Origin of the sequence: Streptomyces sp. NPDC052682 (assembly GCF_040678435.1) — a bacterium.
GTDB lineage: Bacteria > Actinomycetota > Actinomycetes > Streptomycetales > Streptomycetaceae > Streptomyces.
Genome location: NZ_JBFATS010000017.1, coordinates 54,415 through 165,704, shown reverse-complemented (window position 1 = coordinate 165,704; position 111,290 = coordinate 54,415). Strand labels below are relative to the sequence as shown.

109 protein-coding genes, 3 pseudogenes and 1 riboswitch (2 of these 113 only partly in view) are annotated in these 111,290 nt (G+C 73.5%); of the genes and pseudogenes, 58 read left to right on the top strand and 54 right to left on the bottom strand.

The genetic code is table 11. The annotated features are described in order from the left end of the window. The 3 genes from AB0K80_RS25840 to AB0K80_RS25830 all read left to right on the top strand — a co-directional run. Positions 1–76 carry the 3' portion of a carbohydrate ABC transporter permease gene (locus AB0K80_RS25840; RefSeq protein WP_365673508.1) on the top strand. 758 nt of this gene lie to the left of the window's left edge, so the window shows 76 of its 834 coding nt (coding positions 759–834); the start codon falls outside the window, past its left edge; the stop codon is at positions 74–76. Between the two features lie 31 nt (positions 77–107). Continuing rightward, positions 108–1,784: a glycoside hydrolase family 13 protein gene (locus tag AB0K80_RS25835; RefSeq protein ID WP_365673505.1), complete on the top strand. Its 1,677-nt coding sequence runs from the start codon at positions 108–110 to the stop codon at positions 1,782–1,784. Positions 1,785–1,927: 143 nt separating this feature from the next. Next, a complete protein-coding gene (locus AB0K80_RS25830) occupies positions 1,928–3,127 on the top strand; it encodes a CaiB/BaiF CoA-transferase family protein (RefSeq protein WP_365673503.1) in 1,200 nt (399 codons plus the stop codon). Here the strand turns inward: AB0K80_RS25830 and AB0K80_RS25825 are convergent. The 3 genes and pseudogenes from AB0K80_RS25825 to AB0K80_RS25815 all read right to left on the bottom strand — a co-directional run bounded on the left by AB0K80_RS25825 (position 3,120) and on the right by AB0K80_RS25815 (position 6,121). Next, complete coding sequence (locus AB0K80_RS25825) at positions 3,120–4,193, bottom strand: LacI family DNA-binding transcriptional regulator (RefSeq protein ID WP_365673502.1); 1,074 nt, start codon at positions 4,191–4,193, stop codon at positions 3,120–3,122. The two genes, AB0K80_RS25830 and AB0K80_RS25825, sit on opposite strands and share 8 nt — an antisense overlap. Positions 4,194–4,496: 303 nt before the next feature. Then, a pseudogene (locus AB0K80_RS25820) lies at positions 4,497–4,807 on the bottom strand (beta-galactosidase); the annotation flags it as partial. Positions 4,808–4,924: 117 nt separating this feature from the next. Then, complete coding sequence (locus AB0K80_RS25815) at positions 4,925–6,121, bottom strand: MFS transporter (protein WP_365673500.1); 1,197 nt, start codon at positions 6,119–6,121, stop codon at positions 4,925–4,927. Between the two features lie 198 nt (positions 6,122–6,319). Between AB0K80_RS25815 and AB0K80_RS25810 the strand changes: the two genes are divergently transcribed. Together AB0K80_RS25810 and AB0K80_RS25805 are read left to right on the top strand one after the other, a co-directional pair. Beyond that, the gene (locus AB0K80_RS25810) at positions 6,320–7,810 is read left to right on the top strand and encodes a cytosine permease (protein WP_365673497.1); all 1,491 of its coding nucleotides are present in this window, start codon (positions 6,320–6,322) and stop codon (positions 7,808–7,810) included. A gap of 160 nt (positions 7,811–7,970) precedes the next feature. After that, positions 7,971–8,369, top strand: coding sequence for an SseB family protein (locus AB0K80_RS25805; protein WP_365673496.1), 399 nt, complete (start codon positions 7,971–7,973; stop codon positions 8,367–8,369). A gap of 53 nt (positions 8,370–8,422) precedes the next feature. On the opposite strand, the gene AB0K80_RS25800 is transcribed toward AB0K80_RS25805, so the two are convergent. From AB0K80_RS25800 to AB0K80_RS25775, 6 genes are all read right to left on the bottom strand, one after another. Next, positions 8,423–8,809, bottom strand: a complete 387-nt coding sequence (locus tag AB0K80_RS25800) for a MarR family transcriptional regulator (protein ID WP_365673495.1) — start codon at positions 8,807–8,809, stop codon at positions 8,423–8,425. Positions 8,810–8,872: 63 nt separating this feature from the next. Continuing rightward, positions 8,873–9,223 carry a VOC family protein gene (locus AB0K80_RS25795; protein ID WP_365673493.1) on the bottom strand — a complete coding sequence of 117 codons (351 nt, stop codon included), beginning with the start codon at positions 9,221–9,223 and terminating at the stop codon, positions 8,873–8,875. A gap of 159 nt (positions 9,224–9,382) precedes the next feature. Further along, the gene (locus tag AB0K80_RS25790; RefSeq protein WP_365673492.1) at positions 9,383–10,414 is read right to left on the bottom strand and encodes a LacI family DNA-binding transcriptional regulator; all 1,032 of its coding nucleotides are present in this window, start codon (positions 10,412–10,414) and stop codon (positions 9,383–9,385) included. Further along, positions 10,411–11,319 (bottom strand): carbohydrate ABC transporter permease, encoded by a 909-nt coding sequence (locus AB0K80_RS25785; protein WP_365673490.1) that lies wholly within the window; start codon positions 11,317–11,319, stop codon positions 10,411–10,413. Before AB0K80_RS25785 ends, AB0K80_RS25790 begins: the two co-directional genes overlap by 4 nt. Next, positions 11,316–12,233: a sugar ABC transporter permease gene (locus tag AB0K80_RS25780; RefSeq protein WP_365673488.1), complete on the bottom strand. Its 918-nt coding sequence runs from the start codon at positions 12,231–12,233 to the stop codon at positions 11,316–11,318. The genes AB0K80_RS25785 and AB0K80_RS25780 overlap by 4 nt, the downstream gene beginning before the upstream one ends. After that, positions 12,230–13,549, bottom strand: coding sequence for an extracellular solute-binding protein (locus tag AB0K80_RS25775; protein ID WP_365673486.1), 1,320 nt, complete (start codon positions 13,547–13,549; stop codon positions 12,230–12,232). Before AB0K80_RS25775 ends, AB0K80_RS25780 begins: the two co-directional genes overlap by 4 nt. A gap of 230 nt (positions 13,550–13,779) precedes the next feature. On the opposite strand from AB0K80_RS25775, the gene AB0K80_RS25770 reads away from it, so the two are divergent. The 12 genes from AB0K80_RS25770 to AB0K80_RS25715 all read left to right on the top strand — a co-directional run bounded on the left by AB0K80_RS25770 (position 13,780) and on the right by AB0K80_RS25715 (position 26,160). After that, complete coding sequence (locus AB0K80_RS25770) at positions 13,780–15,801, top strand: beta-galactosidase (protein WP_365673485.1); 2,022 nt, start codon at positions 13,780–13,782, stop codon at positions 15,799–15,801. Positions 15,802–15,911: 110 nt separating this feature from the next. Beyond that, the gene (locus tag AB0K80_RS25765) at positions 15,912–17,471 is read left to right on the top strand and encodes an arabinogalactan endo-1,4-beta-galactosidase (protein ID WP_365673484.1); all 1,560 of its coding nucleotides are present in this window, start codon (positions 15,912–15,914) and stop codon (positions 17,469–17,471) included. A gap of 194 nt (positions 17,472–17,665) precedes the next feature. Continuing rightward, positions 17,666–17,971, top strand: coding sequence for a helix-turn-helix domain-containing protein (locus AB0K80_RS25760; protein WP_365673482.1), 306 nt, complete (start codon positions 17,666–17,668; stop codon positions 17,969–17,971). A gap of 231 nt (positions 17,972–18,202) precedes the next feature. After that, positions 18,203–18,664, top strand: a complete 462-nt coding sequence (gene crcB / locus AB0K80_RS25755) for a fluoride efflux transporter CrcB (RefSeq protein WP_365673480.1) — start codon at positions 18,203–18,205, stop codon at positions 18,662–18,664. Next, positions 18,661–19,041 carry a DUF190 domain-containing protein gene (locus AB0K80_RS25750; protein ID WP_365673478.1) on the top strand — a complete coding sequence of 127 codons (381 nt, stop codon included), beginning with the start codon at positions 18,661–18,663 and terminating at the stop codon, positions 19,039–19,041. Before crcB (AB0K80_RS25755) ends, AB0K80_RS25750 begins: the two co-directional genes overlap by 4 nt. Beyond that, entirely contained in the window at positions 19,038–19,412 is a 375-nt protein-coding gene (gene crcB, locus AB0K80_RS25745) for a fluoride efflux transporter CrcB (protein WP_365673476.1), read from the top strand. The genes AB0K80_RS25750 and crcB (AB0K80_RS25745) overlap by 4 nt, the downstream gene beginning before the upstream one ends. Before the next feature lie 67 nt (positions 19,413–19,479). Beyond that, entirely contained in the window at positions 19,480–20,316 is an 837-nt protein-coding gene (locus AB0K80_RS25740) for an undecaprenyl-diphosphate phosphatase (protein WP_365673473.1), read from the top strand. Positions 20,317–20,470: 154 nt separating this feature from the next. Next, a complete protein-coding gene (locus AB0K80_RS25735; RefSeq protein WP_365673561.1) occupies positions 20,471–21,148 on the top strand; it encodes a FadR/GntR family transcriptional regulator in 678 nt (225 codons plus the stop codon). Further along, on the top strand, positions 21,145–22,590 hold the full coding sequence (locus AB0K80_RS25730) for an amino acid permease (RefSeq protein ID WP_365673471.1): 1,446 nt from the start codon (positions 21,145–21,147) through the stop codon (positions 22,588–22,590). The genes AB0K80_RS25735 and AB0K80_RS25730 overlap by 4 nt, the downstream gene beginning before the upstream one ends. Positions 22,591–22,622: 32 nt before the next feature. Then, positions 22,623–23,639, top strand: a complete 1,017-nt coding sequence (locus tag AB0K80_RS25725) for an asparaginase (RefSeq protein ID WP_365673469.1) — start codon at positions 22,623–22,625, stop codon at positions 23,637–23,639. Between the two features lie 108 nt (positions 23,640–23,747). After that, positions 23,748–25,154, top strand: a complete 1,407-nt coding sequence (aspA, locus tag AB0K80_RS25720) for an aspartate ammonia-lyase (protein ID WP_365673467.1) — start codon at positions 23,748–23,750, stop codon at positions 25,152–25,154. A gap of 73 nt (positions 25,155–25,227) precedes the next feature. Further along, the gene (locus AB0K80_RS25715) at positions 25,228–26,160 is read left to right on the top strand and encodes a glutaminase (RefSeq protein WP_365673466.1); all 933 of its coding nucleotides are present in this window, start codon (positions 25,228–25,230) and stop codon (positions 26,158–26,160) included. A 9-nt stretch (positions 26,161–26,169) separates the two neighbouring features. Here AB0K80_RS25715 and AB0K80_RS25710 read toward each other — a convergent pair whose 3' ends face one another. Beyond that, on the bottom strand, positions 26,170–26,601 hold the full coding sequence (locus tag AB0K80_RS25710) for a DUF6234 family protein (protein ID WP_365673464.1): 432 nt from the start codon (positions 26,599–26,601) through the stop codon (positions 26,170–26,172). Between the two features lie 117 nt (positions 26,602–26,718). Between AB0K80_RS25710 and AB0K80_RS25705 the strand changes: the two genes are divergently transcribed. Then, the gene (locus tag AB0K80_RS25705; RefSeq protein WP_365673463.1) at positions 26,719–28,038 is read left to right on the top strand and encodes a hypothetical protein; all 1,320 of its coding nucleotides are present in this window, start codon (positions 26,719–26,721) and stop codon (positions 28,036–28,038) included. A 209-nt stretch (positions 28,039–28,247) separates the two neighbouring features. Here the strand turns inward: AB0K80_RS25705 and AB0K80_RS25700 are convergent, their stop codons facing one another. Both AB0K80_RS25700 and rho read right to left on the bottom strand, forming a co-directional pair. Next, on the bottom strand, positions 28,248–29,423 hold the full coding sequence (locus AB0K80_RS25700; RefSeq protein ID WP_365673461.1) for a serine hydrolase: 1,176 nt from the start codon (positions 29,421–29,423) through the stop codon (positions 28,248–28,250). Between the two features lie 115 nt (positions 29,424–29,538). Next, on the bottom strand, positions 29,539–30,678 hold the full coding sequence (gene rho, locus AB0K80_RS25695; RefSeq protein WP_365673458.1) for a transcription termination factor Rho: 1,140 nt from the start codon (positions 30,676–30,678) through the stop codon (positions 29,539–29,541). 311 nt (positions 30,679–30,989) lie between these two features. Here rho and AB0K80_RS25690 point away from each other — a divergent pair, with 311 nt between their 5' ends. Continuing rightward, positions 30,990–31,742 (top strand): class I SAM-dependent methyltransferase, encoded by a 753-nt coding sequence (locus AB0K80_RS25690; RefSeq protein WP_365673456.1) that lies wholly within the window; start codon positions 30,990–30,992, stop codon positions 31,740–31,742. On the opposite strand, the gene AB0K80_RS25685 is transcribed toward AB0K80_RS25690, so the two are convergent. The 6 genes from AB0K80_RS25685 to AB0K80_RS25660 form a co-directional block, all read right to left on the bottom strand. Further along, on the bottom strand, positions 31,720–32,463 hold the full coding sequence (locus tag AB0K80_RS25685) for a GntR family transcriptional regulator (RefSeq protein ID WP_365673454.1): 744 nt from the start codon (positions 32,461–32,463) through the stop codon (positions 31,720–31,722). The genes AB0K80_RS25690 and AB0K80_RS25685 overlap by 23 nt on opposite strands. A 143-nt stretch (positions 32,464–32,606) precedes the next feature. Then, positions 32,607–33,767, bottom strand: a complete 1,161-nt coding sequence (locus AB0K80_RS25680) for a serine hydrolase domain-containing protein (RefSeq protein WP_365673560.1) — start codon at positions 33,765–33,767, stop codon at positions 32,607–32,609. Positions 33,768–33,897: 130 nt separating this feature from the next. Continuing rightward, positions 33,898–34,866 carry an acetylxylan esterase gene (locus AB0K80_RS25675; protein WP_365673452.1) on the bottom strand — a complete coding sequence of 323 codons (969 nt, stop codon included), beginning with the start codon at positions 34,864–34,866 and terminating at the stop codon, positions 33,898–33,900. Positions 34,867–35,111: 245 nt separating this feature from the next. Further along, the gene (locus tag AB0K80_RS25670) at positions 35,112–35,696 is read right to left on the bottom strand and encodes a hypothetical protein (RefSeq protein WP_365673450.1); all 585 of its coding nucleotides are present in this window, start codon (positions 35,694–35,696) and stop codon (positions 35,112–35,114) included. Positions 35,697–36,102: 406 nt separating this feature from the next. After that, entirely contained in the window at positions 36,103–36,858 is a 756-nt protein-coding gene (locus tag AB0K80_RS25665) for a ferredoxin reductase (protein WP_365673448.1), read from the bottom strand. Further along, complete coding sequence (locus AB0K80_RS25660) at positions 36,851–37,456, bottom strand: sulfite oxidase-like oxidoreductase (protein WP_365673446.1); 606 nt, start codon at positions 37,454–37,456, stop codon at positions 36,851–36,853. Before AB0K80_RS25660 ends, AB0K80_RS25665 begins: the two co-directional genes overlap by 8 nt. A gap of 366 nt (positions 37,457–37,822) precedes the next feature. Between AB0K80_RS25660 and AB0K80_RS25655 the strand changes: the two genes are divergently transcribed. Beyond that, positions 37,823–38,572, top strand: coding sequence for a putative protein N(5)-glutamine methyltransferase (locus AB0K80_RS25655; protein WP_365673444.1), 750 nt, complete (start codon positions 37,823–37,825; stop codon positions 38,570–38,572). A gap of 124 nt (positions 38,573–38,696) precedes the next feature. Next, a complete protein-coding gene (locus tag AB0K80_RS25650) occupies positions 38,697–38,864 on the top strand; it encodes a hypothetical protein (RefSeq protein ID WP_365673443.1) in 168 nt (55 codons plus the stop codon). A gap of 526 nt (positions 38,865–39,390) precedes the next feature. Here the strand turns inward: AB0K80_RS25650 and AB0K80_RS25645 are convergent. After that, positions 39,391–41,469, bottom strand: coding sequence for a SpoIIE family protein phosphatase (locus AB0K80_RS25645; protein WP_365673441.1), 2,079 nt, complete (start codon positions 41,467–41,469; stop codon positions 39,391–39,393). 247 nt (positions 41,470–41,716) lie between these two features. On the opposite strand from AB0K80_RS25645, the gene AB0K80_RS25640 reads away from it, so the two are divergent. From AB0K80_RS25640 to AB0K80_RS25630, 3 genes are all read left to right on the top strand, one after another. Further along, positions 41,717–42,088, top strand: a complete 372-nt coding sequence (locus AB0K80_RS25640) for a hypothetical protein (RefSeq protein WP_365673440.1) — start codon at positions 41,717–41,719, stop codon at positions 42,086–42,088. A 110-nt stretch (positions 42,089–42,198) separates the two neighbouring features. Further along, positions 42,199–44,214, top strand: coding sequence for an NADPH-dependent 2,4-dienoyl-CoA reductase (locus tag AB0K80_RS25635; protein ID WP_365673439.1), 2,016 nt, complete (start codon positions 42,199–42,201; stop codon positions 44,212–44,214). 31 nt (positions 44,215–44,245) lie between these two features. Further along, positions 44,246–44,797: a PadR family transcriptional regulator gene (locus AB0K80_RS25630; RefSeq protein WP_365673437.1), complete on the top strand. Its 552-nt coding sequence runs from the start codon at positions 44,246–44,248 to the stop codon at positions 44,795–44,797. Positions 44,798–44,826: 29 nt separating this feature from the next. On the opposite strand, the gene AB0K80_RS25625 is transcribed toward AB0K80_RS25630, so the two are convergent. Continuing rightward, on the bottom strand, positions 44,827–45,363 hold the full coding sequence (locus AB0K80_RS25625; protein WP_365673435.1) for a hypothetical protein: 537 nt from the start codon (positions 45,361–45,363) through the stop codon (positions 44,827–44,829). A gap of 284 nt (positions 45,364–45,647) precedes the next feature. Further along, entirely contained in the window at positions 45,648–46,616 is a 969-nt protein-coding gene (locus AB0K80_RS25620) for a fibronectin type III domain-containing protein (protein WP_365673559.1), read from the bottom strand. 427 nt (positions 46,617–47,043) lie between these two features. On the opposite strand from AB0K80_RS25620, the gene AB0K80_RS25615 reads away from it, so the two are divergent. Beyond that, positions 47,044–47,841 (top strand): glycoside hydrolase family 75 protein, encoded by a 798-nt coding sequence (locus AB0K80_RS25615; RefSeq protein WP_365673433.1) that lies wholly within the window; start codon positions 47,044–47,046, stop codon positions 47,839–47,841. Here AB0K80_RS25615 and AB0K80_RS25610 read toward each other — a convergent pair. Genes AB0K80_RS25610 through dhaK form a run of 3 tightly spaced genes read right to left on the bottom strand, consistent with a single transcriptional unit; the run spans position 47,826 to position 49,889 of the window. Further along, a complete protein-coding gene (locus tag AB0K80_RS25610; RefSeq protein WP_365673431.1) occupies positions 47,826–48,245 on the bottom strand; it encodes a PTS fructose transporter subunit IIA in 420 nt (139 codons plus the stop codon). The genes AB0K80_RS25615 and AB0K80_RS25610 overlap by 16 nt on opposite strands. Further along, entirely contained in the window at positions 48,238–48,837 is a 600-nt protein-coding gene (gene dhaL / locus AB0K80_RS25605) for a dihydroxyacetone kinase subunit DhaL (protein ID WP_365673429.1), read from the bottom strand. The genes AB0K80_RS25610 and dhaL overlap by 8 nt, the downstream gene beginning before the upstream one ends. A gap of 59 nt (positions 48,838–48,896) precedes the next feature. Next, positions 48,897–49,889: a dihydroxyacetone kinase subunit DhaK gene (gene dhaK, locus AB0K80_RS25600; RefSeq protein ID WP_365673427.1), complete on the bottom strand. Its 993-nt coding sequence runs from the start codon at positions 49,887–49,889 to the stop codon at positions 48,897–48,899. Between the two features lie 318 nt (positions 49,890–50,207). Here dhaK and AB0K80_RS25595 point away from each other — a divergent pair, with 318 nt between their 5' ends. Beyond that, entirely contained in the window at positions 50,208–50,420 is a 213-nt protein-coding gene (locus AB0K80_RS25595; RefSeq protein ID WP_365673426.1) for a DUF3072 domain-containing protein, read from the top strand. Between the two features lie 123 nt (positions 50,421–50,543). Here the strand turns inward: AB0K80_RS25595 and AB0K80_RS25590 are convergent, their stop codons facing one another. From AB0K80_RS25590 to AB0K80_RS25570, 5 genes are all read right to left on the bottom strand, one after another. After that, entirely contained in the window at positions 50,544–51,455 is a 912-nt protein-coding gene (locus AB0K80_RS25590) for an SDR family oxidoreductase (protein WP_365673424.1), read from the bottom strand. A gap of 74 nt (positions 51,456–51,529) precedes the next feature. Continuing rightward, entirely contained in the window at positions 51,530–53,008 is a 1,479-nt protein-coding gene (locus tag AB0K80_RS25585; protein ID WP_365673422.1) for a glutamate-cysteine ligase family protein, read from the bottom strand. Positions 53,009–53,128: 120 nt separating this feature from the next. Continuing rightward, positions 53,129–54,403, bottom strand: a complete 1,275-nt coding sequence (locus tag AB0K80_RS25580) for a cytochrome P450 (RefSeq protein ID WP_365673420.1) — start codon at positions 54,401–54,403, stop codon at positions 53,129–53,131. Between the two features lie 93 nt (positions 54,404–54,496). Then, on the bottom strand, positions 54,497–54,805 hold the full coding sequence (locus AB0K80_RS25575) for a hypothetical protein (RefSeq protein ID WP_365673418.1): 309 nt from the start codon (positions 54,803–54,805) through the stop codon (positions 54,497–54,499). A gap of 15 nt (positions 54,806–54,820) precedes the next feature. Then, complete coding sequence (locus tag AB0K80_RS25570; protein WP_365673557.1) at positions 54,821–55,234, bottom strand: SRPBCC family protein; 414 nt, start codon at positions 55,232–55,234, stop codon at positions 54,821–54,823. A gap of 87 nt (positions 55,235–55,321) precedes the next feature. Between AB0K80_RS25570 and AB0K80_RS25565 the strand changes: the two genes are divergently transcribed. Beyond that, entirely contained in the window at positions 55,322–55,561 is a 240-nt protein-coding gene (locus tag AB0K80_RS25565; RefSeq protein WP_365673416.1) for a hypothetical protein, read from the top strand. 27 nt (positions 55,562–55,588) lie between these two features. Here the strand turns inward: AB0K80_RS25565 and AB0K80_RS25560 are convergent, their stop codons facing one another. Next, a complete protein-coding gene (locus tag AB0K80_RS25560; protein ID WP_365673414.1) occupies positions 55,589–57,151 on the bottom strand; it encodes an MFS transporter in 1,563 nt (520 codons plus the stop codon). Positions 57,152–57,256: 105 nt separating this feature from the next. Here AB0K80_RS25560 and AB0K80_RS25555 point away from each other — a divergent pair, with 105 nt between their 5' ends. Then, positions 57,257–57,550: a hypothetical protein gene (locus AB0K80_RS25555; protein ID WP_365673412.1), complete on the top strand. Its 294-nt coding sequence runs from the start codon at positions 57,257–57,259 to the stop codon at positions 57,548–57,550. Positions 57,551–57,657: 107 nt separating this feature from the next. Here AB0K80_RS25555 and AB0K80_RS25550 read toward each other — a convergent pair whose 3' ends face one another. The 8 genes from AB0K80_RS25550 to AB0K80_RS25515 all read right to left on the bottom strand — a co-directional run bounded on the left by AB0K80_RS25550 (position 57,658) and on the right by AB0K80_RS25515 (position 63,557). Continuing rightward, the gene (locus AB0K80_RS25550; RefSeq protein WP_365673556.1) at positions 57,658–58,308 is read right to left on the bottom strand and encodes a formylglycine-generating enzyme family protein; all 651 of its coding nucleotides are present in this window, start codon (positions 58,306–58,308) and stop codon (positions 57,658–57,660) included. Between the two features lie 90 nt (positions 58,309–58,398). Further along, a complete protein-coding gene (locus AB0K80_RS25545) occupies positions 58,399–59,610 on the bottom strand; it encodes a hypothetical protein (RefSeq protein WP_365673554.1) in 1,212 nt (403 codons plus the stop codon). A 56-nt stretch (positions 59,611–59,666) separates the two neighbouring features. Further along, complete coding sequence (locus AB0K80_RS25540; protein ID WP_365673410.1) at positions 59,667–60,968, bottom strand: dolichyl-phosphate beta-glucosyltransferase; 1,302 nt, start codon at positions 60,966–60,968, stop codon at positions 59,667–59,669. 105 nt (positions 60,969–61,073) lie between these two features. Further along, positions 61,074–61,628: a cellulase gene (locus tag AB0K80_RS25535; RefSeq protein ID WP_365673408.1), complete on the bottom strand. Its 555-nt coding sequence runs from the start codon at positions 61,626–61,628 to the stop codon at positions 61,074–61,076. Positions 61,629–61,639: 11 nt separating this feature from the next. Beyond that, positions 61,640–62,149 carry a SigE family RNA polymerase sigma factor gene (locus AB0K80_RS25530; protein ID WP_365673406.1) on the bottom strand — a complete coding sequence of 170 codons (510 nt, stop codon included), beginning with the start codon at positions 62,147–62,149 and terminating at the stop codon, positions 61,640–61,642. A 159-nt stretch (positions 62,150–62,308) separates the two neighbouring features. Beyond that, positions 62,309–62,659 (bottom strand): hypothetical protein, encoded by a 351-nt coding sequence (locus AB0K80_RS25525; protein ID WP_365673403.1) that lies wholly within the window; start codon positions 62,657–62,659, stop codon positions 62,309–62,311. 90 nt (positions 62,660–62,749) lie between these two features. Continuing rightward, complete coding sequence (locus AB0K80_RS25520) at positions 62,750–63,115, bottom strand: DUF6479 family protein (RefSeq protein WP_365673401.1); 366 nt, start codon at positions 63,113–63,115, stop codon at positions 62,750–62,752. Positions 63,116–63,152: 37 nt separating this feature from the next. Further along, positions 63,153–63,557 (bottom strand): ChaB family protein, encoded by a 405-nt coding sequence (locus AB0K80_RS25515; protein ID WP_365673399.1) that lies wholly within the window; start codon positions 63,555–63,557, stop codon positions 63,153–63,155. 124 nt (positions 63,558–63,681) lie between these two features. Here AB0K80_RS25515 and AB0K80_RS25510 point away from each other — a divergent pair, with 124 nt between their 5' ends. Beyond that, positions 63,682–64,056: a ferredoxin gene (locus AB0K80_RS25510; RefSeq protein ID WP_365673397.1), complete on the top strand. Its 375-nt coding sequence runs from the start codon at positions 63,682–63,684 to the stop codon at positions 64,054–64,056. A 688-nt stretch (positions 64,057–64,744) separates the two neighbouring features. Here the strand turns inward: AB0K80_RS25510 and AB0K80_RS25505 are convergent. Further along, entirely contained in the window at positions 64,745–65,323 is a 579-nt protein-coding gene (locus tag AB0K80_RS25505; protein ID WP_365673395.1) for a histidine phosphatase family protein, read from the bottom strand. 96 nt (positions 65,324–65,419) lie between these two features. Beyond that, positions 65,420–65,567, top strand: a riboswitch (cobalamin riboswitch). A 36-nt stretch (positions 65,568–65,603) separates the two neighbouring features. Between AB0K80_RS25505 and AB0K80_RS25500 the strand changes: the two genes are divergently transcribed. The 3 genes from AB0K80_RS25500 to AB0K80_RS25490 all read left to right on the top strand — a co-directional run bounded on the left by AB0K80_RS25500 (position 65,604) and on the right by AB0K80_RS25490 (position 67,082). After that, on the top strand, positions 65,604–65,831 hold the full coding sequence (locus AB0K80_RS25500) for a CbtB-domain containing protein (protein WP_365673393.1): 228 nt from the start codon (positions 65,604–65,606) through the stop codon (positions 65,829–65,831). 25 nt (positions 65,832–65,856) lie between these two features. Further along, positions 65,857–66,618 (top strand): CbtA family protein, encoded by a 762-nt coding sequence (locus AB0K80_RS25495; RefSeq protein WP_365673391.1) that lies wholly within the window; start codon positions 65,857–65,859, stop codon positions 66,616–66,618. 143 nt (positions 66,619–66,761) lie between these two features. Continuing rightward, complete coding sequence (locus AB0K80_RS25490) at positions 66,762–67,082, top strand: hypothetical protein (protein ID WP_365673552.1); 321 nt, start codon at positions 66,762–66,764, stop codon at positions 67,080–67,082. Between the two features lie 59 nt (positions 67,083–67,141). Here AB0K80_RS25490 and AB0K80_RS25485 read toward each other — a convergent pair whose 3' ends face one another. Together AB0K80_RS25485 and AB0K80_RS25480 are read right to left on the bottom strand one after the other, a co-directional pair. Continuing rightward, positions 67,142–68,905: an ABC transporter permease subunit gene (locus AB0K80_RS25485; protein WP_365673389.1), complete on the bottom strand. Its 1,764-nt coding sequence runs from the start codon at positions 68,903–68,905 to the stop codon at positions 67,142–67,144. 6 nt (positions 68,906–68,911) lie between these two features. Further along, positions 68,912–70,441: an ABC transporter substrate-binding protein gene (locus AB0K80_RS25480; protein ID WP_365673387.1), complete on the bottom strand. Its 1,530-nt coding sequence runs from the start codon at positions 70,439–70,441 to the stop codon at positions 68,912–68,914. A gap of 213 nt (positions 70,442–70,654) precedes the next feature. Between AB0K80_RS25480 and AB0K80_RS25475 the strand changes: the two genes are divergently transcribed. The 4 genes from AB0K80_RS25475 to AB0K80_RS25460 all read left to right on the top strand — a co-directional run bounded on the left by AB0K80_RS25475 (position 70,655) and on the right by AB0K80_RS25460 (position 76,306). After that, positions 70,655–71,602, top strand: coding sequence for an oxygenase MpaB family protein (locus tag AB0K80_RS25475; RefSeq protein WP_365673385.1), 948 nt, complete (start codon positions 70,655–70,657; stop codon positions 71,600–71,602). Next, complete coding sequence (locus AB0K80_RS25470) at positions 71,584–74,340, top strand: tetratricopeptide repeat protein (RefSeq protein WP_365673383.1); 2,757 nt, start codon at positions 71,584–71,586, stop codon at positions 74,338–74,340. Before AB0K80_RS25475 ends, AB0K80_RS25470 begins: the two co-directional genes overlap by 19 nt. Before the next feature lie 98 nt (positions 74,341–74,438). Further along, the gene (locus tag AB0K80_RS25465; RefSeq protein WP_365673381.1) at positions 74,439–76,016 is read left to right on the top strand and encodes an NAD(P)/FAD-dependent oxidoreductase; all 1,578 of its coding nucleotides are present in this window, start codon (positions 74,439–74,441) and stop codon (positions 76,014–76,016) included. A gap of 98 nt (positions 76,017–76,114) precedes the next feature. After that, the gene (locus tag AB0K80_RS25460) at positions 76,115–76,306 is read left to right on the top strand and encodes a DUF2795 domain-containing protein (protein WP_365673379.1); all 192 of its coding nucleotides are present in this window, start codon (positions 76,115–76,117) and stop codon (positions 76,304–76,306) included. Between the two features lie 40 nt (positions 76,307–76,346). On the opposite strand, the gene AB0K80_RS25455 is transcribed toward AB0K80_RS25460, so the two are convergent. Next, positions 76,347–78,125 (bottom strand): serine hydrolase, encoded by a 1,779-nt coding sequence (locus AB0K80_RS25455; protein ID WP_365673378.1) that lies wholly within the window; start codon positions 78,123–78,125, stop codon positions 76,347–76,349. A 214-nt stretch (positions 78,126–78,339) separates the two neighbouring features. On the opposite strand from AB0K80_RS25455, the gene AB0K80_RS25450 reads away from it, so the two are divergent. After that, positions 78,340–79,857: an acyl-CoA synthetase gene (locus tag AB0K80_RS25450; protein WP_365673376.1), complete on the top strand. Its 1,518-nt coding sequence runs from the start codon at positions 78,340–78,342 to the stop codon at positions 79,855–79,857. On the opposite strand, the gene paaK is transcribed toward AB0K80_RS25450, so the two are convergent. Continuing rightward, positions 79,854–81,149 carry a phenylacetate--CoA ligase PaaK gene (gene paaK / locus AB0K80_RS25445; RefSeq protein ID WP_365673375.1) on the bottom strand — a complete coding sequence of 432 codons (1,296 nt, stop codon included), beginning with the start codon at positions 81,147–81,149 and terminating at the stop codon, positions 79,854–79,856. The two genes, AB0K80_RS25450 and paaK, sit on opposite strands and share 4 nt — an antisense overlap. Positions 81,150–81,334: 185 nt before the next feature. Here paaK and AB0K80_RS25440 point away from each other — a divergent pair, with 185 nt between their 5' ends. The 5 genes from AB0K80_RS25440 to AB0K80_RS25420 all read left to right on the top strand — a co-directional run bounded on the left by AB0K80_RS25440 (position 81,335) and on the right by AB0K80_RS25420 (position 84,908). Beyond that, entirely contained in the window at positions 81,335–82,177 is an 843-nt protein-coding gene (locus AB0K80_RS25440) for an alpha/beta hydrolase (protein ID WP_365673373.1), read from the top strand. Positions 82,178–82,239: 62 nt separating this feature from the next. After that, positions 82,240–82,950 carry an alpha/beta fold hydrolase gene (locus AB0K80_RS25435; protein ID WP_365673371.1) on the top strand — a complete coding sequence of 237 codons (711 nt, stop codon included), beginning with the start codon at positions 82,240–82,242 and terminating at the stop codon, positions 82,948–82,950. Positions 82,951–83,040: 90 nt separating this feature from the next. Then, positions 83,041–83,283, top strand: coding sequence for a DUF397 domain-containing protein (locus tag AB0K80_RS25430; protein ID WP_365673368.1), 243 nt, complete (start codon positions 83,041–83,043; stop codon positions 83,281–83,283). A gap of 136 nt (positions 83,284–83,419) precedes the next feature. Continuing rightward, a complete protein-coding gene (locus tag AB0K80_RS25425; RefSeq protein ID WP_365673366.1) occupies positions 83,420–84,319 on the top strand; it encodes a universal stress protein in 900 nt (299 codons plus the stop codon). A gap of 91 nt (positions 84,320–84,410) precedes the next feature. Further along, positions 84,411–84,908: a hypothetical protein gene (locus tag AB0K80_RS25420; RefSeq protein ID WP_365673363.1), complete on the top strand. Its 498-nt coding sequence runs from the start codon at positions 84,411–84,413 to the stop codon at positions 84,906–84,908. A 123-nt stretch (positions 84,909–85,031) separates the two neighbouring features. Here the strand turns inward: AB0K80_RS25420 and AB0K80_RS25415 are convergent, their stop codons facing one another. Further along, complete coding sequence (locus AB0K80_RS25415) at positions 85,032–86,168, bottom strand: aminoglycoside phosphotransferase family protein (protein ID WP_365673360.1); 1,137 nt, start codon at positions 86,166–86,168, stop codon at positions 85,032–85,034. A gap of 233 nt (positions 86,169–86,401) precedes the next feature. Here AB0K80_RS25415 and AB0K80_RS25410 point away from each other — a divergent pair, with 233 nt between their 5' ends. Beyond that, positions 86,402–87,895: a hypothetical protein gene (locus AB0K80_RS25410; protein ID WP_365673357.1), complete on the top strand. Its 1,494-nt coding sequence runs from the start codon at positions 86,402–86,404 to the stop codon at positions 87,893–87,895. Here the strand turns inward: AB0K80_RS25410 and AB0K80_RS25405 are convergent. The 3 genes from AB0K80_RS25405 to AB0K80_RS25395 all read right to left on the bottom strand — a co-directional run bounded on the left by AB0K80_RS25405 (position 87,892) and on the right by AB0K80_RS25395 (position 92,389). Next, the gene (locus AB0K80_RS25405) at positions 87,892–89,325 is read right to left on the bottom strand and encodes a SpoIIE family protein phosphatase (RefSeq protein ID WP_365673354.1); all 1,434 of its coding nucleotides are present in this window, start codon (positions 89,323–89,325) and stop codon (positions 87,892–87,894) included. The two genes, AB0K80_RS25410 and AB0K80_RS25405, sit on opposite strands and share 4 nt — an antisense overlap. A 320-nt stretch (positions 89,326–89,645) precedes the next feature. Beyond that, a complete protein-coding gene (locus AB0K80_RS25400) occupies positions 89,646–90,740 on the bottom strand; it encodes a chemotaxis protein (protein WP_365673353.1) in 1,095 nt (364 codons plus the stop codon). Between the two features lie 74 nt (positions 90,741–90,814). Next, positions 90,815–92,389 (bottom strand): alpha/beta hydrolase, encoded by a 1,575-nt coding sequence (locus AB0K80_RS25395; RefSeq protein WP_365673351.1) that lies wholly within the window; start codon positions 92,387–92,389, stop codon positions 90,815–90,817. Between the two features lie 298 nt (positions 92,390–92,687). On the opposite strand from AB0K80_RS25395, the gene AB0K80_RS25390 reads away from it, so the two are divergent. Beyond that, positions 92,688–93,302 (top strand): chaplin, encoded by a 615-nt coding sequence (locus tag AB0K80_RS25390; RefSeq protein WP_365673349.1) that lies wholly within the window; start codon positions 92,688–92,690, stop codon positions 93,300–93,302. Positions 93,303–93,467: 165 nt separating this feature from the next. Here AB0K80_RS25390 and AB0K80_RS25385 read toward each other — a convergent pair whose 3' ends face one another. Further along, positions 93,468–94,205 (bottom strand): class I SAM-dependent methyltransferase, encoded by a 738-nt coding sequence (locus AB0K80_RS25385; RefSeq protein ID WP_365673347.1) that lies wholly within the window; start codon positions 94,203–94,205, stop codon positions 93,468–93,470. Between the two features lie 155 nt (positions 94,206–94,360). On the opposite strand from AB0K80_RS25385, the gene AB0K80_RS25380 reads away from it, so the two are divergent. Together AB0K80_RS25380 and AB0K80_RS25375 are read left to right on the top strand one after the other, a co-directional pair. Beyond that, entirely contained in the window at positions 94,361–95,137 is a 777-nt protein-coding gene (locus AB0K80_RS25380; RefSeq protein WP_365673345.1) for a GNAT family N-acetyltransferase, read from the top strand. 54 nt (positions 95,138–95,191) lie between these two features. Continuing rightward, positions 95,192–96,154, top strand: a complete 963-nt coding sequence (locus AB0K80_RS25375) for an NAD(P)-dependent oxidoreductase (protein ID WP_365673343.1) — start codon at positions 95,192–95,194, stop codon at positions 96,152–96,154. A 172-nt stretch (positions 96,155–96,326) separates the two neighbouring features. On the opposite strand, the gene AB0K80_RS25370 is transcribed toward AB0K80_RS25375, so the two are convergent. Beyond that, positions 96,327–96,590 carry a GlsB/YeaQ/YmgE family stress response membrane protein gene (locus AB0K80_RS25370; RefSeq protein ID WP_365673341.1) on the bottom strand — a complete coding sequence of 88 codons (264 nt, stop codon included), beginning with the start codon at positions 96,588–96,590 and terminating at the stop codon, positions 96,327–96,329. A gap of 144 nt (positions 96,591–96,734) precedes the next feature. Next, a pseudogene (locus tag AB0K80_RS25365) lies at positions 96,735–96,882 on the bottom strand (SPW repeat protein); the annotation flags it as partial. Positions 96,883–97,074: 192 nt separating this feature from the next. Here AB0K80_RS25365 and AB0K80_RS25360 point away from each other — a divergent pair. From AB0K80_RS25360 to AB0K80_RS25330, 7 genes are all read left to right on the top strand, one after another. After that, on the top strand, positions 97,075–97,242 hold the full coding sequence (locus AB0K80_RS25360; RefSeq protein WP_365673340.1) for a hypothetical protein: 168 nt from the start codon (positions 97,075–97,077) through the stop codon (positions 97,240–97,242). Positions 97,243–97,538: 296 nt separating this feature from the next. Then, a complete protein-coding gene (locus AB0K80_RS25355; protein ID WP_356947393.1) occupies positions 97,539–97,622 on the top strand; it encodes a putative leader peptide in 84 nt (27 codons plus the stop codon). Between the two features lie 176 nt (positions 97,623–97,798). Next, positions 97,799–98,920 carry a dimethylsulfone monooxygenase SfnG gene (gene sfnG / locus AB0K80_RS25350; RefSeq protein ID WP_365673338.1) on the top strand — a complete coding sequence of 374 codons (1,122 nt, stop codon included), beginning with the start codon at positions 97,799–97,801 and terminating at the stop codon, positions 98,918–98,920. Positions 98,921–98,952: 32 nt separating this feature from the next. Beyond that, positions 98,953–100,158, top strand: a complete 1,206-nt coding sequence (locus AB0K80_RS25345) for an acyl-CoA dehydrogenase family protein (protein WP_365673336.1) — start codon at positions 98,953–98,955, stop codon at positions 100,156–100,158. Positions 100,159–100,220: 62 nt separating this feature from the next. Next, positions 100,221–100,775, top strand: coding sequence for an NADPH-dependent FMN reductase (ssuE, locus tag AB0K80_RS25340; RefSeq protein ID WP_365673334.1), 555 nt, complete (start codon positions 100,221–100,223; stop codon positions 100,773–100,775). Positions 100,776–100,784: 9 nt separating this feature from the next. Further along, entirely contained in the window at positions 100,785–101,978 is a 1,194-nt protein-coding gene (locus tag AB0K80_RS25335) for an SfnB family sulfur acquisition oxidoreductase (protein WP_365673332.1), read from the top strand. A 34-nt stretch (positions 101,979–102,012) separates the two neighbouring features. After that, a complete protein-coding gene (locus AB0K80_RS25330; RefSeq protein WP_365673331.1) occupies positions 102,013–103,158 on the top strand; it encodes an LLM class flavin-dependent oxidoreductase in 1,146 nt (381 codons plus the stop codon). Here AB0K80_RS25330 and AB0K80_RS25325 read toward each other — a convergent pair. After that, complete coding sequence (locus AB0K80_RS25325; protein WP_365673329.1) at positions 103,155–104,213, bottom strand: acyl-CoA dehydrogenase family protein; 1,059 nt, start codon at positions 104,211–104,213, stop codon at positions 103,155–103,157. The two genes, AB0K80_RS25330 and AB0K80_RS25325, sit on opposite strands and share 4 nt — an antisense overlap. Before the next feature lie 98 nt (positions 104,214–104,311). On the opposite strand from AB0K80_RS25325, the gene AB0K80_RS25320 reads away from it, so the two are divergent. The 4 genes from AB0K80_RS25320 (at position 104,312) to AB0K80_RS25305 (ending at position 107,887) form a co-directional block, all read left to right on the top strand. After that, positions 104,312–104,662 (top strand): YciI family protein, encoded by a 351-nt coding sequence (locus tag AB0K80_RS25320; protein ID WP_365673550.1) that lies wholly within the window; start codon positions 104,312–104,314, stop codon positions 104,660–104,662. A gap of 19 nt (positions 104,663–104,681) precedes the next feature. Further along, complete coding sequence (locus tag AB0K80_RS25315) at positions 104,682–105,872, top strand: RNA polymerase sigma factor (protein WP_365673327.1); 1,191 nt, start codon at positions 104,682–104,684, stop codon at positions 105,870–105,872. Positions 105,873–106,036: 164 nt separating this feature from the next. After that, on the top strand, positions 106,037–106,927 hold the full coding sequence (locus tag AB0K80_RS25310) for a glycoside hydrolase family 19 protein (protein WP_365673325.1): 891 nt from the start codon (positions 106,037–106,039) through the stop codon (positions 106,925–106,927). 48 nt (positions 106,928–106,975) lie between these two features. Next, positions 106,976–107,887 (top strand): aldo/keto reductase, encoded by a 912-nt coding sequence (locus tag AB0K80_RS25305; RefSeq protein WP_365673323.1) that lies wholly within the window; start codon positions 106,976–106,978, stop codon positions 107,885–107,887. 48 nt (positions 107,888–107,935) lie between these two features. Here the strand turns inward: AB0K80_RS25305 and AB0K80_RS25300 are convergent. Beyond that, a pseudogene (locus AB0K80_RS25300) lies at positions 107,936–108,879 on the bottom strand (SMP-30/gluconolactonase/LRE family protein). 91 nt (positions 108,880–108,970) lie between these two features. Here AB0K80_RS25300 and AB0K80_RS25295 point away from each other — a divergent pair. Further along, positions 108,971–109,405 (top strand): Lrp/AsnC family transcriptional regulator, encoded by a 435-nt coding sequence (locus tag AB0K80_RS25295; RefSeq protein ID WP_365673321.1) that lies wholly within the window; start codon positions 108,971–108,973, stop codon positions 109,403–109,405. Between the two features lie 163 nt (positions 109,406–109,568). Here the strand turns inward: AB0K80_RS25295 and AB0K80_RS25290 are convergent, their stop codons facing one another. Beyond that, positions 109,569–110,381 carry a hypothetical protein gene (locus tag AB0K80_RS25290; RefSeq protein WP_365673320.1) on the bottom strand — a complete coding sequence of 271 codons (813 nt, stop codon included), beginning with the start codon at positions 110,379–110,381 and terminating at the stop codon, positions 109,569–109,571. 34 nt (positions 110,382–110,415) lie between these two features. After that, positions 110,416–111,290: the 3' portion of a cytochrome P450 gene (locus AB0K80_RS25285; RefSeq protein ID WP_365673318.1), read on the bottom strand. Its footprint extends 331 nt past the window's final position; 875 of the gene's 1,206 nt are visible here — the last part of the coding sequence; its start codon lies off the right edge, out of view; it ends in the stop codon at positions 110,416–110,418.

Sequence of the window (111,290 nt, the reverse complement as noted above, 5' to 3'; positions counted from 1 at the left end):
CATCCCGCTCGTGGTCATGGTGCTGCTCTTCCAGCGCCGTATCGTCGCGGGACTGACCGCGGGCGCGGCGAAGTAGCCACCCAACGCGCGAAGGACGGACCCATCCCATGCCCGACACAGCCCCCTGGTGGCGCAGCGCCGTCATCTACCAGGTCTACATCCGCAGTTTCGCCGACGGCGACGGAGACGGCGTCGGCGACATCGCCGGCATCCGCTCCCGCCTGCCCTACCTGAAGTCGCTCGGTGTCGACGCCCTCTGGATCAACCCGTGGTACGAGTCGCCGATGGCCGACCACGGGTACGACGTGGCCGACTACCGCGCGATCGACCCCGTGTTCGGCACCCTGGAGGAGGCCGAGCAACTCATCGAGGAGGCGCACCGGCACGGCCTGCGCGTCATCCCAGACATCGTGCCCAACCACACCTCCGACCAGCACCCCTGGTTCCGGGCGGCGGTCGCGGCCGGCCCGGGCAGCCCGGAACGGGAACGCTACGTCTTCCGGCCCGGCCGCGGACCCGACGGCGCCGAACCGCCGAACGACTGGGTGTCCTGCTTCGGCGGCCCGGCCTGGACGCGACTGCCCGACGGGCAGTGGTACCTGCACCTGTTCGCGCCCCAGCAGCCCGACCTCAACTGGCAGCACCCCGATGTGCGGGCGGAGTTCGAGTCCGTCCTGCGGTTCTGGTTCAGCCGGGGCGTGGACGGCTTCCGCATCGACGTCGCCCACGGGCTCGTCAAGCACCCCGAGCTGCCCGACCTGCCCCCGCGCGACGAACCGGCCGGGGTGCTGGGCCCCAACGCCCGCCGGGACGACCCCGACCGGCGCCCCAGGCAGCACATCGACCACCCGCACTGGGACCGCGACGAGGTCCACGACATCTACCGCGCCTGGCGCACGGTGGCCGACGAGTTCCCCGGCGACCGCTCCTTCGTCGCCGAGGCCTGGGCGGACACCCCCGAACGGCTGGCGGCCTACGTCCGCCCCGACGGCCTGCACACCGCCTTCAACTTCGACTTCCTCATGTGCGGCTGGGACGCGAAGGACCTCCGCGCCGTCATCGACGACTCCCTCGCCATGCTCGGCGCGGTCGGCGCGCCCGCCACCTGGGTCCTGTCCAACCACGACGTCATGCGCCACGTCAGCCGCTACGGCCGCGGCACGGTCAAGCGCTGGACCGCCGGTGAGCCGTACGTCCCCGACGGCCCCCTCGACCTCGACCTCGGTACCCGCCGCGCCCGGGCGGCCGCCCTGCTGATGCTGGCCCTGCCCGGCGGCGCCTACGTCTACCAGGGCGAGGAGCTCGGCCTGCCCGAGGTCGAGGACCTGCCCGAGGCCGTCCTGCAGGACCCGATCTGGGAACGCTCCGGCCACACCGACCGCGGCCGCGACGGCTGCCGCGTACCGATCCCCTGGTCCGGCCGGAGCGCGCCCTACGGCTTCAGCCCCGAGGACGCCCAGGCCGCCCCCTGGCTGCCACAACCCCACGACTGGGCCGACCGCACGGTCGCGGCCCAGACCGGCGACCCCGGTTCCATGCTGGAGCTGTACCGCACCGCTCTGCGGCTGCGCCGCGCGCACCCCGCCCTCGGCGACGGCACCATGACCTGGCTGGACAGCCCGGACGACATCCTCGCCTTCCACCGCGCCCCCGGCTTCGGCTGCGTCGTCAACCTCTCCGCCGAGCCGTACCGGCTGCCCCGCCACACGTCCGTCTACCTGTCGAGTGGACCGCTGGAGAACGGCCTGCTGGGGCCCGACCAGGCGGTGTGGCTGCAGATGTGACGAGCGCGGGGCGGGGTGGCCCTTCCCTCCACCGGCCTCTGCGGCGAGCATGTCAGTGATCACGTACCGCGCTGTCGCCCCGCCCCGCACGAGCGGCCATGATGGAACTCGTAAGGCAGGGCCGGGTTCCTGGAGGCCACCGCATGACCGAACGCCCCGCGGATCTGCCGCTGTCCGGCATCACCGTCGTCAGCGTCGAGCAGGCCGTGGCCGCGCCCTTCGCCACCCGTCAGCTGGCCGACCTGGGCGCCCGGGTGATCAAGGTGGAGCGGCCGGGCGACGGCGACTTCGCCCGCCGGTACGACACCACGGTGCACGGCGAGTCCAGCTACTTCGTCTGGCTCAACCGCTCCAAGGAGTCCCTGACCCTCGACCTCAAGGCCGAGCGGGGCCGCCGGATCCTGGAGCGGCTGCTCGCGGACGCCGACGTGTTCGTGCAGAACCTCGCCCCGGGCGCGGCCGCCCGGCTCGGCCTCGGGCCGCAGGACCTCCTCGAACGCCACCCCTCCCTCATCCCCTGCGGCATCTCCGGGTACGGCACCACCGGGCCGTGGGCCGACCGCAAGGCGTACGACCTGCTGGTGCAGTGCCAGACCGGCCTGGTGTCGCTCACCGGCAACGAGCACGGCTCCGCCAGGGCGGGCATCTCGGTCGCCGACATCGCGGCCGGCATGTACGCCTACTCGGGGATCCTCACGGCCCTGTTCGCCCGGGCCACCACCGGCGTCGTACGGCCCGTGGAGGTGTCCCTGTTCGAGGCGCTGGCCGAGTGGATGCACCAGCCCGCCTACTACACCCGCTACGGCGGCAGCCCGCCCCCGCGGATCGGCACCCGGCACGCCACCATCGCCCCCTACGGTGCCTACCCGGCCGCCGACGGCAAGGAGGTGCTGTTCTCCGTCCAGAACCAGCGCGAGTGGGCCGCGCTGTGCGAGCGGTTCCTGCGCCGCCCGGACCTCGTCACCGACCCGCGCTTCGCCACCGGCGACGACCGCGTGGCCCACCGCGACGCGCTCGACGCGATCGTCGCCGCCCGGTTCGCCGAGCTGGACAGCGACGAGGTGGGGAAGCTGCTCGACGAGGCGGGCATCGCCAACGCCGGCGTCAACGACATCGACGACTTCCTGGCCCACCCCGTCCTCAGCGCCCGGGACCGCTGGCGGGACGTACTCATCCCCGGCGGAGCCGTGGTCACGGCCCTGCTGCCGCCCGCCGACCTGGCCGGCACCACCGCGCGCATGGACGCCGTGCCCGCCGTCGGCGAGCACACCGAGACGATCCTGGCCGAACTCGGCTATCCGCCCGCCGACATCGCCGCCCTGCGCGCCGGCCAGGTCATCTGACCCGCCGCGCCGCCGGGCCGCTGCTGGCGCGCACGACGAGATCGACGGGGACGAGGGTGCCGGACGGCCACGGCTCGTTCGCGCCGTCGATACGGTTCAGCAGCAGCCGCAGGGAACGGGTGCCGATCTCGGCGAAGTCGGTGCGGACCGTGGTCAGCGGGGGCAGGAAGTGCGCGGCCTCGGGGATGTCGTCGTAGCCGACCACGCTGATGTCGCCGGGGACGGCGCGCCCGGCCTCGTGCAGGGCGTGCAGGACGCCGAGGGCCATCTGGTCGTTGGAGACGAACACCGCCGTGACCTCCGCACGCCGCGCCACCTCCCGCCCCAGCTCGTACCCCGAGCCGGCGCTCCAGTCCCCGACCAGGGGCGCGGGGACCTCGGCGCCCGCCGACCGCAGGGTCTCCCGCCAGCTCGTGAGGCGGTGGTCGGCGGAGGTCCAGCCGGTGGGACCCGCGATGTGCCAGACGGTACGGTGCCCCAGCGCCAGCAGGTGCTCGGTGGCCTTGCGGGCCCCGGTGCGGGAGTCACCGGTGACCAGGGGGGTGCCGTCGTCGAGGGGGCTCTCCAGTACCACCAGGGGTGTGGCGAGGTCGGTCTCCGCCAGGGCCCGGCCCACCCACAGCTGCGGGGCGATGGCGATCACCCCGTCCGCGCCCTCGGCGGACAGCCGGTTCACCGCCTCCACGACGGTGTCGTGGTCGGCGGTGTCCAGCGCGATGGAGCTGACCAGGTAACCGGCCTCCTGCGCCGCGGTGTTGATCGCGGTGAGGATGGAGGCCGGGCCGTAGCGGGCGGCGTCGAAGGAGATCACCCCGAGCATCCGGGTCCGGCCGCTGGCCAGCGACCGCGCGCTGCGGCTGGGCCGGTAGCCGAGGGTCCGCATGGCGTCCACGACCGCCTGGCGGGTCGCGGGCCGCACGGCCGGATGGTCGTTGAGCACGCGGGAGACGGTCTGCTTGGACACCCCGGCCAGCCGCGCCACGTCGTCCATGACCGGGCGGGCTCCCGCGAAGTTGCGTCTGCTGCGGCCTCTGGCGACGGAGCCGTCGGCGGCGCTCGGTGTCATGGACGATTCCTCGACGTCGGCTGTGGCGGTCCCTTGCCGCCCGGCAGGACCACAGCATAGGCGTCCCGGCCCAGGGCTCACGTGGCACGAGTGCCGGCCCCCGTTCCGCGCGGGCGCACGGCGGGGCCGGTCCGGCCCGGAGACGCGGCTCCGACCCCGCCCGCCCGCCGCCGGCCCGGGTGACCGTGCCGACGACGTCGGTGGTGACCTCGCTCGGGTCGGGCACGCCCGGCGCGTCCGCGCCGGGCAGATGGCCGGTCAGCGGGGGAGGGGCGGGCGCGGCAACGCGCAGTTCGTGCCGCGTCAGAAGGTCTCCGGGCCGAGGTCGGGGGCGTCGGTGAGCCGGGCGCGGGCGGTCGCGGTGCCGTGCAGCTCCAGCGTGACCAGGTCGTTGGCGCCGGGGCGCAGGACCGGGGCGGGGACGTAGAGGTGCGCTGCGGGCCGCGGTTCCAGTAGCGGCCGAGGGGGAAGCCGTTCACCCAGGCCTGGCCCTTGGACCAGCCGGGCAGGGAGAGGAAGGTGTCGGCGGGTGTGGTCACCTCGAACGTGCCGTGGTGGAAGGCCGGTTCGGCGGCCGCCGCCGAGCCGGCCGGGGCGAACGGCACCGCGCTCAGTGCAGCGCGCCGGAGATGATCCGGAACGGCTCGCCGTGCAGCCGGAATCCGTCGGACGTCGTCGTCAGAGCGGGCATGCGGGGGCTCCCCTTCGCTGATGGAGGTACGCGGGAGGTCTCAGCGGGTCCGGGTGGCGCGGATCAGCCAGAGCGTGGCCGCCAGGCACAGCGCCGACACCGCGCACAGCAGCAGCGGCACCGCGCGCACCCCGGACCACTCGATGGCCTTGCCGAGGACGGGGCCGGCCGCCACCCCGCCCACCATGGAGGCGGCGATGACGAGCGCACCGGCCCGCCGGGCCCGGGGCGCCGCCCGGTGCAGCCAGGGCAGGCCGGTGGGAAAGATCGGCGCGATGAACAGCCCGACTCCCGCGTACGCGTACGGGGCCAGTGGGGGCACGGTGGCGGCCAGCAGGCACACGGTCATGCCCGCGCAGGAGACGGTGATGATGGCCTGCGCGGAAAAACGCAGCGCGATCGGCGCCACCAGAAAACGGCCGACGGTCATCATCAGCCAGTACACGGAGGTGGCGGTGGCGGCGACGCCCGCCCCGTACCCCACGGTCTGCAGGTGCGTGGGCTCCCAGCCGCCGACGCCGGCCTCGATGCCGACGTGCAGCACGTACAGCGCCACGAACACGGCGAGGACCGAGCCCAGGCTGCGGCCCAGCACCCGCCCACCGCCCGCCTCGGAGGAGTCCGCCGGGCCGGGCGCCCGGTCCCGCACTCCGCGCAGGCACAGCAGCAGCGGCAGGTTGGCCAGCGCGAAGCCGAGGAAGACGGCCGGGTAGTGGGTCGAGCCCCACGCGCCGATCAGCGCCGGGCCGAGGATCGCGCCCACGCCGAAGTGGGCGTTGAGGATGTTCAGCATCGCGGTGGAACGGTGGCCGAAGCCGACCGCGAACAGCTGGTTGAGGCCGTAGTCGATGCCGCCGAAACCCAGCCCGGCGACCAGCGCCGCCACCAGGGCGACGGGCCAGGTGGGGGCGAGCGCGAAGCCCGCCGCGCCGAGCGCCATCAGCAGGTACGACAGGCCGAGGATCCGTCGGTTGCCGACCCGGCCGTAGAGCCGGTCGAAGAGCAGCACACCGGCCACACCCCCGACGAAGTGGGCGCTCAGCCCGAGCCCCGCGGCCGACGGTGACAGACCGAACGCGTCACGGAAGGCGGGGATCGCGGGCCCGTACAGCGCCTGCAACGCGCCGATGAGCACGAAGCCCACGCAGGAGCCCACCACGGCGGCCGGGCTGAACACCGGGGCGGGGGAGGGCTGCCGGGCGGGACGGGCGCGCTGCGCGAGGGAGGGGTCGGTCACGTGGACTCCGGAGGACGGCCCACGGTGACGCGGGCAGAGGACACGGGCGCGAGCATCGGGGACAGCAGTGATGTTACCGGTAACATCACGCCCGTCAATGCCCCCGGCAGCAGTCGGGACGGTTGCTGACGCGTGGATCAAGCGGCGGTGTCCGGGGTATCCACCGGTGGCGCGCCCCTCACGGACAGGCAGGTGACCATGACGGACCCACTCGGCGACACGCCCCCCGCCCGGCAGCTCCAGGTCGAGACGCACGGTCTGGACGTGATCGGCGAGGCCGAGCGCAAGGGCACGCCCAGGACACTGTTCTGGCCGTGGTTCGGGGCCAACGTCTCCGTCCTCGGACTGAGCTACGGCTCCTTCCTGCTCGGCTTCGGGATCTCCTTCTGGCAGGCCCTGACCGCCGGTGTGATCGGCATCGTCTTCTCGTTCCTGCTGTGCGGCCTGGTCGCCGTCGCGGGCAAGCGCGGTTCCGCGCCCACCATGGTGCTCAGCCGGGCCGCCTACGGCGTACGGGGCAACCGGCTGCCGTCGGTGATCTCCTGGATGCTGACCGTCGGCTGGGAGACCGTGCTGTGCGCGCTGGCCACCCTGGCCACCGCCACGGTCTTCGGGCGGCTCGGCTGGGGCGGCGGCATCCAGACCAAGGTGGTGGCGCTGGTCCTGGTCAGCGCGCTGACCGTGGTCGTCGGCGTCCTCGGCTTCGACCTGATCATGCGGCTGCAGACCGTGATCACCGTGGTCACGGGCGTCCTCACGGTCGCCTACGTGGTGCTCGTCGCCGACCACGTCCACGCCGGCGCCGTCGGCGCGCTGCCCTCCGGCTCCGCCCAGCAGTTCATCGGCGCGCTGGTGTTCATGATGACCGGCTTCGGCCTCGGCTGGGTCAACGCCGCCGCCGACTACTCCCGCTACCTGCCCCGCACCTCGTCGTCGCGGGGCGTGGCCGGCTGGACCACCTTCGGAGCCAGTCTCGCCCCGCTGCTCCTGCTGGTCTTCGGACTGCTGCTGGCCGGCTCCTCCCGCGCGCTCGGCGAGGCCGTCGCCGCCGACCCGATCGGCGCGCTGACGACCCTCCTGCCGACCTGGTTCCTGGTGCCGTTCGCCGTGGTCGCGGTGCTCGGCCTGGTCGGCGGCGCGGTCCTCGACATCTACTCCTCGGGCCTGGCCCTGCTGTCGGCGGGCCTGCGCGTCCCCCGCCCGCTGGCCGCCCTCGTCGACGGGCTCCTGATGATCGCGGGCGCGGTGTACATCGTGTTCGTGGCCGATGACTTCCTCGGCCCGTTCATGGGCTTCCTGACCACGCTCGGCGTGCCCATCGCCGCCTGGTGCGGCATCTTCCTCGCCGACCTGGCGCTGCGCCGCCGCGCCTACGACGAGACCGACCTGTACCGCCCGCGGGGCCGCTACGGCGACACACCGCTCGTCCCCCTCCTGCTGACCCTCGCCGCCACCGGCGCCGGCTGGGGCCTGGTCACCAACGCGGCCGCGGGCTGGCTTGACTGGCAGGGGTACCTCCTCGGCCCGCTCGGCCTCGGCGGCCGTACCGGCTCCTGGGCGTACGCCAACCTCGGTGTCCTGGCCGCCCTCGCCGTGGGTTTCCTCGGCACCCTGGCGCTACGGCGCGCACACGTCCGCCGCCAGGAGGAGCGGGCGCCGGCCCCGGCGGACACCGAGCCGGCCGCCTGACCCGGTCGCCTCCGCCCGTCCCACGGCCACCGCCGGTCCCCCGAATCCATCGGCCCGCGCAGGATTGCGCCGGGTCCGTTCGGGTACGCGAGGCTGGACGCGCCCGGGAGCGATCATGTCCCGGGCGGGCCGCACGACCGCCGCTACCAGGGGACCTGCCATGGAGACACCCGCCCACCACACCCCCACGCCCGCACAGCGCGCTCTGGACGTGCTGGCCGAGAACACCGAGGACCAGGCGGCGCTGGACGCCCTGGCCAACAGTGACGTGCTCATTCCCGTGCCCGACGACGCGAGTGACGAGGACGCCGAGAACCCGTCGGCGGTGGCGCTGCCGGTGCTGGAGCAGCCCGGTGGGCACCAGGTGGTGCCGGTGTTCACCTCGGAAGGGGAGATGGCCGACCTGCTGCCGTTCGTCTCCCGCTACCGCCTGGTGCCGCTCGGCGCGCTCGCCGCGCAGTGGCCCGCCGACGATCTGTCGCTGACCATCGACGCCAGCTCCGACCACCGTCTGACCCTCACCTCCGAGGGAGTCCGCACACTGCTGGCCCGGCCGTAGGGCAGAATCCGCCCGCCCCGGAACCGCCCGCCCCGGAACTCCACAGGGCCGGATCAGGCGCCCAGCGTGCGCTCCAGCGCCGCCCGCTGCAGCGGCAGCACCTCGGCGTGCAGGTCGCGGCCCTTCGGGGTGAGGACCACGAAGACGCCCCGCCGGTCCTCCGCGCACACCGACCGGGTCACCAGGCCCTCCTTCTCCAGGCGCGCGATGAGGCGGGACAGCGCGCTCTGACTGAGGTGGACCCGGCCGACCAGGTTCTGCACCCGGCACTGGTCGCCGTCGGAGGCCGAGGTGGCGAGGATGTCGAGCACCTCGAAGTCGGACGCGCCCAGACCGTAGGGATGCAGAACGCGATCGATCTCGCACAGGGTGCGCGCGTGCACCGAGAGGATCTCCCGCCACCGCTCCTCGAGCCGCGCGCCGGCCGTCTTCGCTGCCATACCCGAACGGTAACACCGCGGCGGGCAGTCCATGAACGTGCACATACCGCGCGGTGACCAGGATCAGGCGGCGGTGTCCTGCAGAAGCCCGACCAGGTTGCCGTCGGCGTCCTTCACCGAGGCGATACTCCGGCCCCCGCCCACCTCCTGGACGTCCTGCAGCAGCTCCGCCCCGGCCGCCAGCAGGGCCGTGAGCGTGGCCCGGATGTCGGCCACGTGCCAGTAGGGCACCGGCCCGGTCATGCCCTTGGCGTGCCCGTGGGGATCCAGGCCCACGTCCTGCCCGGCGTCCTTGTACCCGACGTAGTACGGCTCGTCCGCGTACGGCTCCACCCCCAGCAGGGCGCCGAACACGGCCTTGGCCCGGTCGAGGTCCTTGACGGGGTAGATGATCGTCTTCAGCCCGGCGGTCATGGCGTACTCCTTCGTGAGGTCGTCAGGCCCGGGCGGCTGCCCGAGCGCCTCGGTGATCTCACGCTAGGCCGGGGGAGCGGCGCAGGGCTTCTCCGATCCTGACCGATCGCCGCCGGCGTCCCCGGGCCGCTGCTCACCGGCCCGGCGGAGGAAATGTCCTCACGCCGACTCCCGCTTGACCAGCTCCGTCGGCAGGATCACCGCCGCCGGGTCCTCCCCGCCGATCTGCGCGAGCAGCACCCGCACCATCTCGGTGCTGATGCGGTCCCAGGGCTGCCGGATGGTGGTGAGCTGAGGGCGGGCGGCGAGGGCCGCGGGGGAGTCGTCGAAGCCGCCGACCGCGACATCCTGCGGCACACGCCGCCCCGCTCGCTCCAGCGCCGTCAGCACGCCCTGAGCCATCAGGTCGGACGCGACGAACACCGCGTCCATGTCGGGCGCCTGGGCGAGCAGCCGCTCGGCGCCCGCCTCGCCGCTGGCCCGGCTGTAGTCACCGGAGACGATCAGCTGCTCGTCGATCGCGAGGCCGGCCTCGGTGAGGATCTCCTTGTAGCCGGCGAGGCGGTCGACACCGCCGGGGGAGTCCAGCGGGCCGGTCACGATCCCGATGCGGCGGCGGCCCAGCGACAGCAGGTGACGCACCATGTCCCGGGCGCCGTCCCGGTCGTCCGCGGCCACGTAACTCACCTTGGAGCCGCGCCCCATGGGCTTGCCGCACTGGACGAGGGGCACCCCCGCCTCGCGCAGCTCCTCGGCGACGGGGTCCGCGGAGTGGCTGGAGACCAGCAGCACGCCGTCGACGTGCCCCGCCGTGATGTACCGCTTGATCCGGCGCCGCTCGTCCGGCGTACCGGCCAGCATGAGCAGCAGCGGAATGTCGTGCGGGGCCAGCGCCTGGGTGCAGCCGCGCAGCAGGACGTTGAAGTTGGGGTCCTCGAAGAACCGCTCCTGCGGCTCGGTCAGCAGGAAGCCGATCGAGTCGGAGCGCCCGGTGATCAGGGAGCGGGCGTGCCGGTTGACGACGTAGCCCGTCTTGCGGATGGCGGCGTTGACCGCCTCCTGGGCGGCCGGGCTGACGTAGTGGCCGCCGTTGAGCACGCGCGAGACCGTGCCGCGCGAGACCCCCGCCTCGCGCGCCACGTCGTGGATCGTCGGCGGCCTGCGCCGGCCCCCCGAAGCGTTCATGGTCATGACTTTACGGCCCCGGAGAGCAGGTCGAGGCTCCAGAAGCGCTGGATGACCAGGAAGAGGGCGACCAGCGGCAGCACCGCGAGGAACGCGCCGGTGATCACCAGCGTGTACAGGGCCGGGGTGTTGGCGCCCTGCTCCAGGAGCGTGTGCAGGCCGAGCGTGATCGGGAACTTCTCGTCGTCGCTGAGCATGATGTACGGCAGCAGGAAGTTGTTCCAGATCGCCACGAACTGGAACAGGAACACCGTCACCAGGCCGGGGATCATCATCGGCAGCGCGATCCGCGAGAAGATCCGCCACTCGCCGGCCCCGTCCATCCGCCCGGCCTCCACCACGTCACCGGGGACGGCCGCCGCGGCGTAGATGCGCGACAGGTACACGCCGTACGGCGAGAGGACCTGCGGCAGCAGCACCGACAGGTAGGAGTCCGTCAGGTCCGCCTTGGCCAGCAGCAGGTACTGCGGGATCGCGAGGATCACCGGCGGCATCAGCACACCGGCGAGCAGCAGGTTGAACATCGTCTCGCGGCCCCGGAAGCGGTAGGTCGCCAGCGCGTACCCGCTGAACGCCGACACACAGGTCGACAGCAGCGCGCCGAGGACGGCGTACAGGGCCGAGTTGCCCATCCACTCCCAGTACACGCCGTCGCGGTAGGCGGTCAGGTCCCGGACGTTGTCGGCGAAGCCCGTGCCCGGCAGGAACGTGAACGTCGAGAACAGCTCCCGGCCGGACTTGGTCGCCGCGATGACCACCCAGGCCACCGGCAGCAGACAGTAGACCGCGCCGAGCAGCAGGGTCAGCGTCGGGACGAGCGCGACGCGGCGGCGCAGCGGCGGCCTGCCCTGCGCGGCGCCGGGGGCGCTGTCCGCCGCCGGCTCGGCCTTGCTGATCGCGAGGGAGCTCATCGTGCCGCCTCCTGCTTCTGACGGCGGTTCGCGGCCCGCAGGAAGCCGAAGGACAGCAGCAGCGTGGCCAGGGCGATGATCGCGGCCTGGGCGGCGGCCGCGTGGATGTTCCCCTTGCCGAACGCGTCCTGGTACACCTTCATCAGCGGACTCCAGGTCGTGGACACCGAGTTGGTCAGCGGCTTGAGGGTGGTCGGCTCACTGAACACCTGGAGCGTCGCGATGATCGAGAAGAAGAACGTCAGCACCAGCGAGGGCGCCACCAGCGGGATCTTGATCCGCAGCGCGATCTGCAGCGGCGAGCAGCCGTCCAGCCTGGCCGCCTCGTACACCTCGGCCGGGATGGCCTGCAGCGAGGTGTAGATGACGATCATGTTGAAGCCGGTGCCGCCCCACACCGCGATGTTCGACAGCGCGAGGTACAGCGGCCCGCCGTCCAGCAGGTCGGGCTGCGGCAGGCCCAGTTTGCCGAGCACGAAGTAGAAGGGGCTCACGTCCGGCAGGTAGAGGAAGCCCCACAGCAGGGCCGCCACCACGCCGGGGATGGCGTACGGCAGGAAGATCGCGAGCCGGGTGAAGGGGGCGAGCCGCACCTTCTCGGAGTCGAGCATCAGCGCGAACAGCAGGGCGAGCCCGAGCATGACGGGGACGACGATGCAGCCGTAGCCGAGGACACGCAGCGCCCCGTTCACGAGCTCGCTGTCGCCGAGCGCGTCGGTGTAGTTCTCCAGCCCGGCCCAGACCTCCTTGCGGGCCCCGGAGCCGAGGCCCAGGCCCGACACCTTCACCTTGTGGAAGCTGAGCCAGAGCGCGTAGCCGATGGGCAGCGCGAAGAACAGCGCGAAGAGGATCGTCGCGGGGAGAAGGAAGACATAGGGCGCGCTGCGCGCTCGTCTGAGGGTGGTGCTGCTCACCGAGCGACCTCGAAGCCCTGCTTCTTCAGGTCGGCGACGGTGCCGTCCTGCATCGTGTTCAGCGCGGCGACGAAGTCCGACTTGTTCTTGGCGGCGGCGCCGAACGCGTCCTTGAAGAGGGTGTAGGCGACATTGACGTTCGGGCCCCAGGCGGAGGGCGCGGTGGTCTCCGCGATGTCGGCGGCCTGGGTGTAGAAGTCCGCCTGGTTGGCGAAGTACGCGGGCGGCTTGAGGAAGGCGCCGCTGGTCTGGGCGCTCGTGGCGGCCGGGTAGATGCCGCCCTCCCTGGCCAGGGCGTTGAGGGCGTCGCCGTCGGTGTTCAGCCACGCGGCGAACTTCGCGGCGGCTGCCTTGTGCTTGGAGTCGGTGGTGACGGCGGTGGAGGAGCCGCCCCAGCTGCCGGTGACGTTGTCGCTCTCGGTCCACTGGGGGAGCGGGGCCATGGCCCACTTGCCCTTGGTGTCGGGCGCGGCGGTGGTCAGGGTGCCCGGCGCCCACACGGCGCTGACCCAGGCGATCTGCTTGCCGGTGTTGAGCGCCTTGTTCCAGGCCGGGGTGTACATCGGCTGGTTGTCGATGGCGCCTTCCTTGACGAGGCCGCCCCAGAACCTGGCGACCTTCTGCGTGGCCGGGTCGTTGATGGCGACCTTCCACTTGTCGCCGGAGGTCGTCCACCACTTGGCGCCGGCCTGCTGGGCCAGGCCCGCGAAGAGGCCGGAGTCGTTGGCGGAGAAGGTGGTGAGGTCCTTCTCCGGCGCCTTCCTCTTCAGCTCACGGGCGGTCTTGGCGAACTCGTCCCAGGTGGTGGGGACTTCCAGGCCGTATTTCTTGAACAGGTCCTCGCGGTAGTAGAACATCATCGGCCCGATGTCCTGCGGCACCGCGTAGACCGCGTCCGTGCCCAGCGTGGTCTGCTGCCACACACCGTCGGCGAACTTCTCCTCGGCGTCGCCGACCTCGCCCGAGATGTCGGCGAGCGCGTCGTTGCTGACCAGGGTCGGCAGCGCCTGGTACTCGGCCTGCACCAGGTCGGGCGCCTTCTTCGCCTTGTGCGCGGTGAGGATCTTGGTGACCAGCGTGTCGCCGGACGCCTGCTTCTTCACCGTGACGGTGATCTGCTCCTTCTTGCCCGGGCCCTTGTTCCACAGGTCGACGACCTTGTCCATGCCGGGCGTCCACGTCCAGTACGTCAGCGACACGGGGCCCGACTGGGCATCGCTGTCGTCGTCGGACGAGCCGCAGGCGGCGAGGGCGGTGGCGCCGAGCGCGACGGCGACGGCGGAAGTCACGAGGCGACGGCGCTTCGTGTACAGCATGGAGTTCTCCCCTGACCTGGGTCCCCGCCCGGTGCGGGGACCTGCCCTGCAGATGTGCGCTGACCTGGCACCCCGCCCGTCGCGAGGCCGTGTCACGCTTCTGTGAGCGTTCACAGTAGAGAAACATCCCGGACACTTGTCAATGGTTGTTGCTGTGCGGTTATGTTGGGCTCCGCACGACGCAGGCGTGTGTGCACGTTCACAAGAGATCGATCATCGGGAGACCATCCATGCCGGAGACCACCCCCAGGGGCCTCACCAGGCTCGCCTTCGGTGGGGACTACAACCCCGAGCAGTGGCCGGAGAGCGTCTGGCAGGAGGACGTCCGGCTGATGCGGGAGGCCGGCGTCACCCTGGTCAGCGTCGGCATCTTCTCCTGGGCGCTGCTCGAACCGGCCCCCGGCCAGTACGACTTCGGCTGGCTCGACCGGCTGCTGGACCTGCTGCATGCCAACGGCGTCCGCGTCGACCTCGGCACTCCCACGGTGGCCCCGCCCGCCTGGTTCTACCGCGCCCACCCCGAGGCGCTGCCGGTGACCGCCGAGGGCGTGCGCTACGAGTTCGGCTCCCGCGCCGCGATCTGCCACAGCAACACCGACTACCGCGCCGCTGCCGCCGCCGTCACCACCCGGCTCGCCGAGCGCTACGGCGACCACCCGGCCCTCGCCATGTGGCACGTGCACAACGAGTACGGCGTGCCCGTCTCGGCCTGCTACTGCGACTCCTGCGCCGCCCACTTCCGCCGCTGGCTGGAGAGCGCCTACGGCACGGTCGAGGCGCTCAACGAGGCCTGGGGCACGGCCTTCTGGGGCCAGCGCTACGCCGGCTTCGACGAGATCAACCCGCCGCGCCTGACGCCCACCGTCGGCAACCCGGCCCAGGCGCTGGACTACAAGCGCTTCGCCGACGCCACCATGCGGGAGAACTTCCGCATGGAGCGGGACATCCTGCACCGCCTCTCGCCCGGCGTACCGGTCACCACCAACTTCATGACCGCGCTGAGCCAGTGCGACTCCGTGGACTACTGGGCCTGGGGCCGTGAGGTCGACCTCGTCACCAACGACCACTACCTGATCACCGACGGCCGCCGCACCCACGTCAACCTGGCGATGGCCGCCGACCTCACCCGCTCCGTCGCGGGCGGCGCCCCCTGGCTGCTGCTGGAGCACTCCACGTCGGGCGTCAACTGGCAGCCCCGCAACCCCGCCAAGGCCCCCGGCCAGATGGCGCGCAACTCCCTCGCGCACGTGGCGCGCGGCTCCGAGGGCGCCCTGTTCTTCCAGTGGCGCCAGTCGCGGCGCGGCGCCGAGAAGTTCCACTCGGCGATGGTCCCGCACGGCGGCACCGACACCCGGGTGTGGCGCGAGGTGGTCCAACTCGGCGCCGGCCTGGACGCGCTGGCGCCGATCCGCGGCACCCGCACCGAGGCCGACGTGGCCATGGTGTGGGACTGGCACTCCTGGTGGGCGCAGAGCCTCGCCTGGCGCCCCAGCGAGGACCACGACGCCCGGGAACGCGCCGACGCCTTCTACGAGACCCTCTACGACCGCCACCTCACCGTCGACTTCGCTCACCCAGAAGCCGACTTGTCGAGTTATCCCCTTGTCGTCGTTCCGGCCCTCTACCTGATGACGCAGGCCGCCGGGCGGAACCTGAAGGCGTACGTCGAGAACGGCGGCACGCTGGTCGTGTCGTACTTCTCCGGCATCGTCGACGAGCACGACGCCGTGCACGAGGGCGCCCACCCGGGCGCGCTGCGGGACGTGCTCGGGCTGACGGTCGAGGAGTTCTCCCCGCTGCTGCCGGAACAGCTGGTGCGGGTCACCGGCCCGGACGGCTGCGAGCTGAGCGGCGACGTGTGGACGGAGTTCGTGGTGCCGCGCGGCGCGGAGACCGTGGGGACGTACGCCGACGGCCTCACCGCGGGCCACCCCGCGATCACCCGGCACCGCCTCGGCCAGGGCACCGCCTGGTACGTCTCCACCCGCCTGGCCGCCGACGGCCTCGACGCCCTGCTCGGCTGGGCGCTCGAGGACGCCCGGATCGCCCCGCGCGCCGGCCTGCCCCGCGACGTCGAGGTCGTGCGCCGCAGCGGTGCGTCGGGCCGCTACCTGTTCGCGATCAACCACACCGCCGCCGACGCCAAGGTGCCGCTGGACACATCCGGCACCGAGCTGCTGACCGGTGAGCGCGCCGCGGGCCGCCTGTCGGTCCCGGCCGGAGCCGTCCGGGTCGTGCGACTCGACGGCTGATCCGACTCCCCTCCGCCCGTGCGAGCCGCGAGCCGCGGGCGGAGGGGCTCTGCCGCCTCCCCGGCGGAAAGAGACTCCCCACCCTTACGTCGAAGGGACGACGGACGACGATGTTCCATCCCAGACGCACCCTGAAGGCCCTGCTGCCGGCGCTCGCCGCGGGGCTGGCCCTCACCGCCCTGCCCGCCACCACCGCGCACGCCGCGAGCACCCTCACCAACGGCGGCTTCGAAGCCGACGGCACGGGCGCGGCCACCCCGAGGGACTGGTCCGAATACGGCTCGACCGGCGCCTCCTTCGTGGAGTCCGGCGGCCACAGCGGAAGCCACCGCCTGACCCACTGGGCCTCCTCCGCCTACAAGGTGGAGACGTACCAGTACCTGTCCGGGCTGACGAACGGGAACTACAAGCTCACCGCCTGGGTCCGCTCCGGCGGCGGGCAGAACGCCGCGTACCTCGCCCTGAAGAACTGCGGCGGCGCCGAGCAGCGCACCGGCCTGCCGGTCTCGGCGAGCGGGTGGCTGCGGATCGTGGTCCCGGTCAACGTCACCACCAACCAGTGCACCATCAGCATCACCAGCGACGCGAACGCGGGCAACTGGATCAACGTCGACGACCTGACCTTCACCCCGGGCACCTCGGGAACGACGATCAAGGGCGCGGACATCTCCTCCCTCGCCAAGAGCGAGGCCAAGGGCGGCGTGTACCGGACGAGTTCGGGCAGCACCGGGGACGCGGTCGCCATCTTGAAGAACGCCGGCATGAACTACGCCCGCCTGAAGGTCTGGGTCAACCCGGCCGACGGCTACAACAACAAGGCCCGCGTCCTGGCCCTGGCCAAGCGCGTCAAGGCGCAGGGCATGAAGCTGCTGGTCGACTTCCACTACTCGGACACCTGGGCCGACCCGGGCGCCCAGTCCAAGCCGGCCGCCTGGGCCGGGCACTCGTACAGCCGGCTGAAGACCGACGTGTACCAGCACACGTACGACGTCCTCAGCGCGCTCAAGGCCCAGGGGACCACCGCCGACATGGTGCAGGTCGGCAACGAGATCAACGGCGGCATGCTGTGGAACGAGGGCTCCACCGGCAACTGGCCGCAGCTGGCCGGGCTGCTCAACTCCGGCTACGACGCGGTCAAGGCGGTCGACTCCGGCACCGCCGTCGCCCTGCACCTCGCCAAGGGCGGTGACCTGTCGGGCACCCGCTGGTGGTTCGACAACGCCCGCTCCAACGGTGTGAGGTTCGACGCCATCGGCCTGTCCTACTACGGCTACTGGCACGGCACGATGGCCGACTTCCAGACCACCCTCGACGACGCCGCCGCCCGCTACGGCAAGCCGGTCTTCGTCGCCGAGACGGCCTACCCCTTCCGGCTCGACAGCGAGGACGGGCACGAGAACATCATCAACACCGGCGACGAACTGGTCTCCGGCTACCCGGCGTCCGTGGCCGGGCAGACCCGGTGGATGAACGACGTGGCCAGCATCGTGGAGGCCGTGCCGAACGGCCGCGGCCTCGGTGTCTTCTACTGGGAGGCGACCTGGACCGCCGTGGCCGGCAACGGCTGGGACCCGACCGACGCCTCCTCCGGCAACGGCTGGGAGAACCAGGCCCTGTTCGGCTACGACGACCGGGCGCTGTCGTCGATGTCGTGGTTCGGCCACCGCTGACCCGTGAAGCCCCCGGGCCCGGCCGCACCGCGCGGCCGGGCCCTTCCTCGTCCTCCCGCGAGGAACCCTGAACTTCCTTACGCGCCAAGGGTGTTCGGTACCGGACAAGGTGGTGCGGAGCCCCTGACGCGGGGCTTCGGCTGCGGGACAGTGGGCATACGCCGTAGAGGGAAGCCCGGGCGAAGGGGCATGAGGTGTTGAAGCCTTCCGTCAGCGAGACCCGCAGGAACATCCTCCAGTGGCTGAAGGACCCCGCTCTCGCCCACGCCGGCGCCACCGCCGACACCGTCGCCACCCACTTCGGCCTGCCCCTCCCGGCCGCGGCGACCCACCTGCGCCTCCTCACGTCCCTCGGCCTGCTGCGCGCGCGGACGGCCGGAGACCAGGTCTGTTACCAGCGCGACGAGGTACGCATCGCCGAGGTGGCCCGCATGTTCGAGAAGGGGTGGCAGGGGGCGGAAGCGCCTGCCGTACCTCGGCTCGCTCACCCCGCCCCGTAGCCGCCCTGGCGATCAACGACACCGCGGCCCCCGCACCGCCTCACACTGGAAGGCCCCTCCCGGGAAGTGCCCCGGGCTTCCCCCAGGGTTACCCTGTTGACCAGCCGCGATCACCTCGTGGCGCGGCGGTGGGGCCCGCCGTACCCGAACCGTGGCACCGGTGCCGCCGACGGTCCCTCCTCGCGAGGAAGCGTGCCCGGCCCGGGCCCGGCGAGCAGGAGAGCGTACGACATGACGACCCCGGAAGCGGAGAGCCTCCGTGTCACGGCAGCCGCCCCGCGGCTCCCCGCATGGCGTGCTCAGGCACCCGTCGTCGCGGTGATCGCGCTCGGCGGGGCCGCCGGGGCCGCCGCCCGGTACGCGGCCTTGCTGGCGTGGCCCACGGCAGCGACCGGGTTCCCCTGGACGACCTTCTGGATCAACGTCGCCGGATGTGCCGTGATCGGGGTGTTCATGGTGGTCATCACCGAGGTCCGGCCCGTCCACCGCCTGGTCCGCCCCTTCTTCGGCACCGGCGTCCTCGGTGGCTTCACCACCTTCTCGACCTACGCCGTCGACATCCAGCAGCTCGTCGATCACGGCCGGACCGGCACGGCCCTGGCCTACCTCGCCGCGACCCCGCTCGCGGCGCTCACCGCGGTGTGGTGCGCGGCCACGGCGACCCGCCGCTTCCTCACCGGGAGGCAGCCATGACGGCACCGGCAGGCCGCGCCCTGCGCCTGACCGCCTTCGTCGGCGCGAACGACACCTGGCACCACAAGCCCCTGTACGCGGAGATCGTCCGCCGGGCCCACGCGGCGGGCCTGGCCGGTGCCAGCGTCTTCCGTGGCGTCGAGGGCTTCGGCGCCCACTCCCTCGTCCACACCTCGCGGCTGCTGTCCCTGAGCGAGGACCTCCCCGTCGCCGTCGTCATCGTCGACACCGAGGAGCGCGTCCGGGCGTTCCTGCCGCAGCTCGACGAACTGGTCACCGAAGGACTGGTGACGCTCGACGACTGCGAGGTCATCAGGTACACCGGCCGCAGGACGAACCCGGGCGGAACGGACGCGGAAGGTAAGAACTCGTTGTGAACTGGCTGCTGGTCGTCGCGGGTGCCATGGTCGGCGCGCCGCTGCGCTACCTCACCGACCGCGCCGTGCAGTCCCGGCACGACTCCGTCTTCCCGTGGGGCACCTTCACGGTCAACGCCGCCGGCTGTCTGGTGCTCGGCCTGCTCACCGGCGCGGCAGCGGCGGGCGTCGCCGGTTCCCACCTGCGGCTGCTGCTCGGCACCGGCCTGTGCGGGGCCCTGACGACGTACTCGACCTTCTCGTACGAGACGCTCCGGCTGGCCGAGACGGGGGCCCGTGGCTACGCCGCCGTCAACGTGCTGGCGAGCGTCGCGGCCGGGGTGGGGGCGGCCTGCGCGGGGTTCGCGCTGGCCCGGGGGGTCTGGGCGTAGGCGCGGCTCTTGCCGTGGTGGTGTAGGACGGTCCCCTCCCGCAGCCGTCTGTACAGAACTGGATCCCATGAGCGTCATCAGCGTCGGTCAGGCAGTCGTCCTCGGAGCCGTCGAGGGGGTGACCGAGTTCCTGCCCGTCTCCTCCACCGGCCATCTGAAGATCGCCGAAGGACTCATGGGCATCCCCGTCGATGACCACGCCGTCGTCGGCTTCTCCGCCGTCATCCAGGTCGGTGCGATCGCCGCCGTGCTCGTGTACTTCTTCAAGGACATCGTGCGGATCGTCTCCGCCTGGTGCCGCGGCCTGCTGCACAAGGAGGAGCGCTACCACCACGACTACAAGTTCGCCTGGTGGGTGATCTACGCGACTATCCCGATCGTCGCCGTGGGCCTGGCCGCCAAGCCGCTCATCGAGGGCCCCCTCGCCTCGCTGTGGGTGGTGGCCGGCTCGCTGATCGTCGGCAGCGGCGTGATGTGGGCGGCGGACCAGATGGGCCGGCACAAGCGCGGCGAGGACGACACCTCCTTCAAGGACGCCATGCTCGTCGGCAGCTCCCAGATCCTCGCCCTGCTCTTCCCCGGCTTCTCCCGCTCCGGCGCCACGATGTCCACCGCGCTCATCCTCGACCTCGACCGGGTCGCCGCCACCCGGCTCTCCTTCTTCCTCGGCATCCCCGCCCTGACCGGCGCCGGACTGTACGAGCTCAAGGACGCCCTGGGCACCGGGGTCGGAGCCGCCCCGCTCGCGGCCGGCACGGCCGTCTCCTTCGTGGTGGCCTACGCCTCCATCGCCTGGCTGCTGAGGTTCGTCGCCAAGCACTCCTTCAACGCCTTCGTGCTCTACCGGATCATCGTCGGCGTGCTGCTGTTCGGGCTGCTCGCCACCGGTGCGCTGGCCGGCTGACCCGCCCGGGCGTGATGGGTCCTTTCAGGCTTCACGCCCGGTGAATTTCCTGTTTCACCACTCTTGACAGGCCGCGCCCGTGGCGCGGAGGATCGGCCCCGTGAACCTGTCAGACAGCCAGACAGGTGGTGCGGGGCCGCGGCGCGTCAGCGCGATGGAAGCGGTGCTCTCCCACCTCCGCGGCGCCATCGAGCGCGGCGAGTACGCCATCGGCGCCAAGCTCCCCTCCGAGGCGGAGCTGTGCCGCACGCTCGAGGTCTCCCGGCCCGTGCTGCGCGAGGCGCTGCGGGCACTGCAGACGATGGGCCTGACGGTCTCCAAGACCGGCAAAGGCACCTTCGTCGTCGCGAACACCGTCGAGGACCCCACCTTCGGCGACTACGCGGCCAGCGACCTGCTGGAGGTGCGCCGCCACGTCGAGATCCCGGTCGCCGGGTACGCGGCGCGGCGCCGCACCCCGGAGAACCTGGACCACCTGGCCCACCTGCTCGACCGCATGGAACGGGAGACGGACACCACCGCGTGGGTCGCGATGGACACCCTCTTCCACCTCGCCGTGGCCGAAGCGTCCCAGAACCCGGTCTTCCGCCGGGTCATCGAGGAGATCCGCGACGCACTGGCGCGTCAGTCGGCCTTCCTCAACGAACTGGGCGGCCGCCGCGAGCAGTCCAACCGCGAGCACCGGGCCATCGTGGAGGCGCTGATCGACGGTTCCGCACCCGACGCGGAGGAGGCCATGGCCCACCACATCGACCGCGTCGAGACCACCCTCACCGACATCGTGCGCCCGAAGCGCACGGACATCCCCACGGAAGGCGGACCCGAGGCGTGAGCGAACAGCACCTCAAAGACGAGACGCGCCCCTCCCCATCCGGTCACGTCGACGCCGGCGACGCGGGCTACAGCAAGTCCCTGAAGTCCCGGCACGTCAACATGATCGCCATCGGCGGCGCCATCGGCACCGGCCTCTTCCTCGGCGCCGGCGGCCGGCTCGCCGACGCCGGCCCCTCCCTGTTCATCGCCTACGCGGTGTGCGGGATCTTCGCCTTCCTGGTCGTGCGCGCCCTGGGCGAACTCGTCCTGTACCGGCCGTCGTCGGGCGCCTTCGTGTCGTACGCCCGCGAGTTCCTCGGCGAGAAGGGGGCGTACACCGCCGGCTGGATGTACTTCCTCAACTGGGCGACCACCGGCATCGCCGACATCACCGCGGTGGCCACCTACACCCACTACTGGGGCATGTTCTCCGACATCCCGCAGTGGGTGATCGCCCTCATAGCGCTCGCCGTCGTCCTCACCGTGAACCTGATCTCGGTGAAGATCTTCGGCGAACTGGAGTTCTGGTTCGCCATCGTCAAGGTCGGCGCGCTCGTCGTCTTCATGTGCATCGGCATCTTCCTGCTGGTCACCCAGCACCCCGTCGACGGCCACACCCCCGGCCCGTCGCTGATCACCGACAACGGCGGCGTCTTCCCCAACGGCATGCTGCCCATGCTGCTGATCATCCAGGGCGTCGTCTTCGCGTACGCCTCCGTCGAGCTGGTCGGCGTCGCGGCCGGCGAGACCGAGAACCCCGAGAAGATCATGCCGAAGGCGATCAACTCGATCATGTGGCGGGTCGGCCTGTTCTACGTCGGCTCGGTGCTGCTGCTGTCGATGCTGCTGCCGTGGACCTCGTACAAGGCAGGGGAGAGCCCCTTCGTCACGGTGCTGTCCAACATCGGCGTCCCGGCGGCCGGCGGCATCATGAACCTCGTCGTCCTCACCGCGGCCATGTCCTCCCTCAACTCCGGCCTGTACTCCACCGGCCGCATCCTGCGCTCCATGGCGACGGCGGGCTCCGCGCCCCGGTTCACCGCGGTGATGAGCAGCAGCAAGGTCCCCTACGGCGGCATCCTGCTCACCAGCGGCTTCTGCGTCCTCGGCGTCGGTCTCAACTACGTCGTCCCGGCCGAGGCGTTCGAGATCGTGCTGAACTTCGCCGCGATCGGCATCCTGGCCACCTGGGGCATGATCATGCTCTGCCACCTGCTCTTCTGGCGGAAGACCCAGCAGGGCCACCTGACCCGCCCCGGCTACCGCCTGCCGGGCTCCCCCTGGACCGAGAGCGTGACGCTGGCGTTCCTCGCCTCCGTCCTGGTCCTCATGTACGCCGACGGCGGCGCCGGACGCACCACCGTGCTGTGCCTGCCGCTGATCGTCGCCGCCCTGGTCGCCGGATGGTTCGCCGTCCGCGGCCGGGTCGCCCGCAAGTCCACCACCGGAGCGGGCGCGTGACCCACGCGCCGCTCCCCGAGAAACAGGCAGTGATGTACAGCAGTTCCCTCGCGGACGCACCCCCGATCCGCGAACCCCGCCACACCCCCGTCGCCCACCTGATACGCGGCGGGGTGGTGGAGGGCGTCCACTACGGCTCCGTCGTCGTCCTCGGCCCGGACGGCGAGGTGCGGCACCGAATCGGCGACATCGAGGCGGCGTTCTACCCCCGCTCCGCCCTCAAGCCCGTCCAGGCCGTCGCCATGGTCCGCGCCGGGCTGCCGCTCGACGGGGAACTGCTGTCGCTCACCGCGGCCAGCCACTCCGGCGAGGAACGCCACCTCGCCGGCACCCGGCGCATCCTCGAAGCCGCCGGGCTCACCGAGGACCACCTGCGCAACGTTCCCGACCTGCCGTTCGACCCGGTGGTCCGGGACACCTGGGTACGCGAGGGCCGGCCGCCCTCCCGGCTCGCCCAGAACTGCTCCGGCAAGCACGCGGCCATGCTCTACACCTGCGTGCTCAACGGCTGGTCCCTCGACGACTACCTCGACCCCGGCCACCCGCTCCAGCAGGCCGTCGCCGAGATCGTCGAGGACCTCACCGGACAGCGCATCGCCCAGGTGACCGTCGACGGCTGCGGCGCACCCCTGTTCTCCCTCTCCCTGCACGGCCTGGCCCGCGCCACCGCCCGCCTCACCACCGCCGCCCCCGGCACCCCGGAGGCACGCGTCGCCGACGCGATGCGCGCCCACGCCGAGATGGCCTCCGGCTCCGGCCGGGACGTCGCCGTGATGATGCGGGCCGTGCCCGGGCTGCTCACCAAGGACGGCTTCGAGGGCGTCCAGGCCGCCGCCCTGCCCGACGGCCGGGCCGTCGCCGTGAAGATCGCCGACGGGGCCGGCCGGGCCCGGGTGCCGGTCGCGGCGGCGGCTCTGGCCCGGGCCGGCGTGGACCCGTCGGTGCTCACCGAGTTCGCCGGAGAGCCGCTGCTGGGCGGCGGCGTCCCGGTGGGCGAGGTCCGCCCGGTCCGGGCCCTGGCCCCCCTGACGGAACCGGCCTGCGCCTGACCCACGCGCCCGGGGCGGCGCGCGTCGGGCGCGGTCCCGGGGTGCCTGACTGCCGCTGCCCCACGCACCGAGCCACCACCCACCCCTCCGGAAGAGGAACGCACATCCATGACCCCCGCAGCCACCCGCAGCGAACACGACCTGCTCGGCGACCGTGAGGTCCCCGCCGACGCCTACTGGGGCATCCACACCCTGCGCGCCACCGAGAACTTCCCCATCACCGGCACCCCGATCTCGGCCTACCCCCATCTGATCGAGGCACTGGCGGCGGTGAAGGAGGCCGCCGCCCTGGCCAATGAGGAACTCGGGCTCCTCGAGCCGCAGAAGGCCGCCGCGATCGTCCAGGCGTGCCGGGAGATCCGCTCCGGCAGGCTGCACGAGCAGTTCGTGGTCGATGTGATCCAGGGCGGCGCCGGCACCTCGACGAACATGAACGCCAACGAGGTGATCGCCAACCGGGCGCTGGAGTTGCTGGGCCACGCCAAGGGCCAGTACCGGTACCTGCACCCGAACGAGGACGTCAACCTCGGCCAGTCCACCAACGACGTCTACCCGACCGCGGTGAAGGTCGCGACGGTGTTCGCGGTGCGCGGGCTGCTGAGGGCGATGGCGGTGCTGCAGGACGCGTTCGCGGCCAAGGCGGTGGAGTTCCGTGACGTGCTGAAGATGGGCCGTACGCAGTTGCAGGACGCGGTGCCGATGACGCTCGGGCAGGAGTTCTCGGCGTACGCCGTGATGCTGGAGGAGGACCGCAGCCGGCTGGCGGAGGCCGTGGAGCTGATCCACGAGATCAACCTCGGTGCGACCGCGATCGGCACAGGGCTGAACGCACCGGCCGGGTATGCGGAAGCCGCCCGCCGCCACCTCGCCGCCCTCACCGGTCTGCCGCTGGTGACGGCGGCGAACCTGGTGGAAGCCACCCAGGACTGCGGGGCGTTCGTGCAGATGTCGGGGGTGCTGAAGCGGATCGCGGTGAAGCTGTCCAAGAGCTGCAACGACCTGCGGCTGCTGTCGTCCGGTCCGCGGGCGGGGCTGGGGGAGATCAACCTGCCTCCGGTGCAGGCCGGTTCGTCGATCATGCCGGGCAAGGTCAACCCGGTGATCCCGGAGGTCGTCAACCAGGTCGCCTTCGAGGTGATCGGCAACGACGTCACCATCACCCTGGCCGCCGAGGCCGGACAGCTCCAGCTCAACGCCTTCGAGCCGGTCATCCTGCACGCCCTGTCGAAGTCGATCACGCACCTTCAGGCGGCCTGCGTCACGCTGGCCGAGCGCTGCGTGTCCGGCATCACCGCCAACACCGAGGCACTGCGCGCGAGCGTGGAGAACTCCATCGGCCTGGTCACCGCCCTCAACCCGCACATCGGCTACACCGCCGCCACCGCCATCGCCAAGGAAGCGCTGGTCACCGGCCGGGGCGTCGCCGAACTCGTACTGGAGAAGGGCCTGTTGCCCGCCGAGACCCTCGCCGACCTGCTCCGGCCCGAAGCCGTCGCCGGCACCGGACGGGCCTGACCCGACCTGACCCGGCCGGGCCTGGCCTGGCCGGGCCTGGCCTGCCGCCGCGCCGGGGCCGGCCCGGAGGAGAATGCTGATCATGACATCGTCGCTGACCTTCCAGCCGGTCCTGGAGCGCATCGCCGAGGAGATCGAGCGCACCCCCGGCCGGGGCAGGCCCGCCGACTACATCCCGGCACTCGCGGCCTGCGACCCGCGCCGCTTCGGCATGGCCGTCGCCGAACTGGACGGCACGGTGTACGGGGTGGGGGACTGGCGGCAGCCGTTCTCCGCGCAGTCCATCACCAAGGTCTTCACCCTCGCCCTGGACCTGGCCCGCGAGGGCGACGCCCTGTGGGAACACGTGGGCCGCGAGCCGTCCGGCAACCGGTTCAACTCCCTGGTGCAGCTGGAGTACGAGGACGGCATCCCGCGCAACCCGTTCATCAACGCCGGCGCCCTCGTCGTCACCGACCGGCTGCACACCCGTACCGGCGACGCGTCCGGCGAGCTGCTGTCCTTCCTGCGCGCCGAGAGCGGCAACGCGGACCTGACCTTCGACCAGGAGGTCGCCGCCTCCGAGGCCGCCCACGGCGACCGCAACGCCGCCCTCGCCCACTTCATGGCGTCCTACGGCAACATCGACAACCCGGTGCCGGTCCTGCTCGGCCAGTACTTCCGGCAGTGCTCCGTCGCCGCGTCCTGCGCCGACCTGGCCCTGGCGACCACGTTCCTCGCCCGGCACGGCATCCGCGCCGACGGCACCCGGCTGCTCACCCGGAGCCAGGCCAAGCAGGTCAACGCGATCATGCTGACGTGCGGGACGTACGACGCGGCGGGCGACTTCGCCTACCGCGTCGGCCTGCCCGGCAAGAGCGGCGTCGGCGGCGGCGTCATCGCCGTCGTCCCCGGGCGCTGCGCCCTGTGCGTGTGGAGCCCGGGCCTCGACGAACGGGGCAACTCCGTGGCGGGCGTCGCCGCGCTGGACCGCTTCACGACCCTGACCGGTCTGTCGGTGTTCTGACGCCCGGCCTCAGGAGCCGTTGCACTCACTGGTGTCGCCGCCGGACAGGCACGGCGCGTGCGGGCCGCTGTAGCCGGGCTCGGGCGCCGGCGGGTCGTCCCGCCCGTGCTGCTCGCTCATCCCGGCGGCCGCGACGAGCAGCAGCACGAGCCCGGCCAGCGCCTGCGTGCCTGCGGTGACGTACGCCCTCGCCCGTCCCGCGAACAACGCCGTGCCCAGCACCCCCAGGGCCACGACCGCCAGCGTCAGCGCGACGGGGGTGAAGTCGGCGTCCGAGAGGTCGCCGCCGAAGAGGTCGGCGCCGGCCGCGTCCAGGCTCCACAGCAGTCCCACCAGAGCGGCCACCGCGTCCGCAGCGAGCAGCAGCAGGGCGAGGAACACATCCGCCACGGGATGGGGACCGGGGCGCCGGGAGCCGAGTGCGTCGCGTGGCATGGTCATGAGAACCACCCTCGCCCCGCACCGGCGGCATGTCCTGAGTACGGGTACTCAGGACCCGGCGTCCCCGGCACGTAATGCGGTTGTGCCCCGACCCGGCCCCAGGTGAAGATCCTCCGCATGTTCTCGCGCAAGCAACGCCGCCCCGAGTCCCCCGAACTGCTGAAGGCCTGGCAGAGCCTGGACGAGGGGGACGTCCCCGCAGCCCTGCGGCTGCTCCGGCAGGGCAGCGGTACCGCGCCCCTCGCGGAGGTCGCCCTCGTGGTGGCCCGGGCCGCCGGCACGGTGGGCTTCACCGACCTGCAGGAAGCCGCCACGACCCTGGCGGCCCACCCGGACAAGGCGCGCCCGCTCTACGACTTCGGGTACGCCTGTATCGAGCGCGGCGTGTCCTACCTGGCGGTTCCCGCGCTGCGCGAGGCGCTGCGGCTGGCGCCGGGCACACCGGCGGTGCTGCGGGAACTGGTCTCCGCGTACGAGGACGAGGGCCGGCACCGCGAGGCCGCCGACCTGCTGAGCGCACACCAGGACGGCTTCGAGGACTGGCCCGACCGCTACCTGCTCGCCTACAACGCGCTCATGGCGGGCGACCTCGACCTCGCCCGCCGCCAGCACGCCCTGCTGCCCGACCCCGACGAGGAGATGTGGCGGCCCGTGCAGGCCCGGCAGCGCCGCATGCTCCAGCGGGCGCAGGCCGCGGGTCAGGCCGGGCCGCTGGACCTGACCGACCTGCGCGGCTGGCAGTACGTCATCGGCGGCACGGTCCTCGGCACGCTCTCCCCGTTCGGTTTCGACGCAGGCATGACCGGCCGGTACGCCTGGCTGCAGGACACCCACGACGGCTGCCTGCGGGGCCTGCTGCGGCTGCGGACCGTGCTGGAGGCGGCCGGGGTGCGGCCGGAGTCGGTGTCCCTGCTGCCCGACCGCGGCAGCCGCATCCTGGGCCTGGCCGCCGCCGAGCTGCTCGGCCTGCCCGCGCGGCCCTTCGAGCCCGGGCGGGAGAACACCGTCGTCGTCGCGTACGACCTGAACGACCTGGCCGGCGAGGACGGCGGCCCCGAGGTCCTGGAGCGGCTGTTCCACCGGGCGCCCGGCCAGGTGCTCCACGAGCACGCGAGCTGCTGGACCGACCCGCCCGCCGTCACCCCCGACAGCGCGGCGCTGCTCCACCAGTCGGTGGTCGCGCCGTGGGGCGCGGGCCTGCGGCAGAGCGACGACGGCGGTGTGGAGGAGGGCGAACCCGACCTGCGCCCGGAGGCGGAGATCGCCGCGGACATCGTCGCCGCCGACCCGTCGCCGGACCAGGGCGACGAGGGCACGCCCGCCGACTCCGACGCGCGGCTCGCCGCGTTCGTCGCGACGGTACGGGACACCTGGCTGCACGGCGACCGCGCCGCCCTCAAGACGTCCGGCCCGGTCCCCAGTTCCCGCTTCCTCTGACCGGAGTCCCGCCCGACCAGCCTGGTGCGACTGCTGCCGTCGTTCGCGGTCCCGGTGCGCGCCGCGCACCCGCGCGTCGCGGGCGCCCGGTACGCGGTGCTGGGCAGCAGCGTGGTGCGGCTGCGGGCCGGCGGCGCCTGTGGCCGCGACGGGTTCCCCGGCGGCAACGCGTGCACCTGGGTCACGCTGGGGCAGCTGCCGGCTGCCGGTCAGCCGTCCTCGGCGCGGCGGCCGGCGGGCCGCAGCACGAGCGCCGTCGCCCCGGCGCCGAGACCTGCGGCTCCCGCGATCGCCCCGGCCTCCGTCCAGCCGGGCCCGGCCCGCACCGGTCCGGCCGCCACGGTCGCGGGTCCGGCGTCCGGCCCCGGCCGCGGGGTGGACCGCAGCGCGTCGAGCGAGCCCACCGGATCCACCCGCCCGGCCGCGGCGAACCCCCAGTCGAGCAGCGCGCGGGCCTCCTCGTACACGGCCGTACCGCCGCCCTGCCGAGGGTTCATCACCGTCACCACGAGCGTGCGCCCGTCCCGGCGGGCCGCCGCGACCAGCGTGTGTCCCGCCTCGCTGGTGTAGCCGTTCTTGACGCCGATCAGCCCCGGATACGGCTGCACCCCGTTCGCGCCGGTCAGCAGCCGGTTGGTGTTGCGGATCGGGTACCAGCCGCCGGGGCCGGGGAAACGGGCCTCGGCCGTGGCGCAGTACCGTGCGAACTCCGCGTTGCGCAGCCCCGCCCGCCCGAACACCGCCAGGTCGTACGCCGACGACACCTGGCCGGGCGTGTCGTAACCGTCCGGGGACAGCACGCGGGTGTCGCGGGCGCCCAGAGCCCGGGCCTTCGCCTGCATCTGCCCGGCCGTGGCCTGCCGGCCGCCGTTGAGCACGGCCAGCACCTGCACGGCGTCGTTGCCGGAGTTGAGGAACACCCCGCGCCACAGGTCCTCGACCCGGTACGTCGCTCCCTCGGCGACCCCGACCAGACTGCTGCCGGCCCCGAGGCCCTGGAGCTCCTGCGCGCCGACCGTGTGCCGGACACCCCCGGGCAGCGCCGGCAGCACGGTGAGGGCGAACAGCGTCTTCAGGGTGCTGGCGGGCGGCAGCCTGCGGTGCGCGTCGTGCGCGGCGAGCACCTCGCCGGTGCGGGCGTCGGCCACCAGCCACGACAGCGCCGAGAGCCGGGGCACCGCGGGGGCTCCCTGGTGCGGCCGGACGTGCGTACCGGAGCGGTACAGCAGCGCCGGCTGCGGTGTCCCCGCGCGCGGCCCGCCACCCGGCGGACCGGGGTCCGTCCCCGTACGGGCCGCCGCGGCGGGGGCCAGCGCCAGCAGACCCGCCACACCGAGCGCGCAGGCGGACACGGCGACGGCACGAGCGGGACATCCGATAGTCATGCCGCAAAGCTAGGAAGGGACCGGCCGCACACGACGCCGGCCGGGCCGAACGGCCCGCACCAGCACCCGGACGGGCGACGCGGTGTCACCGCGTCAGTCACGCGGTGACACCGCGTCAGTCACCCGGCAGCGTCGGCTGGATCCGCCGCAGGAACGTCGCGTTGTCCGGGGTGGCGCGCATCCGCTCCAGCAGGGTTTCCAGACCGCTGTGCCCGTCGCGGGAGTGCAGCGCCCGCCGCAGCCCGCGCACGGCGGCCGACTCGGCGGGGGAGAGCAGCAGTTCCTCGCGGCGGGTGCCGGAGGCGGTGAGGTCGACGGCCGGGAAGAGGCGGCGGGACGCCACCTCGCGGCTCAGCCGGAGCTCCATGTTGCCGGTGCTCTTGAGCTCCTCGAAATAGAAGTCGTCGGCCCGGGAACCGGTCTCCACCAGCGCGGTCGCCAGGATCGTGAGCGAGCCGCCCTCCTCGGCCAGACGGGCGGCGCCGAAGAACCGCTTCGGCCCGATGAGCGCCGACGCGTCGACCCCGCCGCTGAGGGTGCGGCCCCCGGAGGCGGCGGCGTTGTTGTGCGCCCGGCACAGCCGGGTGAGGGAGTCGAGCAGGAGCACGACGTCCTCGCCCGCCTCGACGAGCCGCTTGGCCCGCTCGATCACCAGCTCGGCCAGCGCGATGTGCTGCCGGGGCGCCTGGTCGAAGGTCGAGGCGTACACCTCGCCGCGTACGGAGCGCCGCATGTCGGTGACCTCCTCGGGGCGTTCGTCCAGCAGCACCACCATCAGCCGGCACTCGGGATGGTTGCCCGCGACGGCGGCGGCGAGTTGCTGGAGGAGGACGGTCTTGCCGGTCTTGGGCGGGGCCACGAGCAGTCCGCGCTGGCCCTTGCCGACCGGGGCGATCAGATCGGTGACGCGCCCGGCCAGTCCGGCCGCGGGGTGTTCGAGGCGCAGCCGCTCCCGCGGGTGCAGCGGGGTCAGGTCCCGGAAGTGACGCCGGGCGCGCTGCTCCCCGGCCGGGCGGCCGTTGACGCCGGTGACCTCGGTCAGGCCACGCCGGTCGCGGACGCCCTCGACGAGGTCGCCCCTGCGCAGGCCGTGCCGGCGGATCAGCGCGGCGGGCACCGGCGGGTCGGCCGGTGAGGGCAGGCAGCTGACGGCCCGCAGATGCCCCTTCCCGCCCGCGTCGACGTCGAGGACGCCGGTGACGGCCTGCGCCGGGGACTGCTGCTGGACGGGAGGGCGTTCGAGCGTGGTGGTCATGGTGGTCTGTCCTTTCGCGGACGACAGGGAGAAGACATGCGGGGGGAGGAGCGAGAAGCCGCGCGGAAGGGCCTGAGGCGCACCTGACGGCGGCGGGAACAGCACCTCGCGTACGACACAGGAGGAGCCCTGCGTCACGAACGGGTGCGGGGAAGCTGACGTGCGGCGCGGAAAAGTGACGGGCCGCTCAGCTGCGGAGAGGGAAATCGGCACCGGCGCCCCGAACGGGGGCGAACACAAGTGCTGCTCGCACTGTACCACTGCCGGGGAGCAGGCGGCCACGGGTGCGCCGACCGGCCTACGCTGGGGAGATGTTCAGCCCCGAAGGCCCCAGTCTGCGTGAGCTCGCCGTTCAGGCGCTGTCGTCCGTGGAACACGGCTACGACCTCCTCGCGCCCAAGTTCGACCACACCCCGTTCCGGACGTCCGACGCCCTGCTCGACGCGGTCGGGACGGCGCTGGAGCGCAGGGGGCCCTTCGGCACCGGGCTGGACCTGTGCTGCGGCACGGGGGCGGGCACCGGCGTGCTGGCGCGGGTGTGCCGGGACGGCGTCACCGGGGTCGACTTCAGCGCGGGCATGCTCGCCGTCGCGCGGGAGCGCGCCCGCCCGGCCGGGCCCCCGGTCTCCTGGGTCCGCGCGGACGCCCGGGCGCTGCCGTTCGGGCCGGTCTTCGACGTGGTGGTGAGCTTCGGGGCGTTCGGGCACTTCCTGCCCCGCGAGCTGCCGGGGCTGTTCGCGCAGGTCCACTCGGTGCTGCGGCCCGGCGGCTGCTTCGCCTTCCCGCTCGTCGCCCCGCCGCGCCCGGGCTCGCGCGGATACTGGACACTGCTCGGCTTCGACGCCCTCATGCGGGTCCGCAACGCGCTGTGGCGGCCGCCGTTCGTGATGTACTACCGCACCTTCCGGCTCGCCGACGTCCGGCGGGAGCTGACCGGAGCAGGTTTCCGCGTGGAGCTCCAGGCGCTGCCCGAGTTCGGCCGGCGCGCGGACGGCAGCCCCCGGGTGCGGCTCGTCGTGGCCCGGCGGTGCGGACCGCCGGTCACCCCGCGGACGGCAGCGTGAACTCGTACACCAGCGCCTCGTGCTGGTCGGCCACCACGAGGTCGGTGATCTCCAGCGGCCGGGCGTACTGGTCGTGCACCCGCCGGGTGACGCGCACCGAGGTGCTGCCCGGCAGCGGGGTGATGCAGTCCCGGTGGTGCAGGGCCAGGCCCGCCCTGCGCATCCAGTCGTAGGCCCGCCGCAGCTGCGCACCGGCCCTGCCGTCGGCGCGGTCGCGGTACCGGGCCAGCTCCTCGACCTCGGCGAGCGCCACCGCCGAGAAGGACGTCACCGCCGTGCGCCGCCCGCGCCCGTCGGCCGTCGCCGACCGGTAGCGGTGCACCAGGGTCGGCCGGTGCGGGGCCAGCCCGAGCGCCTCGGCGTGTTCCGGCGGGGGAGGCTCCCAGACGACGGTGGCCCGCGCGACCGTACCCGGCTGCGCGGCCCGGGCACCGACGGGAAAGGTGAGGGAGACGGGCGTCTGCACCGGCAGGCCGGGCAGTGTGGCGTGGCTGCCCCGCCGGTCGGTGGCCACCAGCCCCTCCTCGCGCAGCAGCTGCAGCGCCTGCCGTACGGTCTCCCGGCTGACCCCGAAGTGCTCGGCCAACCGCCGTTCGCTGGGCAGCCGTTCCCCGGGCGGGACGGTTCCCTCGCGCAGTTCGCCGAGCAGCTGCGTCGCGATCCGCCGGTACAGGGGCCCTCCTGCGGCGAGCGGGTGGTCGTGCGGGGTGGTGCGGGCCATGGCCGCGCCTCCTGGTGGTCACATGCGGTAGCCGTGCGGGCTCGGTGCGCCACCAGATCTAGCATTGGTCTAAACCAGCAGGGAAGGGCGGCCCGGCGCTTCGGCCGAAACCGGTCCGCCCCCGACCGTGCGGACCAGCGCGCCTACAACACGCTGTAGAGGGCCGCCACGAGCGCCATCTTGCGCGGGTCGTCGGCGATGTGCGGCCCCATCCGGTTCATCACGTAGCCCAGCGCCACCCCGGCCTCGGGGTCGGCGAGCCCGCAGGAGCCGCCGAAACCGTCGTGTCCGAAAGCGCGCGGGTTGGGCCCGTAGGAGCCGTTCGGGCCGCTGAGCCACACCCCGAGCCCTGCCTCGGTGTCGCGGCCGAGCCCGGCCCCGATCACCAGGTCCCGGCAGGCGCCCTGCCCCTCACGCACCCGCTCGGCCGCCGCGGGGGACAGAAGGCGGCGGCCGTCGTGGCTGCCGCCTGTCACGTAGAGCGCGTACAGCGCGGCGACGGCCCGCGCGGTGCCGTGCCCGTTCGCGGCCGGTATCTCCGCGGCCCGCCACTCGGGCGTGCCGGTGTCGGCCGCGCCCACCGCCGGGTTGGTCAGCGCGGCGAGCGCGGCGGGCGCCAACTGGGCGAAGGCGGCGGCCTGTTCCGTGGTCGGCGCGACCGGCGGCTGGACCAGCTCGGCCACCCGGCCGGCCTCCTTCTCCGGCAGCCCGATGGTGAAGTCGATGCCGAGCGGCCCGGTCACCTCCCGTTCCAGGAACGCCCCGGGCAGCAGCCCGGACACCCGCCGTACGACCTCGCCGACCAGGTGGCCGTAGGTCAGCGCGTGATACCCGGACCGGGTGCCCGGCTCCCACCAGGGCGGTGTCGCCGCGAGCCGCTGCGTCGTCAGCTCCCAGTCGTACAACTGCGTGAGCGAGTGCGGCTCGCGCAGGCCGGACAGGCCGGCCCGGTGCGACAGCAGATGCCGTACGAGCACCTTCTCCTTGCCCGCCGCCGCGAACTCCGGCCAGTACACGGCCACCGGCGCGTCCAGGTCGAGCAGTCCCCGGTCGGCGAGGAGGTGCGCGCACAGCGCGACCGGGCCCTTGGAGGTCGACCACACGTTGACCAGGGTGTCCCGCTCCCACGGCCGGGTGCGGGCCGCGTCCGCCCAGCCGCCCCACAGGTCCACCACCGTCACGCCGTCGACGATGACGGTCACGGCGGCCCCCAGCTCGCCCCGCTCCCGCAGATTGTCCTCGAACACCGTCCGCACCGCCTCGAAACGCGGGTCGCAGTGGCCCCGCACACCGCCTTCCGGCATCGCCTCGTACCCCGGCATCGCCCCTCCCTCGGTCGTCGACGAGCCCGGGCCACGCGGTGGCGGCCCGGGCACCGAGAACGTACCGACTGGTCGGATCAGCGGGTAGCCCGCCGGGGGAGAACGGCCGGGATCAGATGTACGACCGCATCCAGCGCAGCTTGGCCGCCTCCTGGAAGGGGCCGCCGCCCTCGTGGTCGTTGAAGTCGTAGACCTCGATGGCCTTGTCGTCGTGCGCCCAGGCGTTGAAGGCGGCGAAGACGGTGGACGGCGGGCAGGTCTGGTCCTCCAGGGCGGCCGAGAACAGCGCCGGGGCCCGGCCGCGGGCGGCGAAGTGCACGGCGTCGAAGTAGGAGAGCGTGCGCAGCGCGTCCTCGCCCCGGCCGCGGTGCGTCTTGAGATACAGGCCGATCTCCCGGTAGGGGTGACGGTCCGTCAGGGTCGCGGCGCGCGGGAAGTCGCACAGGAACGGCACGTCCGGCGCCACGCCCGCCAGGTCCGGGACCAGGCCGCCCACCGCGATCGTGATGCCGCCGCCCTGGCTGGCGCCGACGGCCACCGTGCGCGCCGGGTCGGTCAGCGGGTGGGAGCGGGCCGCCTCGACGGCACGCACCGCGTCCGTGTACACGCGCCGGTAGTAGTAGTTCTCGGGCGCGTCGATGCCGCGCGTCATGAAGCCGGGATACGACGGCGCCCCGCCCACCGGGTCCGCGGTGCCGCCGCCGGCGCCCCACGCGCTGCCCTGTCCTCGGGTGTCCATCACGAAGTGCGCCCGGCCGGTGGACGCCCACAGCAGGTGCTCGTGCGGCAGGCCGCGTCCGCCTCCGTAACCGATGAACTCCACGACCAGCGGCAGCGGGGCGTCGGCCCCGGCGGGCAGCGTCAGCCAGCCCTTGACCGGGTGGCCGCCGAACCCGGCGAACGTCACGTCGAACACCTGGACCGTGGTCAGGCCGGTGTCCACCGGCTCGAAACGGGCGTCCAGATCGTGCTCACGCGCCTCCTGGAGCGTCTTGGCCCAGAAGGCGTCGAAGTCCTCGGGCTCGGTGGAGGCGCTGCGGTACTCGTGGAGTTCCTCGAGAGGAAGGTCGAACAAGGCCATGGGAGACCGCCTTTGGGAGAAGACAGTGCGGATGATCACACCGTACGTGGGTGGTCGGAGGACTCGCCAGGTCTTTGCCGGACTCCACGGCCGGACGGCGGCCCGGCCCAGGCGCGTGCCACGCTGGTCAGGACCGTGCGCGGGCCCGCTGTGCGGAGCGGGCGCGGGGCACCGGCGGCGGGACGGCCGGGGCAGGAGGTCGGGTCACCGGCCGGTCCCCGTCCGTGCGCCCGGCACAGCGCGTCTCATGTCTGGCGCTGGCTCCACACCGGTTCCGTACGGGCCCACGCGCGCTCCCACTCCGCCAGCCGGCGGCCGAGCGCCACCCGGCGCACGGCACTGTGCGCGAGGAGCACCACGGCCACCACGACGGCCGTGGCGCACACGCCCACGGTCACCGTGTGCTGCCAGATCGCGGAGCCGTCCAGCGGTGCCGCGACACTGCGACCGCGCGAGTCGAACCACACGTCGAGCCGCTCGCCCTCCCGCGTCCCGCCCGGCACCCGCGCGACCGCGGTACGCTCACCCGCGCCGGGCTCGCTCCAGCGCACCGTCGCGCGGTAGGGGTCCCGACCGCCGGCCTGCACCGTCGGCAGCGTGTCACCGGCCCGGCCCACCACCTCGGCCCGGACGCGATGCCGCTCGGCCCGCTGCTCCGCCGCGACCGCCCGCGCCCCGTCATAGGCCCACCAGGCCGCCGCCGCCCCGGCCAGGGGCGCACCCACGAGCAGCAGGACGGCCACCACCAGGACCGTCCACGCCTCCACGGCATCCGCCCGCCGCCGCAGCGGATTGCGCCGCCAACGCCAGCCGCGCACCCGGGTTCGCATGTCGACCTCCTCGCCCCTCACCGCAGCCGGAGGGCCGGACAAGCCGTACGGGACGGCATCGCCGCCGCTCCTTCACACCGCGCCGCGTGTCCGCGTTCCCACCTGGAACCGGTACCCCGTCCGGCGGGTTCCGACCGCGGCCGTGCACGGAAGGCGCGGTTGTGCCCGGAAAGCCGCGGTCGTGCCCGGAAGACCGCGGTCGTGCCCGGAAGGCCGCGGTCGTGCCCGGAAGGCCGCGGTCGTGCCGGCGAGGCGCGACCGTGCCGGTGAGGCGTGAGCGCGCGCCAGGGGAGGGGCAGCGGTGATCCGTAGGTTCTCGTCGAGCGCTCGCACAGGTGTCCGGCGCCCGCGCGGCGGCCGCCGGGCGTCACCCTCGGGGCCGGGCACACCGCTCCCGGCCCCGGGGTCAGCCGAACCGCTCGATCCGGATCCGGTCCACAGGCTGACCGGCCGCCACCAGCAGCCGCGAGGCGTGCTCGGCGAAGGAGTTGGACCCGCACACATAGGCTTCCCACCCACCGGGAGGACGCTCGGCCAGGAGGGGCGCCACATGTGCGGCCGCCATACGTCCCACCGGCACACCCTCCGGGGCGCTCCGGGTGAACACGGGCGTCGTCTCGGCGCCGAACTCCCGCGCGTAGATGAGCTCCTCGGGACTGCGCGCCGACACCACCAGCCGCAGCGGCACGGACAGCCGGCGCGCCCGGTGGTGCCGCACCATCGACATCAGCGGCACGACCCCGGAGCCGGCCCCCAGCAGCAGCGCGGGCCGGTCGCCCGGCCAGGCGAAGAAGCCGCTCAGCGGGCCGCGCACCTCCACCCGGTCCCCGGGCCGGGCCACCGAGTGGAACCAGCCCGAGACCTCGCCGCCCTCGACGTGATCCAGCGTCAGCTCCAGGTGTTCGGAGTCGTCCGGCGCCGACGCGATCGAGTAGTGGCGCTGGGCGGTGTAGCCGTCCTCGGCGGTCAGCCGCAGCAGCAGGTGCTGCCCGGGCAGGTGCCCCGGCCAGCCCGGCACGGCGAACCGGAAGGTCGCGGCGCGCGGGGTCTCACGGCGGATCTCGGTCAGGGTGGCGGTCCGCCACACCGCCGCGGCCTGCTCGCTCACGGCGATCCGCCCGGGCACGGCGAACCGGGTGGGAGGAACGAAGGTCTCAGTCACCGGAGTACCGCTGCTCCTCCCAGGGGTTGCCGCGCTCGTGGTAGCCGTTGCGCTCCCAGAAGCCCGGCTCGTCGTGGTCGAGGATCCGCAGGCCCGCGATCCACTTGGCGCTCTTCCAGAAGTACAGGTGCGGCACCAGCAGCCGCGCCGGGCCCCCGTGCTCGGTCGGCAGCGGCCGGCCGCCGTACTCCCAGGCGATCCAGGCGCGCCCGCCGGTCAGGTCCGCGAGCGGCAGGTTCGTGGTGTAGCCGGTGTGGGAGTAGGCGACGGCATGGGTGGCGGACCCATGGGGCCGGACCACATCGAAGAACGCGTCCAGGGACACGCCTGCGAAGCGCACCCCGAACTTCGACCAGCCCGTCACACAGTGCACAGCGCCCTCGTACGCCGAGGCCGGCAACTGGTGCGCCTGCTCCCAGTCCCAGGTGTGCGGCTCCGCCACCAGCCCGTCGATGCGGAAGGTCCAGTCGGCGGGTGCCAGGTCGGGTGTGACCTCGGCGGACAGCACGGGCCAGTCGTCGCCCGCGTCGTACTGACCGGGCGGCAGTCCGGGGTCGGCCACGCGCGGCCGTCCCGTGAAGCCTCGGGTGACGTTCATGGTTCAACCGTACGCTGTGGTCAGCGGCCGCCTTCGGGTAGTGTGGCCGTCCGGCCGCGGACCCTCCCGGCCCGAGGAGCAAAGGAGGTGAGACCCATCACCGCTGTGTCGGCCCGGGCGCTCTCACCTCGAGGCAGCCGCTGCCGTCGCCACGCGGCGCGGACCACCGCCCGCAGGTGACCGCGGGAGCGCCCTTCGGTTCTCGAAAGGCTCCTGGCTTCCATGCCCATCGTTTCCCCTGACGCACCGTCCCCTGATGCGGGGTCCGCTGCTTCCCCGTCCTCTGCTTCCCCGTCCTCTGCTTCCCCGTCACCTGGTTCTCCCTCCTGTGGTGCCCCCGCTCCGCCCGCGTCCCGTGCCGCCGTCGTGGCCGCGCTGCGCGCCGCCGGGTGTGTCTTCGCCGAGGACGAGGCCGAGTTGATCCTCTCCGCCGCCCGTACCCCGGACGAGACCGCCGCGCTGGTCGAGCGCCGTGTCGCGGGACTGCCGCTCGAACTCGTCGTCGGCTGGGCGGAGTTCCGCGGCCTGCGTATCGCGGTGCAACCCGGGGTGTTCGTGCCCCGGCGGCGTACCGAGTTCCTCGTCGAGCAGGCGCTCGCCCAGAGTCCCGGCGCGCGGGTCGTCGTGGACCTGTGCTGCGGGTCGGGTGCCGTCGGCGCCGCTCTGGCCGCCGCGCTCGGCCCGGTCGACCTGCACGCCGCCGACCTCGATCCCGCCGCCGTGCGCTGCGCCCGCCGCAACATCGCGGCCTTCGGCGGCCACGCGTACACGGGCGACCTGTTCACACCGCTGCCCGGCCACCTGCGCGGCCGGGTCGGCATCCTCGCGGCCAACGTGCCGTACGTTCCCACCGACGAGATCGGCCTGCTGCCCGCGGAGGCCCGGGACCATGAACCGCTGCTCGCCCTCGACGGCGGCCGGGACGGCCTGGAGGTGCTGCGCCGCGTCGCCGCCGAGGCCCCCCGCTGGCTCGCCCCCGGCGGCTGCGTGCTGGTGGAGACGAGCCGGCGGCAGGCACCGGAGGCGGTCGGCGCCTTCACCCGGAGCGGCCTGGAGACCCGCCTCGCGGTCTGCGAGGAGCGCTACGCACACGTGGTGGTCGGTGTCCGGCGGTAGCCCCCGGCGCACCGGCCCTCCGGGCGGGCACAGGACCTTCGCACGATGGGCACACAGGGCCTACGGATCATCCCGGGCGCTGTGATGTATTGGGGGCGTCGCACGACAGGGAAGGACCGGCACTGTGCCACGCATCGCCGGCGGGAACGACAACCCGCCGATCTACGAGGATCTGATACGCGAACTCGGTGACGCCGTCGCGGAGGCCCAGATGGCGGCCGAGCACACCCAGCATCAGGCCCAGGAGCTGCTCGGCGGAACCGACGCGCACCGGCTGGACCTGCCGATGTGAGCACCGCGTGAGGACCTCGCCGCCCGCGTACCAGCCGCGCGGGCGCGCCTCACGCCCCCGCCCTTCGGGGTCCGGGTGCCGTCCTGGGAACGGGCGCCGACCACGACGACCCTCGCACCCTTCTGCAGGACGGCGCCGCTGCCGGGCGTTCCGTTCCGGTGCACCTTGGTGGCGGGCGGAGGACACGGTCCACGTCCACCGGGCACCGTCCGCGCTGCGGACGGTGACGTGGTCGCCCTCGGCCTGCTCGACGGTGCCCCGCCGCCACGTGCGGACGACCCGCCTGCCGGTGGCGTGGTCCTTCACGGTCGCCTCGCCGTGCACCCCGGCGAAGCGCGGCCACCGGCCGTGCTCGTGCCGCCCGCCCGAGCCGTCCGGCGAGGCGGACGCCGAGGGCGAGGCGCCGTGCCCGGTGTCCCCGGAGGCCGCGGCGCAGGCGGCCGTGCCGCCGAGGCCCGCGCCACGACGGCGGCCGCGGCCTCCACCGCCCGCGCCCGGACGGATCGCCGCCGCCGTGCCACACCCCTCACTCGGGCGTCGTCGCCCGGGCGATCAGCAGGGCCACGTCGTCGGAGTCGTCGGGCTCGTGCAGGGTGCGCAGGAGCAGGTCGCAGACCTCCTCCAGAGGGCGGTCGGGGCCGTCCAGCAGGGCCCGTAGCCTGTCCAGCCGCTCGTCGAGCGGATCCCGGCGCGTCTCCACGAGGCCGTCGGTGTAGAGCACCAGCCGGTCACCGGGCTCCAAGTCGACCGCAGTGGTGCAGAACGCGACCCCGCCGACGCCCAGCGGCACGCCCGTCGGCAGGTCGAGCAACTCCGGTGGGTGTCCGGCCCGGACGCGGACCGGCGGAAGGTGTCCGGCGTTGGCGATCCTGACCTGCCGCAGACGCGGGTCGTGGACGGCGTACAGGCAGGTGGCGATGGCCTGGTCGAGACCGGCGGTGATCTTGTCGAGGTGCTCCAGCAGCACGGCGGGCTCCAGGTCGAGGGAGGCCAGCGTGGTGGTCGCCGTACGCAGCCGGCCCATGGTCGTCGCCGCGGTGATGCCGCTGCCCATCACGTCCCCGACGACCAGCGCCGTCTTGGCGCCGTCCAGCGGGATCACGTCGAACCAGTCGCCGCCGACCTCGCTGGTGGTACCGGCGGGCCGGTAGCGGGAGGCGACTTCCAGGCCGCCCGTCATCGGCGGGTGGCTGGGCAGCAGGCTGCGCTGCAGGGTGAGCGCGGTGTCGCGGGCGTTCTGGTACCAGCGGGCGTTGTCGATCTGCACGGCCGCGCGGGCGGCCAGCTCCCGGGCGAGCAGCAGGTCGTCCTCGCCGAACGGCAGCGGGTTGCGGGTGCGCTTCAGGTCGAGCGCGCCGAGCACCTCGCCGCGCGCGATCAGCGGCACCGCCAGATACGAGTGGACACCCGCCCGGCCCAGCAGCTCCGCCGCCTCGGGGGAGCCGGCGATACGGGGCAGGTCCTCGTCCTTGACCTGCGGCAGCATCACCGGGCGCCCGGTGCGGACGCACTCGGTGACCAGGCGGTCGGGGGCGTACCGGGCGATGTGCCCGGGCGGATCGGCGGCCCGCAGGGCGTCCGGGGCGTCCTCGGCCTGCACGGCCAGGGCGCGGATCACCGCGGGCTCCGCCGGGCCGAGCGCGCTGCGGCGGCCCTGCACCACCGCGTCCAGCAGGTCGACGGCCGCGATGTCGGCGAGCTCGGGCACGGCGACGTCGGCCAGTTCGTGGGCGGTGCGGTCCAGCTCCAGCGTGGTGCCGATCCGGGCGGAGGCGTCGGCGATGAGGGACAGCCGCCGCCGCGCGGCCTCGGCCTCCAGGCCCGCCCGGTGCTGCTCGGTGACGTCCACGGCCATCCCCGCCAGGCCCAGCACGTTGCCCAGCGAGTCCTCCAGCCGGTACAGGGAGACCGACCAGGCGTGGTCCTCGTCCGGGTGGGCCGGCGTACGGCCGATGACGAGCTGGTCGAGCAGCGGCCGGCCGGTCCGCAGCACCTCGCGCATGGCGGCCTCGACGGCGTCGGTGTCGACCTGCGGCAGCAGCTCCCGCACCGACCTGCCGACGTGCTCCTCGGCGGGGATGCCGTTGAGCCGCTCCAGCGCGCGGTTGACGGAGACGAAGCGCAGCTCGGGGTCGGCGAAGGCCAGCCCGATCGGGGACTGCTCGATCATCCGCGTCGACAGCGCCACCTCCCGCTCCAGCCGGCGCACCGTCGACTGGTCGGCGCACAGGCCCAGCGCGTAGACCTCCCCCCGGTCGTCCTGGAGCCGCATGTTGCGGAACTCCACCAGCCGGCTGCTGCCGTCCTTGCGCCGGATGGGGAAGGCCCCGGCCCAGTCCTGGCCGGTGTCCATGACGTCGGAGAAGAGCTTGACCACCAGGTCAAGGTGCTGCTCGTGGACCATGATCCGGGCGGCGTACTGGCCGAGGGCCTCCTGCGCGGTGTACCCGAACAGCTCCTCGGCCTGCGGGCTCCACAGCACGATCCGGCCCCTGGCGTCGAGGACCACCGAGGCCACCCGCAGCACGTCGAGCAGCCCGCTCGGCTCTTCCGGCCCGCGCGGCGACCGGCCGCCGTCGTCCAGGGGAGACCCGGCTGCACTCATTCCCACGCCCGCCTTCGCCGTTCCTCGCGGCCCGCCGTCACGGTGCCCACGCTCCTTGTTCTACCGCGTGAGGGGCCGTTTCCCCACCGCCTGTGCCGTCTCCTTCCACCTTCTCCCAACACGGCCGCCGTCGCTGCGCGACGTCGTCGGGACGGCGCCGTCGCCGCCGGTAGTGCTCCCCGGAAGGTGGTGCTTTGCTGGGTTGGGGGCGGGATACGGCAGGGCGGCCACGAGAGGAGCGACCACGATGGACACCGAGCGACCGCACCACCCCGAGTCCGTCACGGTGGAGATCAGCGGGTGCAGCAAGCACGACGCCCGTGCCGTGTTCGACGCGCTGTGCGCCTGCTTCGCCTCCGACCGCTGTGCCGACGACGTCCCCGAGGACCTGCACGACACCCGTCCGACGGTGTGGCTCGGCACGTTCGACGTGGCCGACCCGCGCGAGGGCGCCCGCCCGGCGCGGCTGACGTCGCCCGTCGACGCCGACGTCCACGGCGGGTACTGGGCCGTCGAGCGGTTCCGCCGGACCCTGGACTCCTTGTTCACCGTGCACGACCTGACCCTGGTCTCCGGCGACCAGGAGGAGGAACTGCACGTACGGCTCGAGAGCAGGTGAGCTGACCGGACCCGCGTCGGTGTGCCCTCCGTCCCCCTTATGCAACTAGTTGCAAAAACCCTCCGGCGTCCTCTACAACTACAGGGACGACACCGCGCACGGAGGGCCCGATGAGCCGTTACCCGCACCTGCTGACCCCGCTCGACCTGGGCTTCACCACCCTGCCCAACCGGGTCCTCATGGGCTCCATGCACGTGGGCCTGGAGGAGGCCGAGGGCGGCTTCACGCGTATGGCGGAGTTCTACGCCGCCCGCGCCCGCGGGGGAGTCGGGCTCATCGTCACCGGCGGCATCGCCCCCAACGAGGAGGGCCGGCCCTACGAGGGCGGCGCCAAGCTCACCACCGACGCGGAGGCCGAGCAGCACCGGGTCATCACCGACGCCGTGCACGGCGCGGGCGGCCGGATCGCGATGCAGCTCCTGCACTTCGGCCGCTACGCCTACCACCGGGACCTGGTCGCCCCCAGCCCGCTCCAGGCACCGATCAGCCCCTACCCGCCCCGCGAACTCGGCGACGCCGAGGTCGAGCGGACCATCGACGACTACGCCCGGGCCGCCCGCCTCGCCCGGCAGGCCGGGTACGACGGCGTGGAGATCATGGGCTCCGAGGGCTACCTCATCAACGAGTTCATCGCCGCGCAGACCAACCGGCGCACCGACCGCTGGGGCGGCTCGTACGAGAACCGCATGCGCTTCCCCGTCGAGATCGTCCGGCGGGTGCGCGAGGCGGTCGGCGAGGACTTCATCGTCATCTACCGGCTGTCCATGCTCGACCTGGTCCCGGGCGGCTCCACGCTGGACGAGGTGATCACCCTCGCCAAGGCCGTCGAAGCCGCGGGCGCCACCCTCATCAACACCGGCATCGGCTGGCACGAGGCCCGCATCCCCACCATCGCCACCTCCGTGCCGCGCGGCGCCTACACCTGGGTGACCAAGCGCCTCATGGGCGAGGTGTCGGTCCCGCTGGTCACCACCAACCGCATCAACACCCCCGAGCTCGCCGAGCAGTTGCTCGCCGAGGGCTACGCCGACATGGTGTCGATGGCCCGCCCGATGCTCGCCGACCCCGACTTCGTCGCCAAGGCCGCCGCCGGCCGGCCCGAGGCCATCAACACCTGCATCGGCTGCAACCAGGCCTGCCTCGACCACACCTTCAGCGGCAAGATCACCTCCTGCCTGGTCAACCCCCGGGCCTGCCACGAGACCGAGCTGGTGCTGTCCCCGACCCGGCTGCGCAAGCGCGTCGCCGTCGTGGGAGCCGGCCCGGCGGGCCTGGCCTGCGCGGTCTCCGCGGCCGAACGCGGGCACCAGGTCACCCTCTTCGACGCGGCGAGCGAGATCGGCGGGCAGCTCAACGTCGCCCGCAAGGTCCCGGGCAAGCAGGAGTTCGACGAGACGCTGCGCTACTTCCGTACCCGGCTCGACGACCACGGCGTCGACGTACGCCTGAACACCTGGGTCACCGCCGGCGACCTGGCCGGCTACGACGAGGTCGTGGTCGCCACCGGCGTCACCCCGCGCACCCCCGACATCCCCGGCGTCGACCACCCGAGCGTCCTCGGCTACCTCGACGTGCTGCGCGACGGCGCCCCCGTCGGCGACCGCGTCGCGATCCTCGGCGCGGGCGGCATCGGCTTCGACGTCGCCGAGTACCTCACCGACGGCGGGGACAAGGCCCACGAGGACCCGGCGACGTACTTCCGCCTCTGGGGCGTCGACCTCGACTACCGCGCCCCGGGCGGCCTCGCCGCCCCCGAGCGCCCCGCCCCGCCGCGCACCGTGCACCTGCTCCAGCGCAAGGCCACCAAGGTCGGCGCGGGCCTCGGCAAGACGACCGGCTGGATCCACCGCACCGAGCTCAAGCACCGCGGCGTGACCATGGTCCCCGGCGTGCGCTACGACCGCATCGACGACGCCGGGCTGCACGTCACCATCGACGGCGCCGCCACGGTCCTGGAGGTCGACACCATCGTCCTGTGCACCGGTCAGGAGCCGCGCCGCGACCTGTACGAGCACGTCGTCGCCGCCGGACGTACGGCGCACCTCATCGGCGGCGCAGACGTGGCCGCCGAACTGGACGCCAAGCGCGCCATCAAGCAGGGCACCGAGCTGGCGGCGGCCCTGTAGGGGCGGCTCCCGGCCTCCCTAGGATGACCGCATGTCACTCCCGCACGCGATCCTCACCGCCCTGCTCGAGAAACCGTCCTCGGGGCTGGAGCTGACCCGCCGGTTCGACAGGTCCATCGGCTACTTCTGGTCGGCGACCCACCAGCAGATCTACCGGGAGCTGGGGAAGCTGGAGGCGGAGGGCCTGATCCGGGCCCTGCCCGCCGAGCAGCCGGCGCGCGGGCAGAAGAAGAGCTACGAGGTGCTGCCCGCGGGCCGCGCCGAACTGGCCCGCTGGACCGCCGCCTCCCAGGACCCCAAACCGCACCGCGACGCGCTGCTGCTGCGGCTGCGGGCGGCGGCGGTGGTCGGCACGGCGGGCCTCCAGGCCGATCTGCTGCACCACCTGGAGCTGCACGAACGGCAGTTGGCCGAGTACCGGGAGATCGAAAGGCGCGACTTCCCGCCCGGCAGCACCAGCACCCAGGACCGGCTCCGGCACCTGGTGCTGCGCGCCGGCATCGACCTGGAGACCTTCTGGACGCAGTGGCTGCGGCACGCGCTTCAGGAGTTCGCCGAGCTGCCGGACCACCAGCCGGGCTGACGGTACGCAGGGCGCCGGACCTCAGGATCTCAGAGCCGGTACGGCTTGCTGCGCCGGCGCAGGAACCAGGCCGTGGCGAGCACTCCGGTGCCGACCAGGGCACCGCCCGCCACCAGCGTGACGGTGCCGTAGTCCTTCGTGGCTCCGCCGAGCCCGCCCATCACACCCCGGGACGGCGAGGGCGTGGGACGGACCGTGGGCGTGCTGGGCGGGGAGACGATGACGGACTGGGTGCCGGCCGTGGTGCCGTTGGCGCACACGACGATGACGGTGTACGTGCCCGGGCCGACGTTCGACCAGGCGGCGGACTGGCCGCTGACCGTCCCCGACAGCGCCACCTGGCGTCCCTGGGAGAAGTTCGCCTGGCTGCTGGTGAGCAGCGAGGCGGTGCCCCAGCTGCCGTCGATCTGGGTGCAGGCGCTGGTGGTGACCGAGACCGTCGAGCCGGTGGTGCTCACGGAGATCCCCGGCCCGGCGGCGGCCGGACCGGCGGCCAGGGCGAGCGGAAGCGCGGCGGCGGCTGCCACGGTCAGGCCGGAGCGGAGAACTGGCGATGAGTTGCGCATGTGGACTGCCCTCCGGCGGCACGGTTGGCGGTACATCCCTTGCGCCGCCGAGAGTCGGGGAACGCCCGTGCTGCCTCAGGGTCAGCAAAGGTCCCCGGGCGTCCGCCCGCACGCCGGCCGCCGCCGGGCAGGTGACGGCCGCCCGGCGATTCCTCCGCCCGGCCGCCCCCGCCGCCTCGCCCTCGCCCACGGCTCCGGCGGCTGCCGACGGTCACTCGGGGGGGCCGACGGGTCCGTCACCGTGGCCGTTGCCGGATCGGCCACCGGGTTCGTTACCCGGTCCCTCACCGAGGAGCGCCCCCGCCCGGGGTCTCCGCCCCCGCCGCCCCCGTCGTCACCGTCCGCTCCGCCGAGAAGCCGCCCCAGGTGCCGTCCGGCAGCCGGGCCCGTAGCCGCACCCGGTGGGTCACCCCGGCCTCCCGCCCCACGTAGAAGCTGTACGTCGCCCGGTCGCGCGGCGCGTTCCCGCCGTACACCAGCGAGGTCGCCGGACGGCCGTCCAGGTGGAGCTCGTACTCCGTGACCGGCCCGTCCGCCCGGGGCGGGACCCAGCTGAGGTCCAGGAAGTACGCCCCGCCGGAGCGGCGGCCGGCCGCCCGGAAGCCGGTGGGCGCCGTGGCCCGCCCGTCGTCACGACCGGGCGTGGTCAGGGGGACGGCGGGGCTCGCGGGCGAGACGTTGCCGGCCGCGTCCCGGGCCCGGACGGTGAAGACGTAGCGCGTACCGGGCCGCAGCCCCGTCACCACGGTCGCCGTCTGCCCTCCGGGCACACTGTGGATCTTCGCCCCGCCCTGGTGGATGTCGTACGACACCACGCCCCGGTCGTCCGTCGAGGCCGACCACGACACCTGCGCGGCCCGGCTCCCGACCGCCCGGCCCCGCGGCGCGGACGGCGCCGTCGGCGCCGAGCGGTCGGCCACGGCGGCCGCGGGCGTCCGCGCCCTGACCTCCCGGCTGGGCGGACCGAGCCGCCCCTCGGTGTCCCGGGCCCGCACGGTGAAGGCGTACACCGTGGAGGGGCGGAGTCTGGTCACATCCACCATGTGCTGAGAACCGGGTACCTCCTCGACCTTCGTGGTGCCGCGATACACCTCGTAGCCGTCGACGGCCTCCTCCTCCGCGACCGCGTTCCACATCACGTGCACGCTGGTCGCACTGCCGGCCGTGGCCGTCACGCCCGTCGGCGCGGCGGGCAGCCGCCCGCCGCCGTCGCCCGTCCCGCCCGCGGCGCAGGAGACGGCCAGGGCGAGCACGGTGCAGAGCACCGTCCCGCGCACGGCACGGCGGCGGACGGACGACAGGGGAACGCCTCGCACGGGTCTGCCTCCCGGACGGCACACCAGAATGGTCCGGACCAATATGAGGCCGGGGGTGGGGTTCCCTCAAGGGGGCCGTTGCTGGTGACCGTGCGCCGGGGTTACGTATGCTGAGGTTTCTCACGGCCGAACCCCTCACGAGGGCTGGGGAGTTCCTGCCTGTGGCGCGGACCGCTGTCGTCGCAGATCCCGCGCCGGCGCGGTGGCCGGGGCGGCCGGAACCCGTCCGGGTTCCGGCTCCCGGCCGCTGACGACGGGTGAGAAGACGTGCGCCGTCCGGCCCTCCTCCCGTGGCCGACCGGCCGCTCCGGGAAACAGATGGGCTGATCATCCGTCATGTCCCCCAGGAGAGGCTCCCCCCATCGTGCGTGTCCAGACGCTGACGCTGGTCATGGCGGGCACCGCCATGCTCGCCCCGGCGGCACTCGCCGCCAAGCCGCCCGAGTTCCGGCTGCGCGCCGCGTCCGCGTCCGCGTCCGCGGCCGTGAGCGAGAGCACCGTGCGCGCCGCCGACCTGCTGGCCAAGGTGCGTGACTGCACCCCCGTCTCCCGCGGCCGCTACCGGTCCGACAGCGGCGCACCCGCGACCATCCGGGTGTGCGGCACCCGCGACGCCGTCTTCTGGAAGGCCGACATGGACATCGACTGCGACGGCCGCCCCGGCCCGCGCTGCAACAGCCGTACGGATCCGTACTTCTCCGCCGGCACGGCCTACCCGCAGTCCGACGGCCGTCCGCTCAGCGCCGAGCACCTGCCGTACATCGTGCTGCCCGCGCCGAGCGGCGTGTGGGACTTCCGGGACCACGGCATCCGGGGCGGGTCGGTCGCGGCGGTGATCCACCGGGGCCGGGTGCAGTACGCGGTGGTCGGCGACACCGGACCCCGGAACATCATCGGTGAGGCCTCGTACGCCACCGCCGAGGCCCTCGGCATCCGCCCCGACCCGCGCGGCGGCGGCACGGCGTCCGACGTCACGTACATCGTCTTCAAGGGCTCCCGGACGACACCCATCGAGGACCACGCGGCGGCCGTGACGACGGGGGAGCGACTCGCCCGCGCGTTCACGGCCGCCGCTGAGCGACCAGAGCGGGCACAAGGGTGGGTCGACGCGCCCGGCGACATGAGCCGATCCGCTCTGTGGCTTCCTCACACCTTCCGGTAGGTGTACGCGTCGGCCGCCGCCGCCTCCACCGCCGCGAGGTCGGCTCCCGTCGCCGCCGTGACCACCGCGGCCACCGCGCCCTCCACGAAGGGCGCGTCCACCAGCCGTGTCCCGTCGGGGAGTTCGTCACCCTCCGCGAGGAGGGTCTTCACGGTGAGCACCGCACTGCCCAGGTCGGCCAGCACGGCCACTCCGGCGCCGCGGTCGACGGACGCGGCCGCCGCGGAGATCAGCTCGGCACTGGTGCCGAGGCCACCGTCCGCGGTGCCGCCCGCGGGGGCGACGGGGACGGCCGCGCCGCCGCCCGCGAGCCCCTTCGCCAGGTCGGCCACCGACCGGGCCACCTCCGCGCTGTGCGACACCAGCACGATCCCGACCAGCCTGTCGCCCCTGTCCTCACTCACCGGCGGCCTCCACCAGCGCGGCGACGAGCAGCGCCGCCGAGGTGGCACCGGGGTCCTGGTGCCCGATGCTGCGCTCGCCGAGGTAGCTCGCCCGGCCCTTGCGGGCCAGCAACGGGGTCGTCGCCTCGGCGCCCTGCTCGGCGGCGGCACGGGCCGCGGCGAAGGAGTCGCCGAGCGCGTCCACCGCCGGCACCAGTGCGTCGATCATGGTCTTGTCGCCCGGCGCGGCGCCCCCGAGCGTCCTGACCGCGTCCACCCCGGTCCGCAGCGCCTCGGCGAACTGCTCCTCGCTCACTTCCGGGGCGTCCCCGAGCGCCTTGCCGGTCCGGCGCAGCAGCGTCCCGTACAGCGGCCCCGAGGCACCGCCGACGGTCGAGATCAACTGGCGGCCGGCCAGCGTGAGGACCGCACCGGGCGTGGCGGGCCCCTCCTTCTCCAGCGCGGCCCGCACGGCGGTGAACCCGCGCTGGAGGTTGCTCCCGTGGTCGGCGTCCCCGATGGGCGAGTCGAGCGCGGTGAGCCGTTCCGCCTCGCGGTCCACGGACGCGGCGGTCGCCGTCATCCAACGGCGGAAGAACTCGGCGTCGAGCACTGGATCTCCTTGCGTGGTCGGTACGTGGTGTCGGACGGTGACCGGTGTTCCCCCGAGCGTCACATCCCCCAGCGCAGGCCCGGCGTCTTCACCGGCGCGTCCCACAGCCCCAGCAGCTCCTCGTCGATCTGGCACAGGGTGACCGACGCGCCCGCCATGTCGAGGGAGGTGACGTAGTTGCCGACGAGGACGCGGGCGACGGGGACACCGCGCTCGCCGAGTACGCGCTGCACCTCGGCGTTGAAGCCGTACAGCTCCAGCAGCGGGGTGCCGCCCATGCCGTTGACCAGGACCAGTACGGGGTCGCGCGGGGTGAAGTCCGCCAGGATCGCGTCGACGGCGGCCTCGGCGATCTCGCCGGAGGTCATCATCGGCCGCCGCTCCCGGCCCGGCTCGCCGTGGATGCCGATGCCCAGCTCCAGCTCGCCGGGCGGCAGGTCGAAGGTGGGCGTGCCCTTGGCGGGCGTGGTGCAGGCACTCAGTGCCACGCCGAAGCTGCGGGAGTTCTCGTTGACCTGCCGGGCGATCGAGGCGACCCGCTCCAAGGGCATCCCCGCTTCCGCCGCCGCGCCCGCGATCTTCTCCACGAACAGCGTGGCGCCCGTGCCGCGCCGCCCCGCCGTGTAGAGGCTGTCGGTCACCGCCACGTCATCGTTGACCAGCACCTTGGCGACCTGGATGCCCTCGTCCTCGGCCAGCTCGGCGGCCATGTCGAAGTTGAGCACGTCACCGGTGTAGTTCTTCACGATGAACAGCACCCCGGCACCGCTGTCCACGGCGGCCGCCGCCCGCGCCATCTGGTCCGGCACCGGCGAGGTGAACACCTCGCCCGGACAGGCCGCCGAGAGCATGCCGGGCCCCACGAACCCGCCGTGCAGCGGCTCATGCCCGGAGCCTCCTCCGGAGATCAGGCCCACTTTTCCGGCCACCGGCGCGTCCCGTCGTACGACCACCCGGTTCTCCACGTCCACGGCCAGCTCCGGGTGGGCCGCTGCCAGGCCGCGCAGCGCGTCCGCGACCACGGTCTCCGGGACGTTGATGAGCATCCTCATGGGTACCTCCTGGGGTGCTGAGCAGTTGGCCCGCTGACCTTCGATGGCCTGGTCAGAAGGGGTGGAGGGGTCCGGCGGCGGCGGTGCCGGCCCGATCTTCCGCCGATGACGCACCCTCAGCCCCGATGGTCCTGGTGGGTGTCTCGGTGTGCCTCTCGGTGCGTGTCCTGGTGCGAACCCCCATATCGGCAGTATCGACCTTGAGTCGGCAAAGGTCACGTGCGCCCGGGCCGCACCGCACCACCGGCCGGGTCTGTGCACCCGCTGCTGAGCCCGGCCGGTGGGGGAGAGGGGGAACGAAGCGGGTAGTCGGACCCCATGAGCGAAACGGATCCGACGAAGAACGTGGAGGACTGGGCGACCGGGGACGAGCCGGCCACCGGTCCGCAGCTGAGCTACCTGAGCACCCTGGCCCGCGAGGCGGGCGAGGAGGTCCCGGACAACCTCACGAAGGCGGAGGCGTCCCGGATGATCGACCGCTTGCAACAGGCGTCGCCGCGCACGGGAGGGACCGACCCGGGCAACCGCTAGGTCGACTCTCTCCCGCCCGGTCACCTCAGGAACCGCTCGGCCCTCGGAGCGCCCGTCATGGGCATGGTGGGTCTCAGCGCCGGCACGCGTGGGGTGCGCGTGCCGGCGCTCGGCCGGACGTTCTCACCTGGTGTCCGTCTCACCGCCGGTCACCGCGATGACCTCGCCCGTGACGAAGCTGGAGTCCGCGTCCGAGGCGAGGAAGACGTAGGCGGGCGCGATCTCCTCCGGCTGGGCCGGCCGCCCGAGGGGCGTCTCGCTGCCCACCTGCGCCAGATCCTGGCTGGGCATGTGCTGGTCGGCGGCGTTGAGCACCGTCCAGGTGGGGCCCGGCGCGACGACGTTGGCCCGGACGCCCCGGCTCGCCAGGTGCGGGGCGATGGACTTGGTGAAGGTGATCAGAGCGGCCTTGGACGCCGCGTAGTCGATCATCGTCGTGCTGCCCTTGAGGGCTTCCTCGGTGGCCGTGGCGATGATCGCGTCGCCCTCGTCGAGGTGCGGAAGCGCGGCCATGACCAGGTGGAAGTAGGCGTAGACGTTGGTCTGGAACGTCCGGTCCCAGTCCTCGGCCGTCAGCTGCTCCAGACGGAGCTTGCTGTTGAGGTAGGCCGCGTTGCTGACCAGGATGTTCAGCCCGCCCAGTTCCCGCACCGTGCGCTCGACGACGGCGCGGCAGAACTCCGCGTCGCGCAGGTCGCCGGGCAGCAGCAGGCACCTGCGGCCCTGCTCCTCGACCACCTGCCGGGTCTCCTCGGCGTCGGGCTGTTCGCCGGGCAGGTGGACGATGGCGACGTCGGCCCCCTCGCGTGCGTAGAGCAGTGCCACGGCGCGGCCGATGCCGGAGTCCCCTCCGGTGATCAGCGCGACCTTCCCCGTCAGCTTGCCCGCCGCACGGTAGCGCTCGGCCCGGTACCGGGGCCGGGGATCCATCTCCGCCTCGAGCCCCGGAGGGTCCTGCTTGCGCCCGGAGAACTCCGGGGTGGGCTCGGAGGAGATCAGCGGAGGCTCGCCGGTGGTCCGAGACTGCTGCTGCATCACGCCTCCCTCGGGTCGATGATCGTTACCCGGCGTCGGGTCCCCGGCCCGGGCAGCGGGAAACCGCGGACGGGTCAGTCGACCGGCCAGGTGTGCACGGGCGCGTTGAGATGCATGTAGTCGATGTACAGCTGGGTCATCCGCCGCAGGGCCTCGTGCCGGCCGGACCGGGTGGCGGCGTCGATGCGGTGGAACATCTCCTTCTGCCACAGCGCGCCGTTGCGGGCGGTGACGCACCGCTGCTCGATGACGCCGAGCAGTGGTTCCCGCCAGGCCGCGTCCATCCCGGAGCGCTCCAGGCCCCGGTGCGCCAGCGGCAGCAGCCGCCGCAGCACGAGCTCGGACACGGGCACCTCGCCCATCCCCGGCCAGTACAGCCGCGCCTCGATACCGTGCCGGGCCGCCGTGTGCAGGTTGTCCTCGGCGGCCGCGAAGGACATCCGGGACCACACCGGCCTGTCCTCCTCCACCAGGGCGCGGGTGAGCCCGTAGTAGAACGCGCCGTTGGCGAGGGTGTCGGCGACCGTCGGTCCGGCGGGCAGGACCCGGTTCTCCACCCTCAGGTGCGGTGTGTCGTGGGCGACGGCGTAGACCGGGCGGTTCCAGCGGTAGATCGTGCCGTTGTGCAGGGTCAGCTCGCCCAGCTCGGGGACGTCCCCGCGCTCCAGGGTCTCGCGGGGGTCCTGCTCGTCGCAGAGCGGCAGCAGCGCCGGGAAGTAGCGCAGGTTCTCCTCGAAGAGGTCGAAGACACTGGTGATCCACCGCTCACCGAACCACACCCGGGGCCGCACCCCCTGCACCTTGATCTCCTGCGGGCGGGTGTCGGTCGCCTGCTCGAACAGGGGGACACGGGTCTCGTGCCACAGCTCCTTGCCGAACAGGAAGGGCGAGTTGGCCGCCAGCGCCACCTGCACGCCGGCGATCGCCTGCGCCGCGTTCCAGTAGGCCGCGAACTCCTCCGGGGACACCTGGAGGTGGAACTGGGTGCTGGTGCAGGCGGCCTCCGGGGTGATGGAGTCCGCGTAGGTGCGCAGCCGGTCCACGCCGCTCACCTCGATGTGCAGGTCCTCGCCTCGGGCCGCGAAGATCTGGTCGTTGAGCAGGCGGTAGCGCGGGTTCTCCGACAGCGTCGCCTCGCCGATGTGCTCCTGCCGCAGCGTGGGCAGGATGCCGATCATGATCAGATGGGCGCCGACCGACCTGGCGCGTTCCTCCGCGTGGTTCAGCGCGGCGCGGATCTCGCTCTCCCAGGCGTCGGGGCCGCCCGCCGTCAGCCGGCGCGGCGGAACGTTGATCTCCAGGTTGAACCGGCCCAGCTCGGTGGACCAGGCCGGATCGGCGATCGCCTCCAGCACGTCGGTGTTGCGCATCGCCGGCTCGGCCCGCTCGTCGACCAGGTTCAGCTCGATCTCCAGCCCCACCTGGGGCCGCTCGGACTCGAACCGTGACTCGCGCAGCATCTGCGCGAAGGCGTCGAGGCACGCCTGCATCTTGCTCCGGTAGCGGCGGCGGTCCTCACGGGTGAAGACCAGCGCCGGGACGTCCCGTCCCATCGGCCCTCCCGGGTCCTCCTCGGACACCTTTCACCAGCGTCCCACCCGGGGGCGGCCCCCACCAGGCGGGACGGGCCGCAGTACACCACCGCGCCCGCCCCGCCGGATCGGCAGCCGGGGTCAGGGCGTCCGGGCCGCGGCGGGCGCCGCGGCCCGGACCCGGACCGACGCCATGACGAAGCCGCTGCGCACGCGCGCCGGCATGCGGTTCAGCGGGATCCGCAGGTCCTGCGACGCGGGCACCTCGTACTCCAGCCGTGCCAGCCGGGGCACCAGAGCGCTGAGCAGGGCCACCGTGACGTCCTCACCCGGGCAGCGATGCCCCGCCGCACGGTCCGCGCCGCCCTGCGGCACCAGTTCGTCCCGCTCGGGCGGCCGCGCCAGGAAGCGCCGCGGGTCGAAGGCGTACGGCTCCTCCCACAGGGCGGGGTCGTGGTTCTGCCCGTACAGGTCGAGCAGGACCATCGTGCCCGCCGGGATCGGCTCGCCCTGCCACGTCAGGTCGGTGACGGCCCGGCCTCCGACGAAGGGAGCGAACGGGTAGAAGCGCCGCAGCTCGTGGGCGAACGCCACCGCGTAGGCGGGGTCGTCCTCGCCCAGCCGGTCCCGCAGTTCGGGCCGGTGGTGCAGCGCGTGACCGGCGTAGGCGACGAACCAGCACACGGCGGCGGTCGGGCGGATGACGTTGAGCAGTTCGACCGCGGCGGTGTGCGGGTCCAGGAGGAGGCCGTCGGCGTCCCGGTGCCCGGCCACCGTCTCCAGCACCGAGCCGGCCGGGGCCGCGACGGCGCCCTCCCGTACGTCCTCCACCAGCCGGCCCAGCCACGCCTCGCTGCGCGCCCGCGCGCGGCGGGCCCGCCAGTGGCGCGGGCCGGCGGTGGCGAAGCCGTCGACCATGGCGACCAGGTCCCGGGCCACCGCCTCGGCGTCGTCCAGGGGAATGCCGGCCCACCGGCAGACTCCCTCGGTCAGTACCCGGCTCGCCTCGTCGAACAGGACCACCGACGGGCGGCCGGTCCAGGACCGCACCGCCTCGTCCCACACCGCGGTGACGCTGTCCACCACACCCGCGACCGCTTCCGGCCCGGTCAGCAGGGACAGGAACATCTCCTTGCGCACGCGGTGGGCCGGCCCGTCCAGGGTGTGCACGGCACCGTGACCGAACAGGGTGCTCAGCACCGGGCCGGGCAGCGCCGACCCGCGTTCCACGTGCCGCTCGTCGTAGAAGAACCGCACGGCCTGCGGCCCGCACAGGGCGACGGCGTGCTGTCCCATCAGCCGGGCGCGCACCAGGGGCGCTGTGGTACGGCGGCGCCGGTCGGGCAGCCAGGCGTAGCCCTTGGCGAGGAGAGCGAGGGAGCTGTCGGTGATCGGGGGGCGACGACTGTCATTCATGGCGCGCCGGGTGCCCGCCGCTTCGGCCCGGAAACAGAGCGTGGTCGCGGCTGAAGGTGGTCTTCGGTGCGGGCCAGGGGTTGGTGTCGCGGTTCACGGCCGGGGGTTGGTGCGCTGCCAGCGGGGGCGTGCGTCCAGGCCCCGGCGGCCGGCGACCGAGGCGCAGCGCGGGCACTGGCGCCGTACCCGGTCCGCCGCCCCGCCGGACTCCGGGAAGGTGTCCGCCCAGGTGACGTGCGGGAAGCGGATCAGCTGGGACCGGCTCAGGGACAGCCCGCAGACGGTCTGGTTCAGGCCGGGCTCCCAGGCGTGCACCTCCCCGGCGGGCAGCCGTCGCCGGCCCTCCTCCTCGTCGGTCCACTGCCCGGAGGCGGCTACGGCGTACTGCTTCACACGTGCCACAGGCCGGGCCCCCGGTCAGCCGGCCTCATGGCCGACGCGCAGCCGCACCTGCTCCTCCAGGCGCCGCAGGCTGGTGTCCAGGGCGTCGCCCACCGTCTGCTCGCCCGGGTCGTGGCCGTCGTCGAAGAACGACAGGTGCAGCGTCACCTCGCTGGCGCCGCTGCCGATCCCCGCCACCTGCAGCCACCCGGCGTAGCCGCCCTGGTCGCGGGTGCCCCACTCGAGCCGCATCTGCTCGCGCCGGGCCCGCAGCAGGGCCGAGGTGTCCTCGTCGGTGCGGTCCTCGTGTACGGTCACGGCGGGCAGGTCCCCGGCCGTCACGTGCAGGTCGTCCGGCAGCCAGGTGTCCAGCTGGTCCACGGCGGCCGCCTGCTCGAAGACGTGCTCGGGCGGCGCGGACATCGTGCGGGAGCGTTCGTACTCGGTCATCGCGGTACCGGCCTCACGTCGGGGATCGTTCAGCGCCACGCGTTCCCGTCCTGCCCGGACGTAACCACGAGGGGTACCCGGACCGAGATGGTGAGGATCCCGAAACGCCCCGCATCCACCCGGCCGCGCGGCCGCGGGCCGGACCGGGTGCGGCTGCTGTGGGCGGACCTGGTGGTGGCCTTCGCCGCGTACGTCGCCGGGCTGCTCGCCGCCGGGCTGGCCCTGGGTGGGGAACGGGCCCGGGACGTCGCCCTCGGGAACCTCGCCGGCGCCGCCCTCGCGGTGCTGTCCGTCGCAGCCCGGATCGTGTGGCGCCGCCGCAGGTGACCCGGGCAGGCCCCGGCGCTGCGGCGGCTACGAGCGGAAGTAGTCGTCTTTCGTGACGTCCTTGGGGGTCCTGCGGACGTGGGCGGTCAGCCCGCCGGTGAGTCCGCCGGCCGACGTCTCCCCGGCGGTGGCGACGACCGCGGACAGCGGTACGGCGATGTTCTCCAGGGACTTCCGCTCGGCGTTGACGCCCCACACGAACGCGGTCACCCCGCCGAGCACCATGAGGACGGAGCCGACCGTGTAGCCGGCGAACACCCGCCAGGGACTGTCGCCGTCGCCGATCAGCGTGGCGAACAGCCAGGGCGCGATGACACCGCCGAACAGCATCGACACGGCGAAGAAGAACGAGATCGCCTGGGCGCGCATCTCGATCGGGAAGATCTCGCTGACCGTCAGGTAGGCCGAGGAGGCGGCGGCCGAGGCGATGAAGAAGATCACGCACCACAGCACGGTCTGCGTCACCGCGTTCAGGGCCCCCTCGGCGAACAGCCACCCCGTGATGAACAGCAGCGTGCCGGACAGGCAGTACGTTCCGCCGATCATGACGCGGCGTCCGACCGTGTCGAAGAACCGGCCCAGGATCAGCGGCCCCAGGAGGTTGCCGACGGCGAACGGGAAGATGAAGTACGCGACCGCGCCGCCCCGGATGTCGTAGAACTCGGCGAGGATCAGCGCGTACGTGAAGAAGATCGCGTTGTAGAGGAACGACTGCGTGACCATCAGCATGAAGCCGAGGAAGGACCGCTGCCGGTAGTCGCGGAACAGCACCCGCGCCAGCTCCCGGTAGGACACCGGCTTGCGCCGCTGGAACTCCATCGCCTGGTCGTCGGGTACGGGCTCCAGCCGCACCCCGCGCCGTTGGATGCCCTGCTCGATCCGCGTCACGGTCTCCTCGGCCTCCTCCGGGTGGCCGTGCGTGAGCAGCCACCGGGGGCTTTCCGGGATGGTGCGCCGCAGTCCCCAGATCGCCAGACCGATGGCCGGACCCAGCAGCAGCCCCAGCCGCCAGCCGAGGTCGATGGAGAACAGGTTCGGGTTCAGGAAGGCGAGGTTGGCCGCCGCGCCGATCATCGCCCCGAGCCAGTAGGTGCCGTTGATCGCCAGGTCGGCGTGGCCGCGGTGACGGCTCGGGATCAGCTCGTCGATCGCCGAGTTCAGGGCCGCGTACTCGCCGCCGATGCCCATACCCGCGATGAACCTGGTCACGGCGAAGAAGGCGAAGTTCATCGACAGGGCGGTGAGCCCGTTGCCGACGAGGTACACGCCCAGGGTGACGATGAACAGTTTCCGGCGGCCGAGCCGGTCGGCCATCCGGCCGAAGACCAGGGCGCCCACCACCTCGCCGAGCAGATAGATGCTGGCGGTGAGACCGACCTGGGACGCCGAGAAGCCCAGGGACTGCTCGTCCCGGATGCGGTCCGCGATGGAACCGGCGATCGTGATCTCGATCCCGTCCAGCACCCAGGTGATGCCCAGGGCGATGACCACTTTCCAGTGGAAACCGCTCCACGGCAGCCGGTCCATCCGCTGGGGCACCGTGCTGCGGACGGGCCTGACACTGTCATCGATCCCCACTGGAGCCGTCATCGCGACCTCCGCGCACCGGATCCGTCGACGCCCATGCGAAAGCCGAGTGACGGGTTTCCCGTCCCGCAACCTGGTAAACGGCACGAAGGCCTGAGGAGAACGACCGTGCAGCCCCGCGACGAGGAACTGCTCCACTTCGACACCAGCGCCCTGGAGGACTGGAGCGAGGAGCGCGCCGGTGCCGCGCTGAACGGCGCGCACGGGGCCCTGTACCGCAACCATCTGCACATCGCCCTGCTCCTCGACCGGTGGGCGGAGGCGGAGCGCGGACGCACCGACACCGGCGCGGGCTACCGGGCCGGTTACGCGCAGGCCCTGGAGGACATGGCCGCGTTCCTCAGGCAGGCCTACTACCTGCCCGAGGACCAGGAAGAGGATCAATACCTGGACCGGGACTGAGCACGCCGGCCAGGGAAGCACGCGGCGTCGGGATGCCCCTGGCGTCCCTCCTCGGGCGCGCCGTGCGGCGGTGTCGGCGGGACGGGGCGGCTGCCGGGTCCGGGAGGTCAGGCCGCGACGGACCGCGCGACGCGGAAGCCGACGTCGTCGATCCGGAACGTCGGATGGCTGCGGCGCCGCACCGAGGCGCGGCAGCTCCAGTGCTCGTCGGACCATCCGCCGCCGCGGAGCACCCGGTAGGTGCCGTAGACCTCGGGGTCGTAGAGGTCCCAGCACCAGTTCCACACGTTGCCCAGCATGTCGTACAGCCCCCAGGCGTTGGGCCGTTTGCCGCCCACGGGGTGGATGCGCTCCGCGGAGTTGCCCCGGTACCAGGCGATCTCGTCGAGCGGGCCGTAGCGCGGGCCGGTGCTGCCGGCCCGGCAGGCGTGCTCCCACTCGGCCTCGGTCGGCAGCCGGTACCCGTCGGCGCGGGCGTCCCACTCGGCCGTCCCGGCCTCGGGCCGCAGGTGGTAGGCGGGCGTCAGCCCCGCACGCCGGGACAGGGCGTTGCAGAAGCGGACCGCGTCCCACCACGACACCGACTCGACGGGCAGCAGGTCGCCCTGTACGGTGCCCGGGCGGTGGCCGGTGACCTCGGCGTACCACGCCTGTGTGACCGGGTGGGCCGCCATGTGGCACGGCCCGACCTCGACCGGCCACCTGCGCCCCGTCCGCCGGTCCGACAGCGTCACCGTCCCCGCCGGAACGGCGACCATCTCCTGCCCCGAAAGCCCCGACCCCGTGTCCACGACACGACCCTACCGGCAGAGCGGTCCGTGCTGACGACGGCTCAGATCCACACGCGCCTACGGCACTCCCAGCTCGAACAGCACGTACCCCGCGTACGACCCGGAGGCCAGGGCCGCCGTGCCCAGGACCGCGGCCAGCGACGGCAGGGTCAGGCGGCGCATGCCCACGGCGACGGGGATCAGCAGCGGGAAGAGGGGCAGCAGATAGCGCGAGACGTTGCCGAAGTACTGCTGGGTGCCCATCACCATCAGGTACGACAGGACCGTGTAGACCACCAGCACGGCCGGCGGGCGCAGTTGGAGCAGCACCACGGTCAGCACCGGCACCAGCAGCGCGACACCGACCCCGATGACGTCCTCGTACGCCATCGCGAAGAGGTAGTCGAAGTGGCCCACCGCCACGCCCGACACGACGTCGACGGTGTGCCTGCCCCAGTCGAAGGTGTGGGCCCAGGCGCCGTCCTGGAGCTTGGAGTAGCCGTTCCAGTCGCCCATGCGGTAGCCGACCCAGGCGAGATAACCGCCCAGCCCCAGTGGTGAGATCGCCACCGCCAGCAGCGGCCGGGCGATGCCGTCCTGGCGGCGGTACAGGGCGAGCAGTGCGGCGACGGCCAGGGCGGCGATCAGCGTGGCCGCGGTGGGGCGGCACAGCCCGGCCGTGAAGACCAGGACTCCCGCCGTGAGCCAGCGGCGGGTCATCACGGCGTGGCACGCCCAGGCGGCCAGGGCCGTGTAGACGGACTCGGAGTACACCGCCCATTCCGAGCCCGAGCCCGGCCACACCGCCCACAGCCCGACCGCGATCAGCCCGGCCCGGCGGCCGCCGAGCCGGGCGGTGACGGCGTGGACACCGAGCGCCGCCACGAACGACGCCGCCACCGAGACGGCGAGTCCGGCGCCGAACGGGCCGAGACCGGTGCACTCGGAGACCAGCCGCATCAGCGCCGGGTACAGCGGGAAGAACGCCGCCGAGTTGCCCTGCAGCGTGATCAGCCCGGTCGCGCCGGGAACCGGCTCCAGGGCCGGGTCGTACCCGTGCACCGCTATCTGCTGGTACCACCAGCCGTCCCAGCTGCCCAGCACATCCCAGGAGTGGGCGCCGCCGCCGAAGCGCGGGTTCTTGTCGCGGAAGTCGCCCGCCGAGTCCAGCAGGTGCAGGAAGACGGCGAAACCGACGAGCTTCAGCACGCCGTACGTCGCCAGCACCGGCCCGTGGTGCCGGACGGCGCGCCACAGCCGCTGCCGCGCATCCGGTCCGGGCGGGGACATCTCGCTCGCTGCGCCGCCGGTCGGTCGGGGACCGGCGAGGCGGTCCGGGGCGGTGGTCATGAGGCGGTGCGTCCTGTCGTACGGCGGCGGGTGTGCCGGGCGGGGAACACCCAGGCCCGGAAGAGGAGGAAACGCAGCAGCGTGGCGGCCAGGTTGGCGGCGATCAGCGCCGCCACCTCGATACGGGAGCCGGCCCCGGGCGCGGTGCGGTGCAGGACGGCCAGCGCACCGCTGGTGAGGGCCAGGCCGAACAGGAACGCGGCCAGGCCCTTGAGCTGGTGGCGCAGCACCCCGTTGCGGCCCCGCACCCCGAAGGTCAGCCGCCGGTTGGCGGCCGTGTTGGCCAGGGCGCTGGCCAGCAGGGCGAGCGCGTTGGCGGCCTGCGCCCCGGCCGTCGGCCGCAGCGTGGTGTAGAGCAGCAGGTAGAACAGGGTGCTGGCGACCCCGACGGTGGCGAACCTCAGCAGCTGGGGGACCAGGCCGGGCGGCAGCCGCTGTGCCTCGTCCAGGTCGCCGGGCCGGCGCAGCGCGGCCAGCGGCAGCCGGCCGCAGGCCAGGGCCCGGCCGAGCCGGGCCATGCCGCGCAGGTCGGCCAGGGCCGTGGACAGGATCCGCACCCGGCTGTCCGGGTCGTCCACCCAGTCCACGGGCACTTCGTGGATGCGCAGCCCGGCCCGCTCGGCGATCACCAGCAGCTCGGTGTCGAAGAACCAGGCCTGGTCCTCCACCAGCGGCAGCAGCCGCTCGGCGACGTCCCGCCGTACCGCCTTGAACCCGCACTGCGCGTCGGAGAAGCGCACGGCGAGCGTGCCGCGCAGCAGCCCGTTGTAGCAGCGGGAGATGAACTCGCGTTTCGGGCCGCGCACCACCCGGGAGCCGCGGGCCAGCCGGGTGCCGATCGCGATGTCGGAGTGGCCCGAGATCAGCGGGGCGACCAGCGGCAGCAGGGCCGCCAGGTCGGTGGACAGGTCCACGTCCAGGTAGGCGAGCACCGGCGCGGTCGAGCGCGACCAGGCGGCGTGCAGGGCCCGGCCGCGCCCCTGCTCGGCCAGCCGCAGCCAGCCCGTGCCGGGCAGCTCGGCGGCCAGCCGGGCGGCGATCGCGGGGGTGCGGTCGGTACTGGCGTTGTCCGCGATGGTGATCCGGAACGGATAGGGAAAGGTTTCCGCGAGGTGTGCGTGCAGCCGCCGCACGCACGGCTCCAGGTCGTTCTCCTCGTTGAAGACGGGGACGACCACGTCCAGGACCGGGTCCGGATGGTGCGCGGGCAGCGGTGCGCGGCGCGGCAGCGCCGCCGGGTCCCAGGACGGCTCGACGGTCCGGCGGCCGGTCGGGGCCGACCGCCTCAGGGTTCTCATGGCTGGTTCACAGTCTCTTTCCGGCGCGCGGCATGCCGAGGGCGCCCGTAGTGCTGACAGTGCGGACGAGCCCGCGGCGGCCGTCCGCGCGGGCCGCAGAAGCGGTCACCTGCTCTGTTGCTCCGTGACCTCGCCGGCCGAGGCGGACGGCTCGTGCGACTGCTCGGCGGACGGCGGGACGGTGGTCGGCGTCGCGGAGGGCGGGGGAGTGGGCCGCGCCGTCGCGGTCCGGCTCTCGGTGGGCGTGGCGGACGGCTCGGACGTGGCGGTCGGCTCGCCGGAGCCGCCGGGCGGCGCGCTGCTGCTGCTGGTGGGGGGCGGGGCCGTCGGCACGGCGGTGGACGTGCTCGCGCTCGGCTCGGGGGCCGTGGGCGTGGGCGTGGGCGCGGGCTGCGCGCTGACCGAGGGCGTCGGGCTGGTCATCGGCTGCGGCCGGTGATCGGCGGGCGGCTGGGCCCTGGTCAGCATGCCGGGCAGCACGGCGAGCACGACGCCGAGCCCGGCCGCCGCCACGGCACCGCCGCCCGCCCGCCACAGCAGCCGGGTACGGCGCCGGGCCCGGATGCCCTCGTGCAGCCGCCGCCGGTGCTCGGGTGCGAAGGGGGCGTGCTGCTGGGTGTCGCGCATCAGCCGCGCCAGGTCCCGCTCGAAGTCGTCCATCGCTTCTCCCCTCACCCCACCGGCCGGACGGTCTCGGACAGCAGCTGCCGCAGCCGGGCCACCCCGCGCGAGGCGTGGGACCGGGCGGTGCCCACCGGGCAGCCCAGCGCCTCGGCGACCTGGGACTCGGGCAGGTCCTCGTAGTAGCGCAGCACCACCGCGGCCCGCTGCCGCGGCGACAGCAGCGCCAGGGCGGCCTCCAGCCGGGAGCGCTCGGCCACGGTGGAGGACACGTCGCCCGGCTCGGCGCGGTCGGGCAGCTGCTCCACCGGACGCTCACCCCACCAGCGCCGCCTGGCCGAGCGGGCCGCCATCCGCACCAGCACGCGGCGGACGTACGCCTCCGGAGCCTGCTCGCCGACCTTCGGCCAGGCGAACCACAGCTTGACCAGCGACTCCTGCACCAGGTCCTCGGCGCGCTGGCGGTCGCCACCGGTGAGCAGCCGGGCGACATGGAGCAGCGCCGACCACCGGGCAGCCACGAACTCGTCGAAGCCGTCCGCCCCCCGCAACCGCTCCACCTTCACCGTCCCCCGCGTCCGACCAACCCCGTACACCCCTCAAAAGACGCTGACCCCCGCGCCACGATGCACCTCGAACGTGTGATCCACCTCACCCCCCGCACATGGGTGAGGGCCCACGCCACCGTGGCGTGGGCCCTCACCCATGTGCGGGGGGTCTCAGATGCGGTCCCCCTTCGGCTTGCCGAACTGGTCGGGGGTGCCGTGCGGCGGCGGGCTGAACGGCTCCGGCGAGGTCGCGGGCGACACCGCGGAACCGGCGTGCCCCTCCCGCTGCTCAGGACGGAGCGCGCCCGGGTCGCCGGACGTCGGCTGCGCACCCGCCCGCAACTGCTCCAGCCGGTTCGCCAGCAGCTCGACCACGGGAACACGGTCGCCGTGCGAGCGCTCGTACGCCAGCAGCTCCTCCACCTCGTCCGCGGACAGCGACCGCACACGGCTCTCCAGCCCGCCGATCGGCAGATGGTCGTAGTCGGGCAGCGGCAGGGTGTTGCGTGCGGGATCGGCCATGGTTCTCACTTCCCTGTGTACGGATCCCTGGATGCGGACTCGTCTACGACGCCGGTGTCCCGAGCCGTCGGAAGCGGCTGCTGCGGCGGGTCAGCGCCCGCCCGGCCCCCCGCTGCCGAACGAGCCGCTGCTGCCCTCGTCCCAGCGGGGCCGCTGCTGCGCCGCGCTCGTCCGGTCCCTCGTGGTGCCGTGGCCCTTGAGCTCGTGCGGCGTCAGACGGGTCTCGCTTCTCGGCATCTCCTCGGGTTCCCGGATCTCGTGCGTCTCACGGACCGGGCCCCCGTCCGGCATGCGGGGCTGCTCCTCCGGGCGCGGCGCCGGCGACTCCCGGCGCATGACGCGGATGCCCAGCGCGAACGCGCCCAGCAGCAGCACGACGACCACCGCACCCGCCACGATCAGTCCGACGCCGAGGGCGCCCCGGCCCGCGGCCAGCTCCATCCATGCGGTATTCATGGCTCGCGAGTACCCCCGGTCCTCACCGTGAACCGGCTCACCTCTCCCGCGCCGCCCGGGTGCGCGACCGGTTGGCCTTGCGGATCGCCTCCAGCAGCTCGCCCTTCGACATCCGTGACCGGCCCTGCACACCGAGCCGCTTCGCGAGGTCGTACAGGTGCTCCTTGGAGGCCTGCTCGTCGACGCCCTCGCCGCTGCGGCCGCCCTGCCCGCGGGGCCGGGCCGAGCGGGGATCGGAGGGGCCTTTGCGGCCGCCCTCCTTGCGCTCCCAGTGGTCGCCGACCTTCTCGTACATGTGCTTCAGCGCGCCGAACGCCACGCGGTGCGCGCGCTCGCCCTCGCCGTACTGCTCCACCGCCGAGTCGTGCGCCTTGATCCAGGTGCGCTGGGCGTCCTCGGGGGAACGCTCCAGGGTCGACGGAAGCTCCTCGCGTCCGGGCATGTCCGCCACCTCCGTCCCTCGTGATGTCGCGCTCGCCGAGTGCCCGGCGCCGGGTTCCGGAAAACGGACGGAACCCTTGCGAGCACTGGGTTTGACCGGCTTCGGCCGGGGCTACCCGCGCCGTGTGACTTCTACGACATCCCAGCAGGAGCTGTTCCGGTTCCTGGAGGACCGCTTCGCCTGCGCGCAGGCGTGCACGGAGTGCGCCCGGGCGTGCGCGCTGCGGGCGAGCCTCGTGGATCCCGAAGGGACCGAGAACCAGGAACTCGTACGACGCAAGGGCATCATGTGCGCGGAGGTGTGCGACGCCACCTGCCGTGTGCTGTCCGAACAGAACCAGGTGGACGAGAAGGCCCTGCGCACACAGGTGGAGTGGTGCCGGACGGTGTGCCTGGAAGGCGCGCACGTCTTCGACGCGTACCCGGGAGCGGAGGAATCGGCCGCGGCGTGCCGGGCGTGCGCCCGGGCCTGCACGGACTTCCTGGCGACTCTGGGCTGACCGGCACCGCACGGCGCCCCCGCCTCGCGGGCCGGAGGCCTGAGCGGTGTCCTGCCCGTGCGCCGGTGCGGTGCGGGCGACCCGGCGGTACGTCCGGCGGCCGACGGCGCGGAGGCGTCGGCAACGGCGTGCCGGGTCGCCCGCGCTCGTCGGCCTGGGGCTGACGGGGATCGGCCGGGCAGGCAGGTGCGGCCCGTGGCCCGAGCCCGAGGTGGTACGTGGGTCAGCCGGTACCGCGCCCGGGCAGTGCCTGTGCTCGGGTCCTGGTGCGGTGCCGCGCACGGCGGACCACCTGGGGCGGCGGGCGCCGAGCCGGCCGTGTGGTCCGTGGGGCCGGGCTTGGGTGGGTGCGCGGATCGGCACTCCGTGCGCAGGCGGTCCGGCAGGGCCGGCGGGTGTCGAGTCGGCCGCCCGACCGAGGGGCGGATTGCGCCGAGCCGCCGGTGCCGCCGGTGGCCCGGGGCCTGGGCGGGGCGCGGATCGGCAGGTGCTGGGCGCAGGCGGACCCGGGGTCGGTGGGCGCCGAGCCGGGCGTGCGGTCCGTGGCCGGGCTTGGGTGGGTGAGCGGATCAGCAGGTCCACGCACAGGCGGTCCGGCAGGGGTCGGCGGTCGGTCGCAGAGCAACGAGTCGGCGGTGGAGGCGCCGGGAAGGCTCTGCGGACTTGTGGGCCGCGAAGGGCGGGGACGTCAGGCCGGCGGCGCCCCCAGCGGGCGGCCCAGCCGTACGTTCCAGCGCTCCGACCGGCCGCTGAGTTCCACCACCGTCAGGGGCGGGACGTCCGCGCGCCAGAACGCCGAGTCGGGCGCGCCCAGCAGCCGTACCACCACCGCCCGTACGATCTCCGGCTCGACCACGGCCACGGTCCGGCCCTCGGCCCCGGCGACCGAGGCCAGCCACGCCGCCGCCCGGTCGCACAACGCCCGCACCGACTCGCCGCCGTGCGGCGCCGCATGGGGGTCGGCGAGCCACCGGGCCAGCGCTTCCGGTTCCCGCGCCCCCACCTCCGCCAGGGTCGCCCCGCGCCACCGCCCGGCGTCCAGCCCCGCCAACTCGGGCTCGGCCACGGCGTCGAGCGCGAGCGCGGCGGCCGTCTCCCGGCAGCGCACGGTGGGGGAGGCCCGTATCCGCGCGGCCGGCGGCAGAGAGCCGGCGGCCGCTTCGGCCTGCCGCAGCCCGGCCGCGTCCAGCGGGCACCCGTCGTCGAAACGGGCCTCCCGCACAGCCGCGGTGATCGCGGGTGAGATCAACATCACTCGGCTCGTCATCCGTCCACTCCCGCCCCAACGTCCTTTCTCTGACTGGGCTTTGAGGCCCCCGGCTCCGCAAGGGGCGCTCGCCGCCGCCCATGCGCCCTTGGCCGGATCCGCGCCACGCGGTACGGTCTCGTCGACATTCACGACGGCATGGTGGAAGCCGGTGGGATTCCGGCACGGTCGCGCCACTGTATGCCGGGCACGCACGCCCTGTGCGGCCCGGTGAGTCAGACCCGCTGCCGTCGTTCGTGCACCACCGATTCGGGACGCGAGTATCCCAGGAGGTCCTGCCATGGCGCAGTCCGCCGTCCACCCGGCCCCCACCACCACCCCCGACGCCCTGCCCGCCAAGCTGCCGCTCGGCGCGATCGCTCCCTGGGCGGTCTTCTTCGGCGTCCTGATGCTGGTCCTGCTGTACTTCGTCGGCGCCGAGCAGGGCGCCACCTCCCTGCTGGCCGGGGAGGACGTGCACGAGTGGGTGCACGACGCACGCCACCTGCTCGGCTTCCCCTGCCACTGACGGCGGGGAAGGAAGCCACCAGCCCATGAACTCCGCAACGGTGCGCACCCTGCTGGTGCGCGGCATGCTCGCGGGTCTGGCCGCGGGCCTGCTCGCCCTCGTCGTCGCCTACTTCCTCGGCGAGCCGCGCGTCGACGCGGCGATCGCCTTCGAGGAGGCGCACGCCCACGAACACGGGGGAGAGGAGATCGTCAGCCGTACGCTGCAGTCCACCGCCGGCCTGTCCACCGGCGTCCTCGTCTACGGCGTCGCCTTCGGCGGCATCGCCGCCCTGGCGTACTGCGTCGCGCTCGGCCGGATCGGCCGCTTCGGGCCGCGCGCGAGCGCGCTGCTGCTCGCGGCGGCCGGCCTGGTCGCCGTGTACGTCGTGCCGTTCCTGAAGTACCCCGCCAACCCGCCGGCCGTCGGCGACCCCGACACCCTCGACCAGCGCACCGCCCTGTACTTCCTGATGGTGGTGCTGAGCGTGCTGCTGGCCGTGGGCACGGTGATCCTCGGCAGGCGCCTCGCGCCGCGCCTGGGCAACTGGAACGCGACGCTGGCCGCCGGGGCGTTCTTCGTCCTCGCCGTCGTCCTCGCCTACGCCTTCCTGCCGTCCTACGACAACGTCCCCAAGGGGTTCCCCGCCACGCTGCTGTGGCAGTTCCGCCTCGCGGCGCTGGCCGTCCAGGCGACCCTGTGGACCGCCTTCGGCCTGCTCTTCGGCGCACTGGCGGAACGCGCGCTCACCCCCAGGACCACCGCCCACCGGCCCGCTCCGACACCGGCGGCTTCCGTGCCGCACTGATCCCCCACCCATCTCCTCGCGCCACAGGGCCCCGGGCATGCCCGGGGCCCTGTGCGTAATGCCGTTGAGGTGCCGGAAGTTCCGCCCCTAAGGTCACCGGCATGTCCCTACGTCTTCGTATGCGTCAAGCCCTGCCGGAAGCCATGCGGGCCCGTGACAGGGCCGCGGTGAGTGCGCTGCGCGCGACCCTGGCCGCGCTGGACAACGCGGAGGCGGTGCCCGTGGACGCGGACGCGCTGCGCGGGGTGGCGATCGAGGCGGCTCCGGCCGGCGCCGGGGCCACCGAGGCGGCGCGGCGTGAGCTGAGCGAGCCCGCGGTGGTCGAGGTCGTGCGGGCCGAGGCCGCCGAACGGCTCGAGGAGGCAGCGCGGTTGACGGCACCCGCGCATGCCGGCCGCGCCGCGCGCCTGCGCGCGGAGGCCGCCGTGCTGCTGCGGTTCCTCGACGGTCCCGGCACCGCGTAGCACACCGCACCGCCGCGAACGGCGCGGCCAACCGTCCCGCGCGGGCGGCCGCCGGCCGCTCACCGCCCCTTGCGCCGCCCCAGCGCGCTCCCCGCCACGGCCGGCACGGACAGCAGGACGAGCGCGGCGGCCGGGCCCAGCACGGTCCAGGGGGCGAGTTCGGCGTACGGCTGGTTCTCGGACAGCAGCCGTCCCCACTCGGGAGCCGGCGGCTGCTCGCCCAGGCCCAGGAAGCCGAGGGACGCCAGGACCAGGACGGCGGTGGGCAGACGCAGCAGGGCGTTGCGGACCACGGCCGGGACGATCGCGGGCAGCAGGTGGCGGCGCAGCACGTGCAGCCGCCCGGCGCCCAGCGCCACGGCCGCGGCGATGTGGCCGCTCGCGCGCTCCTGCTCCAGCAGCGCGGCGGTCTGGGCGGCGTACGGGGTCCAGCCGACCATGCAGACCGCGGCCGCCGCGCCCCACACCGACGGTCCCGTCACCCCGGCCACGAGCAGGCCCGCGAGGACGGCCGGCAGGGTCGCCAGCACCTCGGTCAGGCCGGCGCTCGCCCGCGGTGCCATGCCCAGCAGCAGGCCGGTGACCACGCTGACCACCGTCACCACCAGCGCCACGACCGCGGTGCGCAGCGCCCCGTGGCCCAGCCGGGCGAGCAGGTCACGGCCCAGCGCGTCCGTGCCCAAGGGGTGCTCCGGGGAGGGCGGCAGCAGGCGTGCGGCGGTGTCGACCTGGAGCGGGTCGCGCAGCAGCCCGGCCATGACGAGGGCCAGCAGGGCCAGGGCACAGGCCAGGACGATCCAGCGCAGTGCGCGCGGGGGCGTCAGCGGCGGGCGGTGCAGGGTCGGCAGGGCCCCGTCCCGCAGCGGCCGGCCGAGGAGGGCGCGGCGCGCCACGCCGAGCAGGCCGCCCGCGCCCGCGCCGAGCAGCACGAGCGCCAGCGTCGCGGTCTGCAGCACCGGGAGGTCCTGCGCGACGGCGGAGTCCAGGGCGAGTTGGCCGAGCCCCGGGATGTTGAAGATCTTCTCCACCGCGACCGCCCCGCCGACCAGCGCCACCACGGTGGGCAGCAGCTGCGGCAGGACACCCGGCACGGTGCGGCGCAGCGCGTCCCGGGCGATATGGCGGGGCGGCAGGCCGGCGGCGTACGCGGTGCGCGCCCACGGCTCGTGGAACGCGGCCGGCAGCGCCTGGTCGAGCAGCCCGCCGATCATGGCGCCCGACGGGATGCCGAGGGCGAGGGAGGGCAGCACCATCCACCGCGGCCCCTCCCAGCCGCTGGACGGGAACCAGCCCCACCACACCCCGCACACCGTGGCCAGGACCGAGGCGAGCAGGAACTTCGGCAGCGCGGCGAGCACGGCGGCCGCGGTGCCGGCCCGGTCCCGTCTCAGCCGCCGTCGCGCCCCCAGGACGACGGTGCGCGCACAGAGCGCGGCGGCCACCCCGACGGTCACCACGAGCGCGCCCAGCATCAGCGTCAGGGACACCGACAGGGCGGTGGCCACCTGCGGCAGGACCGGCTCGCCCGACACCCACGATGCGCCCGCGTCGCCGCGGAGCAGTCCGCCCGCCCAGTGCGCGAGATGCGCGAGCGGCCCCTGGTCCAGGCCGAACTGCTCGCGTACGGCGGCCAGTTCCGCCGGCGTCGGGTTCTGGTCGGCGGAGCGGGCCCGCAGCACGGTGCGCGCCGGGTCGGTGCCGGACAGCCACGGCAGCAGGGCGACCGCGGCCAGCAGCCCGGCCCCGGCGGCGACCCGGCCGGCCGCCGCCGCCCTCCAGCGGTACGGGCGGGCGGCGGCGAGGGCGGCGTGAGTGGCGCTCATCCAGGGCTACTTCAGGTGCGTGCCGGCATCGACCAGGGAGCGCTCACGCGGGTCGAGGACCACACCCTCGACATCGGTGGCGATGCCCTGCACGACCTTCTCGTGGACGAGGGGGACGATCGCGTCGGTGCGCAGGATCGCCGCCTCGGCCTTCATGATCTTCTCGTGCCGCTGCTCGGGGCGGGACTCCCCGGCGGCGGCGCGGATCGCCTTGTCGACCGCGGGGTCCTTCAGGCCGGCGATGTTGTAGACGCCGTCGCTCGTGAAGTCGCTGGCCAGATAGTCGACCGCGTCGCCGGTGTCCAGGAGGGTGACCCGGGAGAAGACCAGGGCGTCGTACTTGCCGGCGAGGAGGTCGGCCTCCATCTGCGTGTACTCGCGCACGTCCTGCCGCACCGTGAACCCGGCCTTCTGGAGCTGCTGCTGCAGGACGGTGGCGGCCTCCGGCAGCTCGGCGCGGTTGGTGTACGTGGCCAGGCGCAGCGTCCTGCCCTTGGTCTCGGACCTGACCTGCGCCGGGCTGGCGGCCTTCGCGCGGCCGGTCACCTTCACGCGCAGGTCGGCGGCCCAGGGCACGGCGGGGCCGAACAGCCCCTGCGCGGGGTCGGCGTAGCCGCCGAAGACGGAGTCGACGAGGGCGGAGCCGTGCACGGCCTCCCGGGCGGCGGCGCGCAGCGCCGGGTCGGCGAACAGGCCGCCGCGGGTGTTGAGGATCAGGCTGTCGGTGCGCACCGAGGGCACCTCGTGCATGGTGCCCTTGGGCAGCAGCTTGGCCTGGGCGGTGGGGATCCACTCGGCGATGTCGACGTCGCCGCTGCGCAGGGCGTTGGCGCGGGCGGTGCCGTCGGCGATCCAGGTCACGTCGATGCCCGGCGCCTTTGCCTTGCCGCCCCAGTAGCCGTCGAACCGGTCGAGGGTGGCCTTCGACTTCCCGCTCAGCTTGGTGATCTCGAACGGGCCCGTGCCGGTGCCGACCGGGCTGACCGTGCCGTCCTTCGCGTACGCCTTCGCCGACAGGACGGCGAGCGCGGGGCTGGCGAGCCGCAGCGGCAGCACCGGGTCGGGCCTCTTGGTGGTGAGGGTGACGGTGTCGGCGTCCGCCGCCTTCGCGGTGAGGGTCACGTCGCTGAGGACGCGGGGCTTGGGCGTGGCCCGGCCCGCGTGGTCGAGGGCGTTGACGACGGACCGGGCGGTGACCTCGGTGCCGTCCTGGAACCTCGCCTTGCGCAGGTCGAAGGTCCAGGTGGTGGCGTTGTCCCGCTTCCAGGACTTCGCCAGCGCGGGGGCGGCGGCGCCGTTCTTGTCCAGGGCGGTCAGGCCCTCGGCGACGGACAGCTTGCTCAGCACGGTGGCGTCGTTGCTGTACGGGGACAGGGCCTGCACCGGCGGCACAGCCAGCGCGACGCGCAGCCGCCCGCCCGACCCCGCACCGGCGCCCGTGTCCGAGCCGCTCCCGTTGTCGCCGGGGGCGAAGCAGCCGGCCAGCACCGGCGTGAGGACGAGGGCCGCGAGGAGACCCCGTGAAGTGGTGCGCATGTCAAGTCCTGTCGTACGGATGTGTCGCCTGGGCCTCCAGCGCCCTCAGGGGCAGACCGGAGATCGTCAGCATATAAGGGCAGCCTTACCGAACTTCCCCCGGGTAGGTGAACGCTCAACAAGCGGATGGGGCGGGAACGGCCGGGTGGGACGAGACAGTCGACCAGTCGCCCCCGCTGTGCCATCGTGTCGGTCGGGGCGGAGGTGACACGCATGACCGGTACACCCACGGCCGGTGCCGACCCAGGGCTGTTCGGGCCCACGTCGGTGACCTGGCAGCTGCACAGCGACCCGATGATGTGGATCGCCGGCATCCGCGCGCTGTACCTCCAGGCCCTGCACCCGCGCACGGTCCGCGGCGTCCTGCAGAACTCCGACTTCCGGCGCGACGCCTGGGGCCGGCTGATGCGCACCGCGAACTTCGTCGGCACGATCACGTACGGCACCACCGACGCCGCCGAGACGGCGGGCGCCCGGGTCCGGAAGATCCACCGCACGCTGACCGCCACCGACCCGGACACGGGGGAGCGGTACCGCGTGGACGAGCCCGCCCTGCTGCTGTGGGTGCACTGCGCCGAGATCGACTCCTACCTCGACGTGCTGCGCCGCTCCGGGTTCCGGCTCACCGACGCCGAGGCCGACCGCTACATCGCCGAACAGCGGCACAGCGCCCGCCTGGTCGGCCTCGACCCCGGCGCCGTACCGGCGAGCCGCGCCGGCCTGGCCGCCTACTTTGACACGGTGCGCCCCGAACTCGCCGCGGGACCCGAGGCACGCGAGGTGGACGACTTCCTGCTCCACCCTCCGGCGCACCCGCTCCTGGTCCCGGTGCGCGAGATCGCCTGGCGGCAGGTGGCACAACTGGCGTACGCCGCCCTGCCGCCGTACGCCCACGAGCTGTACGGCAGGCGGGCCCCCGCACCCGCCCTCGCCACCGCACGGCTGCGGCTCACCGGCCTCATACTGCGCCGCGTTCCCGCGGACCTGCGCTGGCAACTGCCGCCCAAACACATCCTGCGCGCCGTGGCGAGACTCGGCCCCGACGCGCGTCCGGCGCCGTACAAACTGGGACGACAGGCCGCCATACTGGACGGCCCAGGGGAGGGGCGGGCGCACGGCAACGGGGGGAGCGAGCGCGCGAAATGGGGGACAGCAGGCTGATCCACGGCCGGTACCGGCTGCTCGACCTGATCGGGCGCGGCGGCATGGGGGAGGTGTGGCGGGCCCGGGACGAGTCGCTGGGCCGGCACGTCGCCGTCAAGTGCCTCAAGCCGCTCGGCCCGCAGCACGACCAGTCCCTCACCCGGGTGGTGCGGGAGCGGTTCCGGCGCGAGGCCCGGGTGGCCGCGGCCCTCCAGCACCGCGGGATCACCGTGGTGCACGACTTCGGGGAGTCCGACGGCGTTCTGTACCTGGTCATGGAGCTGCTGGCGGGGCGCGACCTCAGCCGGCTGCTGGAGGACAACAAGGGGCACCCGCTGCCCGTCGCGGACGTCGTCGACATCGCGGACCAGGTCGCCGCCGCCCTCGCCTACTGCCACGACCAGGGCATCGTCCACCGGGACCTGAAGCCGGCCAACATCGTGCGGCTCGCCGACGGCACCGTGAAGATCTGCGACTTCGGCATCGCCCGCCTCGGCCACGACATCGGCTTCACCGCCCGGCTGACCGGCACGGGCATCGCGATGGGCACGCCGCACTACATGTCGCCGGAGCAGATCAGCGGCGACGGGGTCGATCCGCGCAGCGACCTGTACTCCTTCGGGTGCGTGCTGTACGAGATCGCCACGGGGGTACCGCCGTTCGACCTCGGCGACGCGTGGGCGATCCTCGTCGGCCACCGCGACACCCCGCCCCGGCCGCCGCGCGAGCACCGCGCCGATCTGCCCGGGTACCTGGAGCGGATCATCCTGGACCTGCTGGCCAAGGACCCCGGCCGGCGCCCGGGCGACGCACGCGCCTTGGCCCGCCGGCTCCACGCCCACCGTGCCGCCCCGGCGTACTGGCCGCCCGCGCCGGTGCCCCGTCCGCCTGCCGGCGGAGCGGTGCCCGGGCGCGCCTCCGGAGCGGTGGTGTCCTGGCCCGAGCCAGGGGTGTACGAGGCCGGCGAAGAGGCTCCGGCCGCGGGGCCGGAGATGGAAGCGGTCGTGTCCTGGCCCGGCCCGGGTTCCGACGGCCCGCCCGAGGCGGTGTTGCTCGGGCCGCAACCGGATGCGGCGCTGTCCCTGCTCGCCACAGGGGAGGAGGCGTCTACGCCGGGCCCGGCGGCGCCGGCCGCTCCGGCCGGGTCGGAGGCGGCGCCCTTCGCATCCGGCCCGGACACGGTGCCCGGTCCCATCCGTGAGAGGGCTTCCTCCGGGCCGGCTCCGGATAGGGCGGTGCCTCCGCTCTCCCCGGGGAAGGATGCCTCCCTGCCCGGCCCTGCGGCGGTGGCCGCCCCGGTCGGGTCGGAGGCGGCGCCCTCTGCGTCCGGCCCGGACACGGCGGTGCCCGGGCTCCCTCCGGACCTGGCGCCCTCGCTCCACTCCGACGCGGCGGAGTCCCTCCGCGCTCGGACCACTTGTGGCCGCACCCCGCCCACTCCCACCCCCGACACCCCCCTCCCCTCCTGGACACACGGCATCACGACCGGCCCCAAGGCGGCCGGGGCCGCGCCGCTCACCCCGCCGCCCCACCCGGCGGCCGGACTGTCCGGCGAGTGGATCGCCCGGCCCGCGGTCGGCCGTGCCGGGGAGCCCCTTCCCGAGGAGCGGCCCGTGCCGCCGCCGCAGGCCGTCGCCGCCCTGGCCGCCCGGCACAACGCGGGACTGAGTCTGGGACGGCTCGGCCGTTGGACGGAGGCGGGCGAGGTGCATCGCGCGGTCGCCGCCGAGCGCGAGCACCTGCTCGGCCCCGACCACCCCGACACCCTGGCCAGCCGCTACGAGGTCGCCTTCGCCCTCAGCCGCACCGGCCGTGCCGCCGACGCGCTGCGCGCGTACAAGCAGGTCGCCGAGGCGCGCATCCGGGTGCTGGGCGCCGACCACCCCGACACGCTGGCCGCCCGCCAGGAGATGGCGTACGTGATGGGCCGCCTCGGCCGCACCCGCGACGCCTACCAGGTGTACACGGCGGTCCTCGCCGTCCGGGAGCGCACCATGGGCCCCGACCACCCCGACACCCTGCGCTGCCGGCACAACCTCGCCTTCACCGCGGGACAGCTGGGCCTGCTGGAGGACGCCCACCGGATGGCCCGCGAGGTGGCCGAGGCCCGTGCCCGGGTGCTCGGCCCCGACCACCCGGACACCCTCGTCACCCGGTACGAGGTCGGCTACGCGCTCGGCCGGCTGGGGCGCTGGCCGCAAGCCCTGGAGACCTACCACGAGGTCGCCGAGGCCCGCGCCCGGGCGCTGGGCCCCGACCACCCCGACACGCTCGCCGCCCGCTACGAGATCTGCATCAGCCTGGGCCGCCTCGGCCGCAGCGCCGAAGCCCTGACGCACTACCGCGCGCTGGTGGAGGACCGCACCCGGGCCCAGGGCCCCGCCCACCCCGAGACCCTGCGCGCCCGCCACGGCCTCGCCGTCACCCTGGGGCGGCTCGGCCGCTGGGCGGAGGCCCTCGCCGAGTCCCGCGAGGTGTGCGCGCTGCGCGGGCGGGTGCTCGGCGCTGACCACCCGGACACCCTGGTCAGCCGCCGCGAGGTCGCCGTGGGGCTGGGCTGGCTGGGCCGCTGGGCGGAGGCGTTGACCGAGTACCGGCGCGTGGCCGCCGCCCGGGCACGCGTCCTCGGCCCCGACCATCCCGACACCCTCGCCGGCCGCGAGGACGAGGTCCGCTGCCTGGAACAGCTCGGCCGCGGCACGGCGGCGGAGCTGCACCGTAAGGTCGCGGCCGTGCGCCGGCCCAGCGCCCCCTGACGGACCCGGCCGCAGCGTCCCAGGACCTGTCCGGCCGGAGCGCGCCTGGCAGGTCCGTCCCCCTGGCTGACCCGGATCACCCCGTGTTACCAAGAACCATGACCACACCCGAGGGACCGCGGACCGACCGTACGTACGACGCCGTCATCGTCGGCGGCGGCCACAACGGCCTGGTCGCGGCCGCCTACCTGGCCCGTGCCGGACGCTCCGTGCTGGTGCTGGAGCGTCTGGACCGCACCGGCGGCGCGGCCGTCTCCACCCGGCCGTTCGCCGGGGTGGACGCACGGCTGTCCCGCTACTCGTACCTGGTCAGCCTGCTGCCGAGGAAGATCGTGCGGGAGCTCGGCCTGGACTTCCGGGTGCGCACCCGCACCGTCTCCTCGTACACGCCCGCCGAACGGGACGGACGCCCCACCGGGCTGCTCGTCGGCGGTGGTGAGCGGCGCACCCGGGAGGCGTTCGCCCGGCTGACCGGCTCCGAGCGGGAGTACGAGGCCTGGCAGCGCTTCTACGGCATGACCGGGCGCGTCGCCCAGCGGGTCTTCCCCACCCTCACCGAGCCGCTGCCCACCCGCGAGGAACTGCGGCGCCGCGTCGACGACGCCGACGCCTGGCGTGCCCTGTTCGAGGAACCGGTCGGTGTCGTGATCGAGGAGCACTTCGCGGACGACCTTGTGCGGGGCGTGGTCCTCACCGACGCCCTGATCGGCACCTTCGCCGACGCGCACGACCCCTCGCTGCGGCAGAACCGCTGCTTCCTGTACCACGTGATCGGCGGCGGCACCGGCGCCTGGGACGTCCCGGTCGGCGGCATGGGCGCCCTCACGGACGCGCTGGCCGCCGCGGCCCGCTCCGCGGGCGCCGTCCTCGCCATCGGCCACGAGGCCGTACGCATCGACACGGACGGCCGCACGGCCGCAATCTCCTACCGCACGGCGGACGGCGACGGTGTCGTCCACGCCCGGGACGTCCTCGTCAACGCCTCCCCGCAGGAACTGGCCGCCCTGACCGGCGCGACACCCCCGGCACCCGCCGAAGGCGCCCAGCTGAAGGTGAACATGCTGCTCAGGCGGCTGCCCCGGCTGCGGGACAGCTCCGTCGACCCGCGCGAGGCGTTCGCCGGCACCTTCCACATCGCCGAGGGCTACCAGCAGCTCGCCGCCGCCCACGCCCAGGCCGCCGCCGGTGAGCTGCCCGCCGCGCCGCCCTGCGAGATCTACTGCCACTCGCTCACCGACCCGTCCATCCTCGCCCCCGGTCTGGCCGCCCAGGGCTACCACACCCTCACCCTCTTCGGCCTGCACACCCCGGCCCGGCTGTTCGAGCGGGACAACGACGCCGTACGGGAGGAGCTGCTGAAGGCGACGCTGGCCCAGCTCGACGCCCATCTGGCCGAGCCGCTCGCCGACTGCCTGGCCACCGACGCCGAGGGACGGCCCTGTATCGAGGCGAAGACCCCGCTCGACCTGGAACGGGACCTCAGGCTGCCCGGCGGCAACATCTTCCACCGCGAGCTGTCCTGGCCGTACGCCCAGGACGGAACCGGCCGCTGGGGCGTGGAGACCCGGCACGCGAACGTCTGGCTGTGCGGGGCGGGCGCGGTGCGCGGGGGAGGGGTCAGCGGGGTGCCCGGGCACAACGCGGCGAGGGCGGTGCTGGAGACCCGGCGCGACTGAATGGCTCCCTCCGGGAGGGGCACTCCGACAGAGCGAAGGAAACCGTACGATCCGGCCGCCCTTCGCGGACGGCCGCACACCCTTCAAGGGAGGCTGCCATGGCCGACCTCAGCCCGATCGACCTCCAGAAGGCCCTCAGCGGCATGGACTACCCGACGGACAAGCAGCACCTGGTGGAGCAGGCCCGCAAGAACAAGGCCGACGAGAAGGTCGTCAGCCGCCTCGACAGCCTCAAGCAGGACCGCTTCGAGGGGCCGAACGAGGTGCAGAAGGCCGTCTTCAACCAGTAGCGGGCGGGCCTTCTGCGTCCCGTCAGTTCCGTCAGTTCCGTCAGTCGGCCGACGGCGCCCAGCCCACCGCCCGGACGCCCGCCGCGTCCGCCGGGCGGGCCTCGTCGAAGAGGACGCCGTCGGCCGCCTCCACCCTCAGGCCGTCGACATAGCAGCCGCGCCCGACGTAAAGCCGGTCCGTGGTGTACCGCCAGCGCACGACGAGTGCCCGCGCGACGGGCAGGTGGGCGGTGAGCCGGTGCCAGACCCGGCCCGACCAGCCGGTGACCGAGCCCGACGGGTGAGGCGTGGACTCCTCGCCCGGGCGGGCCGTGGTGAACGGCACCGGCTGCCAGCTGCCGCCGTCGTCCGTCGAGGCTTCCAGCACCAGGGCGTCCGCGCCCGGCTCGGTGTCCCACCACAGCGCGCACCGCAGCCGCGCCGGTCCGCCGGAGGTGTCCAGGGCGGGCAGCGCGAGCGTCGCGGTGCCCGCGGTGGCCATGCCGGAGAACCAGGCCGTACGGCCCCGCACCGGCCGGACCGGTACGGCCCGGGCGAGCCGGTTCGCGGTGGCGACGCGCGGCGCCGAACCGGACCGCCAACTGCGCACCGGATGCACGGAGTTGCCCAGCACCACCAGGAACGAGTCGGTCGTCGGATCGAGCACCAGCGAGGTCCCCGTGAAGCCGGTGTGCCCGGCGGTGCGCGGTGTGGCCATCGCGCCCATGTACCAGTGCTGGTAGAGCTCGAAGCCGAGCCCGTGCTCGTCCCCGGGGAACGCCGTGTTGAAGTCGGTGAACATCAGCTCCACCGACTCGGGTGCGAGGATGCGGGCCCGGCCGTAGGAGCCGCCGTTGAGCAGCGTACGGCCGAGGACCGCCAGGTCCCACGCGGTGGAGAACACGCCCGCGTGGCCCGCGACGCCGCCGAGGCTGAAGGCGTTCTCGTCGTGCACCTCGCCCCAGACCAGTCCGCGGTCCAGGCCGGACCAGGGAGCGCGCGCGTCCTCCGTCGCCGCGATCCTCGGCCGCCAGGACGCGGGCGGGTTGTAGCGGGTGCGGCGCAGGCCGAGCGGGCCGGTGATCTCCTCGTACAGGAGCCTGTCCAGGGTGCGGCCCGTGACCTTCTCCAGCACCAGCTGGAGCGAGATCAGATTGAGGTCCGAGTACAGGTACGCCGTGCCGGGCGGGCTGACCGGAGCCTCGTCGAGGACGAGCCGGATCTTCTCCTCGTACGTGGGTGCCTTGTACAGCGGGATCCAGGCACGGAAACCGGAGGTGTGGGTGAGCAGCTGACGGATCGTCACGTCCTGTTTGCCGGCCCGCCCGAACTCCGGCAGGTACGAGGCGACCGGCGCCTCGAGCGCGAGCGCGCCCCGCTCCGTCTGCTGCACGGCGAGGATCGAGGTGAACAGTTTGGACACCGAGGCCAGGTCGAAGACGGTGTCACGGGTCATCGGGATCTGCTGCTCCGGGGGGAACTCGACGCCGGTGCCGGTCTGCTCGTCGTACGCCCGGTAGCGCACCGCCATGCCGATGGGCTGGTGCAGCGCCACGGTGCCGCCCCGGCCGGCGAGCAGCACCGCGCCCGCGTACCAGGGGTGCTGGGGGGAGGGGCCGAGGAACGCCTCGGCGTCGCCGACCAGGTCGCGGAGGTGGCCGGGGAGCAGCCCGGCGCGTTCGGCGGAACCGTGGCGGAGGGTGGGGCGCCCGGCGGCCGGGGCGGCTGTGGCCGGGCCGGCGGGTAACGAGGCGAGGGTCAGGGCGCCGCCCAGCGCGAGGAGACGCCTGCGCGTCAGCGGGCCGGTTCCGGTCGCGTCGTCTGCCGCAGCTTCGGTCATCGCGTGTCCCTCCCGCCGGGCCGCCCCTCACGTCCCGGACCGTCAGTCCGCCGTGCCGCGACGATACATCTGACTGGGCGTCAAAGACTCCGTTCGTGCTCCGTCGGAATGCCGGCCTGCCGCGCCCGCACGGCGGGCCCACCCAGGACGCCCGCGCGCCGGACGGCCGTGCCCGGCTTGACCTCCCCCGGCGGTGAACCGAGGATCGTCAGTCATGACGATGCCCGGACACGGCAGCACGGTCGACGGCGTGCTGCGGCGCACCGCGCGGCGCACCCCGGCCCGCGTCGCGGTGGAGTACGCCGACCGCTCCTGGACGTACGACGACCTCGACACCGCCGTCTCCCGCGCGGCGCGCGTCCTGCTCGACCAGGGGCTGTCCCCGGGCGACCGGGTCGGCGCGTACGGCCACAACTCCGACGCCTACCTGATCGGCTTTCTGGCCTGTGCCCGCGCCGGACTGGTGCACGTACCGGTCAACCAGCACCTGACCGGCGACGACCTCGCCTACCTCGTCGGCCAGTCGGGCTGTTCCCTGGTCCTCGCCGACCCGGGCCTGGCCGGGCGGCTCCCCGAGGGCGTCCGGGCGTTGCCGCTGCGGGACGCCGACGACTCCCTGCTGGCCCGGCTGGCGGGCACGCCCGCGTACGACGGCCCCGAGCCGCGCACCGAGGACCTGGTGCAGCTGCTGTACACCTCCGGCACGACCGCCCTGCCCAAGGGCGCGATGATGACCCACCGCGCGCTGGTGCACGAGTACCTCAGCGCCATTACCGCCCTCGACCTCAGCGCGGGGGACCGGCCGGTGCACGCCCTGCCGCTGTACCACTCGGCGCAGATGCACGTCTTCCTGCTGCCCTACCTCGCCGTCGGCGCGACGAACATCATCCTCGACGCGCCCGACGGCGACCGGATCCTCGACCTGATCGAAGCGGGCCGCGTGGACAGCCTGTTCGCGCCGCCCACCGTATGGATCGGTCTGTCGCAGCGCCCCGACTTCGCCACCCGCGACCTCAGCGGTCTGCGCAAGGCGTACTACGGGGCGTCGATCATGCCCGTGCCCGTACTGGAGCGGCTCAGGGAGCGGCTGCCGAAGCTGGCGTTCTACAACTGTTTCGGGCAGAGCGAGATCGGCCCGCTGGCCACGGTCCTCGGGCCCGACGAGCACAAGGGCCGCATGGACTCCTGCGGCCGGCCGGTGCTGTTCGTCGACGCGCGGGTGGTCGACGAGAACGGCGAGGACGTGCCCGACGGCACCCCCGGCGAGATCGTCTACCGCTCCCCGCAGCTGTGCGAGGGCTACTGGGACAAGCCGGAGGAGACCGCCGAGGCCTTCCGCGGCGGCTGGTTCCACTCCGGAGACCTCGCGGTGCGCGACGCGCACGGCTACCTCACGATCGTCGACCGGGTGAAGGACGTCATCAACTCCGGCGGTGTCCTGGTCGCCTCCCGCCAGGTGGAGGACGCCCTGTACACGCACGAGGCCGTCGCCGAGGTCGCCGTCATCGGCCTGCCCGACGAGCGGTGGATCGAGGCGGTCACGGCCGTCGTCGTCCCCCGCGGCGAGGTCACCGAGGCCGAACTGATCGCGCACGCCCGCGGGGCACTCGCCCCGTTCAAGGCGCCCAAGCGGGTGCTGTTCGTCGATGAACTGCCGCGCAACGCCAGCGGGAAGATCCTCAAACGGCAGCTGCGCGACCGATTCGCCCACGGCACGCGAGCGGGCGCCTAACGCGGCCGCAGGTCCACGATCCGCCGGATCTTGCCCACCGACCGCTCCAGCGACTCCGGGTCGACGATCTCGACGTCCACCGACACGCCGATGCCGTCCTTCACGGCCGCCCGGACGGCCCGCGCCGCCGCCTCCCGTACCTCGGGCCCGGCATCGGGCCGGGCCTCCGCGCGCACCGTCAGGGCGTCCATGCGGCCCTCCCGGGTCAGACGCAGCTGGAAGTGCGGAGCGAGACCGGGGGTGCGCAGCACGATCTCCTCGATCTGGGTCGGGAAGAGGTTCACCCCGCGCACGATCACCATGTCGTCGCTGCGGCCGGTGACCTTCTCCATACGCCGGAACACCCGGGCCGTGCCCGGCAGCAGCCGGGTCAGGTCCCGGGTCCGGTACCGGATCACCGGCATGGCCTCCTTGGTGAGCGAGGTGAAGACCAGCTCGCCCTTCTCGCCCTCCGGCAGCACCTCGCCGGTGATCGGGTCGACGACCTCCGGGAAGAAGTGGTCCTCCCAGATGTGCAGGCCGTCCTTGGTCTCCACGCACTCCTGGGCGACACCCGGGCCGATCACCTCCGACAGGCCGTATATGTCGACCGCGTCGATCCCGCACCGCTCCTCGATCTCGCGCCGCATCTCCTCGGTCCACGGCTCGGCGCCGAAGATCCCCACCCGCAGGGAGGTGCCGCGGGGATCGACGCCCTGCCGCTCGAACTCGTCGAGGAGCGTGAGCATGTACGACGGCGTCACCATGACGACCGTCGGCTCCAGATCCCGGATCAGCTGCACCTGACGGGCCGTCATCCCTCCGGACGCGGGGACGACCGTGCAGCCGAGCCGCTCCGCGCCGTAGTGCGCGCCCAGCCCGCCGGTGAACAGGCCGTAGCCGTACGCCACGTGCACCGTGTCGCCGGGCCGTCCGCCCGCCGCCCGGATCGAGCGGGCCACCAGGTCGGCCCACAGCGACAGGTCGTTGTCGGTGTAGCCGACCACCGTGGGCCGTCCGGTGGTGCCGCTGGAGGCGTGGATGCGGCGCACCTGGTGCCGGGGCACGGCGAACATCCCGTACGGGTAGGTCTCGCGCAGGTCCGCCTTGGTGGTGAACGGGAACCGGGCCAGGTCGGCGAGGCTGCGGCAGTCGTCCGGACGGACGCCCGCCTTGTCGAAGGACTGCCGGTAGAACGGCACGTTCTCGTAGGCGTGCCGCAGCGAGGCCCGCAGCCGCTCCAGCTGGAGCTCCCGCAGCGCTCGCGTGCCGAGCCGTTCCCCCGCGTCCCGCAGGTCCGCCGCCTCCGCCATGAGGACCCTCCTTCGTCAAACCAGCACAATCCGGGCGACCGATCATTCGGTTGATGCCCTGCAGATCAGTAATACAGGCCGGCCGCTCCCGGGCAAGAGCCCGTGGCCGGATTTCTGCCCTGATCACCGGTGCCCGCCCCGATCCCCGTTGCGGCCGGGGCGCCCCGGGCACGAGGATCAGCGGCATGCCGATCTTCAGTGCCTGGGACGGAACCGCCCTCGCCTGTCACCTGCGGGGTGACGGCGAGCCCCTGGTCGTGCTCCCCGGCGGGCCCATGCGGGCCTCCGCCTACCTCGGCGACCTCGGCGGGCTGAGCGCCCACCGGCGGCTCGTCCTGCTCGACCTGCGGGGCACGGGGGAGTCGGCGGTGCCGCGGGATCCGGCGACGTACCGCTGCGACCGGCTCGTCGACGACGTCGAGGCGCTGCGCGAGCACCTGGGGCTGGAACGGATGGACGTCCTCGCGCATTCGGCGGGCGGCAGCCTGGCGATGCTGTACGCCGCCCGCCACCCGGAGCGGATCCGGCGGCTCGTCCTGGTCACCGCTACCCCCTGGGCACTGGGCCTCCCGGCCACCCCCGAGGACCGGCTGGCCGCGGCCCGGGCCCGCGCGCACGCCCCCTGGTTCTCCGGCGCGTTCCCCGCCTTCGAGGCCTGGCTGACGGGCACCGGGGACTTCGCCGACGCCTTCCTCCCCTTCTTCTACGGGCGCTGGGACGCACAGGCCCGGCAGCACGCCGCGCGGGAGGAGGCGCAGACCAACCAGGAGGCCGCCGACCGCTACGGCTCCCCGGGCGCCTACGACCCGCCCGCGACCCGGGCCGCACTCGCCCGCCTCACCGCCCCGGTGCTGGCGCTCGCCGGTGAACTCGACGGCGGACCACGCCCCGACCTCGTCCGCCGTGCCGCCGACGCCTTCCCCACGGCCGAGTTCGCGGTGCAGCCGGGGGCGGGGCACTACCCGTGGCTGGACGACCCGGAGTGGTTCGTACGGCGGGTCGCGGCCTTCCTCGACGGGCCGGCCTGACCTCTTCTGCTGTCGGCCGAGCGGACACCTCCTCCGCCCGCCGCGCCCCTACCGTGTCCGGCATGGACACCACACCCCGCACCGTCCAGGCGCACGGCATCACCCTGGCCTACCGCGTCTGGGGCCCGCCGGACGCACCGCCCGTCCTGCTGCTGCACGCGCGTGGCCACGACGGCTCCGACTGGGCGCAGACCGCGCCGGCGCTCGCCGCCGGGCCCCGCCGGGTGTACGCCCCCGACCTGCGCGGCCACGGGCGCAGCGACTGGCCCGGCGACTACCGCTACGCCACCATGGCCGACGACGTCCACGCCTTCCTGACCGCCCTCGGCATCGACCGGGCCGACGTGGTGGGCCACTCGCTCGGCGGCGCGGTCGCCTGCCTCCTCGCACAGCGGCACCCGGAGACAGTACGGCGCCTGGTCCTGGAGGACGTGCCCGCGCCCTTCCCGCTCGACCCGCCCCGCCCGCCCGCCGAACGGCCCGCAGGGGACCTGCCGTACGACTGGGCGATGATCCTCGCCACGGACCGGCAGCGCAACGCCCCCAATCCGGTGTGGGGGGACCACATGGGGCGGATCACCATGCCCACCCTGCTGATCGGGGGCGGGGCCACCAGCCTGATCCCGCAGGAGCAGATCGCCGCGCTCGCCGCACTCCTGCCCGACGCCCGGCACCTCACCATCGACGCGGGGCACCTGGTGCACGCGACCCGCCCCGAGGAGTTCCTCACCGCCGTCGACCAGTTCCTGACGCCGTGGCACCCGGCCCCCTGACGCCCGGAATGTCCCGCTCACGTGCCCTGTCGGCCGTGGTGACCGGTCGCTAGGCTGACTCGCGGACGACGATTCGGGAGGAGCACGGACGTGGCCGAGAGCACCACCCAGCAGCGCACGCTCACAGGCTGGGACAAGCCGGACCTGGACCTCAGCAAGGCACAGTGGCAGTCCAGCAGCCGAGGGCGGGGGGATGTCCAGATCGCCTTCGTGGAGGGGTTCATCGCCATGCGCAACAGCGCCCGCCCGGAGAGCCCTTCGCTGATCTTCACCCCCGACGAGTGGGGCGCGTTCGTGTCGGGAGCGCGGGAGGGGGAGTTCGACCTCACCTGACCCCCGGCCCCACCGCCGATCCGGGGGTGTTCCGCCCGTTTTTCCGGACACGCGACCAGGGGCGCCTCCCGGGGCCGACGCCTGAGCCAGGCTGGCCCCGGGAGGGGGACGGTCGTACTGCGGAGGTGAGGAACCCATGAGCACCCTGCCGGTCATCGCGGCGGTCGACGGTTCGGACGACAGCCTGCGCGCCCTGGAGTGGGCCCTGGACGCCGCCCGCCGGCGCACGGCACCCCTGCGGGTGGTGCACGTACGGCAGTACGCCCCCTGGGCGCAGCCCGAGGTCCTTGCCGCCATGCCGCCCGCCGACGAGGACCCCGTCCTCGACCAGGTCCGCGGCCACCTGGAGGGACGCGCCGGCCTGCCGGACACCGAGTACACCGGAGCGGAGGGCGTCCCGAGCGCGGTCCTCGCCGAACTGGGCGCCACCGCCCAGCTGTTGGTGCTCGGCTCGCGGGGGCGCGGCGGGTTCGCCAGCCTGCTCCTCGGCTCCACCGGCCTGGCCCTGGCCCGGGACGCCGAGTGCCCCGTCGTCGTGGTGCCCCGGCCCGGGCGCGAGGTGCACGGCGAGGCACCGGAGCTGCCCGGGCCGCGGGTGGTGGTGGGCCTGCACGCCGACAGCCCCGACGAGGCCACCCTCGCCTTCGCCTTCGCCGAGGCCGCCCTGCGGCACGCCCGCCTCCAGGTCGTCGCCGCCTACCCGTGGCCCGCGCAGGCCTGGCTGTTCCCCGGGGAGATGCCCCCGCCCGCCATGGACCAGGACGCGATCGAGAACGAGACCCGGGCCCTCGCCGAGGGCTTCCTCGCCCCGCACCGGGAACGGCACCCCGAGGTGCGGACCACGACCCAGGTGTCGGCCGGTGACGCGGCCGGACACCTCGTCGCCGCCTCCCAGGGCGCCGACCTGGTCGTCGTCGGCCGCCACCGCAGGCGCCTGCTGGCCCCCGCCCGCATGATGGGCTCCGTCACCCAGGCCGTCCTGCTGCACGCGGCGAGCCCCGTCGCGGTGGTCCCGCCGCACCCGCCCGAGGAGTGACCGCCCCGGCGGGGAGACGGGGCGCCGGTCGCGACGGAACCGGCTGCCGCCCACCCGGCACACGGCACGCCCGGGCACGTACCATGGCGGCATGTCGTTCCTCCGCCGCCGCAGCGCCACCCCCGCCGGGCCCGATTTCGACGTACTGGCCATGGACCCGGGCGACTGGCCCGGGAATCTCGGTGCCGGTCTGCTGCCCGCCCCCGACGGCACCTGCCAGGGCGTCTTCCTGCGTTACGACCTGTTCGGCGGCCGCGGCCCCGCGATGATCATCGGCAACCTGCCGGAGGGCTCCCCGGCCCGCGACGTCCCCGAGGGCCAGCCCCCCTTCGAGGTCGCCCAGCTGCTGCTGGCCCTGGAGAACGACGAGGAGGTGACCGTCGTCGGTACCGAGGACGTGCCCGTGATGCAGGGCGACAACCTGCTGATCGTGCGCCGCGTCAAGCTCTCCGAAAGCCGGATCTCCTGCGTGCAGTTCGACCGCAGCGACAACGTCCTGGTGACCATCGCCGCCTGGGACCGGCCCATCACCGACGACCTGTACGCCCTGCTCAAGCCGCTGCCGGCGGAGCTGTTCCAGCAGGGCTGAGGCAGCCGCACGACAAGGGCCGGGCCCGGGCGGGACCCGGCCCTCGGCGCTGCCGCCGCAGCACACACGACAAGGTCCGCGGTACGCCCCTGTCCGGGGCCCGCCGCGGACCTTCCGCCCCCGTCAGCGAGTGCCGACCGCCGCGCGTACGGCCCGCCGGGCCAGCTGGCAGTCGTCGTGCAGCCGCCGCAGCAGCAGCCGCTGTTCCTCGCCGGACGGCGCAGTGCCCGGGTGGGCCGTACCCGGTGCCGCCGGGGTCGCGTCGTGCAGGGAACGCTGCACGGCCGTCTCGAACGTACGGATCTCACGGGTCAGCACCAGCATCAGGTTCACCAGGAACGCGTCCCGCGACGCCGGTCCCGCCTGCTGCGCGATCTGGCTGATCTGCCGCCGCGCCACCGGTGCGTCCCCGAGCACCGACCACAGCGTCGCCAGGTCGTAGCCCGGCAGGTACCACCCTGCGTGCTCCCAGTCCACCAGCACTGGACCAGCCGGTGAGAGCAGGATGTTCGACAGGAGTGCGTCGCCGTGGCAGAACTGGCCCATGCCCTGCCGCCCGGCCGTCTGCGCGATGCCGTGCAGCAGTTTCTGCAGGTCACCCATGTCCCGGTCGGTGAGCAGGCCCAGCTCGTGGTACCGGGAGATCCTGGCCGCGTAGTCGAGCGGGGCGTCGAACGTGCCCGCCGGCGGCCGCCAGGAGTTCAGCCGGCAGATCGCGCCGAGTGCCGCTCTGATGTCCGCCCGCGGCGGCGCCTCCGCCGGGTGCCGCTGGAGTGCCGCGACCCGTCCGGGCATCCGCTCGATGACCAGGGTGCAGTTGTCCGGGTCCGCCGCGATCAGCCGGGGCGCCCGCACGGGCGGGCGGTGCCGGACGAACGTGCGGTACGCCGCTATCTCGTGCCGGATCCGCTCGGCCCACACGGGTGAGTGGTCCAGTAAACACTTGGCGACGGCCGTGGTGCGCCCGGTCGTACCGATCAGGAGGACGGAGCGTCCGCTGCGGCGGAGCACCTGCACCGGAGCGAACTCCGGGCAGATCCGGTGCACCGACGCGATCGCCGTGCGCAGCTGCGCGCCCTGGGGGCCGGACAAGTCGAGTCTCCCGCTGAGCGGTTGGGTGCCGGGCCCCGCGGGGCGCCGCGGCCGGCCCGCGACGGGCACGGGCGCCGGGCGCGCGGGGGCGAGGTAGGGGCCGCTGTCCGTGGGCCGGGAGCGCAGCGGCCGGGGCGGGGCGGACACGGAGGACGATGCTGCGTACATGGGCGATACAGATCCCTTCGTGTTCCTGCGAGACGAAACGCCCACCCGGCCCGGCCGTCCCGGGGCACCCTGGGGAATGCCCTGCGGCGACCGGGTCGAGGTGGCGCGTTCCTACCTGACACCCGATGCCTGGTGGCACACCATCTGGCGCACCCTGGCGAAGCCTGGCGAATAGTCGCCCGGCAACTCGCACCGGGCTACTGTCAACTCAGCCGAGAACCTGGGGGCTTGACGTGAGCGGACAACCCAACACCCGGCTCGCGGACCTGTTCGGCCTGGCCGGCTGGTCCAAGGGCGAACTCGCGAGGCTGGTCAACAAGCAGGCGGCGGCCATGGGCCACCCCCAGCTGGCGACCGACACCTCCCGGGTGCGGCGGTGGATCGACACGGGAGAGATCCCGCGCGATCCGGTGCCGCGGGTGCTGGCGGCTCTGTTCACCGAGCGTCTCGGCCGTGTCGTGACCATCGAAGACCTCGGTCTGGTCCGGCACGGGCGTGCGGGGAAACGGCAGGGCGGCGGGAGCGTGGAGCATCCCGACGGAGTGCCGTGGGCGCCCGAGCGGACCGCCGCGGTCCTCACCGAATTCACGGGAATGGACCTCATGCTCAACCGACGCGGCTTGGTGGGCGCGGGCGCCGCGCTCGCCGCGGGATCAGCACTCAGCAGCGCCATGCACGACTGGCTGCACACCGACCCTTCACTCGCTGCCGACGCTCCCGACCTCGACCATCCCCTGCACGCCGACCCCGCCGGGTTCGACCGCTATGAGGCCGCCCCCATCGGGTCGGAGGAGATCGAGGAACTGGAGCGTTCGGTCGAGGTGTTCCGCGCCTGGGACGCGGCCCGCGGCGGCGGGCTGCAGCGCAAGGCGGTCGTGGGACAGCTCAACGAGGTGGGCGGCATGCTGGCCTACCGGCACCCACCCCACCTCCAGCGGCGCCTGTGGGGCGTCGCCGCCAACCTCGCCGTCCTCGCGGGCTGGATGTCGCACGACGTCGGCCTGGAACCCACGGCACAGAAGTACTTCGTCATCGCCGCCCACGCGGCCAGAGAGGGCGGCGACCGGCCCCGGGCCGGCGAGGCCCTGTCCCGGGCGGCCCGCCAGATGGTGCACCTGGGCCGGCCCGACGACGCCCTGGACCTGATGAAGCTCGCCAAGTCGGGCTCCGGCCCCGAAGTGCTGCCCCGCACCCAGGCGATGCTCCACACCGTCGAGGCCTGGGCACAGGCCTCCATGGGCAAGGGCCAGGCGATGCGCCGCACCCTCGGCCAGGCGGAGGACCTCTTCGTCTCCGACAAGGGCGACGTCCCCCCGCCGAGCTGGATGCAGCTGTTCGACGAGGCGGACCTGTACGGCATGCAGGCCCTGTCCTACCGCACGCTCGCGGAGTTCGACCCGGGCGCGGCCGTGCACGCGCAGCACTACGCGGAGAAGGCCCTGGCTCTGCGGAACGACGGACGGGAGCGGTCGAAGATCTTCGACTACCTGTCCATGGCCTCCGCCTGCTTCATCGCCGACGACCCGGAACAGGCGGACCGGTACGCGCGGCTGGCCCTGGTGTCGATGGGCTCCAACTCCTCGCGCCGCACCTGGGACCGGCTGCGCCAGATGTACCGGCTCACCGCCGAGTACGCCGGCTATCCGCGGATCCAGGAGCTGCGCGAGCAGATCGAGCTGGCGATGCCGAAGCCGAAGGGCAAGGGAGGCGGCAGCGCACCGGCCTAGGGACTGACGCCGGCTCGCCAGGCCGTCGCCGTGACCCTGGCGGCGAGCACGCAGGCGTCGTTCTCGCGCTCGCCCTGCCCGTACGCCTCCACGACCGTCCGTACGCACGCGTGGGCGCTGCGGTCCGCGGTGAGCTGCGGGGCCAGGCCGAGCAGGAGGTCCACGGCCTGGCTGCCGCTGTGTCCGGGAACCAGGCCGTCGGTGTGGAGGAGGAGCAGGTCCCCGACCTGGAGGGTCTCCTCGGCCTCCCCGTAGGCGGCGCCCCTGGTGGCGCCGAGCAGGACACCGGCGGGGGCGTCGAGCACGCGCCCCGTCCCGTCGCGGAACAGCAGCGGAGCGGGGTGCCCGGCCCGCGCCCACACCAGCGTGCGGGTCGCGGGCCGGTAGCGGCAGCACACGGCGCTGCCCAGGGCAGGGTCGGCGGTGGCGTCCACCAGCTGGTTCAGTAAGGACAGCAGGGGCCCGGGCCGGCTGCCCGCCATGGCCATGCCGCGTACGGCGCCCAGCAGCATGGCCAGGTCCGAGGTGACGCCGGCGCCGTGCCCGGTCAGGTCGCCGATGGTCAGCAGCGTCTCGCCGTCGGGCAGGTCGAGGACGTCGTACCAGTCTCCGCCGATGAGGCTGCCCGTCGACGACGGCAGGTGGAGCGCCGCCACGTCCAGGGTGCCCGGGGGGCGGTGCGCGAGCCGCGGGGAGCCGTGCCTCGGCGGTGGCACGGCCTCCCGCGGCTCTGCCGCGAGCCGGTGGTCGTGCTGCGTGCCGGGCCGGTGGCGGGTGAGCGAGTCACGGGTCTCGCTCACCGCGCGCTGGCTGCGGCGCAGCTCGCTGACGTCCCGCAGCACGGCCCACATGGAGGCCGTACTGCCGTCCGCGTCGAGCACCGGTTCGCCCATCATGTGCACGGTCCGTACCTCGCCGTCCGGGCGCACCACGCGGAACTCGCCGTCGATGGGCCGGGCGTCGACGAGACAGCCCGTGACCATCGCCGTCAGCGTCGGGCGGTCCTCGTCGAGCACCAGTGAGGGGAGCTCGTCGAGGGTGAGCGGGGGAGCGGCGGGGTCGCGGCCGAGGATCTGGTACAGCTCCCCGGACCAGTCGGCCTCGTCGGTCAGCAGGTTCCACTCGGCGCTGCCGACCCGGCTGAGCAGCGAGCCGTGCCGGGCCGGGGGTGCGGGCGCGGCGTCGGGCGCGGACAGCGGCCCGTCCCGCAGTTGCGCCAAGTGCGCGTCGAGATCGTCGAGTTGGTGCAGCGCGAGGTCGCACAGCGCGCGTTGCCAGCGTTCCCGGGGGTCCGATCCGTCGCCCTGCGCCTCACGTCGTACGGCGTCGACGTCGCCCTTGAGCCGCCGGGCCTGCGAGATGAGCGCGTCGACCGAGCCGCGTCCTGGCGGCTGGGCGGCGGGGCGGTCCGCGGAGAGATGGGACGGCATGACGCACTCCGATGCGGGGACGGTACGGCCAGGGCGGACGGAGGGACCGTTACGACTGTGGCACAGCCCGCGACGCCCTGTAAGGGATTTGGCAACACCCGATACGGCGGTGCTTCTGGCATATGCCACAGTCTTCGCGGAGTGGCCGTGCGCGTACGGTGGCAGTACGGCGGGATGCCGGTCAAGTCGTAGGCCGGGTACGTGAATTGGCGGACCGATGAGGGTGTCGGTGTCGCGCTCACTCGGGTGTTCGGGGGCCGTTTGTTCGGGTCGTCTCGTCCGTCCGCCCGGTCACGCTGCGTCAGATCTCCCCGCCGTCCTCAGTACCGCAGCACCCCGGCGATCCCGTCCGCGTCGCGCAGCGTGCCGTCCGGTACGAAGCGGACGTCGGCGCCGGTCTCCAGGCACTGCTCGACGATCTCGTCCACGATGTCCTCGCGGGCGCCGGGGGTGCCGCTCTCGACGGGGACCAGGTGGTCACCGGCGTCGACGACCGTCACACGGTGGTTCTCCTCCACGGCCAGCAGACGTACGCGGCCCTCCCGGGCGCTGTGCCACAGCTCGTCGATGCCGGCCGCGAACGCCCGGCGCCCCCGGGCCGACTCCAGGGCCCGCCGCACGGCCTCGGCGCTCTTGCGGACCTCGGCCTCGATCACCGGGCGCACGGCCTGCCACACCGTCTCGGCACCGGCGTGCGCGAGTCCGCCGCGCGGCACGTGCACCGCGCGCCCGGCGACGCTGCCGACCTCATCCAGCAGGGCGATGGCGGGGGGCTCGCCGGTGACGTACAGCGGGCGCGGCTGCGCGCGCAGCACCTTGCCCATCGCGGCGTCGGCCTCCCGCAGGAACCGGCGGGTGCCCTCGTCGCGGAAGGCGCTCGGCGGATCACCGATGCGCATCTGCCGCTCGGGGTCGAAGTTCTCCACGCGCCGCGTCAGCGGGAAGCCGGCGGTACGTTCCTCCACGACGCGGCCCGCCCCGCCGTTCCACAGCGCGACGCGGTCGGCGGCGAGGCAGAGCACCCAGAACGGCCGCTCGGCGGTCTGCGCGGAGACGAGACTGCGGGTGAGGAAGGTGTCCGAGAGCACCACCCGCTCGGGCACGGACCGCGCGAGGGACCACACCTGGTGCTCGCCCGGGGCGGCGAAGATCGCCAGGCCGTCCTCGGCGTGCGTCAGGTCGATCTCCGACAGGGCCCGGTCCAGTTCCCGGGCGACCGCGGCGCGGCGCTCCCGGGTGACCGCGGGATCCGCCTCCAGCTGCTTCTTCGCCTCGGCCACCGCGTTGCGCAGGCGCACCTGGTCCTGGGCGTGGTCGGGGGCGCGGCGGTGCGTCGGCGTGAGCACGGACACCGCCGGATAGGGCCGCGGACGGCGCAGCTCGGTGAGGGTGGCGGGACTCAGGTCGTGCTCCATGACAGCACGATAGGACCGATTCACGGGGAGGGCATTTGGGGCGATTCTCCACGGGGGGAGCCGCCCGGGCGAGATCAGTCCTGCGGGTCGGGTTCGGAGCCGCAGGAGCTGCCGTTGCGCGGCAGGGAGCCGTAGAGCAGGAAGTCCTCGATCTTGCGGCGGACGCACTTGGACGATCCGTACCCGGTGTGGCCCTCGCCCCGGTTGTCCAGCACCACCGCCGAGGAACCGAGCCGCTCGGCCGTCTCCACGGTCCAGCGGTACGGCGTGGCCGGGTCGCCGCGGGTGCCGACCAGCAGCATCCTGGGCGTGTCGACGTCCTTGACCTTCTCCCGGATGAAGTCGGTGCCCTCGGGCCGGCCGTAGCACATGAGGGTCTGGGTGAGCCGGTACCGGCCGAAGACCGGCGAGGCCTTCTCGAACCGGGCACGCAGCCGGGCCAGGTCGCGGGCGACCTGTCCGGCGGAGGGGCGGTCGGGGTCGTCCGCGCAGTTGACCGCCATCAGCGCCGCCGGCAGGTTGTCCAGGGGCACGTCCTCCGCGTTGACGAGGCCCCCGTGGTTCCTGTTGCGCACCGGCAGCGTCACGCCGCCGGTCCCGAAGGCCTCCACCCGGCGCGTGTCGCCGTCCTCCAGCAGCAGCGCGAGCGCACGCTCCAGCGAGGGCCACAAGTCGCGGCTGTACAGGCCCTGCCCGATGGCGCCCACGAGGTCCTGCCCGGAGAACTCCTCGCCGAAGTCCGCCGGCACCGGGTCCCGGTCGAGCGAGTCGACCAGCCGGACCACCCGCTCACGGGCGGCGCGCGGATCCCGCCCGAACGGGCAGGCGATGTCCCTCGTGCACCAGGTGAGGAAGTTCTCCAGCGCGGTCTGCTGGCCCTGCGCGCCCGCCAGGGCCTGCTCGGCCAGCGGCTCGGTCAGCGTGTCCACGCCGTCCAGCACGAACCGGCCCACCCTGCCGGGGAACTGGGCCGCGTACACCGCGCCGAGCCGTGTCCCGTAGGAGAAACCCAGGTAGTTGAGCTTCTTGTCGCCGAGTGCCTGGCGCATCACGTCCAGGTCGCGCGCGGCGTTCACCGTGCCGATGTGGGGCAGGACGGGGCCCGAGTGGGCGGCGCACTCGGCGGCGGTCTCGCGCAACGTCCCCAGCACGGCCTGCGGATCGGACTCCGTGGTGCCGCCGCCCGTCGCCTCCAGCGCCTTCTCGGCGGCGTCGCCGCAGCTGACCGGCGAGGACCGGCCGACGCCGCGGGGGTCGAAGGAGACCACGTCGTAGCCCTCGGTCAGACCTATGAAGTCGTCCCGTCCCAGGGCGAGCTCGGTCACGCCCGCGCCACCGGGGCCGCCGAAGTTCAGCAGCACCGACCCGCGCGACGGGCCCGTGGCGCGGTAGCGCGCGAGCGCCAGGTCGAGGGTGCCGGCCTCGGGCCGGGCGTAGTCGAGGGGGACGGTGACCTTGCCGCACTGCAGGTCCTTCGGCATGTCCGGGCCCCGGCACGCCGTCCAGCCGACCTTCTGGCGGTAGAACCGCGACAGGTCGGGCGGCACGTCGGCGGCGGCCGGCAGTCCTGCGCCGAGCAGGACCAGCCCGACCGCCCCGGTGACCGCGCAGCGCCCGACCGAGGGCCGCTTCGTCAGCTTGGCCAGCATCCATGCCTCCAAGGGACGCCCCACAGCGGACCGGGACCGGCGCCCTCGCTCACCATAAGGGGGTCCCCGCGACCGCGCCTCCGGGCGAGCGGCGCCCCGCCGCGTGCCGTACCCTGCGCGCCCCGCGCCGCACAGACGATCTTTTTTACCGGCAGTTCGACACTCTTGCCGCTCGATGGAGTGAAAGGCGGATGAGCCATAACTGGGATGGTGCGTCCGCGTTTTACCCGGTGCGGGTGAGTGCCCGCGACCATGTCTGGAAGGCAGGGAACCTATGAGAAGGGTTACCCGAAACGGTGTGATCGCCGTCGCCGCCGCGTCGGGCGCGATGGCCGTGGCAGTGCCCGCGTACGCCGACTCCGGGGCCGTCGGCTCCGCGGCCGGCTCACCCGGGCTGATCTCCGGCAACACCGTCCAGCTTCCGCTGCACGTCCCGGTGAACGTGTGCGGGAACACGGTGGACGCGGTGGGGCTCCTCAACCCGGCCGCGGGCAACCGCTGTGCGAACGACGACGGGGCCGGCGCTCCGGGCGGGGTCTCCGCCGAGGCCGGCGGAAAGGATTCACCGGGCGTGATCGCCGGCAACGAGGTGCAGCTGCCCGTGCACCTGCCGGTGAACGTCACCGGCAACACCGTGAACGTCGTCGGCGCCGGCAACGCGTCCACGGGCAACGACTCCGCCAACACCCCCGGCCGCCCCCCGGCCAGCCCGGACCGCCCCGCGACGCCACAGCCGTCGCAGCCGCCGGCACCACCCCGCAGCCACCCGCACCCTGGCCCGGCCCGGACGACGGGCTCCCTCGCCCACACCGGCACGGACCAGACCCTGCCCCTGCTGGGTGCGGGCGCGGTGTCACTGCTGGCGGGAGGCGTCCTCCTGTGCCGCCGCTGCCGCCCGAGGCCACGGGACTGACCAGCCACAGCACGGGAGGCTCCGCGGCGCAGGCCGGGGCCTGAGGGCCCGGGCCATGTCCGGGCCCCCGGCGCGCACGGGCGGCGGGCGGGGGGGGGCGACCGGCTGGAGCGCTCGTGGTGTCAGAGCCACGGCCGATTTCCGGCGGTATCCCAGGCAGCCCGATCAGCCGGCCTCGCCCGCCACCCCCGTCAGCAGCACCATTCCCGCGTCCGCGTAGTCCGGCAGGGTCGGGTCGCTGTCGATGTGGGTGACCGTCACCTCACGGGTCAGCGGGGCGAACACCGCCTCGATCGCGTGCGGGTCCACCGGGCAGCCCGGCCAGCGTGACGCGGGGCCGATGCGGTAGGCCGGCATGTCCTGCATGAACGCGGCCACCAGGTACCCGCCCGGCACGACACAGCGGACGAAGGCGCGGCAGAAGAGGGTGAACTCCGCGAAGTCCTCCGTCGCGCCCTCGGCGACGAAGTGCATGGAGGCGAGGCCGTACGTCCGCGGGGGCAGGGAGCGGACGTCGGCCTGCACGGCGTACACCGGCGCCAGCGCCTTGGCCAGGGTGGCCGGTACGGCGGGATTGAGCTCCCGGCACAGCGCGTGGAACGGCAGCCAGCTCGCGTCGGGCCGGTGCAGGAGCTGTTCCTCGAGGTAGGCCACGTTGCTCGCGCTCGCGTCCACCGCGTCGATCCGCCGGCTCACTGCGGACGCCAGGATGAGGGGATAGAGGTTCGGCCCCGCGCCGCACTCCACCGAGCGGGCCACACTGCCGGGCGCGATCCGCCGGTAGAACGCCGAGTGGTGGGCGATGACCGCCGCGTCCGCGGGATGCACGTCGCGGTAGTTCTCCGCGAGGTAGTCGGCGACCGGCCAGCGGTCCCAGTCCACGTCGTCGTTGTGCGTGATCATGACTGTTTCCCTGCGTGCCGGCAGCACGGGCCTTCCTCTCGATCGTAGGCATCGCCCGCTCGGCCCGGCATCTCAGGAGAACGGGGCGGCGGCCGGTCGACCTCGCGGCGCGAAAACCGGTGGTCCGGCGGGCGGGCGCGTGCTGGGATCGGCCCATGGATCACGCCGAGGTACTCGCCCTGTTCGACCGTTGCCTGCGTCAGGGAGCGCGGCCCGACGGTCCCGGAGCCCGCGTCGAGCGGACCGGCGAGGTGGTGCGCCAGGTCGCCTCGGCGCAGGGCTGGAACGGCGTCGTGTGGTCCGCCCTGGACGAGGCGGGCGCCCACGCGGCGATCGCCGGGCAGATCGCGCACTTCACCGGGCTCGGCCTGGAGTTCGAGTGGAAGCTGTACGGGTACGACCGGCCCGCGGACCTCGGGCGGCGGCTCGCCGCGGCCGGGTTCACGCCCGGGCCGCAGGAGACGCTGATGATCGGCGAGATCGCCGGCCTGACCCTCGATGCCGGGCTGCCCGAGGGGGTCCGCGTCGTGCCCGTCACCGACCGGGCGGGCGTGGACCTGGTGGCCGAGGTGCACGAGAAGGCGTTCGGGGCGGACAGCGCGTGGCTGCGCCACCGGCTCCTGGCCCGGCTGGCGTCCGACCCCGACACCGTCATGGCCGTCGTGGCCCTGGCCGGGGAGGAGCCGGTGAGCGCGGCCCGCATGGAGCTCGTGCCCGGCACGGCGTTCGCCGGGCTGTGGGGCGGCGGCACCGTCGAGGCCTGGCGCGGCCGGGGCCTCTACCGCGCCCTGGTCGCCCACCGGGCGGGCGTCGCCGCGTCCCTCGGATACCGCTACCTCCAGGTCGACGCCTCCAGCCAGAGCCGTCCGATCCTCGAACGCCTCGGCTTCGCGCCGCTGACCACGACGGTGCCGTACGTGTACGTGCCCTAGCCGGGCTGGCGCGCCCGATGTCACGTCCGTGGCGGCCCGATCCGTCGCACGGACATGACGACGATCCACCACACCCAGAGCCAGAACATCCTCCTCGTCGGCGCCGGCGGAGTGCTCGGCCGGCACGCCGCCCGCGCCCTGACCGAGGCCGGACACCGGGTCACCGGGCTCGGACGCGGCCCGGAGAACGACCTCCGCGCCGACCTCATGGACCGTGACGCCCTGCTGCGCGCCGTCGACGGGCACCGTTTCGACACGGTGATCCACGCCGCGACCGCCCTGCGCAAGGCGCCCCTGCGGCACCGGAACATGCACGCCACCGACGCGCTGCGCACCGACGGCACGGCCCACCTCGTCGAAGCCGCCCAGGTCACCGGGGCGCGCCGGTTCGTGGCGGAGTCGATGGTCTTCGGCTACGGCTACGGCGACCACGGCGACCGCGTCCTCACCGAGACCGACCCCTTCGGTCCGCCCGGCACCGACCGGGAGCTGGAGCGCCACATCGGGGCCATGCGCACCAAGGAGCGGCTCACCTTCCACACACCCGGCCTGGAGGGTGTCGCACTCCGCTTCGGCCTGTTCTACGGACCCGGCGGCACGGACGCCCTGCTGCCGCTGCTGCGCCGGCGGCAGCTGCCCGTGCCGCACGACCGCGGCCGGGTCCTGCCGTGGGTGGAGCTCACCGACGCCGCCCGCGCGGTGGTCGCCGCGGTGGAGCGCGGCCGCCCCGGCCAGGCGTACAACATCGCCGACCGCACACCGCTCGGCTTCCGCGCCCATGTGGTCGCGGTGGCCGAGGAGTTCGGGGCGCCGAAGCCGATGGCGGTGCCGTTGTGGCTGATGAGGCCGCTGTCGTACGCGCACACCACGATGTCCACGTCGCTGCGGGTGTCCACGGCGAAGGCGGAGCGGGAGCTGGGCTGGGTGCCGGTGTACCCGTCCAGCCGGGAGGGGCTGGCCGCGATGCGCGCCGGGGCGGCGGGAGCGGCCGGGGCCCGGCGTGCGGTACGACACTGACCGGGGCGCTCGATCATCGGCACCCCGGTCAGTGTCGGCTCTCCGCCGGCTCGTGTGTCAGCGTCTGGTTCCGGGCGGCCCGTGGGGCAGCGTCCGCACGTGGCGGGCCCGTGGGGCAGCGTCCGTACGTGGCCGGCCCGTGTGCCGGCGTCCGCTCTCGGCCCGTTCGCCGTCAGCGGCGTGCCTTCGAGCGGTCCAGCGCCACGACGCCGACCGCGGCGAGGCAGATCTGGATGAGCCACTCGACCCAGTCGACGCCCTTGGTGTCGGCCACACCGAGCGCGCCGGCGATCGCGGAGCCGATCAGCGCGGCGATGATGCCGACGACGATCGTCCACAGGATGCCGATGCGCTGGCGGCCCGGGACCACGAGACGGCCCAGGATGCCGATGACGATGCCGATCACGATGGCGCTGATGATGCCGTCGATCTCCATGTCCGCCCCTCTTTCTCAGGACCCCTGCACCAGTGCTTGTGCCCGCTGGAGACCGGGACAGTCCGTTCCTGTCCGTTTCTGTCCGCGTGGGGACGGCCGGAACATGACAGCGGCCGGTCCGCGGGTCACGCGGCATTCGGGCCGTCCGTACATGCGTTCCGGAGCGCGGGTGAACCCCAGGGCCAGCAGGCCGAACCGCGATGCCCACGATCAGGTTGTGGGGCACCAGTGCGGGCCGGCTGGTCGTGTAGTGGACCACCCACGGGGATACGGCACAGTACAGACCGAGCAGGCGCCGCGTACTTCGTTCTGCTCTTATTTGTCCTTTATGTGTTGAGGCCAGAGGGGGGTGCGGCGACGATGGCGCACGGCCGTGGGCCCGAGTAGGTGGCCACCGCACATGCCCGCGCCGTTCCGGGGCAGCCGGTTTGTGCGAGAGTTACCGGTTCGGGTCGATCATCGAGTTCTGGAGGTGTCTGCCGCTATGGGCGCGAAGGTGCTGGAGCGGTTTCCTGCGGGAGCTCCGCGCGGATCGTGGCCGGCGGAGGAGTACGCGGCGGCGCGCCGCGCCGAAGGTGAGCCGGCGACGGTCGTGATGGACCTGGAGTCGGACGCCTTCCTCGTGGTGGTCCCCGCGCACGACGAGGAGTGACAGCCCGCCGAGGACCGCAGGGCCCGGCCGGCGCCCTCAGGCGCCGGCCGGGCCCTGCGGCGCCGGCCGGACGCACGGCAGTTCGGCCGTCCCGGGCTCACCGGCGCGGTGCACTGAAACCCACCCGCCGCGCGCATTCCAGCCGTTCCCTCCGCACCTGACGCGGAAATGCGGGTGTCCCGGCAGGCACTTCAAGGCTTTTTCTGCCGCACCTCCGTGGAATTCATTGGTCCGCCATACGAGACCGGCCGGGTTTTCCTTGACGGCTCTCACCCGCGGCTGCCACGATCGACGGCATGACGATGCGACTGGACCTCACGCGGCGACGCCACGTCGACCTCGCGCGTGTCTCCAGCGCCTCCTGTTGCCCCGCGGCCTGACGCGCCGCGCGCCTTCCACCACGCGCCCCGCACCTGTCCCTTCCCGGACGGCCGTGCCCGCCGGGCGTGTTCCTCCCTTCACCGCCTGAATTCCGGCTGTTCTCACGTCCCGCGGAAAACTCTTTCGCGTGCCCGGAATTCGGCGTTCCCAGAACGTTCCGCAACAGGAGTTCCGCATGCCCGCCGCGCCCGTGAAATTTGCCTACTGGGTTCCCAACGTCAGTGGGGGACTCGTCACCAGCACCATCGAGCAGCGCACCGACTGGGGCTACGACTACAACCGCGAACTCGCCGTGCTCGCCGAGAACAACGGCTTCGAGTACGCGCTCAGCCAGGTCCGCTACATGGCCAGCTACGGCGCCGAGTACCAGCACGAGTCGACCAGCTTCAGTCTCGCCCTGCTGCTGGCCACCCAGCGCCTGAAGGTCATCGCCGCCGTCCACCCCGGCCTGTGGCACCCGGGCGTCCTGGCCAAACTCGGCGCCACCGCCGACCACCTGTCCAACGGCCGCTTCGCCGTCAACGTCGTCAGCGGCTGGTTCAAGGGCGAGTTCACCGCCCTCGGCGAGCCCTGGCTGGAGCACGACGAACGCTACCGCCGCTCCGAGGAGTTCATCCGTGCCCTGCGCGCCATCTGGACCGAGGACCACGCCGAACTCGCCGGCGACTTCTACCGGATCCGCGACTTCTCCCTGAAGCCGAAGCCCGTCAGCGTGCCCGGCCGCCCGCACCCGGAGATCTTCCAGGGCGGCAACTCCACCGCCGCCCGCGCCATGGCCGGCCGGGTCTCCGACTGGTACTTCTCCAACGGCAAGGACTTCGACGGAGTCGTCGAGCAGATCGCCGACGTCCGCGCCTCTGCCGCCCAAGCGGGCCGTACGCCGCCGAAGTTCGGCCTCAACGGCTTCCTCATCGCCCGTGACACCGAGGCCGAGGCCCGCCAGACCCTCCGCGAGATCGTCGCCCACGCCGACACCGCGGCCGTGGAGGGTTTCGGCGCCGCGGTGAAGCAGGCCGGGCAGTCCACCGCCGACGGCAAGGGCATGTGGCAGGACTCCACCTTCGAGGACCTGGTCCAGTACAACGACGGCTTCCGCACCGGGCTCATCGGCACCCCGGAGCAGATCGCCGAGCGGATCGTCGCCTACAAGCGGCTCGGCGTCGACCTCTTCCTCCTCGGCTTCCTGCACTACCACGAGGAAGTCGAGTACTTCGGGCGCCGCGTGCTGCCCCTCGTCCGCGAACTGGAAGCCCAACTCCCCACCGCCGAGCCCCAGTCCGTCCCCGCGCCCGCCTGAGAGCACCCGCACCGCGAGAGAGGCAGACACCCATGAGCACCGCCACGCCCATCGACTGGCAGACCCGCCCCGCCGAGGACTGGATCGGCCGGGCCGCCGAGGTCGCCGCCGTGCTGGCCACCGACGCCGCCGCCCGCGACCGCGCCGGCGCCACCCCTCACGCCGAGGTCCAGCTGCTGAAGGACTCCGGCCTGGTCACCCTGCTCGGCCCCGTCGAGCACGGCGGCGCGGGCCAGAACTGGATCACCGCCTACCGGGTGATCCGCGAGGTCGCCAAGGCCGACGGCTCCATCGGCCAGCTCCTCGGCTACCACTACCTGTGGAACTGGGCCGCCCGCCTGGTCGGCACCCGCGAGCAGTGGGAGCACGTGGAGGCCGAGGCGGCCCGGGGCCGCTGGTTCTTCGGCGGCGCCGTCAACCCGCGCGACCGGGACGTGATCGTCACCGAGGACGGCGACGACCTGGTCTTCACCGGCCACAAGACCTTCTCCACCGGCAGCAAGGTCTCCGACGTCACCGTCCTGGAGGGCGTCCTGGACGGCACCGACCAGCACGTCTTCGCGATCGTGCCGTCGGACAGCCCGGGCCTGACCTTCCACGACGACTGGGACAACATCGGCCAGCGGCTCACCGAGAGCGGCAGCGTCACCCTCGACGGCGTCCGCACCCCCTGGTCCTCCGCGGCCGGGTACGCCGGCAAACGGTTCCAGCCGCGCGTCTACAACACCCTCAACGTCCCCACCATCCAGCTGGTCTTCGTCAGCTTCTACCTCGGCATCGCCGCGGGCGCCCTGGAGACGGCGGCGACCTACACCCGCACCAAGTCCCGGTCCTGGCTGCACGGCGGTCACGAGCGGGCCGTCGACGAGCCGCACGTCATCGACACCTACGGCGACCTCACCGCCAAGCTGTGGGCGGTCGAGGCGCTCGCCGACGCGGTCGCCGCCGAGGGGCAGCAACTGCACGACGACCCGGACGCTGTCACGGAGCAGGCCCGCGGCGAGTTCGAGGTGCGGGTGGCCGCGGTCAAGGCCCGCGCCACCGACGTCGCCCTGGAGATCACGCACCGCATCTTCGAGGTGACCGGCGCCCGCTCCACCGCCACCGCCGAGGGCCTGGACCGGTTCTGGCGCAACATCCGCACCCACACCCTGCACGACCCGGTCGCCTACAAGCGCCGCGAGGTCGGCCGCTGGGTCCTGGAGGGCGAACTGCCCCAGCCCACCTGGTACTCCTGACCCTTCCCCGGGGCGCCCGCCCAGCCGGGCGGGCGCCCCGGCTCCGCATCGAAAGAGGACCCATGGCCACCGTCCTGTCCGTCTCCGGCAGCCCCTCCGCCTCCTCCCGCACCAACCGCCTGCTGCGCCACCTGGACCGGCGCCTGACCGCGCAGGGCCACGAGGTGGTCCCGCTCGACGTGCGCACCATCCCCGCGGAGGCCCTGCTCGGGGCCGACTTCCGGCACCCGGCGATCGTCGAGGCCACCGAACTGTTCGCCCGCGCCGACGGCGTCGTCGTCGGCACCCCCGTGTACAAGGCGGCGTACTCCGGCGTCCTCAAGGCGCTGCTGGACCTGCTCCCGCAGTACGCGCTCACCGGCAAGACCGTGCTGCCGCTCGCCACCGGCGGCAGCACCGCGCACGTCCTGGCCATCGACTACGCGCTGCGCCCGGTGCTGAACTCCATGGGCGCCGCGCACATTGTGCAGGGCTGGTTCACCCTCGACAAGGACATCACCGTCCACGAGGACGGCACCCTCACCGTGACACCGGCCGCCGCCGAGGCGCTGGCCCAGGTCGTCGACCAGTTCTCGGCGGCCCTCGGCCGCACCCCCGTCCTGGCCGCGGCGAGCTGAGCACCGGCCATGTCCGCGCATGTGATCGCCGACGACGCCGAGGCCCTGGCCGTCGCCGCCGAGCTGGCCGAGGAGTTCCGGGCGGGCGCCGCCGCGCGGGACGCCGAGCGCCGGCTGCCGCGCGAGGAGGTGCGGCGGCTGTCCGCCTCCGGGCTGCTCGCCGTCACCGTCCCCGCCGAGCACGGCGGCGCCGACGTCCGCCAGGAGACCCTCGCGGAGATCTTCCGGCTGCTCGCCTCGGCGGACGCGAGCCTCGCGCAGATCCCGCAGAGCCACTTCGTGTACGTCAACGTGATCCGCCGCCAGGGCACCGAGCAGCAGCGGAGGTTCTTCTTCGCGGAGCTGCTCGCCGGGCGGCGGTTCGGCAACGCCCAGTCGGAGGCCGGCACACAGCACGTCCAGGACATCCGTACCCGCCTGGAACCCCAGGCGGACGGCTCCTACCTGATGACCGGTGTCAAGCACTACTCCACGGGTGCCCTGTTCGCCGACTGGATCCCCGTCCTGGCCCGCGCCGGGGACGGCGCCCTGCACGTCGCGTACGTGCCGCGCGACGCGCCGGGGCTCACCGTCGTCGACGACTGGGACGGCATGGGCCAGCGGACCACGGCCAGCGGCACCGTCCGCCTCGACGGCGTCCCGGTCCCCGCCGACCGGGTCCTGCCGCACCACCTCACCTTTCAGGGCCCGCAACTGCACGGCGCCACCGCCCAGTTGCTGCACGCCGCCATCGACACCGGGATCGCCGCCGGCGCGCTCGCGGAGGCGGTCGCCTTCGTGCGCACCAAGAGCCGCCCCTGGTTCGAGAGCCTCGCCGAGGGACACGCATCCGCCGCCGACGACCCGCTGCTGATCCATCGGTTCGGTGAACTCGCCCTGCTCGTACGGGCGGCCGAGGCGCTGCTGCGCGAGGCCGCCCGGGCGGTGGACGGGGCCGCGGCCCACCTCACCGACGAGACGGCGGCCGAGGCGTCCCTCGCGGTCGCCGCGGCCAAGGTGCAGGCCGCCCAGGCGGCCGTCGAGGTGGCGGACGCCCTGTTCGAGGTGTCCGGCACCCGCTCCGCGCTCCACTCCCTCAACCTGCACCGGCACTGGCGCGACGCCCGCACCCACACCCTGCACGACCCGGTTCGCTGGAAGATCCAGCACCTCGGCCGCTTTGTCCTCCACGGCACCCGGCCGCCCCGGCACGGCCTGCTCTGAAGAGCGTCCGAAGCACACCTGATCGGAGACCCGCGTGTCCCTCACCTTCCACTGGTTCCTGCCCACCAACGGCGACAGCCGCCATGTCGTCGGCGGCGGCCACGGCACCCCGGCCACCGCCTCCGGCCGGGACCGGCCGCCGACGGTCGCCTACCTGAGCCAGATCGCCCGCGCCGCCGAGGACCTGGGCTTCGCCGGCGCGCTCACCCCGACGGGCGCCTGGTGCGAGGACGCGTGGCTGACGACGGCGATGGTCAGTCAGCACACCGAACGCCTGAAGTTCCTGGTCGCCTTCCGGCCCGGCTTCGTCTCTCCCACGCTGGCCGCGCAGATGGCCGCCACCTTCCAGCGGCAGACCGGCGGACGGCTCCTGCTCAACGTCGTCACCGGCGGCGAGAGCCACGAGCAGCGGGCCTACGGCGACTTCCTCGACAAGGACGCCCGCTACCGCCGTACCGGGGAATTCCTGCAGATCGTACGGCAGTTGTGGGACGGCAAGACCGTCGACCTGCACGGCGAGCACCTCCAGGTCGCGGACGCGACCCTGGCCCGGGTGCCCGACCCCGTCCCGCAGGTGTACTTCGGCGGCTCCTCGCCCGTCGCGGGGGAGGTCGCCGCCCGGCACGCCGACGTGTACCTCACCTGGGGCGAACCGCCCGCCCAGGTCGCCGAGAAGATCGCCTGGATACGGTCCCTGGCGGCCAGGGAGGGCCGCACCCTCCGCTTCGGCATCCGGCTGCACGTCATCACCCGGGACACGGCCGAGCAGGCCTGGGCGGAGGCGAACCGGCTCCTGGACGGATTCGACCCGGAGAGTGTCAGGGCCATCCAGGCCGGGCTCGCCCGCAGCGAGTCCGAGGGGCAGCGGCGCATGCTCGCCCTGCACGGCGGCGGCAACCGGGACGGCCTGGAGATCCACCCCAACCTGTGGGCCGGCATCGGCCTGGTGCGCGGCGGCGCCGGCACCGCCCTGGTCGGCAGCCACGACGAGGTCGCCGAGCGGATCGGGGAGTACCACGCGCTGGGCATCGAGGAGTTCATCCTCTCCGGCTATCCGCACCTGGAGGAGGCGTACTGGTTCGGCGAGGGCGTCCTGCCGCGCCTGGCCGCGCAGGGGCTGTGGCGGCACCCCTTGGGCAGCGACACCGCCCTCTCGGCGCAGGTGCCGTTCGCGAGTTAGCGCGGCCCCCCGCCGGCGAGCGCGCCGAGGTGCGCCCGGCGCACCTCGGCCGTCTGCCCCTGCACCAGCAGGAACAGGCCCTCACGGGCCAGCCGCTGGGCGCGGCTGTCCAGGGCCATGGACCGGCCGCCGCCGGCCACGACCGCCGCGGTCGTGGCCGCGCGCATCACGTCGTACGCCCGTGTCTTCAGCGCCAGCCGTTCCTCGGTCCGCTCGTGCGGCACCGGGTGGTCGGCGAGCGCGTACGCCTGCCGCCGGACCTCGTCGAGGCGGGCCCGCAGCGGCCGGGCGGTCTCCGCGCCGTCCGGCGCGGCCTCGACCAGGTCCAGCGCCGCCTGGGCCACTGCGAAGACGGCGGGGCTCGCGTTGGTGTTCCTCGGCAGGTCGATCCGCGCGAACCGCTCCCGCGGGGTGCGCAGCACCACGGCCTCCTCCGGCACCCGCAGACCGTCGAGCTCGAGGGAGACCGTACGGGCGGCCGTGAGCGCCGCCAGCCGCATCGGCGGGGACGCGCGCAGCCCCGGCTGCTCGCGTGCCTCGACGAAGGCGAACACCACCTCGGCCGCCTGAGTCACCCCGGCCAGCAGCATCACATCGTTCAGTCCCCACCCCGTGTACCAGGGCACCGTCCCGTCGAAGCGCCAGCCGCCGCGCTCCTGGGCGGCCCGGACGGGGACCCGGGGGTAGGACCGGACGTGGGCGTAGGCGATCCCGGCCAGCAGCTCGCCCGTGGCCAGGGGACGCAGCAGCTTCGCCCGGGCGGGGCAGTCGTATGTGGCGAGCATCTTCACCGGCGTGTGGTGCTGGGTCTGCACGAACCACGTGGAGCAGCAGGCCCCGGCCAGGATCTCCGCCGTCTCCCGCGCCACGGCGGCCGGCGCGTCCGCACCGCCGTACTCCGCCGGCGCGCCCACCCCGAGCAGCCCCGATCGCCGGATCTCGGCCAGGTGGCTCACGGGCACCCCCTCCTGGTCCACCCGCTCGGCCTGCGGAAGGAGCAGATCGCGGGCCAGCTGCCGGGCACGGGTCACGAGGGGGTGCGGCGCGGAGGTCATGGAAAAAATTCTCGCGGTTCGGTGGGGCGAGGTGTCGATCCGGGGGTGTGCCGTTCGTGTAGGAGGTGACAGAACCCCACGAACCCGAGGAGGCCACCATGAAGTACTACCTGCTCAGCGTGATGCAGCCGGTCGGCGGGACGCCCGCCCCTGAGGTGCTCGCCGAGATCGACAAGAACCTCGAGGTCTTCCACAAGGAGCTGCGCGAGGCGGGCGCCTGGGTGTTCGCCGGGGGACTGCACGGTCCGGAGTCCTCCACCGTGTTGCGCCCCCGCGACGGTGACGTCCTGGTCACCGACGGCCCGTACGTGGAGGGCAAGGAGATGCTCGGCGGGATCTGCCTGATCAAGGCGCCCGACCTGGACGCCGCCCTGCAGTGGGGCCGCAAGGCGGCTCTGGCGACCACCCTGCCGATCGAGGTGCGGCCGTTCATGGGAGACGCCGACTGACCCCTGCGAGGACGTGACCATGGACTCCGTGGACATCGCCTCCGTCTTCCGCGCGGAGTACGGCCGCGCGGTCGCCTCCCTCGTCCGCTTCCTCGGCGACATCGACCTCGCCGAGGAAGCGGTTCAGGACGCCTTCACCCTCGCCGTGCAGCGCTGGCCTGCCACCGGCGTGCCGCCCAGCCCGGCCGGGTGGATCATCACCACCGCCCGCAACCGGGCCATCGACCGGCTGCGCCGCGAGTCCACCCGTGAGGCCCGGCACGCCGAGGCGGCCCTGCTGCACACTCCCGACGCACCGCCCGAGGAGGGCCCCGTGCGCGACGACCGGCTCCGCCTGATCTTCACCTGCTGTCACCCCGCGCTCGCCCTGCAGGCCCGGGTCGCCCTGACCCTGCGGCTGCTCGGCGGGCTCAGCACGGCGCAGATCGCCCGCGCCTTCCTGGTGCCCGAGGCGACCATGGCCCAGCGGCTGGTGCGGGCCAAGGCGAAGATCCGCAACGCGGGGATCCCCTACCGGGTGCCCCGGGACGCCGACCTGCCCGACCGGCTGGGCGGCGTCCTCGCGGTCGTGTACCTGATCTTCAACGAGGGGTACACCGGTGACGCCGGACTGTCCGCCGAGGCCGTACGCCTCGGCCGGCTCCTCGCCGAGCTGATGCCCGACGAACCCGAGGTGACCGGCCTGCTGGCGCTGATGCTGCTCAGCGAGTCCCGCAGGGCCGCCCGGCACGACGACCGGGGCGACCTGGTGCCGCTGCCCGAGCAGGACCGGGCCCGCTGGGGCCACGCCCTGATCGCCGAGGGACAGGACCTCGTCCGCCGCTGCCTGCGGCGCAACCGGCCGGGCCCCTACCAGATCCAGGCCGCCATCCAGGCCGTGCACAGCGACGCGCCGAGCGCCGAGGCCACCGACTGGGGACAGATCCTCCAGCTGTACGACCAGCTGACGGCCCTGGCGCCGAGCCCGGTCGTGGCGCTGAACCGGGCGGTCGCCGTCGCCGAGGTCCACGGCCCCCGGCAGGCCCTCGACCTGGTGGACGCCCTCGACCTCGGCGGTTACCACGTCCTCCACGCGGTCCGCGCCGACCTGCTGCGGCGGCTGGGCCGCAACGCGGAGGCGGCCCGGGCCTATGACGCCGCGATCGCCCTGACACGGAGCCCGGCGGAGCGCGGTTACCTCGAACGGCGCCGGCGGCAGCTCGCGCCCTGACCGGAACCTGCGTACCTGTGACTGGTCTACACCCTTGACTGGTACAGACCAAAGCGATTGAGTGTGCCTCACACCCCCCACCACGGCCGTGTGCGTGCGCCCGGGCGCCGCTGCGCGCTGCCCGGCGCTCCGGTACGGCCGCGTTGCGCAAAGGAGTTGATGACGTGTCGAGGCGCCGTATCGCCACCGTCCTGACCGCCCTCGCCCTCGCGGGCACCACGCCGGTCTTCCTGCCGGCCTCGCCCGCCTCCGCCGCCGCGTGCTCCAGCTACCCCGCGTGGGTGGCCGGAAAGCCGTACGTCACCGGCGACATCGTCCGCTACACCGACGGCAAGGCCTACATAGCCGAACACGACAACCCGGGCTACGACCCGACGATCAGCACCTGGTACTGGGAGCCGTACGCCTGTGACAGCGGCTCCGGAACGCCCGTCGGCACCTTCGTGGTGAGCGAGGCGCAGTTCAACCAGATGTTCCCGAACCGGAATTCCTTCTACACCTACCGCGGCCTCACCCAGGCGCTCAGCGCCTATCCCGGCTTCGCCGCCACCGGCAGCGAGACGGTGCGCAAGCAGGAGGCCGCGGCCTTCCTCGCCAACGTCAGCCACGAGACCGGCGGTCTGGTGCACGTGGTGGAGCAGAACACCGCCAACTACCCGCACTACTGCGACTGGAGCCGGCCCTACGGCTGCCCGGCCGGCCAGGCCGCCTACTACGGACGCGGCCCGATCCAGCTGAGCTGGAACTTCAACTACAAGGCCGCGGGCGACGCACTGGGCATCGACCTGCTCAACAACCCCTGGCTGGTGCAGAACGACGCGGCCGTCGCCTGGAAGACGGCCCTGTGGTACTGGAACACCCAGACCGGCCCGGGCTCCATGCCCCCCCACCAGGCCATGGTCGGCGGGGCGGGCTTCGGCCAGACCATCCGCAGCATCAACGGCTCCCTGGAGTGCGACGGCCGGAACCCGGCGCAGGTGCAGAGCCGCGTGGACGCCTACCAGCGCTTCACGCAGATCCTCGGCACGACACCGGGCGGCAACCTGTACTGCTGACGCCCCAGTTCCGCCGGGGGCCGCCGGCGGGTGTGCGAGACTCCGCCGATGAGCTCGCAGACGATCACCGCGGACACCTCCGGCACCGGGAGACTCGGCGACCTGCCCGTCCACCGCCTCGGCTTCGGCGCGATGCGGCTGACGGGCAGCGCCGCCTTCCACCACGGCACCCCCAGCGACCGCGACCGGTCGATCGCCGTCCTGCGCAAGGCGGTCGACCTGGGCGTCAACCACCTCGACACGGCCGCCTTCTACTTCTCGGCGCTGCGCTCCGCCAACGAGCTCATCAACAGCGCCCTGGCCCCGTACCCGGACGACCTGGTCATCGTCACCAAGGTCGGCCCGTACCGCACCTGGTCGGGGGAGTGGGGCACCGCCGCACGGCCCGAGGACCTGCGCGGCCACGTCGAGGAGAACCTGCGCCAGCTCGGCCGCGACCACCTGGACGTGGTCAACCTGCGCCGGATGCCGTCGTACGACTCCATCGCCGACCACTTCGGCGCCCTCGCGGACCTGCGCGCAGCGGGCCTGATCCGCCACCTCGGCATCTCCAACGTCGAGCCCCGCCACCTGGCCGAGGCGCAGGCCATCGCCCCCGTGGTGTGCGTGCAGAACCGGTACGCGCTCGACCGGCCCGACCCGGCCGGCGACGAACTCCTGCGGATCTGCGGCGAACAGGGCATCGCGTTCGTACCGTACTACGCCGTCGCCGGGGAGGGAGGGGAGTACGGCGCCACCGCCGCGCGGCAGGACAAGGAGGTGCTGGCCGTCGCCCGGGCGCACGGCGCGACCCCCGCACAGGTGCGCACGGCCTGGACCCTGCACCAGGGCCCGCACGTCCTGGCCATCCCCGGCACCGGCAACCCGGAGCACCTCGTGCAGAACGTGGCGGCCGGCGCCCTCCGCCTCACGGACGACGAACTGACGCGGCTCAACGGGCTTCGCCGACCGGCGGGTTGAGCGGCTCGGGGCGTGGGGCGGTGAGCGCCGGGCGCGAAAGCGGGCCCGTCACGGCCCCGCCGGTGCCTTCCGGTGTGCGGTCGGCAGCGGCGGGGTGCCGGTGACCGACATGACGAGGGAGTGAGCGTGGTGTCGGCGGCGATGAACATGCGGTTGCGCCGGGCGCCGCCGAAGCGGATGTTGGCGACCCGGCCGGGGACCAGGAGGCGGCCGAGGAGGGTGCCGTCCGGGTCGTAGCAGTGCACGCCGCCGTAGAGCGCGGCGGCCCAGAGCCGGCCGTCGAGGTCGAAGCGGATGTTGTCGAAGTTGCCGATCGCGCACTCGGTGAAGATCTCGCCGTCGTCGAGAGTGCCGTCGTCGCGGACGTCGAAGACGCGGATGTGGTTGGCGCGGCTGTCCGAGACGTACAGCCGGCGCTCGTCGGGGGAGAAGACCAGGCCGTTGGGGCCCTGGAAGCCGTCGGCGACCAGCCGCACCTCGCCGGTGCCGGGGTCCAGGCGGTAGACGTTGCACGCGCCGATCTCGCTCTCGGCGCGATGCCCCTCGTAGTCGCTGGTGATCCCGAAGTCGGGGTCGGAGAACCAGATCGAGCCGTCCGACTTCACGGCGGCGTCGTTGGGGCTGTTGAACCGCTTGCCCTCGAAACGGTCGGCGAGCACGGTGATCGAGCCGTCGTGCTCGGTGCGGGTCACACGGCGGTTGCCCTGCTCGCAGGTGATCAGGCGGCCCTCGTTGTCCAGCGTGTTGCCGTTGGGGTAACCGGCGGGGGAGCGGAAGACACCGACCTGTCCGGTCGTCTCGTCCCAGCGCAGCAGGCGGTCGTTGGGGATGTCGCTCCACACCAGGTACCGCCCGGCCGGCACGTACAGGGGCCCCTCGGCCCAGCGGCTGCCCTCGAAGAGGACCTCCAGTTTCGAGTCGCCCGCATGGCACCGGCCGGTGCGGAACCGTTCGTCGAGGATCTCGTACACCTGCGGTCGCTCGTCTGACATCTGCCGCCCCTGCGTCGAATGCTAGCCTGTGATCGCCCCACTATGCAGAATGACATTCGGTAGATCAAGCAAATTACTGAAGGAGATGCAGTTGGACGACGTGGATCGGAGGTTGCTGACGCTCCTCCAGGAAGACGCCTCGCGGCCGTACGCGGCGCTGGGCCAGGCCGTCGGACTCTCCGCCGGGGCAGCCCACGAGCGGGTACGCAAACTGCGTGAACAAGGGGTCATCCGGCGGACGTCCGTCGACGTCGATCCCGCGGCGGTCGGACGGGGCGTGCTCGCCTTCGTCATGGTGAACTCGACGCGGTGGGTGGGGGACTCCGGCGACCGGTTCGCCGCCGTCCCGGAGATCCAGGAAGCCCATGTCATCGCCGGCAGCGCGTCGGTCCTGCTCAAGGTCAGAACCTCGACGACCGAACAGCTCCAGGACGTCCTGCGCCGCCTGTACGCCATCGACGGAGTCAGCGGCACGCAGGCCACGGTGGTGCTGGAGACGTTCTTCGAACGCCCCGTCGCTCTGTAGCGCTCCGACCGCGCAGGTGCGGGGCACGGCCGGCCGGCAGTGTGGTCCAGCCGAGCGGTCGTGGCCGTCGGTGATCTAGCCCGCCACGAGGATCAGGCGGCTCCCCGACTGCGGGGCCCGGTCTGCTCTCGGCGCCCTGACATCCCCACCGGCGGACTCCTGGTCAACGGCTCGACGTGTCCCACCCACGCACGCGGTGGACGCGGGCGGTCTTGGGGTAGCGCGCGGCCGTGCTCGTGCTCCGTGGGCGGGGACCGGTCTCGAACAGGTCGATCATCAGGAACAGCGGGTAGCGCGGCGACTGGGCCAGCCGCCGCACGGCGACCCCCTCGCAGCCGATGACCGTGCCCGAGGGCCCCCACACGGCCGTCCAGGTGTGCGGCCTCGACGCGTCGAGCGGCACGACGACCTCGGCCATGTCGGTCCTCAGCCGCCGGTCCGTATGCGCCTTGATCCCGCACCGGGCACGGCTCGTCTCCTCCCCGACCGCTTCGGCGTCGATCTCGAAGAGGCAGATCTCGCCGCTGTCCTCCTCGGACAGGTGCTCCGTCCCCACCAGCCAGGCGGCGAGCATGCACGCCTCGTCCCGGCTCGCGCTCACGGTCACCTCCACGTGCCCTGCGGTGGGCGCCCACAGCAGACGCGGCGGTGTCGGCGTGCGGACGACCAGTCCGTCCGGACGGTGGCGGTGGGTTCCCCGCCGGGAGCCCGGCGGGCCGGAGAACACGCCGGTCTGGAGGTTGGACACGCGCAAGGGGGCGTCCTGCGGTCTCCAGTCCGGCTGATCCGCGTCGATGCGCAGCCGCAGTCCGGGACCGTCCAGGTCGTAGCGGGCCCGGGACCGCTCGGGGACCGTCCAGTGCGGCAGATAGTGGTCGACCCAGCGGTCCTTCCGGAGATACGGAGCCGAGAAGTCGTCCTCGAAGTCGGGCTCGCGCGCCGGAGGCGGGGGAAGACGATCGGTGTCCGCGGTCATGACGCTCTCCTCCCGGCCGGCGGCCCGCGCCGCCCTACCCGGTGAAACGTACCGGCAGGCTCCGCGGGCCGCGGATCATCATCCCCGGGCGCCAGGTGAGGGCCGCCGGGTGGATGTCCAGGGACAGGTCCGGGCAGCGTTCCAGCAGGGTCCGGACGGCGATCCGGGCCTCCAGACGCGCCAGCGGCGCCCCCAGGCAGTGGTGGATGCCGTGTCCGAACGCGACATGGCCGCGGGCGTCACGGGAGATGTCGAAGCGGTCGGGCGCGGGGAAGCGGGCGGGGTCGCGGTTGGCGTCGGACAGCGCCACGAGGACGAGTTCGCCGCCGCCGGGGATCACCGTGTCGCCGATCGTCACCGGCTCGGTGGTGAAGCGGTAGGTGGGGGTTTCCACGGGCCCTTCGTAGCGCAGCATCTCCTCGACCGCGCTGTCGATCAGGGACAGGTCCGCGCGCAGGGCGGCCAGCTGCTCCGGATGGGTGAGCAGGGCCAGGGTGCCGTTGGAGATGAGGTTGACGGTGGTCTCGTGACCGGCGACCAGCAGCAGCCAGGCCATGCCCAGCAGTTCCTCGTGGGACAACCGGTCCCCGTCTTCGTCGGAGCCGTGGATCAGAGCGCTCATGAGGTCGTCGCCGGGCCGCTGCCGCTTGTCCTCCACCAGCTCCGCCAGGTATTCCGCCATCGCGGTGGCGGCGGCCTTGCGGGCTTCGGGGTCGACGGAGCCGAGCGCGTCGTTCGACCACGCCCGGAAGGACGCGCGGTCCAGGCCGGGAACGCCGAGGAGGTCGCAGATCACGGAGATCGGCAGCGGGAAGGACAGCGCCTCGACGAGGTCGGCGCGCCCGTCCGGGGCGGCGAGCATCCGGTCCAGCAGCGCGTCGGTGGTCTTCTGCACGCGCGGGGCCAGTT

Coding starts and splice junctions, on each gene's coding strand:
- AB0K80_RS25495 (WP_365673391.1), top strand. CDS start 65,857: ATGAACTCCGCAACGGTGCGCACCCTGCTGGTGCGCGGCATGCTCGCG.
- AB0K80_RS25450 (WP_365673376.1), top strand. CDS start 78,340: ATGACGATGCCCGGACACGGCAGCACGGTCGACGGCGTGCTGCGGCGC.
- AB0K80_RS25305 (WP_365673323.1), top strand. CDS start 106,976: ATGAGCTCGCAGACGATCACCGCGGACACCTCCGGCACCGGGAGACTC.
- AB0K80_RS25370 (WP_365673341.1), bottom strand. CDS start 96,590: ATGGAGATCGACGGCATCATCAGCGCCATCGTGATCGGCATCGTCATC.
- ssuE (WP_365673334.1), top strand. CDS start 100,221: ATGGCCACCGTCCTGTCCGTCTCCGGCAGCCCCTCCGCCTCCTCCCGC.
- AB0K80_RS25490 (WP_365673552.1), top strand. CDS start 66,762: ATGCGGGCCCGTGACAGGGCCGCGGTGAGTGCGCTGCGCGCGACCCTG.
- AB0K80_RS25405 (WP_365673354.1), bottom strand. CDS start 89,325: ATGCCGTCCCATCTCTCCGCGGACCGCCCCGCCGCCCAGCCGCCAGGA.
- AB0K80_RS25700 (WP_365673461.1), bottom strand. CDS start 29,423: ATGACTATCGGATGTCCCGCTCGTGCCGTCGCCGTGTCCGCCTGCGCG.
- AB0K80_RS25680 (WP_365673560.1), bottom strand. CDS start 33,767: ATGCCGGAAGGCGGTGTGCGGGGCCACTGCGACCCGCGTTTCGAGGCG.
- AB0K80_RS25500 (WP_365673393.1), top strand. CDS start 65,604: ATGGCGCAGTCCGCCGTCCACCCGGCCCCCACCACCACCCCCGACGCC.
- AB0K80_RS25790 (WP_365673492.1), bottom strand. CDS start 10,414: ATGACCATGAACGCTTCGGGGGGCCGGCGCAGGCCGCCGACGATCCAC.
- AB0K80_RS25325 (WP_365673329.1), bottom strand. CDS start 104,213: ATGACCTCCGCGCCGCACCCCCTCGTGACCCGTGCCCGGCAGCTGGCC.
- AB0K80_RS25635 (WP_365673439.1), top strand. CDS start 42,199: ATGAGCCGTTACCCGCACCTGCTGACCCCGCTCGACCTGGGCTTCACC.
- AB0K80_RS25385 (WP_365673347.1), bottom strand. CDS start 94,205: ATGATCACGCACAACGACGACGTGGACTGGGACCGCTGGCCGGTCGCC.
- AB0K80_RS25660 (WP_365673446.1), bottom strand. CDS start 37,456: ATGAACGTCACCCGAGGCTTCACGGGACGGCCGCGCGTGGCCGACCCC.
- rho (WP_365673458.1), bottom strand. CDS start 30,678: ATGACCACCACGCTCGAACGCCCTCCCGTCCAGCAGCAGTCCCCGGCG.
- AB0K80_RS25595 (WP_365673426.1), top strand. CDS start 50,208: ATGAGCGAAACGGATCCGACGAAGAACGTGGAGGACTGGGCGACCGGG.
- AB0K80_RS25335 (WP_365673332.1), top strand. CDS start 100,785: ATGTCCGCGCATGTGATCGCCGACGACGCCGAGGCCCTGGCCGTCGCC.
- AB0K80_RS25475 (WP_365673385.1), top strand. CDS start 70,655: ATGACCGGTACACCCACGGCCGGTGCCGACCCAGGGCTGTTCGGGCCC.
- AB0K80_RS25320 (WP_365673550.1), top strand. CDS start 104,312: ATGAAGTACTACCTGCTCAGCGTGATGCAGCCGGTCGGCGGGACGCCC.
- AB0K80_RS25395 (WP_365673351.1), bottom strand. CDS start 92,389: ATGCTGGCCAAGCTGACGAAGCGGCCCTCGGTCGGGCGCTGCGCGGTC.
- AB0K80_RS25560 (WP_365673414.1), bottom strand. CDS start 57,151: ATGACGGCTCCAGTGGGGATCGATGACAGTGTCAGGCCCGTCCGCAGC.
- AB0K80_RS25375 (WP_365673343.1), top strand. CDS start 95,192: ATGACGACGATCCACCACACCCAGAGCCAGAACATCCTCCTCGTCGGC.
- AB0K80_RS25835 (WP_365673505.1), top strand. CDS start 108: ATGCCCGACACAGCCCCCTGGTGGCGCAGCGCCGTCATCTACCAGGTC.
- crcB (WP_365673480.1), top strand. CDS start 18,203: ATGACGACCCCGGAAGCGGAGAGCCTCCGTGTCACGGCAGCCGCCCCG.
- AB0K80_RS25735 (WP_365673561.1), top strand. CDS start 20,471: ATGGAAGCGGTGCTCTCCCACCTCCGCGGCGCCATCGAGCGCGGCGAG.
- AB0K80_RS25570 (WP_365673557.1), bottom strand. CDS start 55,234: ATGACCGAGTACGAACGCTCCCGCACGATGTCCGCGCCGCCCGAGCAC.
- AB0K80_RS25380 (WP_365673345.1), top strand. CDS start 94,361: ATGGATCACGCCGAGGTACTCGCCCTGTTCGACCGTTGCCTGCGTCAG.
- AB0K80_RS25685 (WP_365673454.1), bottom strand. CDS start 32,463: ATGGCCCGCACCACCCCGCACGACCACCCGCTCGCCGCAGGAGGGCCC.
- AB0K80_RS25670 (WP_365673450.1), bottom strand. CDS start 35,696: ATGCGAACCCGGGTGCGCGGCTGGCGTTGGCGGCGCAATCCGCTGCGG.
- AB0K80_RS25540 (WP_365673410.1), bottom strand. CDS start 60,968: ATGAGAACCCTGAGGCGGTCGGCCCCGACCGGCCGCCGGACCGTCGAG.
- AB0K80_RS25525 (WP_365673403.1), bottom strand. CDS start 62,659: ATGGCCGATCCCGCACGCAACACCCTGCCGCTGCCCGACTACGACCAT.
- AB0K80_RS25345 (WP_365673336.1), top strand. CDS start 98,953: ATGAGCACCGCCACGCCCATCGACTGGCAGACCCGCCCCGCCGAGGAC.
- AB0K80_RS25355 (WP_356947393.1), top strand. CDS start 97,539: ATGACGATGCGACTGGACCTCACGCGGCGACGCCACGTCGACCTCGCG.
- AB0K80_RS25565 (WP_365673416.1), top strand. CDS start 55,322: ATGGTGAGGATCCCGAAACGCCCCGCATCCACCCGGCCGCGCGGCCGC.
- AB0K80_RS25630 (WP_365673437.1), top strand. CDS start 44,246: ATGTCACTCCCGCACGCGATCCTCACCGCCCTGCTCGAGAAACCGTCC.
- AB0K80_RS25590 (WP_365673424.1), bottom strand. CDS start 51,455: ATGCAGCAGCAGTCTCGGACCACCGGCGAGCCTCCGCTGATCTCCTCC.
- AB0K80_RS25690 (WP_365673456.1), top strand. CDS start 30,990: ATGTTCAGCCCCGAAGGCCCCAGTCTGCGTGAGCTCGCCGTTCAGGCG.
- AB0K80_RS25545 (WP_365673554.1), bottom strand. CDS start 59,610: ATGTCCCCGCCCGGACCGGATGCGCGGCAGCGGCTGTGGCGCGCCGTC.
- AB0K80_RS25290 (WP_365673320.1), bottom strand. CDS start 110,381: ATGACCGCGGACACCGATCGTCTTCCCCCGCCTCCGGCGCGCGAGCCC.
- sfnG (WP_365673338.1), top strand. CDS start 97,799: ATGCCCGCCGCGCCCGTGAAATTTGCCTACTGGGTTCCCAACGTCAGT.
- AB0K80_RS25715 (WP_365673466.1), top strand. CDS start 25,228: ATGCTGATCATGACATCGTCGCTGACCTTCCAGCCGGTCCTGGAGCGC.
- AB0K80_RS25515 (WP_365673399.1), bottom strand. CDS start 63,557: ATGCCCGGACGCGAGGAGCTTCCGTCGACCCTGGAGCGTTCCCCCGAG.
- AB0K80_RS25485 (WP_365673389.1), bottom strand. CDS start 68,905: ATGAGCGCCACTCACGCCGCCCTCGCCGCCGCCCGCCCGTACCGCTGG.
- AB0K80_RS25425 (WP_365673366.1), top strand. CDS start 83,420: ATGAGCACCCTGCCGGTCATCGCGGCGGTCGACGGTTCGGACGACAGC.
- AB0K80_RS25645 (WP_365673441.1), bottom strand. CDS start 41,469: ATGAGTGCAGCCGGGTCTCCCCTGGACGACGGCGGCCGGTCGCCGCGC.
- AB0K80_RS25830 (WP_365673503.1), top strand. CDS start 1,928: ATGACCGAACGCCCCGCGGATCTGCCGCTGTCCGGCATCACCGTCGTC.
- AB0K80_RS25705 (WP_365673463.1), top strand. CDS start 26,719: ATGTTCTCGCGCAAGCAACGCCGCCCCGAGTCCCCCGAACTGCTGAAG.
- AB0K80_RS25460 (WP_365673379.1), top strand. CDS start 76,115: ATGGCCGACCTCAGCCCGATCGACCTCCAGAAGGCCCTCAGCGGCATG.
- AB0K80_RS25440 (WP_365673373.1), top strand. CDS start 81,335: ATGCCGATCTTCAGTGCCTGGGACGGAACCGCCCTCGCCTGTCACCTG.
- AB0K80_RS25505 (WP_365673395.1), bottom strand. CDS start 65,323: ATGACGAGCCGAGTGATGTTGATCTCACCCGCGATCACCGCGGCTGTG.
- AB0K80_RS25470 (WP_365673383.1), top strand. CDS start 71,584: ATGGGGGACAGCAGGCTGATCCACGGCCGGTACCGGCTGCTCGACCTG.
- AB0K80_RS25400 (WP_365673353.1), bottom strand. CDS start 90,740: ATGGAGCACGACCTGAGTCCCGCCACCCTCACCGAGCTGCGCCGTCCG.
- aspA (WP_365673467.1), top strand. CDS start 23,748: ATGACCCCCGCAGCCACCCGCAGCGAACACGACCTGCTCGGCGACCGT.
- AB0K80_RS25420 (WP_365673363.1), top strand. CDS start 84,411: ATGTCGTTCCTCCGCCGCCGCAGCGCCACCCCCGCCGGGCCCGATTTC.
- dhaK (WP_365673427.1), bottom strand. CDS start 49,889: ATGAGGATGCTCATCAACGTCCCGGAGACCGTGGTCGCGGACGCGCTG.
- AB0K80_RS25800 (WP_365673495.1), bottom strand. CDS start 8,809: ATGGCAGCGAAGACGGCCGGCGCGCGGCTCGAGGAGCGGTGGCGGGAG.
- AB0K80_RS25625 (WP_365673435.1), bottom strand. CDS start 45,363: ATGCGCAACTCATCGCCAGTTCTCCGCTCCGGCCTGACCGTGGCAGCC.
- AB0K80_RS25480 (WP_365673387.1), bottom strand. CDS start 70,441: ATGCGCACCACTTCACGGGGTCTCCTCGCGGCCCTCGTCCTCACGCCG.
- AB0K80_RS25360 (WP_365673340.1), top strand. CDS start 97,075: ATGGGCGCGAAGGTGCTGGAGCGGTTTCCTGCGGGAGCTCCGCGCGGA.
- AB0K80_RS25415 (WP_365673360.1), bottom strand. CDS start 86,168: ATGTACGCAGCATCGTCCTCCGTGTCCGCCCCGCCCCGGCCGCTGCGC.
- AB0K80_RS25585 (WP_365673422.1), bottom strand. CDS start 53,008: ATGGGACGGGACGTCCCGGCGCTGGTCTTCACCCGTGAGGACCGCCGC.
- AB0K80_RS25810 (WP_365673497.1), top strand. CDS start 6,320: ATGACGGACCCACTCGGCGACACGCCCCCCGCCCGGCAGCTCCAGGTC.
- AB0K80_RS25825 (WP_365673502.1), bottom strand. CDS start 4,193: ATGACACCGAGCGCCGCCGACGGCTCCGTCGCCAGAGGCCGCAGCAGA.
- AB0K80_RS25805 (WP_365673496.1), top strand. CDS start 7,971: ATGGAGACACCCGCCCACCACACCCCCACGCCCGCACAGCGCGCTCTG.
- AB0K80_RS25750 (WP_365673478.1), top strand. CDS start 18,661: ATGACGGCACCGGCAGGCCGCGCCCTGCGCCTGACCGCCTTCGTCGGC.
- paaK (WP_365673375.1), bottom strand. CDS start 81,149: ATGGCGGAGGCGGCGGACCTGCGGGACGCGGGGGAACGGCTCGGCACG.
- AB0K80_RS25640 (WP_365673440.1), top strand. CDS start 41,717: ATGGACACCGAGCGACCGCACCACCCCGAGTCCGTCACGGTGGAGATC.
- AB0K80_RS25775 (WP_365673486.1), bottom strand. CDS start 13,549: ATGCTGTACACGAAGCGCCGTCGCCTCGTGACTTCCGCCGTCGCCGTC.
- AB0K80_RS25315 (WP_365673327.1), top strand. CDS start 104,682: ATGGACTCCGTGGACATCGCCTCCGTCTTCCGCGCGGAGTACGGCCGC.
- AB0K80_RS25435 (WP_365673371.1), top strand. CDS start 82,240: ATGGACACCACACCCCGCACCGTCCAGGCGCACGGCATCACCCTGGCC.
- AB0K80_RS25550 (WP_365673556.1), bottom strand. CDS start 58,308: ATGGTCGCCGTTCCGGCGGGGACGGTGACGCTGTCGGACCGGCGGACG.
- AB0K80_RS25740 (WP_365673473.1), top strand. CDS start 19,480: ATGAGCGTCATCAGCGTCGGTCAGGCAGTCGTCCTCGGAGCCGTCGAG.
- AB0K80_RS25770 (WP_365673485.1), top strand. CDS start 13,780: ATGCCGGAGACCACCCCCAGGGGCCTCACCAGGCTCGCCTTCGGTGGG.
- AB0K80_RS25455 (WP_365673378.1), bottom strand. CDS start 78,125: ATGACCGAAGCTGCGGCAGACGACGCGACCGGAACCGGCCCGCTGACG.
- AB0K80_RS25675 (WP_365673452.1), bottom strand. CDS start 34,866: ATGGCCTTGTTCGACCTTCCTCTCGAGGAACTCCACGAGTACCGCAGC.
- AB0K80_RS25520 (WP_365673401.1), bottom strand. CDS start 63,115: ATGAATACCGCATGGATGGAGCTGGCCGCGGGCCGGGGCGCCCTCGGC.
- AB0K80_RS25710 (WP_365673464.1), bottom strand. CDS start 26,601: ATGACCATGCCACGCGACGCACTCGGCTCCCGGCGCCCCGGTCCCCAT.
- AB0K80_RS25580 (WP_365673420.1), bottom strand. CDS start 54,403: ATGAATGACAGTCGTCGCCCCCCGATCACCGACAGCTCCCTCGCTCTC.
- AB0K80_RS25785 (WP_365673490.1), bottom strand. CDS start 11,319: ATGAGCTCCCTCGCGATCAGCAAGGCCGAGCCGGCGGCGGACAGCGCC.
- AB0K80_RS25795 (WP_365673493.1), bottom strand. CDS start 9,223: ATGACCGCCGGGCTGAAGACGATCATCTACCCCGTCAAGGACCTCGAC.
- AB0K80_RS25535 (WP_365673408.1), bottom strand. CDS start 61,628: ATGGACGACTTCGAGCGGGACCTGGCGCGGCTGATGCGCGACACCCAG.
- AB0K80_RS25465 (WP_365673381.1), top strand. CDS start 74,439: ATGACCACACCCGAGGGACCGCGGACCGACCGTACGTACGACGCCGTC.
- AB0K80_RS25725 (WP_365673469.1), top strand. CDS start 22,623: ATGTACAGCAGTTCCCTCGCGGACGCACCCCCGATCCGCGAACCCCGC.
- AB0K80_RS25765 (WP_365673484.1), top strand. CDS start 15,912: ATGTTCCATCCCAGACGCACCCTGAAGGCCCTGCTGCCGGCGCTCGCC.